Annotated in this window: 96 protein-coding genes and 1 pseudogene (2 of these 97 cut by a window edge); 47 read left to right on the forward strand and 50 right to left on the reverse strand. The window is 70.3% G+C overall.

Annotation, left to right across the window (positions count from 1 at the left end; translation table 11 throughout):
* Positions 1-771, forward strand: the 3' portion of a protein-coding gene (locus JEQ17_RS09090; RefSeq protein ID WP_200394747.1) for a DMT family transporter. Its footprint begins 180 nt before the window's first position; the window shows 771 of its 951 coding nt (coding positions 181-951); its start codon lies off the left edge, out of view; the stop codon is at positions 769-771.
* A gap of 85 nt (positions 772-856) precedes the next feature.
* Here JEQ17_RS09090 and JEQ17_RS09095 read toward each other — a convergent pair whose 3' ends face one another.
* The 11 genes from JEQ17_RS09095 to JEQ17_RS09145 all read right to left on the reverse strand — a co-directional run bounded on the left by JEQ17_RS09095 (position 857) and on the right by JEQ17_RS09145 (position 12375).
* Positions 857-1771, reverse strand: coding sequence for a phospholipid scramblase-related protein (locus JEQ17_RS09095; protein ID WP_200394748.1), 915 nt, complete (start codon positions 1769-1771; stop codon positions 857-859).
* 86 nt (positions 1772-1857) lie between these two features.
* Positions 1858-3906 (reverse strand): phosphocholine-specific phospholipase C, encoded by a 2049-nt coding sequence (locus tag JEQ17_RS09100; protein WP_200394749.1) that lies wholly within the window; start codon positions 3904-3906, stop codon positions 1858-1860.
* A gap of 179 nt (positions 3907-4085) precedes the next feature.
* Complete coding sequence (locus JEQ17_RS09105; RefSeq protein WP_200394750.1) at positions 4086-5138, reverse strand: 2-aminoethylphosphonate ABC transporter substrate-binding protein; 1053 nt, start codon at positions 5136-5138, stop codon at positions 4086-4088.
* A 44-nt stretch (positions 5139-5182) separates the two neighbouring features.
* Positions 5183-5980 (reverse strand): ABC transporter permease subunit, encoded by a 798-nt coding sequence (locus JEQ17_RS09110; RefSeq protein WP_200394751.1) that lies wholly within the window; start codon positions 5978-5980, stop codon positions 5183-5185.
* Positions 5967-6863 carry a 2-aminoethylphosphonate ABC transporter permease subunit gene (locus tag JEQ17_RS09115; RefSeq protein ID WP_200394752.1) on the reverse strand — a complete coding sequence of 299 codons (897 nt, stop codon included), beginning with the start codon at positions 6861-6863 and terminating at the stop codon, positions 5967-5969. Before JEQ17_RS09115 ends, JEQ17_RS09110 begins: the two co-directional genes overlap by 14 nt.
* Entirely contained in the window at positions 6856-7908 is a 1053-nt protein-coding gene (locus JEQ17_RS09120; protein ID WP_200394753.1) for an ABC transporter ATP-binding protein, read from the reverse strand. The genes JEQ17_RS09115 and JEQ17_RS09120 overlap by 8 nt, the downstream gene beginning before the upstream one ends.
* Positions 7905-8579 (reverse strand): phosphonatase-like hydrolase, encoded by a 675-nt coding sequence (locus JEQ17_RS09125; RefSeq protein ID WP_200394754.1) that lies wholly within the window; start codon positions 8577-8579, stop codon positions 7905-7907. The genes JEQ17_RS09120 and JEQ17_RS09125 overlap by 4 nt, the downstream gene beginning before the upstream one ends.
* On the reverse strand, positions 8573-9697 hold the full coding sequence (locus JEQ17_RS09130) for a TIGR03364 family FAD-dependent oxidoreductase (protein WP_200394755.1): 1125 nt from the start codon (positions 9695-9697) through the stop codon (positions 8573-8575). Before JEQ17_RS09130 ends, JEQ17_RS09125 begins: the two co-directional genes overlap by 7 nt.
* A 175-nt stretch (positions 9698-9872) precedes the next feature.
* A complete protein-coding gene (locus tag JEQ17_RS09135) occupies positions 9873-10628 on the reverse strand; it encodes a GntR family transcriptional regulator (protein ID WP_200394756.1) in 756 nt (251 codons plus the stop codon).
* Between the two features lie 101 nt (positions 10629-10729).
* Complete coding sequence (locus JEQ17_RS09140) at positions 10730-11707, reverse strand: GlxA family transcriptional regulator (protein ID WP_200394757.1); 978 nt, start codon at positions 11705-11707, stop codon at positions 10730-10732.
* Between the two features lie 23 nt (positions 11708-11730).
* Positions 11731-12375 carry an HD domain-containing protein gene (locus JEQ17_RS09145; protein ID WP_200394758.1) on the reverse strand — a complete coding sequence of 215 codons (645 nt, stop codon included), beginning with the start codon at positions 12373-12375 and terminating at the stop codon, positions 11731-11733.
* A 232-nt stretch (positions 12376-12607) separates the two neighbouring features.
* Between JEQ17_RS09145 and JEQ17_RS09150 the strand changes: the two genes are divergently transcribed.
* Genes JEQ17_RS09150 through JEQ17_RS09160 form a run of 3 tightly spaced genes read left to right on the forward strand, consistent with a single transcriptional unit; the run spans position 12608 to position 14843 of the window.
* Entirely contained in the window at positions 12608-13672 is a 1065-nt protein-coding gene (locus JEQ17_RS09150) for an aromatic ring-hydroxylating dioxygenase subunit alpha (RefSeq protein ID WP_200394759.1), read from the forward strand.
* On the forward strand, positions 13669-13902 hold the full coding sequence (locus JEQ17_RS09155; protein ID WP_200402109.1) for a hypothetical protein: 234 nt from the start codon (positions 13669-13671) through the stop codon (positions 13900-13902). Before JEQ17_RS09150 ends, JEQ17_RS09155 begins: the two co-directional genes overlap by 4 nt.
* Positions 13899-14843 (forward strand): PDR/VanB family oxidoreductase, encoded by a 945-nt coding sequence (locus JEQ17_RS09160; protein WP_200394760.1) that lies wholly within the window; start codon positions 13899-13901, stop codon positions 14841-14843. The genes JEQ17_RS09155 and JEQ17_RS09160 overlap by 4 nt, the downstream gene beginning before the upstream one ends.
* Before the next feature lie 9 nt (positions 14844-14852).
* Here the strand turns inward: JEQ17_RS09160 and JEQ17_RS09165 are convergent, their stop codons facing one another.
* Positions 14853-15650, reverse strand: coding sequence for an IclR family transcriptional regulator domain-containing protein (locus tag JEQ17_RS09165; RefSeq protein ID WP_200394761.1), 798 nt, complete (start codon positions 15648-15650; stop codon positions 14853-14855).
* Between the two features lie 190 nt (positions 15651-15840).
* Between JEQ17_RS09165 and JEQ17_RS09170 the strand changes: the two genes are divergently transcribed.
* The 4 genes from JEQ17_RS09170 to JEQ17_RS09185 are packed head-to-tail and all read left to right on the forward strand — an operon-like array spanning position 15841 to position 19200.
* Positions 15841-16812, forward strand: coding sequence for an ABC transporter substrate-binding protein (locus JEQ17_RS09170; protein WP_200394762.1), 972 nt, complete (start codon positions 15841-15843; stop codon positions 16810-16812).
* Entirely contained in the window at positions 16809-17582 is a 774-nt protein-coding gene (locus JEQ17_RS09175) for an ABC transporter permease (protein ID WP_200394763.1), read from the forward strand. Before JEQ17_RS09170 ends, JEQ17_RS09175 begins: the two co-directional genes overlap by 4 nt.
* Positions 17579-18358 carry an ABC transporter permease gene (locus JEQ17_RS09180; RefSeq protein ID WP_200394764.1) on the forward strand — a complete coding sequence of 260 codons (780 nt, stop codon included), beginning with the start codon at positions 17579-17581 and terminating at the stop codon, positions 18356-18358. The genes JEQ17_RS09175 and JEQ17_RS09180 overlap by 4 nt, the downstream gene beginning before the upstream one ends.
* 35 nt (positions 18359-18393) lie before the next feature.
* Positions 18394-19200, forward strand: a complete 807-nt coding sequence (locus tag JEQ17_RS09185) for an ABC transporter ATP-binding protein (RefSeq protein WP_200401395.1) — start codon at positions 18394-18396, stop codon at positions 19198-19200.
* Between the two features lie 7 nt (positions 19201-19207).
* Here JEQ17_RS09185 and JEQ17_RS09190 read toward each other — a convergent pair whose 3' ends face one another.
* Positions 19208-19864 carry an MmyB family transcriptional regulator gene (locus JEQ17_RS09190; RefSeq protein ID WP_200394765.1) on the reverse strand — a complete coding sequence of 219 codons (657 nt, stop codon included), beginning with the start codon at positions 19862-19864 and terminating at the stop codon, positions 19208-19210.
* A gap of 275 nt (positions 19865-20139) precedes the next feature.
* Here JEQ17_RS09190 and JEQ17_RS09195 point away from each other — a divergent pair, with 275 nt between their 5' ends.
* The 4 genes from JEQ17_RS09195 to JEQ17_RS09210 are packed head-to-tail and all read left to right on the forward strand — an operon-like array spanning position 20140 to position 24038.
* Positions 20140-20799 carry a helix-turn-helix domain-containing protein gene (locus JEQ17_RS09195; protein WP_200401396.1) on the forward strand — a complete coding sequence of 220 codons (660 nt, stop codon included), beginning with the start codon at positions 20140-20142 and terminating at the stop codon, positions 20797-20799.
* Between the two features lie 31 nt (positions 20800-20830).
* Positions 20831-21361 carry a toxin-antitoxin system, toxin component gene (locus JEQ17_RS09200; protein WP_200394766.1) on the forward strand — a complete coding sequence of 177 codons (531 nt, stop codon included), beginning with the start codon at positions 20831-20833 and terminating at the stop codon, positions 21359-21361.
* A 15-nt stretch (positions 21362-21376) separates the two neighbouring features.
* Positions 21377-22618 carry an MAB_1171c family putative transporter gene (locus JEQ17_RS09205; protein WP_200394767.1) on the forward strand — a complete coding sequence of 414 codons (1242 nt, stop codon included), beginning with the start codon at positions 21377-21379 and terminating at the stop codon, positions 22616-22618.
* Entirely contained in the window at positions 22602-24038 is a 1437-nt protein-coding gene (locus JEQ17_RS09210) for an NAD(P)/FAD-dependent oxidoreductase (protein WP_200394768.1), read from the forward strand. The genes JEQ17_RS09205 and JEQ17_RS09210 overlap by 17 nt, the downstream gene beginning before the upstream one ends.
* Before the next feature lie 33 nt (positions 24039-24071).
* Here the strand turns inward: JEQ17_RS09210 and JEQ17_RS09215 are convergent, their stop codons facing one another.
* Positions 24072-25115, reverse strand: a complete 1044-nt coding sequence (locus tag JEQ17_RS09215) for an alpha/beta fold hydrolase (protein WP_200394769.1) — start codon at positions 25113-25115, stop codon at positions 24072-24074.
* Between the two features lie 241 nt (positions 25116-25356).
* Between JEQ17_RS09215 and JEQ17_RS09220 the strand changes: the two genes are divergently transcribed.
* On the forward strand, positions 25357-25584 hold the full coding sequence (locus tag JEQ17_RS09220; RefSeq protein ID WP_200394770.1) for a hypothetical protein: 228 nt from the start codon (positions 25357-25359) through the stop codon (positions 25582-25584).
* Between the two features lie 75 nt (positions 25585-25659).
* On the opposite strand, the gene JEQ17_RS09225 is transcribed toward JEQ17_RS09220, so the two are convergent.
* Positions 25660-26358: a 4'-phosphopantetheinyl transferase family protein gene (locus JEQ17_RS09225; protein WP_200394771.1), complete on the reverse strand. Its 699-nt coding sequence runs from the start codon at positions 26356-26358 to the stop codon at positions 25660-25662.
* Entirely contained in the window at positions 26306-27211 is a 906-nt protein-coding gene (locus JEQ17_RS09230; protein WP_200394772.1) for a metallophosphoesterase family protein, read from the reverse strand. Before JEQ17_RS09230 ends, JEQ17_RS09225 begins: the two co-directional genes overlap by 53 nt.
* Before the next feature lie 202 nt (positions 27212-27413).
* On the opposite strand from JEQ17_RS09230, the gene JEQ17_RS09235 reads away from it, so the two are divergent.
* The 4 genes from JEQ17_RS09235 to JEQ17_RS09245 all read left to right on the forward strand — a co-directional run bounded on the left by JEQ17_RS09235 (position 27414) and on the right by JEQ17_RS09245 (position 31686).
* The gene (locus JEQ17_RS09235) at positions 27414-29318 is read left to right on the forward strand and encodes an HAD-IIIC family phosphatase (RefSeq protein WP_200394773.1); all 1905 of its coding nucleotides are present in this window, start codon (positions 27414-27416) and stop codon (positions 29316-29318) included.
* Positions 29315-29542 carry an acyl carrier protein gene (locus tag JEQ17_RS49935; protein ID WP_234048124.1) on the forward strand — a complete coding sequence of 76 codons (228 nt, stop codon included), beginning with the start codon at positions 29315-29317 and terminating at the stop codon, positions 29540-29542. Before JEQ17_RS09235 ends, JEQ17_RS49935 begins: the two co-directional genes overlap by 4 nt.
* A complete protein-coding gene (locus JEQ17_RS09240) occupies positions 29539-30303 on the forward strand; it encodes a 2-oxo acid dehydrogenase subunit E2 (RefSeq protein WP_234048125.1) in 765 nt (254 codons plus the stop codon). The genes JEQ17_RS49935 and JEQ17_RS09240 overlap by 4 nt, the downstream gene beginning before the upstream one ends.
* A gap of 201 nt (positions 30304-30504) precedes the next feature.
* Positions 30505-31686 carry an ATP-grasp domain-containing protein gene (locus tag JEQ17_RS09245; protein WP_200394775.1) on the forward strand — a complete coding sequence of 394 codons (1182 nt, stop codon included), beginning with the start codon at positions 30505-30507 and terminating at the stop codon, positions 31684-31686.
* Here JEQ17_RS09245 and JEQ17_RS09250 read toward each other — a convergent pair.
* From JEQ17_RS09250 to JEQ17_RS09270, 5 genes are all read right to left on the reverse strand, one after another.
* The gene (locus tag JEQ17_RS09250; protein ID WP_234048126.1) at positions 31663-33366 is read right to left on the reverse strand and encodes a transposase; all 1704 of its coding nucleotides are present in this window, start codon (positions 33364-33366) and stop codon (positions 31663-31665) included. The genes JEQ17_RS09245 and JEQ17_RS09250 overlap by 24 nt on opposite strands.
* A gap of 184 nt (positions 33367-33550) precedes the next feature.
* Positions 33551-34423: a sulfotransferase family protein gene (locus tag JEQ17_RS09255; RefSeq protein WP_234048127.1), complete on the reverse strand. Its 873-nt coding sequence runs from the start codon at positions 34421-34423 to the stop codon at positions 33551-33553.
* 151 nt (positions 34424-34574) lie between these two features.
* Positions 34575-37625, reverse strand: a complete 3051-nt coding sequence (locus tag JEQ17_RS09260) for an alpha-mannosidase (RefSeq protein WP_200394776.1) — start codon at positions 37623-37625, stop codon at positions 34575-34577.
* 29 nt (positions 37626-37654) lie between these two features.
* Positions 37655-38992, reverse strand: a complete 1338-nt coding sequence (locus JEQ17_RS09265; RefSeq protein ID WP_200394777.1) for a 6-phospho-beta-glucosidase — start codon at positions 38990-38992, stop codon at positions 37655-37657.
* Positions 38993-39062: 70 nt separating this feature from the next.
* A complete protein-coding gene (locus JEQ17_RS09270) occupies positions 39063-39812 on the reverse strand; it encodes a DeoR/GlpR family DNA-binding transcription regulator (RefSeq protein ID WP_200394778.1) in 750 nt (249 codons plus the stop codon).
* A 148-nt stretch (positions 39813-39960) separates the two neighbouring features.
* Between JEQ17_RS09270 and JEQ17_RS09275 the strand changes: the two genes are divergently transcribed.
* The 8 genes from JEQ17_RS09275 (at position 39961) to JEQ17_RS09310 (ending at position 51711) form a co-directional block, all read left to right on the forward strand.
* Entirely contained in the window at positions 39961-41025 is a 1065-nt protein-coding gene (locus JEQ17_RS09275) for a carbohydrate kinase family protein (protein WP_200394779.1), read from the forward strand.
* Positions 41026-41062: 37 nt separating this feature from the next.
* Positions 41063-42349, forward strand: a complete 1287-nt coding sequence (locus JEQ17_RS09280) for an extracellular solute-binding protein (protein WP_200394780.1) — start codon at positions 41063-41065, stop codon at positions 42347-42349.
* Complete coding sequence (locus tag JEQ17_RS09285) at positions 42349-43311, forward strand: carbohydrate ABC transporter permease (protein WP_200394781.1); 963 nt, start codon at positions 42349-42351, stop codon at positions 43309-43311. The genes JEQ17_RS09280 and JEQ17_RS09285 overlap by 1 nt, the downstream gene beginning before the upstream one ends.
* Before the next feature lie 14 nt (positions 43312-43325).
* Positions 43326-44222 carry a carbohydrate ABC transporter permease gene (locus tag JEQ17_RS09290; RefSeq protein WP_079053580.1) on the forward strand — a complete coding sequence of 299 codons (897 nt, stop codon included), beginning with the start codon at positions 43326-43328 and terminating at the stop codon, positions 44220-44222.
* Entirely contained in the window at positions 44222-47137 is a 2916-nt protein-coding gene (locus JEQ17_RS09295) for a glycoside hydrolase family 2 TIM barrel-domain containing protein (RefSeq protein WP_200394782.1), read from the forward strand. The genes JEQ17_RS09290 and JEQ17_RS09295 overlap by 1 nt, the downstream gene beginning before the upstream one ends.
* Before the next feature lie 92 nt (positions 47138-47229).
* On the forward strand, positions 47230-49080 hold the full coding sequence (locus JEQ17_RS09300) for a LamG-like jellyroll fold domain-containing protein (protein ID WP_200394783.1): 1851 nt from the start codon (positions 47230-47232) through the stop codon (positions 49078-49080).
* Positions 49081-49110: 30 nt separating this feature from the next.
* On the forward strand, positions 49111-50781 hold the full coding sequence (locus JEQ17_RS09305) for a PHP domain-containing protein (RefSeq protein WP_200394784.1): 1671 nt from the start codon (positions 49111-49113) through the stop codon (positions 50779-50781).
* Positions 50782-50883: 102 nt separating this feature from the next.
* Positions 50884-51711, forward strand: coding sequence for a PaaX family transcriptional regulator (locus JEQ17_RS09310; RefSeq protein WP_234048128.1), 828 nt, complete (start codon positions 50884-50886; stop codon positions 51709-51711).
* Here the strand turns inward: JEQ17_RS09310 and JEQ17_RS09315 are convergent.
* The 4 genes from JEQ17_RS09315 to JEQ17_RS09330 all read right to left on the reverse strand — a co-directional run bounded on the left by JEQ17_RS09315 (position 51702) and on the right by JEQ17_RS09330 (position 55548).
* A complete protein-coding gene (locus tag JEQ17_RS09315) occupies positions 51702-52157 on the reverse strand; it encodes a MaoC family dehydratase (protein WP_200394785.1) in 456 nt (151 codons plus the stop codon). The two genes, JEQ17_RS09310 and JEQ17_RS09315, sit on opposite strands and share 10 nt — an antisense overlap.
* A gap of 15 nt (positions 52158-52172) precedes the next feature.
* Positions 52173-53678: an o-succinylbenzoate--CoA ligase gene (menE, locus tag JEQ17_RS09320; protein ID WP_200394786.1), complete on the reverse strand. Its 1506-nt coding sequence runs from the start codon at positions 53676-53678 to the stop codon at positions 52173-52175.
* A 64-nt stretch (positions 53679-53742) separates the two neighbouring features.
* Positions 53743-54618, reverse strand: coding sequence for an amidohydrolase family protein (locus JEQ17_RS09325; protein WP_325176327.1), 876 nt, complete (start codon positions 54616-54618; stop codon positions 53743-53745).
* A 12-nt stretch (positions 54619-54630) separates the two neighbouring features.
* A complete protein-coding gene (locus JEQ17_RS09330) occupies positions 54631-55548 on the reverse strand; it encodes an SDR family oxidoreductase (RefSeq protein WP_200394788.1) in 918 nt (305 codons plus the stop codon).
* A 227-nt stretch (positions 55549-55775) separates the two neighbouring features.
* Between JEQ17_RS09330 and JEQ17_RS09335 the strand changes: the two genes are divergently transcribed.
* The 5 genes from JEQ17_RS09335 to JEQ17_RS09355 all read left to right on the forward strand — a co-directional run bounded on the left by JEQ17_RS09335 (position 55776) and on the right by JEQ17_RS09355 (position 61620).
* On the forward strand, positions 55776-56204 hold the full coding sequence (locus tag JEQ17_RS09335) for a MarR family winged helix-turn-helix transcriptional regulator (RefSeq protein WP_200394789.1): 429 nt from the start codon (positions 55776-55778) through the stop codon (positions 56202-56204).
* 30 nt (positions 56205-56234) lie between these two features.
* Positions 56235-56984: an IclR family transcriptional regulator gene (locus tag JEQ17_RS09340; RefSeq protein WP_200394790.1), complete on the forward strand. Its 750-nt coding sequence runs from the start codon at positions 56235-56237 to the stop codon at positions 56982-56984.
* A gap of 347 nt (positions 56985-57331) precedes the next feature.
* The gene (locus JEQ17_RS09345) at positions 57332-58558 is read left to right on the forward strand and encodes a sensor histidine kinase (protein ID WP_200394791.1); all 1227 of its coding nucleotides are present in this window, start codon (positions 57332-57334) and stop codon (positions 58556-58558) included.
* Positions 58555-59226, forward strand: coding sequence for a response regulator (locus JEQ17_RS09350; RefSeq protein WP_200394792.1), 672 nt, complete (start codon positions 58555-58557; stop codon positions 59224-59226). The genes JEQ17_RS09345 and JEQ17_RS09350 overlap by 4 nt, the downstream gene beginning before the upstream one ends.
* A gap of 288 nt (positions 59227-59514) precedes the next feature.
* Entirely contained in the window at positions 59515-61620 is a 2106-nt protein-coding gene (locus tag JEQ17_RS09355) for an MMPL family transporter (protein WP_200394793.1), read from the forward strand.
* Between the two features lie 137 nt (positions 61621-61757).
* On the opposite strand, the gene JEQ17_RS09360 is transcribed toward JEQ17_RS09355, so the two are convergent.
* Both JEQ17_RS09360 and JEQ17_RS09365 read right to left on the reverse strand, forming a co-directional pair.
* On the reverse strand, positions 61758-62174 hold the full coding sequence (locus JEQ17_RS09360; RefSeq protein WP_200394794.1) for an ester cyclase: 417 nt from the start codon (positions 62172-62174) through the stop codon (positions 61758-61760).
* Between the two features lie 16 nt (positions 62175-62190).
* Complete coding sequence (locus JEQ17_RS09365) at positions 62191-62877, reverse strand: hypothetical protein (protein ID WP_200394795.1); 687 nt, start codon at positions 62875-62877, stop codon at positions 62191-62193.
* 231 nt (positions 62878-63108) lie between these two features.
* On the opposite strand from JEQ17_RS09365, the gene JEQ17_RS09370 reads away from it, so the two are divergent.
* Positions 63109-64377: a L,D-transpeptidase gene (locus JEQ17_RS09370; protein ID WP_407700144.1), complete on the forward strand. Its 1269-nt coding sequence runs from the start codon at positions 63109-63111 to the stop codon at positions 64375-64377.
* A 240-nt stretch (positions 64378-64617) separates the two neighbouring features.
* A complete protein-coding gene (locus tag JEQ17_RS09375) occupies positions 64618-66000 on the forward strand; it encodes a glycoside hydrolase family 16 protein (protein WP_200394796.1) in 1383 nt (460 codons plus the stop codon).
* Positions 66001-66076: 76 nt separating this feature from the next.
* On the opposite strand, the gene JEQ17_RS09380 is transcribed toward JEQ17_RS09375, so the two are convergent.
* On the reverse strand, positions 66077-66988 hold the full coding sequence (locus tag JEQ17_RS09380; RefSeq protein WP_200394797.1) for a helix-turn-helix transcriptional regulator: 912 nt from the start codon (positions 66986-66988) through the stop codon (positions 66077-66079).
* A gap of 146 nt (positions 66989-67134) precedes the next feature.
* Between JEQ17_RS09380 and tkt the strand changes: the two genes are divergently transcribed.
* From tkt to JEQ17_RS09415, 7 genes are read left to right on the forward strand one after another with little or no spacing between them, the layout of a single operon-like run.
* Positions 67135-69210, forward strand: a complete 2076-nt coding sequence (gene tkt / locus JEQ17_RS09385; protein WP_200394798.1) for a transketolase — start codon at positions 67135-67137, stop codon at positions 69208-69210.
* A 19-nt stretch (positions 69211-69229) separates the two neighbouring features.
* On the forward strand, positions 69230-70390 hold the full coding sequence (gene tal, locus JEQ17_RS09390; protein WP_200394799.1) for a transaldolase: 1161 nt from the start codon (positions 69230-69232) through the stop codon (positions 70388-70390).
* Positions 70387-72054, forward strand: coding sequence for a glucose-6-phosphate dehydrogenase (zwf, locus tag JEQ17_RS09395; protein WP_200394800.1), 1668 nt, complete (start codon positions 70387-70389; stop codon positions 72052-72054). Before tal ends, zwf begins: the two co-directional genes overlap by 4 nt.
* Positions 72051-72986, forward strand: a complete 936-nt coding sequence (opcA, locus tag JEQ17_RS09400; RefSeq protein ID WP_200394801.1) for a glucose-6-phosphate dehydrogenase assembly protein OpcA — start codon at positions 72051-72053, stop codon at positions 72984-72986. The genes zwf and opcA overlap by 4 nt, the downstream gene beginning before the upstream one ends.
* Positions 72979-74649, forward strand: a complete 1671-nt coding sequence (gene pgi, locus JEQ17_RS09405) for a glucose-6-phosphate isomerase (protein WP_200394802.1) — start codon at positions 72979-72981, stop codon at positions 74647-74649. The genes opcA and pgi overlap by 8 nt, the downstream gene beginning before the upstream one ends.
* Positions 74650-74664: 15 nt before the next feature.
* Positions 74665-75543 carry a phosphogluconate dehydrogenase (NAD(+)-dependent, decarboxylating) gene (gene gnd / locus JEQ17_RS09410; RefSeq protein WP_200401400.1) on the forward strand — a complete coding sequence of 293 codons (879 nt, stop codon included), beginning with the start codon at positions 74665-74667 and terminating at the stop codon, positions 75541-75543.
* A 5-nt stretch (positions 75544-75548) separates the two neighbouring features.
* Positions 75549-76142, forward strand: coding sequence for a histidine phosphatase family protein (locus tag JEQ17_RS09415; protein WP_200394803.1), 594 nt, complete (start codon positions 75549-75551; stop codon positions 76140-76142).
* A 214-nt stretch (positions 76143-76356) separates the two neighbouring features.
* On the opposite strand, the gene JEQ17_RS09420 is transcribed toward JEQ17_RS09415, so the two are convergent.
* The 4 genes from JEQ17_RS09420 to JEQ17_RS09435 all read right to left on the reverse strand — a co-directional run bounded on the left by JEQ17_RS09420 (position 76357) and on the right by JEQ17_RS09435 (position 81982).
* Entirely contained in the window at positions 76357-77319 is a 963-nt protein-coding gene (locus JEQ17_RS09420) for a hypothetical protein (RefSeq protein ID WP_200394804.1), read from the reverse strand.
* A gap of 11 nt (positions 77320-77330) precedes the next feature.
* The gene (locus tag JEQ17_RS09425) at positions 77331-78812 is read right to left on the reverse strand and encodes an APC family permease (RefSeq protein ID WP_200394805.1); all 1482 of its coding nucleotides are present in this window, start codon (positions 78810-78812) and stop codon (positions 77331-77333) included.
* A 301-nt stretch (positions 78813-79113) separates the two neighbouring features.
* Positions 79114-80910, reverse strand: a complete 1797-nt coding sequence (locus tag JEQ17_RS09430; protein ID WP_200394806.1) for a bifunctional sugar phosphate isomerase/epimerase/4-hydroxyphenylpyruvate dioxygenase family protein — start codon at positions 80908-80910, stop codon at positions 79114-79116.
* Positions 80911-81088: 178 nt separating this feature from the next.
* A complete protein-coding gene (locus JEQ17_RS09435) occupies positions 81089-81982 on the reverse strand; it encodes a shikimate dehydrogenase (RefSeq protein ID WP_200401401.1) in 894 nt (297 codons plus the stop codon).
* Between the two features lie 165 nt (positions 81983-82147).
* Between JEQ17_RS09435 and JEQ17_RS09440 the strand changes: the two genes are divergently transcribed.
* Both JEQ17_RS09440 and JEQ17_RS09445 read left to right on the forward strand, forming a co-directional pair.
* On the forward strand, positions 82148-82813 hold the full coding sequence (locus JEQ17_RS09440) for a TetR/AcrR family transcriptional regulator (RefSeq protein ID WP_200394807.1): 666 nt from the start codon (positions 82148-82150) through the stop codon (positions 82811-82813).
* Positions 82814-83046: 233 nt separating this feature from the next.
* Positions 83047-84399, forward strand: coding sequence for an MFS transporter (locus tag JEQ17_RS09445; RefSeq protein ID WP_200394808.1), 1353 nt, complete (start codon positions 83047-83049; stop codon positions 84397-84399).
* A gap of 247 nt (positions 84400-84646) precedes the next feature.
* Here JEQ17_RS09445 and JEQ17_RS09450 read toward each other — a convergent pair whose 3' ends face one another.
* The 5 genes from JEQ17_RS09450 to JEQ17_RS09470 all read right to left on the reverse strand — a co-directional run bounded on the left by JEQ17_RS09450 (position 84647) and on the right by JEQ17_RS09470 (position 91258).
* Positions 84647-86488, reverse strand: coding sequence for a hypothetical protein (locus JEQ17_RS09450; RefSeq protein WP_200394809.1), 1842 nt, complete (start codon positions 86486-86488; stop codon positions 84647-84649).
* A gap of 5 nt (positions 86489-86493) precedes the next feature.
* Positions 86494-87381, reverse strand: coding sequence for a carbohydrate ABC transporter permease (locus JEQ17_RS09455; RefSeq protein ID WP_200394810.1), 888 nt, complete (start codon positions 87379-87381; stop codon positions 86494-86496).
* A gap of 35 nt (positions 87382-87416) precedes the next feature.
* Positions 87417-88394 (reverse strand): carbohydrate ABC transporter permease, encoded by a 978-nt coding sequence (locus tag JEQ17_RS09460; RefSeq protein ID WP_200394811.1) that lies wholly within the window; start codon positions 88392-88394, stop codon positions 87417-87419.
* 143 nt (positions 88395-88537) lie between these two features.
* Positions 88538-89869 (reverse strand): ABC transporter substrate-binding protein, encoded by a 1332-nt coding sequence (locus tag JEQ17_RS09465; protein WP_200394812.1) that lies wholly within the window; start codon positions 89867-89869, stop codon positions 88538-88540.
* Positions 89870-90136: 267 nt separating this feature from the next.
* Complete coding sequence (locus tag JEQ17_RS09470) at positions 90137-91258, reverse strand: ROK family protein (RefSeq protein ID WP_200394813.1); 1122 nt, start codon at positions 91256-91258, stop codon at positions 90137-90139.
* A 256-nt stretch (positions 91259-91514) separates the two neighbouring features.
* Here JEQ17_RS09470 and JEQ17_RS09475 point away from each other — a divergent pair, with 256 nt between their 5' ends.
* Together JEQ17_RS09475 and JEQ17_RS09480 are read left to right on the forward strand one after the other, a co-directional pair.
* Entirely contained in the window at positions 91515-92456 is a 942-nt protein-coding gene (locus JEQ17_RS09475) for an N-acetylglucosamine kinase (protein ID WP_200394814.1), read from the forward strand.
* Positions 92457-92678: 222 nt separating this feature from the next.
* The gene (locus tag JEQ17_RS09480; RefSeq protein ID WP_234048129.1) at positions 92679-94541 is read left to right on the forward strand and encodes a phosphatase PAP2 family protein; all 1863 of its coding nucleotides are present in this window, start codon (positions 92679-92681) and stop codon (positions 94539-94541) included.
* 122 nt (positions 94542-94663) lie between these two features.
* On the opposite strand, the gene tgmB is transcribed toward JEQ17_RS09480, so the two are convergent.
* Positions 94664-95653 (reverse strand): ATP-grasp ribosomal peptide maturase, encoded by a 990-nt coding sequence (gene tgmB, locus JEQ17_RS09485; RefSeq protein ID WP_200394816.1) that lies wholly within the window; start codon positions 95651-95653, stop codon positions 94664-94666.
* A 16-nt stretch (positions 95654-95669) separates the two neighbouring features.
* A complete protein-coding gene (gene tgmA / locus JEQ17_RS09490; protein WP_033325990.1) occupies positions 95670-95861 on the reverse strand; it encodes a putative ATP-grasp-modified RiPP in 192 nt (63 codons plus the stop codon).
* A gap of 512 nt (positions 95862-96373) precedes the next feature.
* Between tgmA and JEQ17_RS09495 the strand changes: the two genes are divergently transcribed.
* Together JEQ17_RS09495 and JEQ17_RS09500 are read left to right on the forward strand one after the other, a co-directional pair.
* A complete protein-coding gene (locus tag JEQ17_RS09495) occupies positions 96374-97594 on the forward strand; it encodes a serine hydrolase domain-containing protein (RefSeq protein ID WP_200394817.1) in 1221 nt (406 codons plus the stop codon).
* A 134-nt stretch (positions 97595-97728) separates the two neighbouring features.
* Positions 97729-98955 (forward strand): hypothetical protein, encoded by a 1227-nt coding sequence (locus JEQ17_RS09500; RefSeq protein WP_200394818.1) that lies wholly within the window; start codon positions 97729-97731, stop codon positions 98953-98955.
* A 302-nt stretch (positions 98956-99257) separates the two neighbouring features.
* Here JEQ17_RS09500 and JEQ17_RS09505 read toward each other — a convergent pair whose 3' ends face one another.
* A complete protein-coding gene (locus JEQ17_RS09505) occupies positions 99258-101342 on the reverse strand; it encodes an ATP-binding protein (RefSeq protein ID WP_234048130.1) in 2085 nt (694 codons plus the stop codon).
* A 199-nt stretch (positions 101343-101541) separates the two neighbouring features.
* Between JEQ17_RS09505 and JEQ17_RS09510 the strand changes: the two genes are divergently transcribed.
* Positions 101542-104706, forward strand: coding sequence for an AfsR/SARP family transcriptional regulator (locus JEQ17_RS09510; protein WP_200394820.1), 3165 nt, complete (start codon positions 101542-101544; stop codon positions 104704-104706).
* Positions 104707-105056: 350 nt separating this feature from the next.
* Here the strand turns inward: JEQ17_RS09510 and JEQ17_RS09515 are convergent, their stop codons facing one another.
* From JEQ17_RS09515 to ribA, 5 genes are all read right to left on the reverse strand, one after another.
* Positions 105057-106220 (reverse strand): saccharopine dehydrogenase family protein, encoded by a 1164-nt coding sequence (locus JEQ17_RS09515; protein WP_200394821.1) that lies wholly within the window; start codon positions 106218-106220, stop codon positions 105057-105059.
* Positions 106213-107274 carry a saccharopine dehydrogenase gene (locus JEQ17_RS09520; protein ID WP_200394822.1) on the reverse strand — a complete coding sequence of 354 codons (1062 nt, stop codon included), beginning with the start codon at positions 107272-107274 and terminating at the stop codon, positions 106213-106215. The genes JEQ17_RS09515 and JEQ17_RS09520 overlap by 8 nt, the downstream gene beginning before the upstream one ends.
* Positions 107271-108425 carry an NAD(P)/FAD-dependent oxidoreductase gene (locus tag JEQ17_RS09525; RefSeq protein ID WP_200394823.1) on the reverse strand — a complete coding sequence of 385 codons (1155 nt, stop codon included), beginning with the start codon at positions 108423-108425 and terminating at the stop codon, positions 107271-107273. Before JEQ17_RS09525 ends, JEQ17_RS09520 begins: the two co-directional genes overlap by 4 nt.
* Positions 108422-109399: an ornithine cyclodeaminase family protein gene (locus tag JEQ17_RS09530; protein WP_200394824.1), complete on the reverse strand. Its 978-nt coding sequence runs from the start codon at positions 109397-109399 to the stop codon at positions 108422-108424. The genes JEQ17_RS09525 and JEQ17_RS09530 overlap by 4 nt, the downstream gene beginning before the upstream one ends.
* Positions 109400-109542: 143 nt before the next feature.
* Positions 109543-110202, reverse strand: coding sequence for a GTP cyclohydrolase II (gene ribA, locus JEQ17_RS09535; RefSeq protein WP_200394825.1), 660 nt, complete (start codon positions 110200-110202; stop codon positions 109543-109545).
* 39 nt (positions 110203-110241) lie between these two features.
* Between ribA and JEQ17_RS09540 the strand changes: the two genes are divergently transcribed.
* A complete protein-coding gene (locus tag JEQ17_RS09540; protein WP_200394826.1) occupies positions 110242-111033 on the forward strand; it encodes a creatininase family protein in 792 nt (263 codons plus the stop codon).
* Between the two features lie 203 nt (positions 111034-111236).
* Here JEQ17_RS09540 and JEQ17_RS49940 read toward each other — a convergent pair.
* From JEQ17_RS49940 to JEQ17_RS09560, 5 genes and pseudogenes are all read right to left on the reverse strand, one after another.
* Positions 111237-112292, reverse strand: a pseudogene (locus JEQ17_RS49940) (lysylphosphatidylglycerol synthase transmembrane domain-containing protein); the annotation flags it as partial.
* Positions 112292-113371, reverse strand: a complete 1080-nt coding sequence (locus tag JEQ17_RS09545; RefSeq protein WP_407700043.1) for a class I SAM-dependent methyltransferase — start codon at positions 113369-113371, stop codon at positions 112292-112294. The gene JEQ17_RS09545 and the pseudogene JEQ17_RS49940, both read right to left, overlap by 1 nt.
* A complete protein-coding gene (locus JEQ17_RS09550; protein WP_200401403.1) occupies positions 113368-114468 on the reverse strand; it encodes a glycosyltransferase family 4 protein in 1101 nt (366 codons plus the stop codon). Before JEQ17_RS09550 ends, JEQ17_RS09545 begins: the two co-directional genes overlap by 4 nt.
* Positions 114469-114491: 23 nt before the next feature.
* A complete protein-coding gene (locus tag JEQ17_RS09555) occupies positions 114492-114890 on the reverse strand; it encodes a 6-pyruvoyl trahydropterin synthase family protein (RefSeq protein WP_189839644.1) in 399 nt (132 codons plus the stop codon).
* A gap of 196 nt (positions 114891-115086) precedes the next feature.
* A protein-coding gene (locus JEQ17_RS09560; protein WP_200394827.1) for a zinc-dependent alcohol dehydrogenase crosses the window boundary here: on the reverse strand, positions 115087-115343 show its 3' portion. The gene runs 784 nt beyond the window's last position; only the last 257 of its 1041 coding nucleotides appear in the window; its start codon lies beyond the right edge, outside the window; its stop codon occupies positions 115087-115089.

A 115343-nucleotide genomic window follows, 5' to 3' on the forward strand; every position in this document is an offset into this window, starting at 1 on the left:
GTGGCCGCCCTCAAGTACGGGCCCCTCACCCTGGTCCAGCCGCTCGGCGCGCTCACGCTCGTCGCCGCGGTGCCGCTGGGCGCACGGATGGCGGGGCGGCGCGTCACGTTCGTCGAGTGGCGCGGTACGGCGCTGACGCTGGCCGGGCTCGCGGCCCTGCTGGTCACGGCGTCCGGGCCCGCGCCCGACGATCTGCTGAGCCTCCCGCAGGCGCTGGCCGTGGCGGGCACGACCGCGGTCCTCATCGGCGTACTGGCCGGGCGGGGCACCCGCCCCGGGCTGCGGCACGCGAGCGCGTCCGGCTTCGCCTCGGGTGTCGCCTCGGCGCTCACGCAGACCGTCACGGTCGCCGCGACGGACCGTTCGGAATCCCTGCTCAGCGGGCAGGTGATCGTGGTCGCGCTGCTGGTCGCCGCGTTCGCGGCGGGCGGCCTGCTGCTGTCTCAGACCGCCTACAAGGGCGGGCTCGGCGCTCCCCTCGCGGTGGTGACGCTGGCCAACCCGATCGCCGCCGCGGTGATCGGCCTCTCGCTGCTCGGCGAGCGGCTGCAGGGCGGCGCGGCGGGACTGCTGCTCGCGCTGGCCGGGGCGGCGGTCGCGGCCTGGGGTGTGGTGACGCTGTCGCGCGCCACGCCGGTGCCTTCGACGGAACCTTCGACGGACGAGGAGCACCCGGTGGCGGCGGTTCTCGCCCTGGAGCCCGGATCGGCCCTGAACGAGCCGTCGCTGCTGCCGCGGCAGCCGAAGCGCGGGCGTCTCACCCGGCTGTAGGCCACGACGGAATGAGGGAGGGCGGCCGCGGATGCCCGCGACCGCCCTCCCTCATGACGACCAGCCGAACCGACGAACCGACGCGTCAGCCAAGCCCTCGGTTGTCCTGCTTGAGCGCCGTGTCGACGGTCAGCGCCGTCGCTATCACGAGGCTCAACATGGGCTCGGGAAGCCGGTAGTGCAGCTGCAGGACGTAGTTGTCCGCGGTCGTGAACATCGTCTTGGCGAGGCCTTCCCAGGTCTTGGTGATCCGGGCGACCTCGTTGTCGGCGTGGTCGACGATCGAGAAGTTCCAGGCGCGCCAGTTCTCCGCCTTGATCGCGCCGACCTGCTTGCCGTCGGCCTTGATCGCGAAGTTGATCTTCCCGATCATGTTCTGCTGGGCGATCTCACCGACCGGCGAACCGTCCGGACGCGCCACGAGCACCCGCGATTTCATGAACTTCCGCGGCCGGGTCAGCAGCAGCTGCGGCTGACCGTACGCGTCACGGATCTCCAGCTTGTGCGTCATGAACTGGTCGAGGCTCGCGAAGAAGCGCAGCACCTTCTTCAGCGCGCCCTGTCCGACCTGCACCACCGAGCCGAGCTGGTTGCCCTGCTGGTCCATGACCTTGTACTCGTTGGTCAGCTCGATCAGCTTGGCCTTCTGGTTCACCACCAGGACCGGCTCGGTGAACAGCGTGCCCCCGCCGGCGGCGTTCGGTGCGACACCGGCCTGCTGATGCACCTGCTGCTGCACACGCGGGTCGAACCCTCCCGCCTGCTGCGGAACCTGCTGCACCGGCTGCTGATGCGCCGGCTGCTGATGCACGGGCTGCGGCTGCTGCACAGGGTGCTGCGGTTGCTGCTGCACGTGCTGGACCGGCTGGGCGGCCTGAGCCTGCTGCTGGTCCTGGTTGGTGTGCTGGGTCCACTGAACGCCGTCCCAGTAACGCAGCGTCTGGGGCAGACCCTGAGGATCCGGGTACCAACCTGCAGGAGTGTTCGAATGCGTGGTCACCGGGGCACACTACCCCGGGCCCACCAGTACCTGACCAGTCCGTGCGATGTGGGACTCATCGCATCTCCGGTGGCGAATCGCACCCTCTAGGCCCTGGCGATCGCCGGGTCGCTGACGCCCACCCGGCCGTTCTCGACGTGCCCGGCGAACCGGCGCAGGAACGAACCGCCCGCGTCGGACACCGTGAGGTCGTACCAGCGCTTGCTCGCTCCCAGGTCCACGGTGTGCCTGACGGTCGCGCCAGGCCGTACCCGGATCGACTTGGGCCTGCCGCCGTAGCCGTTGGTGAGCTTGAGCTCGGCCGTGCGGGATCCCTTGTTGGTGAAGGTCAGCTCGATGTCGTCGCCGTCGTGCCGTGCGGTGACCTCGGGTCCGGCGGTCTTGCCGGGGCCCTTGAAGACACGTACGAAGCCGTTGGGCCCGTGCACGGTCAGGTCGTACGAGCCGTTCGAGTAGGCGGAGTTCCAGGTGTCCGAGACGCTCTTGCCGGCCTCGGTGGTGTAGGTCCAGGGTCCGTCGGTGCGGCTCCCGGAGGTCACGTGGAAGGAGGCGCCGGCCTTCTTGCCCGAGGCGAAGGTCAGCATGAACTTCCCGGCCTTCGGGTCGGCCGAGCCGTCGATCCAGGGCGCGTACCGGAGCGGGCGGGCGAGCCGCATACCGCGCTCCTGCTTGGGCAGCTCGGGGTCCGCGGGCGGGGTCGGCTTGTAGTCCGGGTGCCGGTCCTTGTCCGGCGGCTCGTACGCGTCGGTGTCCGGGAGATCGGCCGGCTTGCTGTCCTTGCGGGAGAAGTCGAAGGCCGCGGTCAGGTCGCCGCAGATGGCCCGCCGCCAGGGCGAGATGTTCGGCTCCTCGACGCCGAAGCGGCGCTCCATGAACCGGACGATCGAGGTGTGGTCGAGGGTCTCGGAGCAGACGTAACCGCCCTTGCTCCAGGGCGAGACGACGATCATCGGCACACGCGGGCCGAGCCCGTAGGGGCCCGCGACATGCGTCGAGCTGCCCGCGAAGAGGTCCGGGCCGACGTCGACGGTGGACTTGCCGCGGTCGGCGTCGCGCGGCGGCAGCGGCGGGACGAGGTGGTCGAAGAAGCCGTCGTTCTCGTCGTACGTGATGAACAGGGCCGTCTTCGCCCACACCTTGGGGTCGGAGGTGAGCGCGTCCAGGACCTGGGAGATGTACCAGGCGCCGTAGTTCGAGGGCCAGTTGGAGTGCTCGGAGAAGGCCTCGGGGGCGGCGATGTACGAGACCTGCGGCAGCTTGCCGCCCTTGACGTCGGCCCTCAACTGGTCGAAGAAACCCTCGCCCTTGCGGGCGTCGGTGCCGGTGCGGGCCTTGTCGTACAGCGGGTCGCCGGCCTTGGCGTTGCGGTATTTGTTGAAGTAGAGCAGCGAGTTGTCGCCGTAGTTTCCGCGGTACGGGTCCGAGATCCAGCCCCAGGAGCCGGCCGCGTCCAGGCCGTTGCCGATGTCCTGGTAGACCTTCCAGGAGATCCCGGCCTTCTCCAGGCGTTCCGGGTACGTCGTCCAGTCGTAGCCGACCTCGTCGTTGCCGAGGACCGGCCCGCCGCCCTTGCCGTCGTTCCCCGTGAAGCCCGTCCACATGTAGTAGCGGTTCGGGTCGGTGGAGCCGATGAACGAGCAGTGGTACGCGTCGCAGACGGTGAAGGTGTCGGCGAGCGCGTAGTGGAACGGGATGTCCTCGCGGGTCAGGTACGCCATGGTCGTGGCGCCCTTCGCGGGGACCCACTTGTCGTACTTGCCGCCGTTGTAGGCGGCGTGCCCGTCGGGCCAGCTGTGCGGCAGGCCCTCCAGGAACTGCATGCCGAGATCGTCGGCCTCCGGGTGGAAGGGCAGCAGGTCCTTGGTGCCGTCCGACTGGTGCCACACGGACTTGCCGTTGTCGAGCGTGACCGGGTGCGGGTCGCCGAAGCCGCGGACGCCTCTGAGCGCACCGAAGTAGTGATCGAAGGAACGGTTCTCCTGCATAAGGACGACGATGTGCTCGACGTCCTCGATGGTGCCGCGGTGGTACCCCGCGGGAATGGCCGCGGCCTTGGCGATGCTCTCCGACAGCGCGGTGAACGCCGCGGTGCCGCCTGCGAGTTGGAGGAAACGGCGCCGATTCACTTCGGGCATGGCAGGTGACCTCTTGTCCTGAAGGGGTACTGCGGGCAAGTACGTGATGGAACGTGCGCGAATGGAGTGTTCCAAGAGCAACAAACGACAGGGAAGGGTCGCGTGGCATCTGTGTGAAACACGGCGGTACGTGAGGTGTGTGTCCGGAACACGGTGCTGCGGTCCGCCTCGGGGAACGATCAGCTTCCGGTCGCTTCCTTCCATTCGTCGACGTACGACGTGAGGTTCTTGTCGATGTCGGCCCAGTCGGGCTGGAAGACCTCCACGCCGTCCATGAGCTTGGTGAGCGCGATCGCGTTGGCGTCGGTGGCCTTGGTGTCCTGGCGGGCGCTGAAGCCGCCGCCGATCTCGCTGACCTGCTGCTGGGCCTTCCGGCTCAGCATGAAGTCGAGGAGCTTCTTGGCGTTCTCGCTGTGCGGGGCGTCGGTGACCAGCCCGGCCGCGTAGGGCAGGGCGAAGGTGGTGGGCCTGCCCGTGCCGGTCGCCGGGAACCAGATGGCAAGGTTCGGCATGGACTTGGCCTGGGCGAAGTTCATCTGGACGTCGCCGTTCGCCACGAGCAGTTCACCCTTGTCGACCTTGGGCGCGAGCTTGCCGGTGGAGGCGGACGGGCCGACGTTGTTGGACTGGAGCCTGCGGAGGTAGTCCATCGCGGGCTTCTCGCCGCCGAAGTCGTGCATCGCCTTGATCAGTACGGCGGTTCCGTCACCTGCGACACCGGGCGTGGAGTACTGGATCTTGTTCTTGTACTCGGCGTCGAGGAGCTCCTCCCATGTGGTGGGGGCCTGCTTGAGCTCCTTCTTGTTGTAGACGAACCCGAAGTAGTTGTTGACGACGGAGGTCCAGGTGCCGTCGGCCGCCTTGTCGGCGCCGTCGACCTGGTCGGATCCGGCCGGGGTGTACTTCTGGAGCAGACCCTTGCCGTCGGCCTGCTGGATGAACGGCGGGAGCGTGACGAGCACGTCGGCCTGTGTGTTGCTCTTCTCGCGGACCGTGCGCTGCACCACCTCACCGGAGCCGCCCTCGACGTACTCGACCTTGATCCCCGTCTCCTTCTCGAAGTCCTTGAAGATCCGGTCGTACCAGCCGTCGCCGTTCTCGCCCTTGAGGCCGTCGGCGCTGTAGACGGTGACGACCTTCTCGTCGGAGGCGGCGGAGGTGCCCCCGCAGGCGGTGAGCGGGGCGGCGAGGAGACAGAGGGCGGCGATCGGGACGATCCTGTTTCGAGGCATGGCGAGGTGAACTCCTTGCACTGAGAGGGCTGTTCGGGGACGGGTCAGCGATACGAGGCTTTGGTGCGTACGCGGGAGACGGCGAGCAGGGCGAGCAGCGTCGCCGTCATCAGGACCACTGCGAGCGCGGAGCCGGCGAACAGGGCGCCGCGATCGGTGGCCGCGTAGATCAGGACCGGAAGCGGGGTCCAGCCGGGCGGGTAGAGCATCATCGTGGCGCTCAACTCGCCCATGGAGAGGGCGAAGCAGAGGCCGGCGGCGGCGGTGAGCGAGGGCAGCAGCAGGGGCAGCTTCACTCGCCACAGGACGTAGGAGGGGCGGGCGCCGAGCGAGGCCGCGGCCTGCTCGTACGCCGGGTCGAGCCGGGCGATCGCGGCCGACACGGACTGGTATGCGAACGCGGTGACGAGGACGGCGTGCGCGAGGATCACGATCGACCGGGTGCCGTTGAGCAGCAGCGGCGGCTTGGAGAAGGCGACGAGGACGGCGAGCCCGACGACCACGGAGGGCACGGCGACGGGCAGCACGAACAGGGCGTCCAGGAACCGTCGTTGGCGTCGCTTCAGCCCGGACGCCGCGAGGGCGGCCCAGGTCCCCACGGCAAGCGCGAGCAGGCTGGCGGTGAGCGCGGTGACCAGGCTGGTGGTCAGCGCCTGGAGGGCCTCGCCGCGGGTGGCGGCGTCGTAGTGCCCGGTGGTGAAGCCGGACGGCAGGACGCTGGACCAGTTGGTGGCGAACGACGCGGCCAGGATCACCAGCAGGGGCAGGGCGAACAGCGGGAGGAAGAGCACGAGGAACAGGACCCAGGCGGCCCACTTCCCTTTCCGGCTATGCACCAGCACGACGGCTCACCACCCGGTAGAGGCCGTAGAGCCCCACGGAGATCAGGACGTTGACGACGGCGACCACGCACGCGCCCGGATAGTCGGATTCGAGGATCGCCTTGCTGTAGACGAGCATCGGTAGGGTCGTCACCCCCTTCGCTCCGGTGAAGAGGACGATCCCGAACTCGTTGAGGCACAGGACGAGTACGAGGCTTCCGCCGGCCGCGAGTGCGGGCAGCGCTTCCGGCAGGATCACCGTCCGGATGATCCGCGCGGGCCGCGCTCCGAGGCCGGCCGCCACTTCCAGCTGCGCGGTGTCGAGCTGCGAGAAGGCGGCGAGGAGCGGCCGGACGACGAAGGGCGTGAAGTACGTGACCTCGGCGAGGAGTACTCCCCACGGCGTGGTCAGGAACTGGAACGGCCCGTCCGCCGTACCCGTGACGTCGGTCCAGAGGCCGTTGGCCATGCCGACGGTGCCGTAGACGAAGAGCAGGGCGAGCGTGATCAGGAAGGACGGGAAGGAGAGGAAGACGTCGATGAACCTGGCGATGCTCCGCGCCCCGGGGAACGGCACGAACGCGATGATCAGCGCCAGCACGAACCCGAGCACCAGACACCCGACCGTCGATCCGACCGCCAGCCACACGGTGGTCCACAGCGCCTCGCGGAAGGCCTCCGAGCCGAGGACGTCGGCGTACGGCTGCAGTGAGGTCCCGCCGGTGTCGGGCTGGAAGGACTGCTGGACGACCAGGGCGAGGGGGTAGAGGAAGACGAGGGCGAGCAGGACGACGGGCGGCAGGGCAGCCAACCAGGGGCGCTGCGCTGTGTTCGATTTGCCGCCACCGCCGCGGGGGCGCGACCGGCCACGACTCACCCGCGGCCGGCGAACAACCTCAGTCATGGCTCCCTCCCGCGGGCAGCAACACCGCGTCCTCGGGTGCGAAGTGCAGCGTCACCGCGTCCCCGTGAGCCGGCGGAGCCTTGAGTTCCCTCAGGTCCGCCATGAGCCGGTGGCCGTCCACGTCGACGTACAGCCGGTGGGTGGCGCCCCGCCACTGGATCTCGTCGACGGTTCCGGTCAGTTGGTTGGGTCCCGAGCCGAGGCCGACGAGGTGGGGACGTACGCACAGGGTGGCCTGCGCGCCGCGCGCGATCCCGTCCGTCCCGACCTCGACCTCGCGCCCGCCGAAGGAGACGCCGCCCTCGCCCACCGTCACGGGCAGCAGATTGGCGTTGCCCACGAAGGAAGCGGTGAACTGCGTCTTCGGCGCCCGGTAGAGCTCGTGCGGAGTCCCGCAGTCCTGGAGGCGCGCCCGGTCCATGACGGCGATCCGGTCGGCCAGCGTCAGCGCCTCGACCTGGTCGTGAGTGACGTACAGGATCGACACGTCGGGCAACTCCCGGTGCAGCCGGGCGAGTTCGGCGAGCATTCCGGAGCGCAGCCGGGCATCGAGCGCGGACAGCGGTTCGTCGAGGAGCAGTACGCCGGGCCGGATGGCCAACGCCCGTGCGATGGCGACGCGTTGCTGCTGGCCGCCGGACAACTCCCGTGGATGGCGGCGTGCGTACGCCGCCATCCCGGTCATCTCCAGCGCCTCGGCGACCCGCGCGCGTATCTCGCTCTTCGCGACCTTGCGCGCCTTGAGCCCGAAGGCCACGTTGTCCTCGACGCGCATGTGCGGGAACAGCGCGTACTGCTGGACGACCATGCCGATCCCCCGCCGGTGCGGCGGCAGGTCGGTCACATCGCGCTCGCCCAGATACACCCGCCCGGAGGCGGGCCGCACGAATCCGGCGACCGCCCGCAGCGCGGTGGTCTTGCCGGACCCGGACGGCCCGAGCAGGGCCATCACCTCGCCGGGTTCGACGGCGAGGTCGAGCGCGTCGAGGACGACGTTCCCGTCGTAGGCGACCGTGACCGACTCGAAGCGGATGCCGCTGCTCATGCGAGCACTCCCGGCAACTCGGCCACGGAGCCCAGCACATGGGTGGCGCCGGACGTCCGCAGCGCGTTCTCGTCGTGTGCGCCGGTCAGGACACCGGCCACCATGCCCGCGCCCGCGCGGACCCCGCTGAGCATGTCGTACGAGGTGTCGCCCACGACGGCTATCTGCCGGACGTCGTCCGCCGCGGCCGTCCGCAGGAACGCGCCGAGGACCATGTCGGGGTAGGGGCGCCCCCGGCCCCCGGCGTCTGCGGGGCACAGTGTCAGGGGCACCAGGTCCTGCCAGCCGAGGGCCGCCAGGATCGCGTCCTGCGTGGTGCGCGCGAAGCCGGTGGTCAGCACGACCGTGCGGCCCTGGGACCTGAGCTGCTCGATCGCCTCGCGTGCACCGGGGATCGGCGCGACGAGCCCGCCGTCGACCAGCTCCGCGTACGCCTCCTCGAAGGCCTTGTTGGCTTCCTGGGCCTTCGTCTCCTCGCCGAACAGATGGCGGAAGACGGAGATCTTGGACTCGCCCATGGTGGCGCGGACATAGTCCAGCATCGCGTCGGGTTCGGCTCCCAGGCGTCGCGCCGCGGCCGCGAAGGCCCGCTCGACGAGGCCGCCGTCGGCGACGGTCGTGCCGGCCATGTCGAGCACGACAAGTCGGATGTTCTCGGGGTCGCTTACCATCCCAGCTCCTTGGCGGTCGTCTCGGCGATCGCGGGCGAGCAGGTCATGCCGCGCCCGCCGGGCCCGGTGACCAGCCACACCCCGTCGCGTATCTGCTGCCGGTGCACGACCCGGCTCGGGTCGGTGCACTGCGCGTACACCCCGGCCCAGCGGCGCCGGATCTTCGGCAGCGGGCGGCCGAGGAAGGACTCGACGACCTCGGTGAGGTGGTCGTAGGGGTCTTCGAGGGTGTCGAAGGCGAACGGGTGCTCGTACTCGTGGGTGTCGCCGATGGTCAGCCCGCCGTCGGCACGCTGCACCATGAGCAGTTGCATACGGTGGCGCGCGGCCGTCTCGGCCTGTGGCCGGCGGGCGTTGAGTTCGGCCAGGGCAGCCGAGTCGTACGCCGGGTAGTAGCGGAAGCTGTCGGCGTCGGCGACCGAGGTGGTGAGCGGCTCGCCCAGCGGGTCGGTCTGCATCATCTGGAGGCGTACTCGGCGGACGGGCAGGTCGGGTCCGGCCAGCTCGCGGACGAGTCCGCCGAGCCAGGCGCCGGTGCAGAGGACGACGGCGTCGCCGGAGTGCACGTCCCCGTGGTCGTCACGGACGGCGTGGTGGCCGATGACCTCGCGGACCTCCCTGCCGGGCAGGAAGGTGTAGTCGGGGGATTTCAACAGCTCTGCGCGCAGGGCGAGTTGTGCGGTGCGCGGCTCGACGGCCGCGTCCCGCTCGCAGTACAGGGCCCCGGTGAAGTCGCCGCGCAGGGCGGGGTTCAGGGCGCGCGCCTCGTCGGGCGTCAACAGCTTGTAGCCGCGGGCGGGTGCGTCCTCGCGGGCTACGGCGGCCTCGGCGACGGCGAGTTCGAGGTCGTCGCGGACCGGGGTCAGTGAACCGTTCGGGCGGAAGCCGAGTCCCGGGATCCGGCCGCCGATCTCCTCCCACAGCTCCCGCGCCCGCAGCGCGGTCTCCAGTTCCTCGCCCCCCGCGCGGCCACTCACCCAGATCTGGCCGAAGTTGCGCAACGAGGCGCCGCGAGCCTCCGCCTCGCGCTCGATCTGTACGACCTCATGGCCGCGTTCCACTGCTTGCCAGGCGTGCATGGTGCCCACCACGCCGGCTCCGACGACTATCACTCTCACGACGGCCACGCTCCTCGGGATCGGGGAACCGGAAGGGTCCGGCTCACAACGGGAGCGTGAACTGGCCATCACGTTTGGGCTAGACCCGTTATCTATTCGTGATAAAAAAGGGGCGGAGGTGGGCAGAAGGGTGGCGGTGAGCAGAGGAGCGGAGGGGCGAGCAGAGGGTGTTTTTTCAGCCGCGGAGACGGGTCGTGAACGAGAACCGGTCTCCTCGGAACAGGGTCCGGACCCGCTCCAGCGGCTGCCCGTCGGTGTCCCGCGATACGCGGTGGATCAGCAGCATCGGAAGGGCCGGCGGGGTGCCGATGAGGAGGGCCTCGCGCGGGGTGGCGAGCACGGTCTCGATGCGTTCGTCGGCGTCTCCGAAGGCGATGCCCTGCTGGTGGAGGTAGGCGTAGAAGGAGGAGTCGGGCTCGAAGTCGGTGTCCAGGCGGGGAATGCGGGCCACGGAGACGTAGGTGCTCTCCAGGCCGACCCGCTCGTCGTCCGCGAGCAGCACACGCTCCAGATGCCAGACCGGCTCGCCGCGCGTGAGCCCGGTCTCGGCGGCGAGCGCTTCGGGGCAGGGGAAGCGGTCGAGAGTGACGAGATTACGGCCGGGGGTGCGCCCCTGACGTCGTACGCCCTCGGTGTAGCTGGCGAGCGACAGGGGCTGCTCCAGCTTGGGGCCCGCGACGACCGTGCCGCGTCCCTGTCGCCGCAGCCGCCCTTCCAGCACCAGTTCACGGATCGCCTGCCGCACGGTCTCCCGCGCGACCTCGTACCGCTCGGAAAGGTCCCGCTCGGTGGGGAGCAGCCCGCCCTCACCGAGTTCGTCGACGAGGGCGGAGATCCGCGCCTTCACCGCGTAGTACTTCGGGATACGGCCGTGCTCCGGAATTCCGGAGCGGACGGGGGCCGCGGGGTGCTGATCGTTCGGGTAGTCCACGCAGGGATCGTCGCAGATGGATCTCGACCACCGTGACACTCCGGGCTGGTCGAGGAGTCAACTCCCCGCCCGACCAGCCCGACGCGGCACTCAGGTTCGGGTCAGCTGCCCGTGGCGTTCGGGCTGCTGATCGCAGGCCTGGTGGACCTGAAACGCGCCCGGTAGGTGGTGGGTGTCACCCCCAGCGTGTGGTGGAAAGCGCGGCGCATGGTCTCCGCAGAACCGAAACCGGACCGGCCGGCCACGGCTTCGACGGGTTCGTCGCCGGCCTCGAGTATGGCTCGGGCACTCTCCAGCCTTGCGGATTCGAGGTATTGACCTGGCGTCATGCCGGTCTCGCTGCGAAACAGGCGGGTCAGGTGGCGGGGGCTGACGCCGACGTCCCGGGCGAGTGTGTCCAGGCTGTGCGGAGCCGCCGGGTCGGCCACGACCGTGTCCATCGCCCGTCGCAGCCCGGGATGCCTGGCCTCCCGCGGAATCAGGCGGACGCTGAACTGGGACTGCCCCGCGGGACGGGCCATGAAGACGACGAGTTCACGTGCCACGTCGCGTGCCAGATCGGGGCCGTAGTCGTCCTCCACCAGGGAGAGCGCCAGGTCGATGCCCGCGGTGATACCGGCGGAGGTGGTGACGTGCCCGTCCCTGACGAAGACCGGGTCCGCCTCCACGCTCACCAGCGGGTAGGCCGCCGCCAGTTCGTCGGCCAGCCGCCAGTGGGTGGCCGCTCGCCTCCCGTCCAGCACTCCGATGTGCGCGAGAAGGAAGGCTCCGGCGCACACCGAGGTGACCCTGTCGGATCGGCGTACGACCTCGGTGACGCACTCCACGACATCGACGTCCGCGACCGCTTGCCGCCAGTCGCGCCGGCCGGGCACGACCACGGTGCCCAGCCGTGCGGGCAGGCTTTCCGAGGCACCGTCCACCCCGATCCGCACACCCGAGGACGTACGCACGTCCGCGCCGCCCGGAGAGACGGTCCGGACGTCGTAGCGGGCGCCGAACATGTTGGCCGTCCCGAACACCTCGGCGGGGCCGGTCACATCGAGCAATTGCACGCCGTCGAATGCGGTGATGGCCACCACTCGATTCGCGGAATCCGCTCCTACTCGGGCCACGGGGAGTCCAGGATGGTGCGGACGAAGTCACCGCGCTCGAAACCGGGCACGTAGTGGGCGAGGACGTCGGCCTTGACATTGCCGAAGGTGGTTTCCGGCTTGGGCCGCACACCTTCGGTGAAGGCATCCAGAATGCGGTGCTTGAAGTCGGGACGGGGATGCAGGGCCACCACAGCGGAACGCTCGGCCTCTGAAATCTCGTGATATCCGATGCCCAGCACATCTGTCTCTACGCCCGCCGTCACCAGAGCCACCTCCGGCTCCATGAATTCCGGAACGCCCGGAGTCGTGTGCAGGGCAATAGCGGTCCACACCCGGCGAATGCTGTCCTCGGGCACACTCCTCGCCTGCAGAAAGCGTCGCGCCTCGTCGGCTCCGTCCACCTCGAACCGGCGCCCACTGTCATGGAACGGCTCCCCCAGCCCGAGGTCATGGAACATCGCCGCGACATACAGCAGTTCCGGGTCGAAGCTCAGATCCCGATTGCGGCCTTGAAGGCTGCCGAAGAAGTACACCCGCCGCGAATGATCGTAAATGAGATCGTTCGTACTGTCCCGGACGAGCTGAGTCGCCTCATCCGCCAATTCGGAATCCGGCACCTGCACTCCGGCCACGGAATGAACGTTCGCCATCGCCACCACCTGTTTCTCCGTCCGTCGGCCCCTCCGGCCACACCTCCAGTGTCCGAACCGAGCCACGCCCCCGCCATGGCCACACGGCCACACAACCCACAGATACGGCCACCGGCGAGAGCTCTTCCGTCTCGCGGAAGCCGCCTTGCGGAGCCACCACAAGGGTCACGACTCTGATTCCAACCACGGCACGCGGGGCGACGGCGCCCCGCTCTCAGGGACGGGACCGCCCATGCCTCACATGACCGCCTTCGCCAGGAACCAGTGGTACGTCGCCGCCTACGCCCATGAGGTGGGGCGGGAGCTGCTCGGTCGGACTGTTCTCGGTGAGCCGCTCGTCTTCTATCGCACCGAGGACGACGGACGGCCGGTCGCCCTGCACGACCGTTGCGTGCACCGCCGCTATCCGCTCTCGGAGAGCGGGCTCGACGGCGACCGGATCGTCTGCGGCTACCACGGCTTCACGTACGACACGACGGGTGCGTGTGTGTACGTGCCCGGTCAGAAACGCGTCCCCCGCACCGCCCGGGTCGCCTCGTACCCGGTGGTCGAGCAGGACGCCCTGATCTGGGTGTGGATAGGCGACCCGGCCCTCGCCGACCCTGAAACCATTCCGCGGGCCAGGCACCTGGACTCCCCCGGCTGGGTCACCGTCAGCGGGATGGAGCCGATCGACGCCGACTACGGCCTCCTCGTCGACAACCTCCTCGACCTGTCCCACGAGACGTATCTGCACGGCGGCTACATCGGCACCCCGGAGGTCGCCGAGACGCCGATCACCACCGAGGTGGACGAGGGCGCGGGCATCGTCAGGGTCAGCCGGCACATGGACGACGCCGAATGTCCGCCGTTCTACGCCAGGTCGACCGGTATCGAGGGGCGGATCACCCGCTGGCAGGACATCGAGTACCACGCGCCGTGTCTGTATCTGCTGCACAGCCGGATCGCCCCGGTCGGTGTGGTGCCCGAGGCGGACGGCAGCGACCCGAACGGCTTCCACACGGAGATCACGTACGCCATCACGCCGTCCGCCGACGGCAAGGTGTACGACTTCTGGATGGTCTCGCGCGACTGGGCGACCGACGACGACGAGGTCACCGAGTTCCTGCGGGGCAACAACCACACGGTCGTGATGCAGGACGTCGACGCGCTCAACCTGCTGCAGAAGACGCTGGGGACCGAGCGCACCGGCTACCAGGAGCTGAGCATCAACATCGACACCGGTGGTCTGGCCGCCCGCCGTATCCTCGCCCGGCTGGTCGAGGAGGGCGAGAAGCCCATGGAGAAGGTCCAGTGACCAGTCCGACCGGCGAGATCTACCGCATCGACTGGCTGCCGGGCACCGATGTGCTGCACGGCACCTGTCACTGCGGGGCCGAGCACAGCGCCGAGGATCCGATCGAGATGTGGGAGTGGATGCTCGGCCACCCCGAAGGACACGCCCCGCGGGATCCGCACGCGCCGAACATCCGGCACGCTCCGAACATTTCGAGCGACCCGCACGCCCCTCAAGGAAACGGCTCATGACCTCCTACGATGCCGAACTCGTCGTCGAGCGACGGGACTTGGCCGCCGAAGGCGTGCTCGCCCTCACCCTCCGCCATCCGCTGGGCGAGGAGCTGCCGGCCTGGGAGCCGGGCGCCCATGTCGATGTGATCCTGGGCCCGGACCTGGAGCGGCAGTACTCCCTGTGCGGTGATCCGGCCGACCGGCACTCCTGGCGCGTCGCGGTCCTGCGGGAACCCGACGGGCGTGGCGGATCCGCCCATGTGCACGGGCAGTTGGAGGCGGGCGACAAGGTCCGCGTGCGCGGCCCGCGCAACCACTTCGCCCTCCAGCCCTCGCCGCGCTACCGCTTCGTCGCGGGCGGCATCGGCATCACCCCGATCCTGCCGATGCTGGCGGAGGCCGAGGCGGCGGGCGCGGAGTGGACACTGCTGTACGGCGGCCGAACCCGCAACTCCATGGCTTTCGTCGGGGAGTTGAGCTCGTACGGGGACAAGGTGCGCGTCGCCCCGCAGGACGAGGCCGGGCTGCTCGACCTCGACTCCGAACTCGGCACCCCGCAGCCCGGCACGCTCGTCTACTGCTGCGGTCCCGGGCCGCTGCTGGACGCCGTGGAGGAGCGGTGCGCACAGTGGCCGAAGGGCTCGCTGCACGTCGAGCGGTTCCAGCCCAAGGTCCAGGAGACGGGCGCGGACACGGAGTTCGAGGTGGTCCTGGAGCGCTCGGGTCACACGCTCACCGTCCCGGCGGACGTCTCGGTGCTCGACACCGTACGGTCCGCGGGGGTCGAGGTGCTCTTCTCCTGCACCGAGGGCACCTGCGGGACCTGCGAGACGGATGTCCTCGAAGGCACCCCGGACCACCGGGACTCGGTGCTCACGGACGAGGAGCGGGAGGCCGGCGAGACCATGCTCATCTGTGTGTCCCGGTGCCGTGGAAAGCGCCTGGTGCTCGACCTGTGACGGCTCCTCCTACCGCGTCTGCGACCTGATCCGCCGGACGGACCCCAGGTCCGCCTCGATCCGGGCGACCGTGGCCAGCAGATGCGGGAGCAGGTCACGGCGTACGGAGTCGACGGAGTTGCGGCTCGCGTGCACGGGGATGTTGACCGCGGCCACCACCTCGCCGTCCCGGTCCCGTACCGGGACGGCGACCGAGCGCAGCCCCTCCTCCAGTTCCTGGTCGACGATCGCGTACCCCTGCCGGCGGACCCGGCGCAGTTCGGTGCGCAGCAGGTCGGCCGAGACGATCGTGCGGGCCGTGAGGGCGCGCAGGTCCGCGCGGCCGAGCCGGGCGTCGATCTCCTGGTCGGGCAGCTGGGCGAGCAACACCCGCCCCACGGACGTGACATGGGCCGGGAAGCGGGTGCCGACCGTGATCGTCGCGGTCATGATCCGGTGCGTGGGCACCCGTGCCACGTACACGATGTCGTCGCCGTCCAGGACGCACAGGGACGACGACTCCCTTATCTGCGCGACGAGTTGCTCCAAGTGCGGCTCGGCGATCTCCGGCAGGGTGAAACTGGACAGGTACGAGTAGCCGAGTTCGAGGACGCGCGGGGTGAGCCGGAACATCCGCCCGTCCGTCGTGACGTATCCCAGGTCGAAGAGCGTCAGCAGGAAGCGGCGGGCCGCCGCGCGGGTGAGGTCGGTGTGCCGTGCCACCTCACTGAGCGTCAGTTCCGGGTGGTCGGCGTCGAAGGCGCGGATGACCGCGAGGCCGCGCTCGAAGGAACGGACGAAGTGCGGTTCGCGGGCTCCAGCAGGCATCATCGCCTCCACGGGACGCACGGGGGTGCGCACTGCGCACGCTAGGAGCACACTTCGGCAACTGTCAACGACCGTGCGTGTCAAGAGCATTGACCCGCTCCCGGCGAGGTTCTACGTTCCCGCTGAGCACTTCTGTGCGGTCTGCGCACAGCCTGTCGAGGAACTGTCCCAGTGGTCCAGAGGGGGAGTCATGCGTCGTCTGCTCATCGGCCTCGCGGCCGGCGCCGTGTTCGTCGCCGCGACGGCCTGCGGTTCGTCCGACTCCGCCGGGTCGGACGACGACAAGGCGTCCGGCGGTGGTACCACCACGATCAAGGCCGGCGTCATCCCCATCATCGACGTCGCGCCCCTGTACCTGGGCCAGTCGAAGGGCTTCTACAGCAAGCGCGGCATCAAGCTGTCGCTGACGAGCGCGCAGGGTGGCGCGGCGATCGTGCCGGGTGTCGTCTCCGGCCAGTTCGACTTCGGCTTCAGCAACATGACGTCCCTGCTGGTCGCCCAGTCCAAGAACGTGCCCGTCGAGGCCGTGGCGAACGGCGTCGCGTCCACCGGCAAGGAGGGCGCCGACTTCGCGGAGCTCGCCGTGAAGAAGGGCAGTCCCCTCAAGTCCGCCAAGGACGTGGAGGGCAAGAAGGTCGCCGCCAACACGCTCAACAACATCTGTGACACCTCGGTCAAGGAGTCGGTCCGCAAGGACGGCGGCGACCCGTCCGAGGTCGAGTTCGTGGAGATGCCCTTCGACCAGATGCCGGCCGCGCTCGCGAACGGCCAGGTGGACGCTGCCTGTGTGGTGGAACCCGCGCTCGCCACCATCAAGTCCCAGGGCGGCACCAGCATCGCGTCGCTCTTCGTCGACGTGTCGCCCGACCTGACCGTGGCCATGTACTTCACCTCCCAGCAGTACGCCCAGAAGAACCCGGAGATGGTGAAGAAGTTCCAGGAGGCGACCGCCGAGTCCCTCGCGTACGCCGACAGTCACCCGGACGAGGCCCGCGAGATCATCGCCACGTACACGAAGATCCCGAAGAACCTCCTGGAGACGCTGACCCTGCCCCGGTGGCCGGCCGAGCCTAACCGCGCCTCCATCGAGCGGCTGTCCGAACTAGGCGTGCAGGACGGTCTGTTCGACAAGGCCCCGGACCTGGACAAGCTGCTGCCGTGAGGGGTACCAACGCCGTCCTGGGCGCGGCCGGGCTCGCGGTCTTCCTCGCACTCGGCGAGGCGGTGCCGCGGCTCGGCCTCGTCAAGGACGAGTACTTCCCGCCGACCAGCCGCATCGCCGACGCGCTCGCGACGGAACTCGCCGACGAGGCGTTCTGGACCGCGCTCGGGGACACGCTCACGGGTTGGGCGATCGGGCTCACGATCGCGGTAACGGCCGGAATCCTGGCGGGAGTTCTGATCTCGGTCACGCCCTACCTCCGCGAGGCGACGGCCTCGACGATCGAGTTCCTGCGCCCGATCCCCTCGGTCGCGCTGATCCCGCTGGCGGTGCTGCTGTTCGGCACCGATCTGCGCTCGGTCCTGCTCCTCGTCGTCTACGCGTCCTTCTGGCAGGTCCTGATCCAGGTGATGTACGGCGTCCGGGACGTCGACCCGGTCGCCGAGGAGACGGCCCGCTCGTACGGCCTCGGCACCTGGGCGCGGGTCCGGCACGTGCTCTGGCCCTCGGCCCTCCCGTACGTCATGACGGGTGTGCGGCTGGCCGCCACGGTGGCGCTGATCCTCGCCGTGACCGCCGAACTCGTCATCGGGGCACCGGGGTTGGGCGCCCGGATCGCCGTCGCCCAGACCTCGCAGGCGGTGCCGGAGATGTACGCGCTGGTGGTGGTCACCGGGCTGCTCGGGCTGCTGATCAACGTCGGCGCGCGGACGGTCGAGCGGCGGGCGCTGTCCTGGCACCAGTCCGTGCGCGGGGAGGTGGCGGTATGAGGGGTCTGCTGCTGCGACTGTGCGTCGCCGTCGCGCTGCCCGCGCTGCTGGTCGCGCTCTGGTGGGTCGCCTCGGACGACAACACCGACATCTACTGGCCGTCGCTGCGCACGATCCTCACCACGTTCCCGGACGTGTGGACGGGCGAGCGGTGGCGCGAGGACGTACTGCCGAGCGTGCTGCGGCTGAGCGCCGGGTACACGTGCGCGGCCGTCGCCGGTGTGGCGCTGGGCACGGTCATCGGCTCGTACCACCGGGTGCGGGCCGTGTGCGAGCCGGTCCTGGAGTTCCTGCGCGCGGTGCCGCCGCCGGTGCTCGTGCCGGTCATCATGCTGTTCGCGGGCATCGGGGACACGATGAAGATCGCGGTGATCGCGAGCGGCTGTGTCTGGCCGATCCTGCTCAACACCGTGGAGGGCGTCCGGGCGGTCGACTCCGTGATGTCGGAGACGGCCCGCTCGTACGGCATCACGGGCGTCGCGCGGCTGCGGCACGTGGTACTGCGCTCGGCGAGCCCGCAGATCTTCGCGGGGCTGCGGCAGGCCCTGTCCATCGGCATCATCCTGATGGTCATCAGCGAGATGTTCGCCGCGAGCAACGGGCTGGGCTTCACCATCGTCCAGTTCCAGCGCGGCTTCGCCATCCCCGACATGTGGACCGGGATCCTGCTGCTCGGGCTGCTCGGCTTCGTTCTGTCGGTTCTCTTCCGGCTGGTCGAGCGGCGGGTGCTCGGCTGGTACCACGGTCTGCGCGACGTCTCCCGGCGGTCCTCGTGAACCTCTCGAACGTGAACCTCTCGAAAGGGCGCTCCATGCTCGACGTACGCGGCCTCCAGAAGGTCTACGAGGGGTCGGGCCGCCGCGTGGAGGCGGTACGCGACCTCACCTTCACGGTCGAGGCCGGCGAACTGGTGTGTCTCGTCGGCCCGTCGGGCTGCGGCAAGACGACCCTGCTCAAGTGCGTGGGCGGACTGCTGACACCCACAGCGGGTGACGTGCTCCTCGGAGGCGAGCGGGTGACCGGGCCGCCGCCCGGGATGGCCGTCGTCTTCCAGGAGTACGGGCGCAGCCTCTTCCCCTGGATGCGGGTCCGCGAGAACGTCGAACTCCCCCTCAAGCAGAAGAAGTTGCCGAACACGAGGCGTCGTGAACTGGTCGCGGACGCGCTGGAGTCGGTCGGTCTCACCGACGCGGCGGGCGCGTACCCGTGGCAGCTGTCGGGCGGCATGCAGCAGCGGGTGGCGATCGCCCGCGCGCTCGCGTACGAACCCGATGTGCTGCTCATGGACGAGCCGTTCGCGGCGGTGGACGCGCAGACCCGTGCCGAACTGGAGGACCTGGTACGCGGGTTGTGGCGGCAGCGGGGGATCACGATCCTCTTCGTGACGCACGACATCGACGAGGCGGTGTATCTCGGCGAGCGGGTGCTGATCCTTTCCTCCTCCCCGACCGTCGTCCAGGAGCAGCTGAAGATCGATCTCCCCGCCGAGCGCGACCAGTTGAACACCCGGGTGGCTCCGCGGTTCGCCGAGCTGCGGACCCATGTGTACGAGCAGATCCAGGCGGCGAAGCGCGGGGCGCCGGTCGACCGTGTGGTGAAGGACCAACGGCTCGCGTGACGGGGTGCTACGCCTCCGCGGTGTGCACCACGCTCAGATGACTCGACGCGCGTCGCGTACGCCGGGCGGGCGAGCGGCGGGCCTCGCGCAGGACCAGGGTCAGTCGCGTATAACCCATGCCCTGAAGGGTCTTGGTGGTCTCCCCGACGATGCGGCAGTCCGTACGACCCCAGCGAGGGTCGGGATGCAGAAGCGGCCGGAGCGCGCCGTCGTGCTCGACGGCGTCAGGGCCGACCGAGCGGATCCAGTGCGGCAGGCCGTGCCGGTAGGCGGCGTCCATGATCGGGTCCTGGGCGATGTCCCGGAGGATCGACTGGAGTCCGTGGTCGTGGCCGTGCCGCTCGACGGCGGCGGCGAAGTGCGCCAGCATCGGCAGACACCAGCTCGACTCGTGCTCGCCGAGGACCGTGCCCGCGTCCGGATGGAACAGGACGAACCGGAGGAAGTTGTCCCCCGGCATGGCGGTGGGATGCGGGCCCACACCGCGGAAAAGTGTCTCGAACGCACCGTTCGCGAGGACGACGTCCCAGCGGTGGTCGACGACGACGGAGGGAAAGGTGACGGCCTCCAGAAGCGCGGCATAGTCCTGGAGATACGCCTGGGCCTCACGACTCTCGGGGGCTGGTCGCGGCTGTGGCCGGGGCCCTCCTGCCTGGTATGCCATCGGGAGGTCCACCCCTCTTGCCTATGCGGCCCTATCGCGGCGTCGTGATCCTGCTACCCCTGGCCGAGCGGTGTCAACTATCGTGGCATTTGACGCCCGTTGACGGCTGAATCCCGCCACAGTTGTGGCGAGACCTGGATGTGAGTTCGACCAAAGGGCTACTCTCCGGTCTTCGGGCGGTTCACTCCGCACTTCCGGAATTCCCACAGGGGCTTCACGTCCGAGGGATCCGGTTCCACCAGAGCGGTCGACGAAGACGTAGGAGAGAAGTGTCGGTGACGGATGGCTTCGAGGTTCCGGGCGCCACGGCGACGGGTCTGCTGCCGGCCGTCGTGTCCCGAGTCACCGGGCTGGCCGACAGGCTCGGTGCGCCGCACGACGAGGTGTTCGACGTCCGGCGGCTGTCCGCGGCCTCCGGAGTCCCCGAGGTCGTGGTCAGATCCCTGCTCAACGGGCGGCCCGCGGGCGAGCCCGATCTCCAGGCCCGCTTCCTGCAGCGCCTCGACCTGTTGCGCCGCACCCGGCTGAAGCCGGGCGGCCGCCGCTACACCCAGCAGGAGATCGCCGACGGCGCCGGAATGTCGCGCCAGCAGGCGGGCGCCCTCATCAACGGCGACCGCCGCCCCACGATGGAGCACTGCGACGCCATCCAGCGGTTCTTCCGGGTGCACGCCGGATTCCTCACCGCGGAGGACCCCGAGGCGCTCGCGGGCGCCCTCCAGCACACCGAGCAGGAGCTGCTCCAGCGGCTCGCCGACCGGGAGCGCGAGGCGGCGCCGGCGGCCGCCGACGATCCGCTGGAGCGGCTGCTGCAGGACCACGGCGTCCGCGGCATCGCCTGGCGGGCCGCACAGCTGCCCACCGACCAGCACCGCGACAAGGTCGCCGAGTGGCTGGACATGCTCTTGGAGAGCGTCAAGCGGCCCGAGTCGTGATCCGGGGGATTCTGTGGGCATAGGAAAGGACATGCGCCGTCTGTGCGGCGAGTTGGTCGACGAGCTCTCACTGCCGGCACCGGCGGAGCCCGCCGATCTGTACGCCGCGCTGTGCGACGCCATGAGCAGAAGGCGCGGGCGTCCGGTGCAGTTCCGTACGGCCGCGTTCCCGCCGGGCACCGCCAGCGGGCTGTGGCTCGACATGGCGGACCAGGACCTCGTGGTCGTCGAGGAACGCACCGCGCCCGACCACCAGTTGGTGATCCTCGGCCATGAGCTGTGGCACATGAACGCCGGGCACTGCAGCCACCATGTGGAGGGCGCGGCCGTCGCCGCCCGCATGCTGTCGGACGACGCCGACCTGCAGGCGACCGTCCTCAGGGTGGCCGCCCGCACCCGGTCGGACCTGGCCGACGAGAAGGACGCGGAGAGCTTCGGGCTGTTGCTGGCGAGCAAGTGCCGGGTGTGGCTGGCGGGTTCGTCGCTGCGCGGACCCGTACGGCGTGACGGTCTCGCCGGCCGGATCGAGGCCACCCTGGGCTATCGCGGGCCGCAGGGCTGAGGGCGCCGGCACACCGTGGACGGGTCCAGCTACTACATTCCCGCCGTCGCCATGGCGGCCGCCCTCCTGGTCAAGGCGCCCGCGCTGTCGCGGTCCTGGCGCGATCCGCTGCTGCGCTCCGTGTGCACGCTGATGGCGCTGGCCGGGCTGGTGTTCTTCTTCGCGGCCCCGCCGACCATCGGCGAGGTCAACGACGTCATCGGGATCACGAACGTCTCGGCGCCGCTGGTCTACTGCCTGTTGAGCGCGTTCAGCGCCGCCTGTCTGGTGCTGATCGTCAACTGGCGTGGCGGGCCGCCGGAGTCGACCCGTCGGGTGTCGCGCAGCTGGATCATCGGCTACAGCGTCGTGATCGTGGCGCTGGTCGTGCTGTTCGTCCTCGGCGACGCTCCGGTGGAGCGGCTGGTGGACTTCGACACGTACTACGCCAACGAGCCGTTCGTCCGCGAGATGATCGTGCTCTATCTCGTGGCGCTGACCGTCTCGGGTGTCGCGATGAGCGTCATGTGCGGGCGCTGGGCGCTCAAGGTGCAGGGGTGGCTGCGGGCCGGCCTGCTGATCATCGTGGCCGGCTATCTGTTCAACATCGCCTATCTGACCACCAAGTTCACCGCGGTGATCGCCCGTTGGAACGGCGCGAACCTCGACTACCTCAGCTCCGACGCGGCGCCCGTACTCGCCTCCGCCGGGGTGCAGATCAGCGCGATCGGCTTCTGTTTCCCGCTGGCCTGCCAGCGGGTCGGCGACACCTGGTCCACCTGGTCGACGTACCGCCGTCTCGGCCCGCTGTGGCGCGAGCTGAAGCCGGTCTCGCCGCACGCGGCCCACGGCGTACGGATGTCCTGGTGGTCCCCGGCCGAACTCCAGGTCACCCAGCGGGAGTCGGACATCCACGACGGCATGCTCAGCCTGTATCCCTACTTCGACACCGCGGTGCGCGCGAGCGCCTACGACGCGGCCCTCTCGGCGGGCTCCGAGCCCGCCCAGGCACAGGCCGAGGCCGACGCGGCGATGGTGACGGCGGCCGTGCGGGCGCGGGCCGCCGACCCGGACGGCAGGGTCATCGACTCGGCGGAGGCGGCCGACGCCCCGCGCTCCGCCGGCTCGCCCGCCGCCGCCTCTCCGTCCATGTCCACCGAGGGACCGCGCGACCTCGTGCGGATGTCCATCGCGCTGCGTCAGTCCCCCGTCGTCGCGGCTGCCCGAGGGCAGTACGCGACCAGGTCAGAGAGCGACTTCCATGAGCGAACCAGCTAGCCCCGCGCCGGGAACGGCCCCCAGACGTGCCGTCGTGATCGGCGGTGGAATGGCCGGCATGCTGGCCGCCGCCGCGCTGAGCGCGTACGCGGACGTCACCGTCGTCGAGCGCGATGCGCTGCCGGACGGACCCGAGCCGCGCAAGGGGCTCCCCCAGGCACGTCACGTCCACGTCGTGTGGTCCGGCGGTGCCCGCGCGATGGAGGAGCTGCTGCCCGGTGTGACCGACGGGTGGCTCGCCGCCGGTGCCCGGCGCATCTCGCTGCCGACGGGTCTTGTCTCCATGCAGCCGCGCGGCTGGTTCCGCCGGTGGCCCGAGATGCAGTTCATGATCGCCTGCAGCCGTGACCTCCTCGACTGGGTGGTACGGGAGCGGGTCGCCCGCAACGCCCGCGTCACCGTGCGGCCGCGCACCGAGCTGCTCGGTCTGGAGGGCGACGCGCGGCGCGTGACCGGTGTGCGGGTCCGTACGAAGGAGGGCGAGGAGAGCGTCCTGGCGGCCGATCTGGTCGTGGACGCCGCCGGGCGCGGTTCGCGGGCCATCAAATGGCTCGACGAGCTGGGCGTGCCCCCGGCTCCGATGGAGGAGGTCGACTCCGGGCTCGCGTACGCCAGCCGGATCTTCCGGGCGCCCGAGGGCACCGAGGACTACCCCCTGGTGAACGTGCAGTCGGACGCGCGGCAGCCCGTGCCCGGGCGGACGACGACCATCGTGCCGATCGAGGGCGGCCGCTGGCTGGTGACCCTTTCGGGCACGCGGGGCGGTCAGCCCACCGGCTCCGCCGAGGAGTTCGAGACGTTCGCCCGCGAGGTCAGGCACCCGATCGTGGGTGAGCTCATCGCCAATGCGGAGCCGCTGTCGGACGTCGTCGTCACCCGCAGCACCGTGAACCGCCGCCATCTGTTCGAGAAGGTCTCCGACTGGCCCGACGGCTTCGTCGCGATAGGTGACTCGGTCGCCACCTACAACCCGGTGTACGGGCACGGGCTCTCGGTGGCCGCGCAGGGTGCCGTGGCGCTGCGGGAGCACGTGTCCGAGTACGGGATCGCCACGCCCGGGCTCGCCCGCCGCGTACAGCGTGCCGTGGCCCGGCCGGTCGCCACCGCCTGGGACCTGGCCACCGGCACCGACATCCTCTACCCCGGCGCGATCGGCGAACAGCCGGGCTTCACGGACAAGCTCCTGGGCCGCTACATCGACCGCCTGATGCTCACGGCGACCGCCCGCCCCCTGGTCACCCAGGCGTTCTTCGACGTGGTGACGCTGTCCAAGCCCCTCAGCGCGCTGGTCAAGCCGGCCGTCGTCATCGCGGTGCTCCGGGGCCCCCGCCGGGCGCCGCTGGCCGATCCGCCGCTGTCGGACAAGGAGCGGGACACGGTTCTGGGCGCGCCGGAGCCGTCGGGGGCACGGGAGGGCTGACGACGCCCCCAAAGGTGCGGGCCTGCGCGGCGGTCACGTCGCGCTGCGTTCGCTCGCCTCCCTCAGATCCCGCTCCACCGCCCGGCTGCGGGCGGTGTCCGGCCGGCCCGCGGCGGTGCCCGGGCGGCCGGCGCGCAGGAGGTCGCTCCAGTGTTCGCGGCTCCAGTCGGCGGGGCTGGTGGTGCCGGTGAACTCCTCGACGAGGGAGAGGAAGCGGGCCGGGTCGGTGTGGAAGGGGAAGTGCCCGGCGCCCTCGAAGATCTCCAGGCGGCTGCCGGGCATCGCCTCGTGCGCCCCGTACGCGTGCCGGACCGGGACCACGCTGTCGCGGTCGCCCCACATCAGCATCGTCGGCATGCCCTGGGTGAGGTAGCAGCGGTCGAGCATCGTCACGACCTGGCCGCGCCAGTCGACCACCGCCCGCAGCGTACGGATGAACGCGCTGCGGGAGGTCGCGTCGGGCAGGGCGTCCACGAGCGTCAGCAACTCGGGCGCGTCCTGGCCCAGGTCGGTGTCGAGGAGCCTCATCAGATGCGCGACCAGCCCCACTTGGATCCGCATCCCCGGCAGCCGCAGCGCGGCCAGGGCCAGGTCGGCGCCGGGCAGCGAGACCGCCCGCAGCACGGGATTCACCTCGCGGCCCACGCCGCCGGCACTGACCAGGATCAGCCGCTCGGTGCGCTCGGGGAACTGGTATGCGAACTGCATCGCGACGCCGCCGCCCAGCGAGTGCCCGATCAGCGTGGCCTGCTCGATGCCGAGGGTGGAGAGCAGATCGCGCAGCCCATTGGCGTACGCGGCCACCGAGTAGTCGGCCCGGGGCTTGTCCGAGGCGCCGTGGCCGAGCAGATCGGGCGCGATCACCGTGTGGTTGCGGGCGAGATCGGGGATGAGCTCGGCCCAGGTCGCCGAGGAGTCGCCGATGCCGTGGATCAGGACGAGCGCCGGGCCCTCGCCCGCCATCCGGTAGGCACGGCGGTAACCGTGCACCACCCGGTGGTGCAGCCGCAGCTCTCCGTCGCCCACCGGGCGCAGCCGCGCGGTGGTCCTCGGGTGCTGTCGCGGGACGTCGACCACGGGCTCGCCTCCCCTCACCGGGCCGCCGGGAGTACGGCTCCAGGCCCTGACTTCCAGCGTAGGACCCTTGTCCGACAAGGGATTTCCGTGATGTTTCCCCTCCGCTAACCGGGCGAACCGACGCGTACCGAAAGGGCATTGTCAGTGGCGGACGGCAAGCTGGACCCAGCGCCACCGCTGTGCGGGGGCGAGTGAACCGCCACAAGCGCTGCAGCCGAGCCGAACCGGGGAGAGCCGTCCGATGCCGACCGCCGTACTGACCGATCACGAACGCACCGCCGTGCAGGCCTATCTGCGCCTGTTGCAGACGGTCCGGGCCGCCATGGACGGCCCTCCCGGCACGGGCCGACCACCCGTCGTGCCGCCCGCCGCCCTCGCGGACGCGGAGCGCGCGCTGGCCGCGGCGGGGCTCACGGGCAACGAGGAGGCGTTCTTCCGCCTGCTGCACACCTGGTGCCCGGAGGTCTGATGAGCCGCCGTCAGCCCTTCGGCGGACAAGGGACGAGCCGGACGGGCGCGCTCAGCCCTTGGCGTGCGGCACCGCTCAGCCGTGGGCGTGCGGCACGGTCACCGAGGTCGCCACGAGTCCCCGGCGTACCGTCCAGCGCCCGTCGAAGTGTCCGATCCGTTGGCCGTCGACCACCGGCCCGGGCACGAGGAGCCGGGCGCGGAGGCCACCTGACGTGGTGTGTCCGGGATCCATGAAGACCTCGATGTCCGCCTCGGCGAAGTCGAGCCACTTCCCGGTGAGGGGGAACCACGCCTTGTAGACCGACTCCTTGGCGCTGAACAGGAGCCGGTCCCAGTGGACGCCGGGGTGCTGCGCGGCCAGGCCGCGCAGCCGCCGGTCCTCGTCGGGCAGCGCCACGGACGCCAGCACGTTGTCCGGGAGCGGCAGATGAGGCTCCGCGTCGATGCCGAGCGAGGCCAGGTCGCCGGCGCGGGCCAGCGCCGCGGCGGCGTAGCCCTCGCAGTGCGTCATGCTGCCGATCAGTCCGGCGGGCCACTGCGGGGCTCCCCGCTCCCCGGGCAGCACGGCCTGCGGGGGCACGCCGAGCTTCTCCATGGCGTGCCGGGCGCAGCCGCGCACGACGGTGAACTCGCGGCGCCGTTTCTCGACGGCGCGCGTGATCAGCGCCTGTTCCTCGGGATAGAGCTCGGGGTACGGCGTCGTGCCGCCGGGCCGCTCGTCACCGTGAGCCTCCACGGCCACGACCGACTCCGGGAGCAGCTCCTCGATCACCGGATCCGACCTCCATCGGCAGAATGCGGCGCAGCTTGCCCGGCGGTTCCGAGCGCTGGCGCCACTCGCGGGGGTAACCCACCGACACCTCTTCGAAGCGGACGCCGTCGAGCCAGGTGGTGCGGGGAATGTGCAGGTGCCCGTAGACCATGGCCGCGACGCGGTACGTGCGGTGCCAGTCCGCGGTGAGCCGGGTGCCGCACCACATGGCGAACTCCGGATACCAGAGGATCTCCGTCGGGTGGCGGTCCAGCGGGTAGTGGTTGACCAGAACCGTCGGCAGGTCGGCGGGGATCTCCGCGAGCCTGCGCTCGGTCTCGGTCACCCGGGCCCGGCACCAGTCCTCACGGCTCGGGTACGGGTCGGGGTGCAGGAAGTGCTCGTCCGTGCAGACGACACCGGTCCCGTGGGCGTACTCGAGCCCCTCTTTCTTGGTCGCGCAGCCCGCGGGCAGGAACGAGTAGTCGTACAGGAGGAAGAGCGGTGCGACGGCGACCGGTCCGCCGGGACCCTCCCACACGGGGTACGGATCCTCCGGGGTCGTCACTCCCAGCTCGCGGCAGACCTCCACGAGGTGTTCGTAGCGGGCCACGCCGCGCAGGGTGACGGTGTCCTTGGGGTGGGTCCACAGCTCGTGGTTGCCGGGTGCCCAGATCACCTTGCGGAAGCGGGAGGCGAGCGTTTCGAGGGCCCAGCGGATGTCGGCCACCGTCTCCGCGACGTCGCCGGCCACCAGCAGCCAGTCGTCCTCGGTCTCGGGGCGCATCCCCTCGACGAGGGCGCGGTTCTCGGCGTATCCGATGTGCAGGTCGCTGATGGCCAGCAGCCGGCCCGGACGGTCAGCCGTCGTCACCCTCGCCCCCTCCGTGGACCGGAGACGCCCCTCGGCGTGCCCGGATGGGACCACAAGAACACATGCCGCCTCCACGGTACAAGAGCGGCTTTAGCCGCCTCGCCGACGATATGGCCACGGCCGGTTTTCTGGGTGCGGGTCCATCGTGGCTGCTCGCGCCTTTCCCCGCGCCCCTTGCGGGGCGCCCAGCCCGAGGAGAGCTATGACAGGCGCATCCGGCTCCGAGCGTCTGGTGGAGAGCGGGCCCGCCACGCTGGTCGAGCTGCATCGTGAGGGGCGGCTCGTTCGTGAGTATCCCGGTGTTCGGCAGTTGCTCGCCGGGGCCTCGGACGCCGAACTCGCCCGGGCCGGGCAGCTGTTGGCGCGGCTCGATCCGGGCGAGGTGGCGGCGGAGCACCCGGCCGTGCCGGTCGTGACCGTAGCCGTCACCGGGCACGGCACGCTGGCACCGCTGTTGCCGCCCCTGACCGTCGAACTGGCCCGCCACGGGCTGCTGTTGCGGCCGCGTCTCGGGGACTTCGACGCGTACGTCTTCGACCTGGCCGACCCGTGCGGCGAGCTGTACCGGGCCGATCTGGCCCTCTGTGTACTCGATCCGATGGTGGTCTTCGACGAGGTTCCCGTGCCCTGGGGGCCCGAGGACGTGGAGCGGGTCGCGCGGGAGCGGATCGGGACGCTGGCGGGGCTGGTCGCGCGGTTCGTGGAGTCCGCGCGCGGGACGCTCGTCCTCAACACCCTGCCGTTGCCGAGGCGGTTCGCCGCGCAGCTCGTCGATCACCGGTCGCGGGCGCGGCTCGGGGTGGTGTGGCGGGAGGCCAACGCGCGGCTGCTGCGGCTGGCCGAGGAGCACGATCGGGTCGTCGTCCTCGACCTGGACCCGCCGGCCGGCGAGGGCGTGCCCGTCGTGGAGCCGCGGCTGAGCCAGTACACCAGGACGCACCTCTCCCCCGCCCTGCTCGCCGCGTACGCCCGTGAGATCGGGCATCTGGCCCGGCACCGGGCCGGACAGGGCAAGAAGGCCCTCGTCCTGGATCTGGACGGGACGCTGTGGGGCGGGATCCTCGGCGAGGACGGCCCGGACGGCATCGAGATCGGCGCCGACGGCACGCACCGCGGCGGGGCCCACCACGCGTTCCAGCGGGTCGTCGGACAACTCGCCTCGCAGGGCGTGCTGCTGGCCGCCGTCAGCAAGAACGACCCCGAACCGGTCGGAGAGGTGCTGCGCGGGCATCCCGGCATGTTCCTGCGCGAGGACGACTTCGTCCGGGTCGTCGCCAACTGGCGGCCCAAGCACGACAACCTCACCGAGCTCGCCGAGGCCCTCAACCTGGGCGTGGACAGCTTCGTGTTCGTGGACGACAGCCCCTACGAGTGCGGGCTCGTCCGCCACGAGCTGCCCGGTGTCGCCGTCGTACCCGTGAGCGGCGAACCTGCCCTGCACATCGAGGCGTTGCTGCGCGACGGCTGGTTCGACGCCCCGGAGCTGACCCGCGAGGACGTCACACGGGTCGCCCAGTACCGCGACGAGCTGGTCCGCAAGGACTTCCTCGACAGCTTCGACTCCCTTGAGGAGTACCTGCGGCAGCTGCGGGTCGAGGTCCAGCTCGTCGAGGCCGGACCCGCCGAGGTGGCCCGGCTCTCCCAACTGGCCCTGCGCACCAACCAGTTCAACCAGACGACCCTACGGCTCGGGCCCGCCGAGGTGCGCGCCCTCCTCGACGATCCGGCGGCGCGCGTCCTCGCCGTCCGCGCCGCCGACCGCTTCGGGGACAACGGCGTCGTCGGCGCGGTGTTCACGCACCGGCGCGGCGACACCGTCCACATCGACAACTTCCTGCTCAGCTGCCGGGTGTTCTCCCGAGGCATCGAGCAGACCGCGCTCTGCGCCGTGCTGCGACACGCCCGCGCACACGGCGCCCGTGCGGTGCGCGCGAACCACCGGGCCACACCGAAGAACACCAAGGTCAAGGACTTCTACCCGAGGAACGGCTTCGCCCCCGTCACCGATGACGGCACGACCGTGACGTACGAGCACGGCCTCGAGGTCCTGCCCGTGCCGCCCGCGCATGTCCACTTCACCGAGATCCCGGGAGACGACGGCTCGTGAACTCCATCGACGACTTCCTCATCCTCCTCCGGGACGACCTGGGCCTGCCGGTGACCGGCGCGGACGTCGGCGCGGGGCTCGACCGGGTGCCCGGCTGGGACTCGGTGCACCTGCTCTCGCTCCTCGCGCTCCTGGAGCGTACGACCGGCCGTGCGCTCCCCCTCGTGGAGGCCCTGGAGGCCGGCAGCCTGGAGGAGATCTACGCGCTGGCGGTGGCCTCGTGAGGATCTCAGCGGTGGCCCGCGAGCGCCGCCACACCCTGGCCTTCCTCGACGGCATCCGGGGCTTCGCGCCGGTGTTCCTCGGTACGTCGGTCGACATGGGCAACGTACGGGAGCACCGCGCCGGGCAGGCGTCGGGGCGCCGGATCTCCACGGTCACGTACGTGCTCCAGGTGGCCGCGCGGGTGCTGGCCGCGCACCCCGAGGCGAACGCCGCGCTACGGGGCCGATCCAGGGTCGCGCGCTACGACGGCGTGCACGGCAAGTTCACGCTCGACCGCACACTGGTCGGCCGCCGGGTGGTGCTGTCCGCCGTGCTGCCGGACCTGGAACGGGCCGCTCTCGACGAGATCCAGGAGCGCGTCGACCACTTCCGCGAGGGCGACCCCGCGACGATGCCGGAGTTCGCCGGCGTCCGCGCGCTCCAGCGGCTGCCCGGGCCGCTGCGCACCCTCGCCTACCGTGCCGCGACCCGTCCCCTGCGCAGGCGGGCCTCGACGACGGGCACGTTCGCGGTGAGCTCGCTCGGCCACCGTCCCGTGGAGGCGTTCCACTCCGTCGGCGGGACCACGATCACGCTCGGGCTCGGCGCGACCGCCGACCGCCCGGCGGTCCGTGACGGGAGGGTCGTCGTCGCTCCGGTGCTGCCGCTGAGCCTGACCTTCGACCACCGTGTGATCGACGGGGCCGAGGCGGCGGACGTGCTCGCGGAGATCAAGGAGGGCCTGGAGTCCTTCAAGGGGAGCGGGGTCCAGGGGGCCTGACGTGCCTCAGGAGCACCGGCGGGCCCGTCCGGGGATTCTGTAACACGCACGTAGCAGCGAGCACGCTGCGCAGGCCCTATGATCGGCCCTACACAACCGCCACGGACTCCCGTTTTCGAACGGCGGTTTTGTGTACCCATTTACTCCTTGGCCGGGCGCGGCCTGCTTCGCCGTGCCCGTGAACCCTGAAAGGCGGCCTGCATGGTCTCTCGCGTACGCGTCTGGCTCAACCGCACGTACGCGGAGAACGTGTTCTTCATGGATCAGCTACGGCGAAATCCGTGCGGCAGGGCCGTCGAGATCCACGCGACCCACGGCGACGCCGACTCCCCCATCCTCGCCGCCGCCGACGCGGCCGCGCTGGAGCCGGAGGGGCTGTCCCCGGCGGCGTACGTCGAGTACGCGCTCGACCAGTGCGCCCGGCACTCCATCGACGTGTTCGTGCCTGTCCTGCACCAGGCGACCCTCGTCGAGCACCGCGAGGAGTTCGCCGCGGTCGGTACGGCGCTGCTGGCGCCGCCCGCGGAGGCCGTGCACACCTTCCAGGACAAGGTGATCGCGTACGAGGCGGTCGAGAAGCTCGGCATTCCGGCACCGCCGTGGTGGCGGGTGCGGACCGCGGACGAGCTGATCGTGGCGGTCGACGCGCTGGAGGCCGACGGCCACAAGGCGTGCTTCAAGCCGGCCTCCGGGGCGGGCGGCGTCGGTTTCCGCATCATCACGCGGACCCCCTTCTCCCTGATGCACCTCAACGGCTTCCCCAGCCCGTACGTGCCGCTGGACATGGTCGTCGAGGCGCTGAGGCAGGCCGACGAGCCCGTGGACTGGCTGGTCATGCCGCGTCTGGAGCAGCCGGAGGTGTCCGTGGACTGCCTGACCGGTCCGGACGGGCGGGTACGGATGGCAGTGGGCCGGACCAAGAACGGCCGGCGGCGCGGCTTCACGCTCGACCCTCAGTGGATCGAGCCGTCCCGGCTGCTCGCGGAGTCGTTCGGGCTGCACTATCTGACGAACATTCAGTTCCGGATGCTCGGTGACGAGCCGGTCCTCATGGATGTGAACACGCGCCCGGCGGGCGGTCTGCACCAGCTCTCGCAGTGCGGCATCAACGCCCCTTGGGCGGCAGTGCGGTTGGCGCTCGGCGAGGAGCCAGGCGACGTGGTCCCGCCGTTCCTCGGGCAGGACTACACGGTCGTCGCGGGACCGCGTGCGGTACGGCCCGTGTCGCTGCCGCAGCAGCGCGCGGAGTTGGACGTCGCCGCGTCGGCGCCCGAGTCCGTCGTGAGCACCCAGACAACGCAGACCGCACAGGTGGCTCCGGCGCCCCAGTCAGCTCAGACGACCCAGGCCGCCCAGACTTCAGACAGTCCCCTGACCGTCTGACTGGCCCATACCAACTCGGTGGACGTGCCAACTCCCGTACCGTTCCTGAACACTGAGCGTTAGTGAGTCCTGTTGCCAGGACTGCTGCTCGGTGGCGCTGCCCCGAACGGTGTTGGGCAGGCTGGTCCCCCGCTTTCGCTCCACCACCGGTGACACGCATCTGGTGCGTGGTCCGGGTAGGTGGGGGCGGGTTTCCTCACGCAGCCGGATCTCCGGTCGGGCCTGGACGGTCCGATGCCCGCGACGATCACTCCGGTCGTCGTGGGGCGGTGCCGTCCGTCGTCTGATCGGGTGTCCGAGGGCGCGTCGCCCGATCGCGATGCTCGCCGCATCGTGTCGGGAAATCTTGCGAGTTGGTGTGGTCAGCGGTCGCTGCCAGTGCCGGGCACCCCACTTGCTGGTGTAGGCGGGGTCGACCGCGACGATGGTGATGTCCTGTTCCGCAGCCATCGACACCAGCCGGGCCTTGAGTTTCGCGGTGGGGAAGCGAGAGAGCCGGCGGCGGAAGCGTTTGTTGCGGCCGTACTTCTCCCGGCTTGTACCGTCGGTGAAGTCAAGGTCCTCGATGGCGATCGCGGCAGCGCCGCAGTCTCGGGTGTGGTGCAGCAGCCGACTCAGCGCGTGACGCAACTGCGCGTCCCGGTGCTCCGTGCTACCGGTCAGGTCGTAGAAGAAGCGCTGCGGCTCGCCAACCGGGTTGCCGTGCACGTCCAGTTGCCAGGCCGCCAGGTGGTCGTCGTTCATGTCCACCCCCACCACCCCGTGAGCCAGGGCCGCTTCGAGCGGCAGGGTGGGGGTGACGGCGCGCTGCCAGGAAGCCGTCACATACCAGCGGCTGCGGGCCGTGTCGTGGTTGATGCGGTAGGCCACCGCGCGGTTCGCGGTGATCCGGTCGCGCCACTCCTGGCCGCGATGCTGGAATCGTACGGTCACGTCCAGGACGTACCGGCCGTGCGGGGCGTTGGCCAGGTGGACAAGCGCGGCCGGGAGCTTGATCGAGACCTGTCCGGTATCGGTGACGCGGATGGTTTCGTTGCCGAACCGTTTGCCGGACTCCCCGTCGGCCGCCAGAAACATCCGCTCCGTCCGCCAGCATTCCCGCCACGCCTGCTCACTCAGCCCCGCTGCCCCCAGGTTGTGGCGGGTGCGGGCGAGGTGTTTGCCGCCGCGCACCACCCGCACCCGGCCCGCCGTCCAGGCTGCCTCCACCACCGCCAGCCGGTCCTTCAAGGTCTGCAGACGGCGCGCCTTGGCATGCCACTCACCCCGCGAGGCATAGCCGCGCACCAGCCCTGCCCGTTTGTCGGCCTTGGCGCCCAGCGGTCGGGCCAGCCGCGCCTCGACCGACGCGATCTGCCCCCGCAGCCAGCTCATCTGCGTCACCTGTCCGCGCCGGGCCAGCGCCCACTGATCGTGGGTGGCCTTGGTGATACTGCCCGCCCAACGCGCCGACGACCTCCCCGTCAGCCCTCGCTTGCGCACCGCCCAAGAAGCCGCATTGTGCTCCAGACCCTGCTGAGAGCGCTCCGCGAGATCACCGGCCGCCAGCGAGCCGAGAAAGTCACCGACCTCCGCCAGCACCCCCGCATCCGACTCGCTCACCCGCAGCCGGACCCGGACAGCCACTCCGGCCGGACCGGGCACCACGAACGGCGCCGCCAACTCCCGCAGCTTGCCCACCCGTTCACCCCCACCAGCCGAAGATCCCGTCACGGCACTCAACGAGCACCACCCGCAAAGGTCACCCATTCGACCCAAGAACTCCCGTTCCCCAGTCACAGCAGGCTTCACCGGCTGACGGCCGCGCATGGGGCCCGAGAAGTCCCCCCCAGGGCCCCAGGGCACCTCTCAAGGGGGTGCCCGGTCAGTCGACCGGGTACCCCCACTCCTTTGCCAACTCGGCCAGGCGCGGCGGCAGTTGGGCCGTCGGGTCGGCCGGGCGGGCCTGCTGGATGCGGCCCGACCTGATCGTGGGGCTCCAGTCGCCGAGCTGCGGGCGGAAGTCGCCGTGGTCCTTCTCGCCGTAGTCGAGCATCGCGCTCTCCCAGGGGACACCGAGGTACTCGCACAGCCCGCGGGTGGTCCGCTCCGGGTGGGCGGTGAGGTCCTCGTACGTCATCACATGGGCGTCGAGGGTGCGGCGGGCCTCGTCCAGTTTCTCGCTGTAGTCGAGGACCTCGGCGCGGATCTGTTCGTGGTCCGGGTCGGTGCGGCGGTCGGTGAGCGAGGCGACGACCGCACCCGGGTGGCGGAGCAGCACGATGTAGCGGGCTTTGGGCCAACATCGGTGCAGGCGCGGCCACATGAGGGTGTTCGGCGGGGTCTTGTCGACGATGATCTGCTTGCCACTGCGGGCGAGTTCCAGGTGCAGCACCCGGTCCCAGAGCACATGCTCCAGCTCGTCCTTGTCGAGTTCGAGCGCCTTCATGGCGTCGGCGGTGAAGTCGCGCGACAGGTTGATGTGCAGGGTGCGCAGATGCATCTCGTGCGGGGCGCGGATCCTGCTGTGGCTGTTCAGCAGGACCCTCAGCAGGGTCGAGCCCGAGCGCACGGAGGAGAGGACGAAGACCGGCGAGTCCACCAGCCGCGGGGCGCGCGGAGCGGTGTACGAGTCCCCGTCGGTCCTGGGCGTGGGCATGGCGTCGAGGTTCCGGCGCGGCGGGCTCACCGCCTGGGCCATCAGCCTTCCCCTGCGCCTCAGCCCCTTGCCGATCGCGGACATTCGCGGGTCTCGCACGGTGACACCTTTCTCTCGCACTGCCCCACATCAGAGGGGCGACGGGCGAACTCCAGGTGTCGTGCAGGGAACAGGCACTGGTCACGGCGGGCGATGGACCCGCCGTGACCAGGCGTCTTACCGCTTCCTTAATTCTTCATGGGAAGCGTGGTCACTTGTTCTCCACGGCCAGTCGCAGCGTCTGGATCTCGAAGGGCCGCAGTGTGACGGACACACTGTCGCCGTCCGTGTCCGCGCTGGTCAGCGGGCGTTCCAGGAGATCGGTGAGCTGGGCGCCGGCGAGCGGGAAGCTCGTGCGCAGGGTGCCCTGCGCCCGGCCGCCGAGGGACTCGTAGACGCGTACGACGACATCGCCCGAGGCGTCGTCGGCGAGCTTGACCGACTCGATGGTCACGCCCCCGCCGTCCACGGACACGACCGGTTCGGGGGTGCCCGCCGAGTCCGCCACCCGCAGGGGGAGGTTGAGCGAGTAGCCCTCGGCGACGGCGTCCTCGATGGTCGCGCCCGGCAGCAGCGCGTAGGTGAAGCGGTGCTTGCCCTGGTCGGCCTCCGGGTCCGGGATGCGCGGGGCGCGGACCAGGCTGAGGTGGACCGTGGTGGTCGTGCCGCCGTCCTCGCGGACCGTGCGGGTGACGTCGTGGCCGTAGGTGGAGTCGTTGATGACCGCGACGCCGTAGCCCGGTTCGCCGATGTGGACCCAGCGGTGGCCGGAGACCTCGAAGCGGGCCGACTCCCAGCTGGTGTTGGTGTGCGTGGGCCGCTGGATGTGGCCGAACGCGATCTCGGCGGACGAGTGCGCCGCCCGGACGTCCACCGGGAAGCCCGCCTTGAGGAACTTCTCGGCCTCGTGCCAGTCGATGTCCGTCTCGAAGTCGATACGGGGGCTGCCCGCACGGAGGCTGATCGTCTGGGTGATGCGCGAGCCCTTGCCGAAGGAGCGCTCCACGCGGATCGCGCCCAGCAGCGGGTCCTCCTCGACCACGGTCAGCGACTCCGCGTCCAGCAGGTCCGTGTAGCGGTTCTTGTAGTGCTTGTCGACGTCCCACGCGTCCCAGTAGTTCGGGAGGTCCGTGTGCAGCCGGAGCAGGTTGCCCGTGTCGGCGAGGACCTCTCGGCCGCCGGCGCGCAGATCGCGTACGGAGGCCAGGGTGCCGTCCTCGGCGACCTCGACGCGGACCAGTCCGTTGTCGAGGACGCGGCCGGCGACTGTCACCGGCTCGGGTGCGTCGCCGGTGCCGAGGGGTGCGCTGCCGTTCGCGGGGACGACGGTGTGGGCGAGGGTGCCGTCGGCGGTCCGTACGACCTCCCGGCGCTCGACCGGGCTGGTGTTGAAGACGCGGGTGCCGCCCGTGCCGAGTGCGGTGACCGCCTCGGCGGTCAGCTCCTCGACCTCGACCGCGACGCGCGCGTACTCGGCCTCCGCCTCGCGGTGCACCCAGGCGATGGAGGACCCGGGCAGGATGTCGTGGAACTGGTGGAGCAGGACCGTCTTCCAGAGCCGGTCGAGCTTCTCGTGCGGGTAGGCGTAGCCGGGAGCGTGCAGCGCGGCCGTCGTGGCCCACAGCTCGGCCTCGCGGAGCTTGTGTTCGCTCCTGCGGTTGCCCTGCTTGGTGCGGGCCTGCGAGGTGTAGGTGGCGCGGTGCAGTTCCAGGTAGAGCTCGCCGACCCAGACCGGGGCGTCCGGGTACTCCTCGCGGGCCTTGGCGAAGAAGTCGTCCGGGTGCTCGACGACGACCTTCGGCGAACCCTCCAGGTCCGCCAGCCGGCGCGCCCGTTCCATGATCTCGCGGGTGGGGCCGCCGCCGCCGTCGCCCCAGCCGAAGGGGGCCAGCGAGCGGGTGGCGGCGCCCTTCTCCTGGTAGTTGCGGGTGGCGCGGGCCATCTCCTCGCCGCTGAAGCGCGCGTTGTAGGTGTCGACGGGCGGGAAGTGCGTGAAGATCCGCGTGCCGTCGATGCCCTCCCACCAGAAGGTGTGGTGCGGGAACTTGTTGGTCTGGTTCCAGGAGATCTTCTGGGTGAGGAACCACTCGTTGCCCGCCAGCTTGGCGAGCTGCGGGTAGGCCGCGGTGTAGCCGAAGGAGTCGGGCAGCCACACGCCCTTGGTCTCGACGCCGAAGTGCTCGATGAAGAACCGCTTGCCGTGGATGAGCTGGCGGGCGACGGCCTCGCCGCCGGGCAGGTTGCCGTCGGCCTCGACCCACATGCCGCCGACCGGCGCCCACTGGCCCTTCTTGACGGACTCCTGGATGCGGGCCCAGACCTTCGGGTAGTTGTCGCGCACCCACTCGTACTGCTGGGCCTGCGAGCAGGCGAAGATGAAGTCGTCGTACTCGTCGGCGAGCGAGGTGACGTTCGAGAAGGTGCGGGACGTCTTGCGCTTGGTCTCGCGGATCGGCCAGAGCCAGGCGGAGTCGATGTGCGCGTGGCCGACGCCGGAGACGATGTGGGCGCTGGCGTTGGCGGGCTTGGACAGCGCGGGCTTGAGCGCGGCCCGTACGTCCGCCGCCGTGCCGGAGACGTCGTCGAGGTCCAGCAGGTCCAGGGCCCGGTCCAGGGTGTGCATGATCTCGTGCCGGCGCGGGTCGTGCTCGCCCAGTTCCAGCATCAGTTCACGCAGCACCTGGACGTCGAGGTCGAGGTGCCAGACCTCCTCGTCGAGGACCGCGATGTCGGCGCGCTGGAAGGTGTAGATCGGCTTGTCGCCCGCGGTGAGCTTGTCGCCCATGGGCGTGATCTTGGAGAAGTTGTCGGCGAGGATGTCCGGGTTGGAGGCCGCCTCGACCAGGTAGTCGATCCGCTCGCCGCCGACGGCGGGGTTGGCGATCGCCACGTACTGGTTGAGCGGGTTGACCGCCTTCAGCGGGGTGCCGTCCGTGAGGTGGACGAGCGCCTCGGCCTGGTTGCCCGGCCAGTCGCCGATGAAGCCGAGGTCGATGACGGCCTCGACGCGCTTGCCGGCCCACTCGGCGGGCACCTGCCCGCGCATCCGGAACCAGGTGGTGCCCCAGGGCGGTCCCCAGGGGGTGTCCATCGCGAAGGGCTCGTACGAGGAGGCCGCGGCCTCCTCGAAGGGGACGGGCTCGCCCGGAGCCTGCCAGGCCTCGACCTCGAAGGGTACGGAGGCGGCGTAGATCGCGGTCTTGATGCGCTGGTCGTGGACGCGCTGGACGCGCTCTTCGATCCGGCGGCGTTCGTCGTGCATCTCAAGTCTCCAGGTAGCGGGGAAAGCGCTTACTCAAGGTACGCCAACCCAGGATGGGCTCCGGTGTATCCGTCGACCAGCCTGCGGGCGACATTCACGGAGTCGACGAGCGGGTGCAGGGCGAAGGCCTTCACGGCCGTCGTGCGGGAGCGCGACTCGGCGGCGGCGAGCACCTCTCGCTCCACCGCCTTCACCGCGCAGACCAGGCCTGTCGCGTGGTCCGGGAGCGGGGCGACGGCGACGGGGTGGGCGCCGTTGGCGTCGACGAGGCAGGGCACCTCGATGACGGCGTCCGTGTCGAGCACCGAGAGGGTGCCTTGGTTCCGGACGTTGAGGATCAGCGTGGTGCGCTCGTCGCGGGCGATGGCCCGCATCAGGGCGAGCGCCACCTTCTCGTAGCCGCCGGAGAGGTCGTCGGCGTCACGCTCGCCGGCGCCGGCCGTCTCCCGGTTCTCCGACATGTACGTGGCCTCGCGCTCGGCGCGCGTACGGTCCCAGGCGGTGAGCGCGGCGGCGTCCGGGCGCTTCATCTCCTCGTAGAAGTGCTCCTGCTGGTCGCGGAGGAACGCGCCGCGGGTCTTCTCGGCCTCGCTGTAGGCGCGGACCGCTTCCCGGTTGAAGTAGTAGTAGTGCAGGTACTCGTTCGGGATCGCGCCGAGCGACTGGAGCCACTCGGTGCCGAAGAGCTTGCCCTCCTCGAAGGAGCCGAGGAGGTCCGGGTCGGCGAGCAGCCGCGGGAGTTCGTCGCGTCCGGCGACGTGCAGGCCGCGGACCCAGCCGAGGTGGTTGAGGCCGACGTAGTCGATCCAGGCCTCGCGCGGGTTGGCGCCGAGCACCCGGGCGATACGGCGGCCGAGGCCGACCGGTGAGTCGCAGATGCCGATCACGCGGTCGCCGAGGTGCCGGGACATGGCCTCGGTGACCAGGCCCGCCGGGTTGGTGAAGTTGATGAGCCAGGCGTCGGGCGCGAGCCGGGCCACACGCTGTGCGATGTCCACGGCGACGGGCACCGTGCGCAGTCCGTACGCGATGCCGCCGGCGCCGACCGTCTCCTGGCCGAGGACGCCCTGGTCGAGGGCGACCCGCTCGTCCGCGGCACGACCTTCGAGGCCACCGACGCGGATCGCGGAGAAGATGAAGTCGGCGCCGCGCAGCGCTTCGTCGAGGTCGGTGGTGGCGGTCACGGCGGGTGCGTCGGGGACGCCCGCCGCCTGCTCGGCGAGGACGCGGGCGACGGCGGAGAGCCGTCCCGCGTCCAGGTCGTGCAGCACGACGTCGGTGACGCGGCCCTCGCCGCGGTCCCCGAGGAGCGCCCCGTACACGAGCGGCACCCGGAACCCGCCGCCGCCCAGAATCGTCAGCTTCACGCAACTGCCCTTTCGATGTTCGTCGAGGTCCATGAGTTCCTCGATGTCCGCGAACCGGCGCGCACGCCGCTCACGTCAGCACCACGCGCACGCCCGCCTCCTCCAGGGCCGACCGCGTCCCGGCGTCCGCCGGTCCGTTGGTCACCACCACGTCCAGTTCCTCGGGCCCGCAGACCTTGGCCATGCCCGTGCCCGGGAACTTGGCGCGGTCGGCGAGCAGGACGACCCGGTCGGCCGCCTTGATCATGGCCCGCTTGACCGGCACCTCGACGACCGTCGTGTCCATCACCTGCCCGCCGGGCCGCACTCCACTGGTGCCGAGGAAGAGCCAGTCCGCGTGCAGCTGACGCAGGTTGTCCTCGGTGAGGAAGCCGACCAGTGAGCGGTACTCGCGGCGGACCATGCCGCCGAGCAGCACCAGTTCGATGCCCTCGTCGTCCACCAGCTCCTCGTAGACCACGAGGTTGCTGGTGATCACGGTGATCCGGCGGCCGTGCAGCTGCCGGGCCAGCCGGTAGGCGGTGGTGCCGATGTCGAGCAGGACCGACTGGCCGTCCTCGACCATCGCGGCGGCGCGTTCGGCTATGGCGTCCTTCTCGGCCACGCGCACCTCGGCGACCTCGGCGAAGGGCTGGTCGCCCTCCTCGGCGACCGCCCCGCCGTGCACGCGGGTGAGCAGCCCCTCCTCCTCCAGTTTGAGCAGGTCACGCCGGACTGTGGCGGGGCTCACACCCAGCTGCTCCGAGAGGTCGGTGACGGCTGCGGGGCCCCCGTTGCGCAGGGCCCGCAGGATGAGTTGATGTCGTCGCTCTGCCAGCACGCGCTGAACAGTACTCGTCATTCGCAATCATTTCTATGCTCAGTTCTGCTCGACTCTTGCCAAATCAGCCGGAGGCGCGCACGATCCTGTCCACCGAAACACGATCCCGTGCATCGAAAGTGAAGAGTTTTGACGAGAGGATGCGCTCGTGGGTGACGAACGGCCCGACGCGCGGCCCGATGTGCTGCTGACCGGGCTGCTCTTCTACGACCTCGTCCTGACCGGTCTGGGCAAGCCGCCGACCCCCGGCGAGGAGATCTGGACCGACGGGATGGGCACGAGCCCCGGCGGGATCGCGAACCTGGCCGTGGCCGCGGCCCGCTACGGCCTGAGGACGTCTCTGGCCACGGTGTTCGGCGACGACTACTACGGCGCCCACTGCCGTGAGGTCCTCGCGGAGCAGGAGCACATCGACCTCTCGCTCTCCCGTACCGCGGACGGCTGGCACACCCCGGTCACCGTCTCGATCGCGTACGGACACGACCGCGCCCTGGTCACCCACGGCCAGGAACCCCCGTACTCGCAGGACGCGTTGATGGGTGACCCGCCCGCCGCGCGCACGGCCCTCGTGCACATCGAGGCCGAACCCCGCGAGTGGCTCGCCAAGGCGGCGGCGAACGGTACGAAGATCTACGCGGACGTCGGCTGGGATCCCACCCAGCAGTGGTCCTCGGCCCTCCTCGACCAGCTCGCCCTGTGCCACGCCTTCGTCCCGAACGACACCGAGGCGATGGCGTACACCCGCACCGACACCGCGGCCGACGCGCTCTCCAAGCTCTCCGAGCTGGTGCCGGTGGCCGTGGTCACGCGCGGCGGTGACGGCGCGATCGCCGTCGACCAGATGACGGGCGAGTACGCCGACGTACCCGCCCTCGCCACCGAGGTCCTGGACGCGACGGGTGCCGGAGACGTCTTCGGCGCGAGTTTCGTCGCGGCCTCCCTCGGCGGCTGGCCCCTCGAAGAGCGGCTGCGCTTCGCGGTGCTGGCCGCCGGACTGTCCGTACAACGGCACGGCGGGGCTCTCGCCGCGCCCGGCTGGTACGGCGTCCACGAGTGGTGGCGGTCGGTCCAGAACACCGGAAGTTCCAAGAACACCGAACTGCGGCGTGCGTACGGCTTCCTGGCCGACCGCATGCCCGCGGACCCCGGCCCGCCGGTCCCCCACGCCCCGGTGACCCCACCCGCCCCCCACGGCATTCCTGATCTCCCCTGATGCGAAGACCGAACACATCCGAAAGGCGGTGGGAGCTGTGCGGCTCTCACGAAGGGGCCTGCTCCGCGCGGGTCTGGCCGGTACGGCCGCCACGGCGCTCGGCGGCCTGGCGTCCGGCTGCGCCGTACCGACCGGCTCGACCGGCCGGAACATGGTCCTGTGGTACTGGAGCGGCGGGCTGAGCGACACCGTCGTCAAGAAGGCCAAGGCGCGCTACGACTCGTCGGTCGACCTGGACGCGATCCAGATCGGCGGCTACTACCGCTCCAAGCTGATCACCACGATGACCGGCCAGGCCCACATCCCCGACATCGCGGGGCTCAAGGGCGAGGACATGGCGTCCTATCTGCCGAACGCCGACCAGTTCGTCGATCTGCGAACGCTCGGCGCCGAGAAGCTCAAGAGCCAGTACCTGGACTGGAAGTGGCAGCAGGCGGTCGCACCGGACGGCAGCCTCATCGGCTTCCCCATCGACGTGGGCCCGGTCGTGCAGTACTACCAGCCGGCGGTCTACGAGAAGGCCGGGCTGGCGTACGAACCGGACGACGTGTCCTCGGAGATGAACACCTGGGACAAGTTCTTCGCGGCCGGTGAGCAGCTCAAGAAGCGCATCCCGGGCACGTACATCCTGACCGACGTCGGCAGCGTCTTCGAGATGTCGATCGGCCAGGGGACCACCCGGTATGTGAACCGGGACAAGCACTTCATCGGCGACGGCGAGCACGTACGCGTCTGCTGGGACCGTGCGGTGGAGGCCAAGCGGCGCGGGATCGTCTCCGACCTCGTGACGGGCACCCCCGACTCCATCTCGGCCACCGAGAAGGGCCGGCTGCCGAGCCAGCTCAACGCCTCCTGGGCGGCCGGTGACCTCAAGCTCCAGTACCCGAAGACCAAGGGCAGATGGCGGGTGGCGAACTGTCCGGGCGGCCCGTCGAACGTCGGCGGCTCGTTCCTGGCGATCACCAAGGCGTGCCGCGAACCCGAGAAGGCCTTCGAGATCATCACCTGGCTGCTCAACGCGGACAACCAGGCCCAGGGCTTCGTCGACGCCGGACTCTTCCCGTCGACCCCCGCCTCGTACGACATGAAGAAGCTGCGCGAGCCCGACCCGTTCTTCGGCGACCAGATCACGATGGACGTCTACGGGCCGGCCGCGGAGAAGATCCCGGTCGCCTTCAACAGCCCGTTCGACGTGGCTCTCGGGCAGCCGATCAAGGACGAGATCAAGAACGTCGGCGTCCTCGGCAAGGACCCCAAGAAGGCCTGGAGGGACGCCATGAGCAAGTGCCGGCGCATCGCGGACCACCTGGGGGTGAGTCACTGATGGCTACCGTGCCCCTGGTCGAGAAGCCCCCGGCGCCCGCCGTGGAGCCACCCACCCCCAACCCCAGGAAGAGCATCAGGAGTTACTGGCGGCTGTACGCCGCGATCTCGCCCTTCTATCTGCTGTTCCTCGCCTTCGGTCTGATCCCGGTCGGCTTCTCGCTGTATCTGTCGTTCCACCGCTGGGACGGTCTGGGATCGATGCAGTACGCCGGGCTGTCGCAGTACAAGTACCTGCTGTCGGACACCGACTTCTGGAGTTCGATCGGCAACACGATCATCATCTGGGCGCTGGCCACCTTCCCCATGATCTTCCTGGCGATGGTGACGGCCGTGATGCTCAACTCGGCGGTGCGCTTCAAGAAGATCTACCGCTTCGCGTTCTTCCTGCCCAACGTCACCTCGGTGGTGGCCGTCGCGATCATCTTCGGCTCGGTCTTCTCCACCAACTTCGGCCTGGTGAACGCGCTTCTGCAGGCGGTCGGTCTCGACCAGGTGGCCTGGCTGAACACCCCCTGGGGCATCAAGGTCGCCATCGCGACCCTGATGACCTGGCAGTGGACCGGCTACAACGCGATCATCTTCCTCGCCGGACTCCAGACGATCCCCGGTGAGCTGTACGAGGCCGCGCGTGTGGACGGCGCCGGACCCGTCCAGACCTTCTTCCGGATCACGCTGCCGATGATGCGGCCCGTGCTGCTCTTCGTCCTCGTGATCTCGACGGTCACCGGACTGCAGAGCTTCTCCGAACCCCAGGTGCTGCTGCAGACCACGGCCAACGAGTCGACGTTCTCCGGCGGCCCCGACCACGCCGGCCGGACGATGGTCCTCTACTTCTTCCAGCAGACCTTCGACAACAACGACTTCGGTTACGGCGCCGCCGTGGCCTGGGGCATCTTCCTCGTCGTCGTCATCTTCTCGATCATCAACTGGCGCTTGGTGCAGCGCCGGGGCGAAGACTAGGGAGGCCCGTCACCATGACAATCACCGATGTCAAGCCCACCGAGTCCGAGCCCGGCAAGGCCAGGCACGGCAAGAACAAGCGCATCGACGGCACCCGGCGCAGGGGCATCGCCCTCCACGCCTCGCTGATCCTCGGCGTGCTGCTCTCCGCGTTCCCGTTCTACTGGGCCGTGATCATGTCGACGCACTCGTCGACCGAGATCTTCTCCTACCCGCCGAAGCTGCTGCCCGGATCGCACCTCGGCGACAACCTCAGCAAGCTCTTCGACAGCATCGACTTCTTCGGGTCGATGTTCAACTCGCTGCTCGTCGCCACCACGGTGACGGTCCTCGTGCTCTTCTTCGACTCGCTGGCCGCGTTCGTCTTCGCGAAGTTCAGCTTCCCGGGCCGGGGAGTGCTGTTCGCCATGATGATGATGATCTTCATGGTGCCTGCCCAGCTGCAGGCCATCCCGCAGTTCGTGATCATGGCGAAGCTCGGCTGGATCGGCTCGATGACCTCGCTGGTCGTGCCGGCCGCCGCGAACGCGTTCGGCATCTTCTGGATGCGGCAGTACATGAAGAGCGCGATCCACGACGAGCTGCTCGACGCCTCCAAGCTCGACGGGGCGAGCTTCATGCGCCAGTACTGGCACGTGGCCCTGCCCGTCGTGCGGCCCGGTCTCGCCTTCCTCGGCATCTTCACGTTCATGGGCCAGTGGAACGACTACGCCTGGCCGTTGATCGCCCTCACCAACCCGGACAACGTGACCCTCCAGGTCGCGCTGTCGCAGCTCAACGGCGTCCACGGCACCACGGACTACGGGATGGTCATGACGGGTGCGGTACTGGCCCTCATCCCGCTGCTGATCGTCTTCGCGATCGGCGCCAAGCAGATCATCGCGGATCTCGGCAAGGGAGCCATTCGCTGATGCGACGCGATCACCTGATCGCCCTGCGCCCCTGGGAGGCACCCGAGGTGACCTCCTGGGGGCGGCTGGCCATGAACGCGGTGGACCGGCGCTCCGGTGCGCTGTCCCTGGACGGCTCCTGGCACTTCCAGCTGCTGCCCTCGCCCATGGGCTGCTCGGGCGAGTGGACCCGGACCGAGGTGCCGGGCACCTGGACCACGCAGAGCGGCGACGACCTGCCGCAGTACACCAACGCGCAGATGCCGTGGGGCGAGTTCCCGCCCGCCTCGCCCGCCGCCAACCCGACGGGCATATACGAGCGTTCCGTCGACATCCCCGCCGAGTGGGCAGGCCGCCGGATCGTGCTCCAGGTCGGCGCGGCCGAGAGCGTGCTCCTGGTCCATGTGAACGGCAAACCGGTCGGCATCTCCAAGGACTCCCACCTCGCGGCCGAGTTCGACCTCTCCGACGTCGTACGCCCCGGGGACCCGGCGACCGTACGGTTCACCGTCGTCAAGTGGTCCGACGCCTCGCACATCGAGGACCAGGACCAGTGGTGGCACGCCGGCATCACCCGCTCGGTGCTGCTGTACGCGACCGACCCGCTGTATCTCGCGGACGTGACCGTGCGGGCCCGGCGGGACGGGCGGCTCCGGGTCGACTGCCAGGTGCGCGACGCGGCCGGACCGCTGCCGCCGGGGTGGTACGTCACCGGGGCGGTGGACGGTCAACTCCTCGCCCAGGACACCGAGTTCGACCGCTTCAACGCCGAGGACATGCGGGTGTCCGACTTCCTCGGTGAGGCCCGCCTGCGGGGCACCGTCGAGAACGTGTGGCCGTGGTCCGCCGAGACGCCCGAGTTGTACGACCTGACCGTGCGACTGCACCGGGCCGACGGCTCGGTCGCCGACACCTCGCACCACCGGGTCGGATTCCGGGACGTCGAGATCCACGGCCGGGACCTGCTGGTCAACGGCGAGCGCGTCTACATCCGGGGCGTCAACCGGCACGACTTCCACCCGCTGACCGGTCGCACGGTCACCACCGAGGACATGCGCGCGGACCTGGTCGTCATGAAGCGCTTCGGCTTCAACGCGATCCGCACGGCCCACTACCCGAACGACCCGACGCTGTACGACCTCGCCGACGAGCTGGGTTTCTACGTCGTGGACGAGGCGAACATCGAGTCGCACGACCACGCCCACGAGATCGCCGACGACCCCCGCTATCTGCCCGCCTTCGTGGACCGGGTCTCGCGCATGGTGCTGCGCGACAAGAACCATCCGTCGGTCATCATCTGGTCGCTCGGCAACGAGTCCGACTACGGCGCCAACCACGACGCGGCCGCGGGCTGGGTCCGGCGCCACGATCCGACCCGCCCGATCCAGTACGAGGGCGCGGCCAAGCTCGACTGGGCCGACCTCACGCTCGCCTCCGACATCGCCTGCCCGATGTACGCGCCGATCGAGGACTGTGTCGCGCACGCCCGGTCCGGGAAGCAGACCAAGCCCATCATCCAGTGCGAGTACTCGCACGCCATGGGCAACAGCAACGGCACGCTCGCCGACACCTGGGCCGCCATCGAGTCCACCCCAGGTCTTCAGGGCGGCTTCATCTGGGAGTTCTGGGACCACGGCATTCTCCAGCGTGTGAACGACGGAAGACCTGTCGGGCGTGGGGGCGCCGGACTGTACGAGCACGGAGTCGCCGCGCCCGGCCATCGCTGGGCCTACGGCGGCGACTTCGGCGAGACCATCCACGACGGGGCGTTCATCGCCGACGGCGTGGTGTTCCCCGACCGCACGCCCAAGCCCGTGATGTACGAACACCGGGAGATCGCGGCGCCGGTCCGCCTCACCCACCACCAGGACGTGCTCCTGGTCCACAACCGGCAGCACTTCCGCGGCCTGGAATGGCTGGCCGCCGAGTGGCGCCTGGTCCTCGCGGACGGCACCACGCTGACAGCACCGGCCGAGCTGCCCGACGTACTGCCGGGTGAGTCCGCGGCGGTGCCGCTGCCGTTCCCCGTGCCGGAGGGCGAGTCCTGGCTGACGCTGCGGGTCACGACCGCCGACGACGAGGCCTGGGCGCCGCTCGGCACCGAGGTGTGCCTGCCGCAGGTCCGGCTGGGCACGGCCGTCGCCGACGCGGCGCCGGAGCCCGCGGCCGGTCCGGCCGTCACGCTGGACGCGGACGCGCTGCTGGTCCATCCGCTGCTGACCGCCGCGCCCGTGCTCTCGCTGTGGCGGGCGCCCACCGACAACGACGAGCTGGGCGGCATGGCGGCCCGCTGGCACGACTGGGGCCTCGACGAGCTCGTACGCAAGGTCGTGGACGTGCGTGAGGAGGGCTCCCGGGTCGTCGTGGTCGCCGAGTACGCGACCGGGGCCGGGCCCGTCCGCCACGAGCAGGTGTTCACCCCGGTCGCCGGTGGCCTCCGGGTCGAGGAGTCGGCCGAACTTCCGGAGGGCCTCGACGACGTGGCCCGCGTCGGCACGGTCTTCGAGACGGTCGCCGGGCTCGATGTCCTGGACTGGTACGGGCAGGGCCCCTGGGAGTCCTACCCGGACCGGAGCACGGGCGCGCCCGTGGGGCACCACTCGCTTCCGGTGGACGAGCTGTTCACCCCCTATCTGCGGCCCCAGGAGAGCGGCGGCCGGCACGGTGTGCGCCGGTTCACGCTGTCGGCGCCGGACGCCACGGGGCTGACCGTGGAGCTCGGGGCGCCGGGGCAGGTCTCCGTCAACCGGTACCGGGCCGAGGATCTGGCCGCCGCCGCGCACCACGACGAGCTGGTGCCGCGGCCCGGCTGTGTCGTGCACCTCGACGCCGCGCACCGGGGGCTCGGCACGGCGTCGTGCGGGCCCGACACCTCGGCCGAGTACCTCGTCGCGCCGGGCACCCACCGCTGGGCCTGGACGCTGCGCGTGCTCTGATCCCGGTCACCGTCCCTCTCCGGTCGCCACCCCCTCCCCGAGTCGCCACCCCCCTCTGCCGAGCAGTCCCTCCCCCTTCTCACGGAGCAGACGTGTGTACTTCGCATGAGCACGACCCGGCCGAGGCCTGCCCGCAAGCCGGCGCCGGACGACGGAACTTCCTGCGGGCGACCGCGCTGATCGGCGCGGCCACGGCGGCGGTCTCGCTGCCGGCGGCCACCGCGCAGGCGGCGCCCGCTTCGGGCACCCGTTGGAGACCCGACACCGACAGCCGCCGCTTCACGCTCGCCGTGATGCCCGACACGCAGTACCTCTTCGACGGGCCGAGCATCAACCCCGCCCCGATCGAGGCGTCCTTGCGATACGTCCTGGAGCACGGGAAGGACGAGAACATCGTCTTCCTCTCGCACCTGGGCGACCTCACGGAGAACGGCGCCCAGCCCGAAGTCGCCGCGGTGAGCAAGGCGTTCGAGCTGCTGGACCGGCGGGGCGTGGGCTACAGCGTCCTGGCGGGCAACCACGACGTGAAGTCCTCCACCGACGACCAGCGGGGCCCGACCCCCTATCTGGAGGCCTTCGGCCCGAAGCGGTTCAAGGGCAGGCCGACCTTCGGCGGGGCCTCGCCGGACGGCTACAACACCTTCCACCTCTTCAAGGCGGCCGGCCGGCAGTGGCTCGTCCTCGCCCTGGACTGGCGGCTGTCGGCGAAGGGCTACGAGTGGGCCAAGAGCGTCATCGCCCAGCACCCGAGGACACCGGTCATCCTCACCACCCATGAGCTGGTCTACGAGGACGACACCCTCTCCGCCTACGGACAGCAGCTCTGGGACCGGCTGGTCAAGGAGCACGACCAGATCTTCCTCACCCTCAACGGGCACTACTGGCCGGCCGCCCGGACCGTGCGCAAGAACGCCGCAGGGAACGACGTACACCTTCACCTGACGAACTATCAGAACCGTTACTACGGCGGCGCTGCGATGATCCGGCTGTACCGCTTCGACCTCGACCGCGACACCATCGACGTCGAGACGATCTCGCCGTGGATCCTGGGCCGGGCGGCCAAGGGGCTCAACGAGCTGGAGCGCCAGGAGATCGAACTGTCCGGCCCCGCGGACCGGTTCTCGGTGGCCGTCGACTTCGAGAAGCGCTTCTCCGGCTTCGCCCCGGTGCCGCCGCGCGCGCCCCGGCCCGCCTCCGAGATGCTGGTGCGGGGCACGCTCGCCTACTGGCGGTTCGACGGCCACGCGGAGGGCTCGGCCCTGGACGGCACGGTCCGCGACCTCTCCGGACGCGGCAACGACCTGACCGTGGTCAAGGTCGGCGACGGTTCCCTGACCTGGTCGTCGGCACACCACCCCGACCAGCCGGGGCACGGCAGCCTGTCCTTCAACGGCGACAAGTCACCGCTGCGGGGCGCCTACCTGCGGACCGTGGACAACGCGCCGCTCAACTCGGCCACCTTCCGCGGCGGTTACACCGTCGAGGCCTTCTACCAGCTGCCCGCCGACTGGGACGCGTCCCGCAACGCCTGGGCGGGGCTGGTCAGCCGCACCGGTACGGGCGGGGCCGCGGGCAAGAAGGAGGGCGACCCGGACGAGCCGCTCGCCACACTGTCCCTGTCGGACGGGCCCGGCCCGCAGTGGGCGGTGCGGCCGCTCAACCAGGAGGGCATCGCCACCAACTGGGGCGACGAGACGGCCCGGGAACAGTGGTGGCACGTCGCCGTCGTCAACGACGGCTCGCACACCACGCTGTACGTCCAGGGGTGCCCCGTGGCCCGCAATCCCACCGCGCGCTCCGTGGGACTGACCTCGGTCGGACTGCCCTGGCTCCTCGGGGGCTACGAGTACGCCGGGAAGATCGACCAGATCCTGCACGGACGGCTCGGTGACGTGCGGATCGTCGAACGCGCCCTGCCCGTCAAGTCGTTCATGAACCACTGATCCATCGAACTCCGAGGGACTCACCAGACCATGACCGAGCAGCAGCTGCCCGCCTGGGCAGATCCGTCCGTCTCCCCCGCAGCCCTCGACGCGCAGGGCGTGTCCAGACGTCAACTCATGCGCCGTGCGGGCCTGTTCGGCGCCGCCTTCGCCGCCGGGTCGCTGGCGACGCCCGCCATGGCGAGCGCCAAGGGCTTCGGCGGCAACGACCCGCGACTCGCCTACCTCGTCGGCGACCACCACGTCCACTCCGTCTACAGCCACGACGCCAAGTACACCTTCGACCAGGTCGCGCAGGCCGGCGCCGAGTACGGCCTCGACTGGATGGTGTTCAACGAACACTCCAACTTCGGGCACGCCAAGTACGGCGCGCAGTTGGAGCACAAGGAGATCCTCAAGGCCCGCGCGGCGAACCCGCGTCAGCTGATCTTCCAGGGCCTGGAGTGGTACATCCCGGGCGCCGAACACTGCACGATCTTCGCGGCGCCCGGTCGCCACGAGGTGGACCTGCTCACGAAGTTCGAGCTGGCCTACGACGGCAAGCTGCTCGGCTACACGGCGGGCGCCCCCACCCACCCGGACACCCCGCGCAACGAGGCACACGCCGTCAAGGCCATCAAGTGGCTTGCCGCGCAACGCCGTTCGGGCTACGTGGACGACGTGCTGGTCTTCGCCAACCACCCCTCGCGCCTGGGCATCGACTCCCCGCACGAGATGCGGAACTGGCGGGACGCGGCCCCCGAGATCATGATCGGCATGGAGGGCGCGCCCGGCGCCCAGGGCGGTGCCATCCCCGGCTGGCGCGGTCCGACGTCGATGCGCGGCGAGTACGAGAACAAGCCCTCGGCGGACTCCTGGCCGGGCTATCCGACGGACGCGTACGTCACCTACGGCGGCTTCGACTGGATGACGGCGACCGTCGGCGGCATGTGGGACGCCATGCTCTCCGAGGGCCGGCTGTTCACGATCACCACCAACTCCGATGTGCACCGGGTGGTGTTCGACACCTGGAAGAACGGCGACTGGCCGCCGGGGCAGAACTTCGACAACACGGGACGGCTGCCCGACCCGGTCAACACCACCGAACCGCAGCCCGGCGGCGACTTCTGGCCCGGCCAGTTCAGCCGCACCCACGTGGGTGTGTCCCGCTACGGCTACCGCGCGGTGATGGCGGGCCTGCGCGCGGGCCGGGTCTGGCTCGACCACGGGCACCTGCTCGACGGTCTCGACGTACGGCTGAAGCGGGACTGCGACCACGGCCGGGGTGTCACGCTGGGCAGCCGGCTGCGCGTCCGCAAGGGCGAGAAGCTCACCCTGAACGTCACCGTGACGACGGCCTCGCGGCCCAACCCGCACGACATCCTGCCCGAGCTGGCCCACGTCGACGTCATCCGTGGCGCGGTGCGCGGTCCGGCGGCCGACCGGGACAACTGGCGGGCACCGGCCACCAAGGTCGTGCACACGGCGGACGTGTCAGGGCGCAAGGGCACGTACACCCTGCGCATCCCGCTGACCGCAGGGGACGAGTCCTTCTACGTGCGACTGCGCGGCAGCGACGGGAACCGGCACGGCGCCGGGTACCTGGGCGCGTCGGTCGACCCGCACGGGCCGATCCCGCACGCGCCCGGCGACGGCGATCCGTGGCTCGACACGTGGTTCTACTCCAACCCCGTGTTCGTGGAGGTGGCCGGCCACCGGTGAGACGGGTCCGGCGGCTGCCGGTCCTGAGGTGGCCGGTCCTGAGGCCGGCGGTGCGCCCGTACGACCTGGTCACGAGCTGATCGACGGGCGTACCGTGGGCCGGTGACCACTGACGAGGCGCTGCGGCCCCAGTCCCTCATGCTGTCGTTCCTGGGCGACCAGGTGCTCGGCCGTGACGTCTGCGTGTACTCGGGGAGCGTCATCGACGTCTTCGGTCGCGCGGGCGTCGGCGAGCACGCGACCCGCTCGACGCTGACGCGCATGGTGGGCCGCGATCTGCTCAGGCGGCAGCGCGAGGGACGCCGTATGTACTTCGGGCTGACCGAGCGCTCGGAGTCCGTGCTGCGGGACGGCGAGCAGCGGATCTGGGAGGACGGGGCCGTCAACCGGCAGTGGGACGGCTCCTGGACGCTGCTCGGCTTCTCGCTGCCGGAGTCCTGGCAGCGTCAACGCCACGATCTGCGCGCGCAGTTGACCTGGAGCGGGTTCGGCCCGCTGTTCGGCGGGCTGTGGATCGCACCCGGCGAGGTGGACGTCTCCGCGCTCGTCACCGAGCTCGGCCTGTCCGCCCATGTGAAGATCTTCCGGGCCCACGCGGACGCGGGCATGGACATCGGCGCCATGATCGAGGAGACCTGGGCGCTGGGCGAACTGGCCACGCGCTACGAGGCGTTCGTACATCGCTGGCAGCGCTGGGAGACGACGGAGCCCGCCCCCGACGAGGCCCTCGCCCTGCGGCTGCGTCTGTCGACGGAGTGGCTGCAGGTCGTCCGCCGGGACCCTCGCCTCCCGGTCAAACACCTGCCGGACAACTGGCCCGCCGAACAGGCCGAGAAGACATTCCGCACGGTGTACGCCCGTCTGACCCCTCTCGCAAGGGAGTCGGCGGAACAGCTTCTCGACCTGGTGCCGGTCAGAATTCAGACGTAGAAACGCGACAGACTCTGCAGCACCGCCGCGGGCTTGGGCGCGCCCTCGATCTCGATCGTGCCGTCGACCGTGATCTGCACACCCCCCGGCACGTCCTCGACATCCGCCAGCTTCCCGACGAGGCGGATGCGGGAGCCGACCTTCACCGGCGAGGGGAAACGGACCTTGTTGAGGCCGTAGTTGACCTTCGTCGTGACGCCCTGGACGTCCAGCAGCTCGGTGAAGAGCGGGATGAACAGGGACAGCGTGAGATAGCCGTGCGCGATGGGCGCGCCGAACGGCCCCTCCTTGGCCTTCTCCTCGTCGACATGGATCCACTGGTGGTCACCCGTGGCGTCGGCGAACGTGTTGATGCGCTCCTGGGTGACCTCGATCCACTCGCTGGTGCCGAGGTCGCTGCCGGCGAGCTTCTTGAGTTCGTCGATGCCGTTCGCGGTGATGCTCATGTGTCGTTCCTTCGACTAGGAGTTGGTGCCGTACCGCTTGCGGACACGGGACTTGAGGAGCTTGCCGGAGGCGGTCCGCGGCAGTTCGTCCGCGAGCACCACCGACTTCGGGATCTTGTACTTGGCGAGGCGTCCGGCCAGGGACGCGAGGACCTCGTCGGGGTCGAGCTCGACGTCCTCGCGGGGCACGACGACCGCACGCGGCACCTCGCCCCACTTCTCGTCGGGCACGCCGATGACCGCGCACTCGACGATGTCGGGGTGGGCGAGGAGCTGGTCCTCGATCTCGGCGGGGTAGATGTTCTCGCCACCGGAGATGATCATGTCCTTGATGCGGTCGACGATGGTGACATAGCCGTCCTCGTCGATCCGGGCGGCGTCCCCGCTGCGGAACCACCCGTCGTGGAACACGGCCGCGGTCTCGTCGGGCAGCCCCCAGTAGCCGGGCATGACGTGCGGCCCGCGTACGACCACTTCCCCGGTCTCGCCGATGTCGGCCGGGGCGAGGTCGGGCCGTACGACGCGGACGTCGCTGAAGAAGTGCGGCACGCCCGCAGAACCCGCCTTGCTCACCGCGTGCTCGGCGTCCAGGAAGAGCACGCCGGGCGAGGCCTCGGTCATGCCGTAGCCCTGGAGGAAGGTGAGGCCCCGCTCCTGGTAGGCGGCGATGAGCGGGGTCGGCACGGGTGAGCCGCCGCAGCTGAGCATCCGCAGGGAGGACAGGTCGGCGTCGGCCCAGCGCGGATGGCGGGCCACGTGCTCGAACATCGTGGGCACGCCGAACATGAAGGTGATCCGGTGCCGTTCGATCAGGTCGAGGGTGGCCGCCGGGTCGAAGGCCTCGACCAGGACACAGGTGCCGCCCTTGAGGAGGACCGGCAGGGTCAGCATGTTCAGCCCGGCCGTGTGGAACAACGGGGCGGAGACCAGGGCGCGTTCGTCGGTGATCAGGTCCTGGTCGACCAGGACGTTGACCGCGTTCCACGTCAGGTTGCCGTGGGTGAGCATCGCGCCCTTGGGCCGGCCGGTCGTGCCCGAGGTGTACATGATGATGCAGGTGTCGTCGACGTTGACGGGTTCGTCGATCGCCTCGTCGGAGGCCGCGCCGAGCAACTCGTCGTATTCGGCGCCCACTTCGATGTACGTACGCACGTCGCTGTTGCCCGGCAGTCCCGCGACCAGGCCGCCGAACGACGGTCCGTACACGAGGGCCTTCGCGCCGGAGTCCGTGAGCTGGTAGGCGATCTCGGGCCCGGCGAGGCGGGTGTTGAGCGGTACGAAGACCGCCCCGAGCGTGCCCGCGGCGAACAGTGCCTCCAGGTAGGAGGGGTGGTTCGGGCCGAGGTAGGCGATCCGGTCGCCGCGGCGCACTCCGGAGGCGCGCAGGGCGTGCGCGAGGCGGGTGGTGCGCTCGTACAGCCCGGCGTACGTGACCGTCGTGTCGCCGTGGATCAGGGCGGTACGGTGCGGGGTCTTGCGGGCCCGGCGTGCGGGCCACGACCCCAGTCCCTCATTGCGCATGTCCGTGCCCCTGTCCTTCGTTGCACATGGGGTGCCCCTGTCCTTCGTTGTACATGGCTGCCCGCTACGGCTTCGTCAGCCCGAGCAGCCGGGCCGCGTTCTCCTTGAGGATCTTCGGCCTGACCTCGTCCTTGATGGAGAGCTTGGCGAAGTCGGCCAGCCAGCGGTCCGGGGTGAGGACCGGGTAGTCGGAACCGAACAGCACCTTGTCCTTGAGCAGTGTGTTCGCGTACTGCACGAGCTGCGGCGGGAAGTACTTCGGCGACCAGCCGGACAGGTCGATGTGGACGCCCGGCTTGTGGGTTGCGACCGCGAGGGCCTCGTCCTGCCAGGGGAACGACGGATGCGCCAGGATGATCTTGAGATGCGGGAAGTCCGCGGCCACATCGTCCACGTGCAGCGGATTGGAGTACTTGAGCCGGATCCCGCCGCCGCCCGGGACGCCCGCCCCGATGCCCGTCTGTCCGGTGTGGAAGAGGGCGATCGTGCCGGTCTCCTCGATCACCTCGTACAGGTCGTACGCGACCGACCTGTCGTTGGGGAAGAAGCCCTGGATGCTGGGGTGGAACTTGAAGCCCTTCACCCCGTACTCCTCGACCAGGCGGCGGGCCCGCTTGACGCCGGCCTTGCCGCGGAAGGGGTCGATGGAGGCGAAGGGGATGAGCACGTCCGGGTTGGCGGCGGCCGCCTCGGCGACCTCCTCGTTCGGGACGGGCTCGGTGCCGGTGGCGGACTCGGCGTCGACCGTGAAGATCACGGCGGCCATCTTCCGCTCGCGGTAGTAGGCGGCCGTCTCCTCAAGCGTCGGCTTCCGCTTGCCCTCGACCTTGAAGTAGGCGCTGGAGGCCTCGTGCAGGTCGTCGTCCAGGGAGGAGGTGCCCTTGGAGGAGACCTCGGCGTGGGTGTGGACGTCGATCGCGACGAGTTCCTCGACGTCGATGTTCGTCATGGGTCACGCCTCCGGGAACTTCGGGGCGGGGATGCCGACCGACTGCGGTTCGGCGCCCAGCGAGGCCGGCCAGACGTCGGCGAGGGAGTCGGGGGTCCAGCCACCGTCAGCGTACGCCGCCTTGATCTCCTGGGGGTGGGACCACAGGGCCACCTTGTCGCCGCCGATGCCGATGGCCTGGCCGGTCACCCCGCGAGCGGCCTCGGAGGCCAGGAACGGGACGAGGACGGCGCAGTCCTCGGGGGTGCCGAAGCCCTCGCCCTTGCGGAGGAAGTCCGGCAGCGGCTCGCCGCCCCGCATGGCCTCGATGTAGGGCGCGAAGGCCGGGATGGTCTCGGTCATGGCGGTCGCGGCGACCGGCACGATCGCGTTGACGGTGATGCCCGCGCGGCCCAGCTCCATCGACCACGTACGGGCCATTGCGGCGATGCCGGCCTTGGCGGCGGCGTAGTTGGTCTGGCCGAAGTTGCCGCGCTGTCCGGCCGGGGAACCGACCAGGATCAGCGTGCCGCCCTCGCCCTGCTCGCGCATGCGTACGGCGGCGGCGCGGGCGCAGGTGAAGGTGCCCTTGAGGTGGGTGGTGATCACCGCGTCGAAGTCCTCGTCGGTCATCTTCCACAGGACCTTGTCCCGGAGGATGCCCGCGTTGGTGACCAGGATGTCGAGGCGGCCGAACTCCTCCACCGCACGGCCGACCAGGCGGTCCGCGGCCTCGGTGGTGCCGACCGGGACCACCTCGGCCACGGCGCTGCCGCCCGCCTCGGTGATCGCCTTGACGGCCTGCTCGGCGACGTCCTCGTCCACGTCGTTGACGACCACGGAGGCGCCTGCGGCGGCCAGGGCATGCGCATAGGCCAGGCCGAGGCCACGGCCGGAGCCGGTGACGACGGCGACCTTGCCGGTGAGATCGATGCTGGGCACGACGGGTCCCTTCGAGAAACGGATCACCTGCGGAAGGCAGGACGGCTACGAGATCGAAGCTAAAGACAATCATTGTTGTCGTCAATAGTTGTTGCCGACTCGTCTGTGCGGCATGCTGTGGGGAACACATACGCACCGCCCCCGCGGGGGCCCGGCCCAGGGAGCCCGCCATCGCCGGCCAGCAGCACGCCACGCCCCCCGACGCCATCGACTCGCAGGAGCCGTGGATGCGCGGGCTGCACTCGGACACCGGCTATCTCCTGTACCGGCTGGGACTGCGGTCGGGGCAGCTGTTCAACACGTTCCTCCAGGAGTCGGGGCTGCGGCTGCGCCACTACGCGCTGCTGCGGTTCCTGGCCACCTCCGAGGGCGCCCTCCAGCGGGAGCTGAGCTCGCGGCTCGGCTACGACCCGAGCGCGATCGTCGGTCTCGTCGACGACCTGGAGAAGCTCGGCTTCGCCGCGCGCCGACCCTCCCCCGACGACCGCCGCAGCCGCATCGTGGTGCTCACCGAGAACGGGCGCGCCTTTCTGCGCGACACCGACGAGGCGGGTCTGCGGGTGACGAACGACCTGCTCCAGCCCCTCGACCCCGCCGAGCGGGACACCCTGCACACGCTGCTGCAGCGGGTCGCCGAAGCGGAGCTCGACACATGACCGGCCTCGACGCATGACCGGTTCCGGCCGATGACCGCGGCGTCCGCCCCCGACCGCCTCCTGGCCGTGCTCGCCGCCTTCGACCACGAGCATCCGGCGCTCTCCCTCACGGACATCAGCCGCCGGGCCGGGCTCTCCCTCACCACCGCCCACCGCCTGGTGGGAGCGCTCAGCGACTGGGGCGCCCTGGAGCGCGACGCGTCCGGGATCTACCACGTGGGCCTGCGCCTGTGGGAGATCGCGGCGCTCTCCCCACGCGGTCTCGCGCTGCGGCAGATCGCGCTGCCGTATCTGGAGGACCTGTACGAAGCCACGCACGAGAACGTGCAGTTGGCGGTCCGGGACGGCTCCGAGGTCGTCTACATAGAGTGGATCTCAGGCCGTTCGGCGGTGGGCGTCAAGATCCAGGTGGGCGCCCGCTGGCCACTGCACGCGACCGGCGTGGGCCTCGCGCTGCTCGCGCACTGCGAGTCAGCCTTCCAGGAGACGTACTGCGGCGGGCCGCTCGCCGGATTCACCCCGCACACCATCACGGACGGGGCCACCCTGCGCCGCGTACTCGCCGAAGTCCGGCGCGCGGGCGTGGCGGTGAGCACCCGTCAGATCACCGACGACGCACTCTCGGTGGCCGCGCCGGTCCGCACGGCGGACGGCTCGGTGGCCGCGGCCGTCTCGGTCGTGGTGCCCGAACGCGACGCGCAGACACCGGCGTTGATCCCGGCGGTACGGCTCGCCGCGCTCGGCATCTCCCGGGCGCTGGGGTGGCAGCCGGAACGGTAGTGACACGGCGGGCGTGTCTCGTCGTCCCGGGAACGTGCGCCCCGTCGGGTAGGCGGGCCCTGTCTGGGAGGGCGGGCCCGTCGCAGGGCGGGCCCGTCCGGGAAGCCGAGCCCCGTCCGGGAAGCCGAGCCCCCGTGCGGAAAGGCGGGCCGCGTCCGGAAAGGCGAGCCCCGTCCGGGATGGCGGGCCCCGTCCAGGGCGGCGAGCCCTGTCCGGGGTGACGGGCGTCGTCCAGGGGTGACCGGGCGTCGTCCGGGATGGCGGGCCCCGGAAATCCCTCTCACCGGTGAGGACGTGGCCCGGTGGTCACCCGATACTGGGACGGCCCTTGCCCCGAGGAGCCGCGTATGTCCGTGTCCGCCCAGTCCTGGATCACACCCGCCGTCGCACGCCTGCGCGCGGCCAACCCGTACGTCGTCGACACCGCGCTCGCCGCGCTGGTGCTGTTCGCCGCGTCGCTGCAGTGGATGTTCCCCGACGACGGCGACGACCGCCTCACCTGGCAGGGGTTCCTGCTGGGCGCCGGTACGGCGGTGCCGCTGGTGTGGCGGCGGCGGTCGCCGTTCCTGGCGGCCTGCGGTGTCTCGGTGTTCACGCCCGCCATGGCGGTCTACCACGCGCCGCCGCCCGACGTGATGTACGGCGGCCTGGTCGTGCTCTACACGTTGGCCGCGATCGCCCTGCCCTGGCAGCGGCGCTTCATGCTGGTGGGATGGCTGGCCGGGGTGTCACTGACCATGATGCACAAGGAGGGCGCCCAACCCTTCGAGTACGCCTTCCAGTTGCTGAGCTGCGTCAGCGCGTACGGGTTCGGGATGCTGTCCCGTCTCCAGCGGGCGTACACCGCGGCTCTGGAGGACCGGGCCCGTCGGCTGGAGCGGGAGCGTGCCGCCGACACCGCGCGGGCGGTCGCGCGGGAACGGGCCAGGATCGCCCGGGACATGCACGACATCCTGGCCCACGCGGTGAGCCTCATGGTGGTCCAGGCGGAGGCCGGGCCCGTGGTGGTGCGCAGCGATCCAGAGCGCGCGGAGACTGCGTTCGACGCCATCGCCGCCGCCGGGCGCGACGCGATGAACCAGTTGCGGCGGATCCTCGGCGTGCTCAAGGACGAGCCGGTGAACGGTACGTCCGCCCGGCTGCCGCAGCCAGGCGTGGCGGCCCTGACCGACCTGGTCCGGCAGGTCGCGGGGTCCACCGGTCTGCGCGTCGAGCTCCACGCCACCGGCGAGCCGCGTCCGCTGCACCCGGACACCGAGGTCGCCGCGTACCGCGTGGTCCAGGAGGCCCTGACCAACACCGTGAAGCACGCGTACGCTTCCCTCGCGCGGGTCGAACTCGACTGGACGGAGGACGAGTTGACGCTCACGGTGACGGACGACGGGCGAGGCCCCGCGGACCACGGCGGAAGCGTGCGCGGGAGTGGGGACGGGGCCGGCCACGGCCTGATCGGGATCCGCGAGCGGGCCGCCGCCTGTGGGGGCACGGCCCGTACGGGACCCGGCCCCGACGGCGGCTTCCGGGTCGCCGTACGCCTTCCCGTGGCCGCCGACCGGCAGGCGGCCCTGGGGTGAGCATCCGTGTGGTGGTCGCCGACGACCAGGAGCTGGTCCGCAGCGGATTCAGCATGATCCTCGAAGCACAGCCCGACATCGAGGTGGTCGCGGAGGCCGGGGACGGCGTCGAAGCGGTGGCGGCGGTGCAACGGCACACGCCCGACGTGCTGCTGCTCGACATCCGCATGCCCCGGATGGACGGCCTGGAGGCGGCCCGGCTGGTCTGCGCGCAGTCCGGGTGCCGGGTGGTCATGCTGACGACGTTCGACCTCGACGAGTACGTGTACGAGGCGCTGTACGCGGGCGCCAGCGGCTTCCTGCTCAAGGACGTGCGCCGGGACGACCTGGTGCACGCGGTGCGCGTGGTCGCGGCCGGCGACTCGCTGCTCGCGCCGTCGGTGACGCGGCGGCTGGTCGCCGACATCATCCAGCGACGGCGGGCCGAGGCGTCGGCTCCGCCTCCCTCGTCGGTACGGCTCGATGTGCTGACGGCTCGCGAGGAGGAGACCCTGCGGCTGCTGGCCCGTGGGCTCTCCAACGCGGAGATCGCGACGACGTTGTTCGTCAGCGAGCACACGGTGAAAACTCACGTCAGCAATGTCCTTGGCAAGCTGGGTTTGCGGGACCGGGTCCAAGCGGTCATCCGGGCGTACGAGTCGGGGTTGGTGACCCCAGGGTCGAACTGACCGTTCGGGTGGTTCGTCGGGTGCGGGCCCGGTGGGGGCTGATCGCGCAGTTCCCCGCGCCCCTAAAGGGGCTGGGGCGCTGGCCCCCTGCTTTTAAGGGGCGCGGGGAACTGCGCGACAAGCCCCCACCGGGCCCGCAGACGCATCCCCCGTACGGCGGAGCCAACCCACCCACTCACCCACGCGAGGGATCCACGGAAACCCCTCCCACCGGCGATCCGGCGCACGCGGCGGCCACGCGAGTCTGGGGACGACCCCGAGACCCGCCAACCCGCCGGGAGGCACCCCGTGCTCGCCACCATCGCCAGGGCATCAACTCGCCGCCCCCTGACCGTGATCGGCCTCTGGCTGCTCTTCCTGCTGCTCGGCTTCGGGCTCGGGACGGGCGTGTTCGGACGGCTCAGCGACTCCGTGCCGGACGTACCGGGCACCGAGTCGGACCGGGCCGCCGTGCACCTCGACGGCATCGACCCCGTCGGCGAGTCGATCACCGCGGTGGTCGGCGGCACAGCGGTGTCCGACCCGGGGCTGCGCGCCCAGGTCGAGGCCGCCGTCGCCGACCTGCGCGACGCCGCCGGCATCGCGGCCGTGCCCGACCCGTACGACACGCCAGGTCTCCTCGCGGAGGACGGGCAGGCCCTCGTTATCCCGGTGACGCTGAAGGGCGGCCTCGACGACGAGGCGGAGGAGAAGGTCCTGGACACGGCCAGTGACCGCATCCATGAGATCAAGGCACCCGAAGTCCACGTCAGCGGGGGCCCGTTGCTCGGGCAGCAGCTCGGCGAGCGGGCCCAGGAGGACGTGGCCCGGGCGGAGATCATCTCGCTGCCGGTGGTTCTCGTCCTGCTGCTCGTCATCTTCGGCGGGCTGCGCGCCGCCGGACTGCCCCTGCTGGTCGCGGTCAGCGGCATCGCGGGCGCGTTCCTGGCGCTGTTCGGCTTCAGTCAGTTCACCGACATCTCCGTGTACGCGATCCAGGTGACGACCATGCTCGGCCTCGGACTGGCCGTGGACTACGCGCTGTTGATGGTGGTCCGCTTCCGCGAAGAACGCCGTACGACCGACGACGTGGTGGAGGCCGTGCACCGCACGGTGGCCCGCGCCGGACGCACGGTCCTCTTCTCCGGCCTGACCGTGGCCGTCAGCCTCACCGGTCTGCTGGTGTTCCCCAGCACGTTCCTGCGCAGCATGGGCCTCGCCGTGGCCGCCGTGGTGGTCGTCGACATGCTGGCCGCGCTCACCCTGCTGCCGGCGCTGCTGGCCCGCTTCGGCGGAAAGATCGCCCCGGCACGCACCAAGCCCGCCGGTGAGGAGGGCCGTGTCTTCGCCCGCCTGGCCCGGTTCGCCACGGGCCGACCGGTAGTCGTGACAGCGGCCTCCGCCATCGCCCTGCTCGTCCTGGCCCTGCCCGTCACAGGCATGAAGATCAATATCGGGGACGCCCAGCAGTTGCCTTCGAGCACGGAGGCACGCCAGTTGGACGACACGGTGGAGGCGCATTTCCCGCCGGGCACCGGAGTCTCGCCGGTGACCGTGGTCCTGAAGCCGGGCACCGACCCCGCGACGGCCGACCGGATCCGGGCGCTCTCGCCGGGCGCCGAGTCCCGTGACCTGCCGGGCGGCACGACGGTCCTGAACCTGCGACCGGGCGGCAGCGCCGACGGCAAGGAGGCGACCGAACTGGTCCAGCGCGTACGGGACATACGGGGTGACGAGCCCGTCGAGGTCACCGGTGTCGCGGCCCGTCTCGTCGACTTCCGCGCGATGCTCGGCGACCGCGCGCCCTGGGCCGCCGTCACCGTCCTGGGCGGTATCTTCCTCCTGCTCTTCGCCTTCACCGGCTCGGTGCTGATCCCGCTGCGCACCATCGTCACCACGCTGCTCAGCCTGGGTGCCGCGCTCGGTGTGGTGGTGTGGGTGTTCCAGGACGGGCATCTGGCCTCTGTGCTTGGCTCCCAGGAACTCGGCGCGCTGAGCCTGACCGCACCTCCGCTGATCATCGCGATCGCCTTCGGACTCGCCATGGACTACGAGCTGTTCATCCTCGCCCGGATGCGCGAGACCTGGCTGCGCACGGGCGACGAACGAGAGGCGGTCATCACCGGTCTGCGCCGCTCGGGACGCGTCGTGAGCTGTGCCGCGCTGCTGCTCGCCGTAGTCTTCGGCGCCTTCATGACGGGCGGCTTCGCACCCATCCTGCAGATCGGCCTCGGCCTGACCCTCGCGGTACTCATCGACGCGACCCTCGTACGCATGCTCCTCGTCCCGGCGACCATGGCGCTGCTCGGCCGACGCGCCTGGTGGGCACCCCAGCGGCTGCGACGGGCCCACGACCGTTTCGGGCTGCACGAGGAGGCACAGCCGACCGAGCCCGAACTCACCAAGCAGCACTGAAGCCGCGGTACAGCCCTCAACTCACCGCGTGTCATTGAGCGTTGGCCCCGGCCCCTCCGGACCGGGGCCTTCGTCGTACCCGCAGACGCGGCCAGGTCCTGAGGCCGCCCGGCGGTCGGTGCCGGGCGCGGTCCCCGTCAGAACGGCGGAATCTGCTCGGGTACGAGTCCGGCCTGGCGGAGAAGGCCGTAGAGGTCGGTCTCGCCCCAGAACTCGACGATCCGCCCTTCTCGGAGCCGGTAGGACTTGACTCCCGTCATGGTCAGATCCCGGCCGCTGCGGTCGTGGGTGTACGTCAGGGTGAAGGCCACGGTGACCCGGTCGCCGGCGGCGAAGAGGTCGTCCATCTGCACACGGCAGTCGGACAGCCCCGGAGTCAGCACCGATCCCTCGGGATGGTGCCGGCCCCTGACGTGCAGGCCCGCACCGTGAACGAGGACGTCCTCGGCGACGAGCTCTTCGAACTCGGCGACCTCCTTCGTCTCGAAGACCCGAAGGTAGCGGCGGACGACCTCGGCGTTGCGCTCGCTGATGGCTTCGGCCGAGTCGGGCATACAAGGACCGTACCCATCAGCCGATCGGGCCGTAACAGCCCTCCGGTTTCAGCCTCTTGGCGGTGACGGAGGACTTGGCCGCCCGGAACTCGTAGCAGACCTTGCCCTGTTGTCCGGTGCCTCCGTACAGCCATACAAGGCGGGTCAGTCGACCACCCTCGGTCTCGGTGTCCTCGACGGTGATGCCCGGGGTCTGCCACACCTGCGCGGTACTCGCGGCCGCGACCCCTCCCCGGGCCACCGCCGACCGCAGTTCCACGACCACGTCGTCGGCGACCGCCGCCGGATCCCGGCGTGTCGTCTTCAGGGTGTAACCACACCCCTCCTCGACCACTTCCCGCACGGCGGCAGCAGGCGGGACGATCTTGAAGCGGTAGCAGTCACTGGCAGAGATGCCGCCGACGTACCAGCCGTTCACCTGCCCGGTGAACTGGGCGGTCACCGTGACGTCACGACCCTGCCGCCGCACCTCGCCACCGCGTACGGCCCTGGCGATCTCCGTGCCGAGGAGCGTGCCGTCCTCGGCCGCCCCGGACAACTCGGCCTCGGCCCGCTCGGCGCCCGCCTCGACCTGGTCGTGCGCCTTGTCCACGTCGCGCTGGAAGTCCACGTAGGTCCCCACCCCCACCAGGGCGGCAAGGGCGACACCGAGCAGCAGCACACCCAGGCACCCGTTGATCAGACATCCCCCGCGTCTCGCCATGCCCGCACACTCCCCGGGCCCCCGCCCCCGGGCACGTCCCTTCTCCGACACGTGACCGAACAGGACCCGGACCGTGGCCCCCGTGGAAGCCCCGGCGGTCTCAGCGACCACCACCGCTCTCACGGACTCCTCACGGCAATCTCAGCCAGGACCCGTCCGATTCAAAGGCTCACCCCATCCAAGAGGCGCACGATGCAGGCGCACCAGTGGTCACAGCAGGAGGGCACCCCCGTGGGCGTCTCGCACATGTCGAACGGGCCGGAGCAGCCGAAAGGACCGGAGAAGCCGGACAGGTCAGACCAGCCGGAGCAGCCGGGCAAGTGGTCCCGGCGCGGTGTGCTCGCCGTCCTCGGGGCCGTACCGGCGGCCGTACTGACGGGATGCACCGCCTCGGCGAACGCCTCCGGCGGGAGCACTCCGAAGGCGGCCGAGGCCACCGCCGCCCCCACCCTCACCGTCACGCCCGCCGACGGCACCAAGAACGCCGCCTTCACCAGCCCCGTCCGGGTCGCCGCCTCGACCGGCACTCTCTCCCGCGTCAAGGTGACGAGCGACTACGGCTCGCCCCTCCCCGGCACCTTCAACGACGCCCGCACGAAGTGGACCTCCACCCGCAACCCGTACTCCGGCACGGCGTACACGGTCACGGCCCAGGCACAGGGCGGCGCGGCGGAGACCGTGGCCTTCACCACCGAAGCCCCCGCCGACACGTTCGTCGGCCACTTCACGCCGGAGGCGGGCTCGACCTCCGGCGTCGGCATGCCTGTCTCGATCAACTTCACGCACGCCGTGACGGACCGTGCCGCCGTCGAGAAGGCGATCACCGTGACCGCGGACCCGCAGGTGGCGGTAGTGGGCCACTGGTTCGGCGACACCCGGCTCGACTTCCGGCCCGAGGAGTACTGGGCGGCGGGCACGGAGATCACGCTCGGCCTGCGGCTGAAGGACGTCGAAGGCGCGGACGGCGTCTACGGCACCCAGTCCAAGGACGTCACCTTCCACATCGGCCGCGAGCAGATAAGTACGGTCGATCTGGCGAAGCAGACGATGACGGTACGGCGGGACGGGCGGACCCTCGCCACCTATCCCGTGTCCGGCGGGGATGCCGAGCACGCCACCTGGGCCGGAATCATGGTGATCAGCGAGCGGTTCGAGGAGACGCGGATGGAGTCCTCCACCGTCGGGCTCGGCGACGAGTACGACATCGACGACGTGCCGCACGCGCAGCGCCTCACCACGTCGGGCACGTTCATCCACGGCAACTACTGGGCGTCGCCGTCGATCTTCGGCAGCAGCAACACCAGCCACGGGTGCGTCGGGCTGCGGGACGCCAAGGGCGCGGACGACACATCCACGCCGGGCTACGCGTTCTACGAGAGTTCCATGCTCGGAGACGTGGTCGTGGTCGAGAACTCGGGCGAGGACACGGTCGATCCGGCCAACGGCCTCAACGGCTGGAACCTGTCGTGGACGGACTGGCGGGCGGGAAGCGCTCTCTGACGCCACGTCCGATCCGTTCCCTCCCTCGCGGTCCGATCCGTCCCTGGTTCCCCGTCCGATCCGTCCCCCCTTCATGGTGTGAACTCCCCTGCCCCCTGAGGGCTTTCTCTGCTTTACCTCTTGACGACCGGAGTGCCGAAGAGCACATTGGCCGCGCAGCTGCGTTGAGAGCGCTCTCAAATGCTCCCACGCACCCCCGAATCACCCGCGCACCCCCACTCCGTACCCGAAGAGGCACCCATGAGGGAAACTTCAGGCACACCCGTCAGACGCGGTCCACTCCGACGCACGCTCATCGCGCTGGTCAGCGTGCTGAGCCTGGCGGCGGCCGGGGCATCGGCAGCAGAGGCGGACGCGCCCGCGCCGCCCAGCGGCTGGACCCAGGTCTTCGTCGACGACTTCAACGGCACAGCGGGCACCGGCGTCAACACCTCGAACTGGCAGTACGCGACCGGCCACGGCTACCCGGGCGGGCCCGCCAACTGGGGCACGGGCGAGATCGAGAACATGACGTCCAGCACCAACAACGTGGCACTGGACGGCGCCGGGAACCTCCGGATCACCCCGCGCCGGGACGCCGCCGGCAACTGGACCTCGGGCCGCATCGAGACCAACCGCACCGACTTCCAGCCGCCCGCCGGTGGCAAGCTGCGTGTCCAGTCCCGGATCCAGATGCCGAACGTCACGGGCGCCGCCGCGCGCGGCTACTGGCCGGCGTTCTGGATGCTGGGCGCGCCCTACCGCGGCAACTACCAGAACTGGCCGAGCGTCGGCGAGCTGGACATCCTGGAGAACGTCCAGGGTCTCAACACCGTGTGGTCCACGATGCATTGCGGCACCAACCCGGGCGGCCCCTGCAACGAGACGACCGGCCTCGGCGGCTCCATCGCCTGCCCGGGCACGACCTGCCAGGCGGGCTTCCACACGTACGGCATGGAGTGGGACCGGTCGACGAGTCCGGAGGAGATCCGCTTCTACGTCGACGGCATCAACTACCACACCGTACGGGCGAACCAGGTCGACGCGACCACCTGGTCGAACGCCACGAACCACGGGTTCTTCATCATCCTGAACGTGGCGATGGGCGGCGGTTTCGTGGACGCCTTCGGCGGCGGTCCTGACGGTGCCACGGTGCCGGGCCATCCACTCGTCGTCGACTACGTCCAGGTGCTGCAGTCCGCGGGCGGCACCACGCCTCCGCCGACCGGCAACCGTGACGCGTACAGCGCGATCCAGGCCGAGTCGTTCGACGGTCAGAGCGGCACGATCACCGAGACCACGACCGACTCGGGCGGCGGCCAGAACATCGGCGCCCTCGCCAACGGCGACTGGGCCCTCTACCGAGGCGTCAACTTCGGCTCCACGGCTGCCAGGCAGTTCAGCGCCCGGGTCGCGAGCGGGGTGGCGGGCGGCGCCAGCGGCCTGGTCGAGGTCCGCCTCGACAGCCGTACGAACGCCCCGATCGGCACCTTCGCGCTCGCCAACACCGGCGGGTGGCAGAGCTGGCGGACCGTCCCGACGAACATCAGCAACGTCACCGGGACGCATGACGTCTATCTGACCTTCACGAGCGGCCAGCCCTCGGACTTCGTGAACGTGAACTGGTTCAACTTCGCTCGCTGAGAGGCGAGTCGGTGAGGAGGGGGCGGGCCGATCAGGCCCGCCCCCTCCTTCCATCTCCCGCAACTCCGCTGACCTCTCAGTGCAGTTCCGCCCGGAACGCCGCCGGCGCCACTCCGGTGTGCTGGTGGAAGAACTTGGTGAAGTTGGCCGCGTCGGGGAAGCCCACCGAGACCCCGATGCGGCCGATCGGCATGTCCGTGTGGGCGAGGAGCCGCTTGGCCTCCAGGACGACCCGCTTGTCGATGAAGCCCTTCGGGGTCTCGCCCGTCGCGGCGCGGACCGCCCGGACGAGGGTGCGGCGGGAGTAGCCGAGGGTGTCGGCGTACGCGCTGACGCTGTGGTTGGTGGCGAAGCCCTTCTCGACCGCCTCGCGGAAGCGGGTGAAGGTGGTGTCCGCCTGGTCGCGTGCCGCGTCGGCGGCGCCGGCGGCGAGGTGCGCCAGGCGGAGCAGGAACGCGGTCAGGGAGTGCCGCAGCACAGAGGTGTGCAGGCTGAGCGGCAGCGTGGTCGAGTCGACGTACTCGCGTTCCAGTTGGTCGAGGCCGGCCCGCAGTCCGGCGAGCTGGGCCGGGTCGGGCCTGAGCAGGGGCGGCAGGTCGTAGCGGTAGAGGCCGGTCGCCTCGACCGTGGCGCGGGGCAGGAAGCCCGGCTGCATGATCAGGACCGTGCCGCGGTAGGCCTCCGTGCTGGAGAAACGGTGGACCTGGCCCGGGCGTATCCACAGGAGCTCGCCGGCGGAGACCTCGTACTCGGTGAAGTCGACCATGTGCCGGACCGGGCCCTCCCCGAAGAGCATGACCACGTGGAAGTCGATGCGGTGGACGCGCTCGATCGCCTCGTTCGCGTGCCAGGTCCGGCCGGGCTCCATCGGGCCGACCTGCATGCCGACTCCGCAGACGCTCAGGTCGACGGGAAAGGGAAAGGTTCTGATCCCGTCGCCGGTGTCACCGCCGCCACCGTCACCTTCTTGGGTGCTTCTGTCCGCCATGTCCTTCTCGCGTCGGCTCGGTCCCGCAGTCGTTGTCCCACTTTCACCAAAGGCTGACACAGGGCCACCTTCCCCGGCAAAAGTCTGACTTTTAAGTTTGAACGCATCCGAGCAGTTACTGGGCTTCTACCGAGGACTTCTTGAAGATGAGTACGCAGACACCTGACAGCCTTGAGTGGACCGATCTGGACCGGCGAGCCGTCGACACGGCCCGTCTGCTTGCGGCGGACGCCGTGCAGAAGGTCGGCAACGGCCACCCGGGCACCGCGATGAGCCTGGCCCCGGCGGCGTACACCCTCTTTCAGAAGGTGATGCGACACGACCCGGCGGATCCCGAGTGGACCGGTCGCGACCGCTTCGTCCTCTCCCCCGGCCACACCTCGCTGACCCTCTACACCCAGCTCTTCCTCTCCGGGTACGAGCTGGAGCTGGACGACCTCAAGGCGTTCCGCACGCACGGCTCGAAGACGCCCGGCCACCCGGAGTACGGGCACACGGCCGGGGTCGAGACGACCACGGGCCCCCTCGGCCAGGGCGTCGCCAACGCGGTGGGCATGGCGATGGCCGCCCGCTTCGAACGCGGCCTGTTCGACCCCGAGGCCCCCGAGGGCGAGTCCCCCTTCGACCACACCGTCTGGGCGATCGTCTCCGACGGCGACCTGGAGGAGGGCATCTCCGCCGAGGCGTCCTCGCTCGCCGGCCACCAGAAGCTCGGCAACCTCGTCTTCGTCTACGACGACAACCACATCTCCATCGAGGGCGACACCGCCACCGCCTTCTCCGAGGACGTGCTGAAGCGGTACGAGGCCTACGGCTGGCACGTACAGCGGATCGAACCCGCGCTCGGCGGCGACATCGACCCGAACGCGCTGTACGAGGCCCTGGCCGCGGCGAAGGCCGAGACCGGGCGCCCCTCGATCATCGCGATGCGCACGATCATCGCCTGGCCCGCCCCGAACGCCCAGAACACCGAGGCCTCGCACGGCTCCGCACTCGGCGCGGAGGAGATCTCGGCCACCAAACGCCTCCTGGGCTTCGACCCGGAGCAGACCTTCGAGGTCGCCGACGAGGTGCTCGCCCACGCCCGGCGGGCCCTGGACCGGGGCGCCGAGGCGCACGCGGCCTGGAACAAGCAGCTGGCCGAGTGGCGCACCGCGCAGCCCGCCCGCGCCAAGCTCTTCGACCGGATCGTGGCCGGTCAGCTCCCCGAGGGCTGGGAGTCCGCGCTTCCGGCGTTCGAGACGGGCAAGTCCGTCGCGACCCGTGCCGCGTCCGGCAAGGTCCTCCAGGCGCTCGGCGATGTGCTGCCCGAGCTGTGGGGCGGCTCCGCCGACCTGGCCGGCTCGAACAACACGACCATCGACAAGACGTCGTCCTTCCTCCCGAAGGGCAACCCGCTGCCGGAGGCCGACCCGTACGGCCGAACCGTCCACTTCGGAATCCGCGAGCACTCGATGGCCGCCGAGATGAACGGCATCGCGCTGCACGGCAACACCCGGATCTACGGCGGCACGTTCCTCGTCTTCTCCGACTACATGCGCAACGCCGTCCGCCTTTCGGCCCTGATGCAGCTGCCGGTGACGTACGTCTGGACGCACGACTCGATCGGCCTCGGCGAGGACGGCCCGACCCACCAGCCGGTCGAACACCTCGCCTCGCTGCGCGCCATCCCGGGCCTGAACATCGTGCGCCCCGCCGACGCCAACGAGACGTCGATCGCCTGGGCCGAGATCCTCAGGCGGCACGCCACGAACCCGGCCCCGCACGGCCTCGCCCTCACCCGTCAGGGCGTACCGACGTACGAGGCCAACCCCGAGGCGGCGAAGGGCGGTTACGTCCTGCGCGACTCCTCCACCGCGACCCCGGAGGTGATCCTCATCGCGACCGGTTCCGAGGTGCAGTTGGCCGTCGCCGCGCGCGAGCGGCTGGAGGCCGAGGGCACCCCGACCAGGGTCGTGTCCATGCCGTCCGTCGAGTGGTTCGAGGAGCAGTCGCCGGAGTACCGCGCGAGCGTGCTTCCGCCGTCCGTGAAGGCCCGCGTGGCGGTCGAGGCGGGCATCGGTCTGACCTGGTACCGGTACGTCGGTGACCACGGACGCATCGTCTCCCTCGAACACTTCGGCGCCTCCGCCGACGCCAAGACCCTGTTCGCCGAGTTCGGCTTCACCCCCGAGAACGTGGCCTCCGCCGCGCGGGAATCCCTGGCCGCAGTCCGCGGTTGATCCGATCGCCCGAAGGAAGATGATCACTGTGACCGAAGCAACCGCGACCACCGAAGCAACCGCGACCGCGGAAACCCTCAAGAACCTCTCCGACGAAGGCGTCTCCATCTGGCTGGACGACCTGTCCCGCAAGCGGATCACGTCCGGCAACCTCGCCGAGCTCATCGAGACCAGGCACGTGGTGGGCGTCACCACCAACCCCTCCATCTTCCAGGCCGCGATCGGCTCGGGCGAGGGTTACGAGGAGCAGCTGGCCGACCTCGCCACGCGCGGAGTCACGGTCGACGAGGCCGTACGGATGATGACCACCGCCGATGTCCGCGCCGCCGCCGACATCCTGCGTCCGGTGTACGACGCGACCGGCGGCCGGGACGGCCGGGTCTCCATCGAGGTCGACCCGCGCCTCGCCCACGACACGAAGGCGACGGTCGCCGAGGCCAAGCAGCTCGCCTGGCTGGTCGACCGCCCGAACGTGATGATCAAGATCCCGGCGACCAAGGCCGGTCTGCCCGCGATCACCGAGGTCATCGGCCGCGGTATCAGCGTCAACGTCACGCTGATCTTCTCGCTGGAGCGCTACCGCGAGGTGATGGACGCCTACCTGGCCGGTCTGGAGAAGGCGCGCGCCGCGGGCCTCGACCTCTCCACCATCCACTCCGTGGCCTCCTTCTTCGTCTCCCGCGTCGACAGCGAGATCGACAAGCGGCTGGCGAAGACCGGCACGGCCGAGGCCCTCGCGCTCAAGGGCAGGGCGGCACTCGCCAACGCGCGGCTCGCGTACGAGGCGTACGAGGACGTCTTCGCCTCGGACCGCTGGACCGCCCTCGGCGGGAGCGCCAACAAGCAGCGTCCGCTGTGGGCCTCGACCGGCGTCAAGGACCCGGCCTACAAGGACACGCTGTACGTCGACGAGCTGGTCGCACCGGGCACGGTCAACACGATGCCGGAGGCCACGCTGAACGCCACCGCCGACCACGGCGAGATCCGCGGCGACACGGTGACCGGCGGCTACGCCCAGGCCCGCGCCGACCTGGAGGCCGTCGAGAAGCAGGGCATCCCGTACGACGAGGTCGTACGGCAGCTGGAGGACGAGGGCGTCGCCAAGTTCGAGGCCGCCTGGGGCGAACTGCTCGACGCGGTCGCCGTCTCACTGAGCCGCAAGGGAGTTGACGGGGAATGAGCGACAAGCTTCCCAAGGGAGCACCGGCGAAGGCGTCCGGCGCGGCACCGGCCGCGACCGCCGCCGCGAAACCGCAGGCGCCGGACACCACCACCGCGGACCTCGGGCCCGACTCCCTCGCCCAGGCGCTGGACCTCGCGTCCGACTGGGACAACCCGCTGCGCCACCCCGGCGACCGCCGTCTCCCGAAGATCGCCGGCCCGTCCGGTCTGGTCATCTTCGGTGTCACCGGCGACCTGGCCCGCAAGAAGCTGATGCCGGCCGTCTACGACCTGGCCAACCGCGGACTGCTCCCGCCGGGCTTCTCCCTCGTCGGCTTCGCCCGGCGCGACTGGGAGGACGAGGACTTCGCCCAGATCGTCCACGACTCGGTGCGCGAACACGCCCGTACGGAGTTCCGCGAGGAGGTCTGGCAGCAGCTCGCCGAAGGCATGCGGTTCATCCCGGGCGACTTCGGTGACGACCAGGCGTTCAAGCAACTGCGGTCCGCCGTCGAGGAGTTGGACGCCTCCCGGGGCACCAGCGGCAACTACGCCTTCTACCTCTCCGTACCGCCGAAGTTCTTCCCGAAGGTCGTCAAGCAGCTCAAGAAGCACGGGCTGGCCGACGCCCCGGCGGGTTCCTGGCGGCGCGCGGTGATCGAGAAGCCGTTCGGTCACAACCTCAAGAGCGCCCGCGAGCTCAACAAGGTCCTGCACGACGTGTTCGACCCGGAGCAGGTCTTCCGGATCGACCACTACCTCGGCAAGGAGACCGTCCAGAACATCCTGGCGCTCCGCTTCGCCAACCAGATGTACGAGCCCGTCTGGAACCGGTCGTACGTGGACCACGTACAGATCACGATGGCCGAGGACATCGGCATCGGCGGCCGGGCCGGCTACTACGACGGCATCGGCTCGGCCCGTGACGTCATCCAGAACCACCTGCTCCAGCTGATGGCGCTGACCGCGATGGAGGAGCCCATCGCCTTCGACGCCGACTCGCTGCTCACCGAGAAGCTCAAGGTCCTCAAGTCGGTGCGGCTGCCGGAGAACCTGGGCGAGCACACCGTGCGCGGGCAGTACGCGGAGGGCTGGCAGGGCGGCGCGAAGGTGCCCGGCTACCTCGAGGAGGAGGGCATCGACCCCGCGTCGAAGACCGACACGTACGCGGCCGTCAAGCTGGAGGTCGACAACCGCCGCTGGGCCGGCGTCCCCTTCTATCTGCGGACCGGCAAGCGGCTCGGCCGGCGGGTCACGGAGATCGCGGTCGTCTTCCAGCGCGCCCCGCACTCCCCGTTCGACTCCACCGCCACGGAGGAGCTCGGCGCGAACGCCATCGTCTTCCGTGTTCAGCCGGACGAGGGCATGACGGTGCGCTTCGGATCGAAGGTGCCGGGTACGTCGATGGAGATTCGGGACGTCTCCATGGACTTCGCGTACGGCGAGTCGTTCACGGAGTCCAGCCCGGAGGCGTACGAACGGCTGATCCTGGATGTCCTGCTCGGCGACGCCAATCTCTTCCCCCGACACCAGGAGGTGGAAGAGTCCTGGAAGATCCTCGATCCGATCGAGGAGTACTGGGACAAGCACGGCAGGCCCGCGCAGTACGCCTCGGGCAGCTGGGGTCCCGGGGAAGCCGACGAGATGCTCGCACGAGACGGACGGAGCTGGCGCAGGCCATGAAGATCGACCTGACCGACACCACGGCAAGCAAGATCAACAAGGCCCTAGTGGAGGGCCGCCGCGCCATCGGCACGCCTGCCGTGGGCATGGTCCTGACGATGGTCATCGTCACGGACGAGGAGAACGCCTACGACTCGATCAAGGCTGCCGAGGAGGCCTCGCACGAGCACCCCTCGCGCACCCTGGTCGTCATCAAGCGGCACGTCCGCACCCCGCGCGACCGCACCAACTCGCACCTCGACGCCGACGTCCGCGTGGGCGCCGACGCGGGCACCGGCGAGACGGTCGTGCTGCGGCTGTACGGCGAGGTGTCCGAGCACGCCGACTCGGTGGTCCTGCCGCTGCTGCTGCCGGACGCGCCGGTCGTCGTGTGGTGGCCGGTGGACGCGCCCGAGGTCCCGGCCAAGGACCCGCTGGGCGCCCTCGCCCAGCGCAGGATCACCGACATGTACGCGGTCGAGACGCCGCTCGCGGCCCTGGAGGCCCGTGCCGCCTCGTACGCGCCGGGCGACACCGACCTGGCCTGGACCCGGCTGACTCCGTGGCGTTCCATGCTCGCGGCCGCCCTGGACCAGGCCCGTTCGAAGGTCACCTCGGCCGCCGTGGAGAGCGAGGCCGAGAACCCGAGCGCCGAACTGCTGGCCCGCTGGCTGGAGGCCCGCCTCCAGGTCCCGGTCGAGCGTGTCGTGACCGCGGGGCCCGTCGTCACCGCCGTCCGGCTCGGCACCAAGGGCGGCGAGATCGTCATCGACCGTCCCGAGGGTCCCCTCGCGACCCTGTCGCTGCCGGGCCAGCCCTCACGCACCCTCGCGCTGAAGGTCCGCAGCACCTCCGAGCTGATCGCCGAGGAGCTGCGGCGCCTGGACGCGGACGAGATGTACGCCGTCGCCCTGAGCGGCGACGACTCAGCGAGGGAGGAGAGCCGTGCCTGACACGCCTCCGTCCGGGCCCCGGACGCCCAGGCTCACCCGCCGCCCCGAGTGGACGGCCCTGGAGGACCACCGCGCGGGCCCGCTCCTCCATCCGCAGCTGCGTGAACTGTTCGCCACGGACCCGGAGCGCGCCACGCGCCACACCGTGCGGGTCGGAGACCTGCGCATCGACTACTCCAAGCACCTGATCACCGACGAGACGCTCGCACTGCTCCAGGAACTCGCCACCGCCACCGACGTGTTCGGGCTGCGGGACGCGATGTTCCGCGGCGAGCGGATCAACGTCACCGAGGGGCGGGCCGTGCTGCACACCGCACTGCGCGCCCCGCTCGACGCGGTCGTCGAGGTCGCCGGCGAGAACGTCGTGCCGAAGGTGCACGCCGTGCTCGACAAGATGGCCGACTTCGCCGAACAGGTCCGCTCCGGCAAGTGGACCGGCCACACCGGCAGGCGCATCCGCAACGTCGTCAACATCGGCATCGGCGGCTCGGACCTGGGCCCGGCGATGGCGTACGAGGCCCTGCGCGCCTTCACCGACCGCGAGCTGACGGTCCGCTTCGTGTCGAACGTTGACGGGGCCGACCTGCACGAGGCGGTGCGCGACCTGGATCCGGCGGAGACGCTGTTCGTCGTCGCCTCGAAGACCTTCACCACCATCGAGACGATCACCAACGCGACCTCGGCGCGGTCCTGGCTGCTTGCCGGTCTCGGCGGTGGGTCCGAGGCCGTGGCCCGGCACTTCGTCGCACTGTCGACGAACGTCGACAAGGTCGCGGACTTCGGTATCGACACGGCCAACATGTTCGAGTTCTGGGACTGGGTCGGCGGCCGCTACTCGTTCGACTCGGCGATCGGTCTGTCGCTGATGATCGCGATCGGCCCGGACCGCTTCCGGGAGATGCTCGACGGGTTCAGGACCGTCGACGAACACTTCCGGACGGCTCCCGCCGAGGCCAACGCGCCTTTGCTGCTCGGCCTGTTGGGCGTCTGGTACGGCGACTTCTTCGGCGCCCAGTCGCACGCGGTGCTGCCGTACTCGCACTACCTGTCCAAGTTCACCGCGTACTTGCAGCAGCTCGACATGGAGTCCAACGGCAAGTCCGTGGACCGCGAGGGACACCCCGTCGAGTGGCAGACCGGGCCCGTCGTGTGGGGCACGCCGGGCACCAACGGCCAGCACGCGTACTACCAGTTGCTCCACCAGGGCACGAAGACGATCCCGGCCGACCTGATCGGCTTCGTCAATCCGGTGGACGACCTGGGTGCCGAACTCGCCGCCCAGCACGACCTGTTGATGGCGAACCTCTTCGCCCAGGGCCAGGCACTCGCGTTCGGCAAGACGGCCGACGAGGTGCGCGCGGAGGGGGTGCCCGAGGAGCAGGTCCCGCACCGCACGTTCCGCGGCAACCACCCCACGACCACGATCCTGGCCGCCGAGCTGACCCCGTCCGTCCTCGGCCAGCTGATCGCCCTCTACGAGCACAAGGTGTTCGTGCAGGGCGCGATCTGGAACATCGACTCCTTCGACCAGTGGGGCGTCGAGCTCGGCAAGGTCCTCGCCAAGCGTGTCGAACCCGCCCTCACCGAGGGCGCCGACGTCCCCGGTCTCGACCCCTCCACCGCCGCCCTCGTGGCCACGTACCGCACTCTCCGAAAGAAGTGAACTGACATGACTGCGATGCAGCTCGGGCTCATCGGCCTCGGCAAGATGGGCGGCAACATGCGCGAGCGGATCCGCCGCGCGGGCCACACCGTGATCGGCTACGACCGCAACCCGGACCTCTCCGACGTCAGTGGCCTGACCGAACTGGTCGGCAAGCTCGAAGGCCCGCGTGTGGTCTGGGTGATGGTCCCGGCCGGGGCCCCCACCCAGGGCGTCATCGACGAGCTCGGGGACCTGCTGGAGCCGGGCGACACCGTCGTCGACGGCGGCAACTCCCGCTGGACGGACGACGAGAAGCACGCCGAGGAGCTGGCGGCCAAGGGCATCGGCTTCGTGGACGCCGGTGTCTCGGGCGGCGTCTGGGGCCTGCAGAACGGCTACGCCCTGATGGTCGGCGGCGACGCCGAGCACATCGCCAAGGTCCAGCCGATCTTCGACGCGCTCAAGCCGGAGGGCGACGCCGGGTTCGTCCACGCGGGCAAGGTGGGCGCCGGCCACTTCTCGAAGATGGTCCACAACGGCATCGAGTACGCCATGATGCAGGCCTATGCCGAGGGCTGGGAGCTGCTCGAAGCGGTGCACTCCGTCACGGATGTGCGCGAGGTGTTCCGCTCCTGGCAGGAGGGCACGGTCATCCGTTCCTGGCTGCTCGACCTCGCGGTCAACGCGCTGGACGAGGACGAGCACCTGCAGCAGCTCCGCGGCTACGCGGAGGACTCCGGCGAGGGCCGCTGGACCGTCGAGGCGGCCATCGACAACGCCGTGCCGCTGCCCGCCATCACGGCCTCCCTCTTCGCCCGGTTCGCGTCCCGGCAGGACGACTCGCCGCAGATGAAGATGGTCGCGGCGCTGCGCAACCAGTTCGGCGGCCACGCCGTCGAGTCCGCGAAGTAGGGGTCATGGGCGACCTCCTTCTCGTCCGTCACGGCGAGACCGAGTGGAGCAGGTCGGGCCGGCACACCAGCTGGACCGATCTGCCCCTCACCCCGCGCGGTGAGGAACAGGCCAAGTCCCTCGTCCCGCTGTTCGCCGGGCGGCACTTCGCGCTCGTGCTCACCAGTCCGCTCGCGCGGGCGATACGGACCGCGGAGCTGGCGGGGCTGACCGGGGCGGTGTCCGATCCGGACATGCACGAGTGGGACTACGGGGCGTACGAAGGTGTCGCCACCGTCGACATCCACCGGACTCGTCCCGACTGGTATCTGTGGAACGACGGGGTGCCGGCGGGGCCGGACGGGCATCCGGGCGAGTCCCCGGCCGAGGTGGGCGATCGGGCGGATCGTGTCCTGGCCCGGGCGGAGAAGTCGCTCGGCGACGGGGACGTGGTCCTTGTCGCCCATGCCCACTTCCTACGTGTCCTGACCGCGCGGCGGCTCGGGCTTTCCGCCGCGGACGGCCGCCTGTTCCAGCTCGGAACCGGCACGCTCAGCCGCCTCTCCACGGAACACGACCGCCCGGTCATCACGGAGTGGAACACCCTTCCACCGGGGTAGTTCTCCTCGCCCCCGCCGCCCCTACCCATTCCCGTCCCTTACTCAGGGGCTCCGCCCCCGAACCCCCAAAAAGTTGCGCAGTTCCCCGCGCCCCTAAAAAGGGGCGCGGGGAACTGCGCAGTCTTTTAGCCTCTCCGGCGTTTGAGGAGCGGGGGTTCGGGGGCTGGCCCCCGAAAAGGGACGGGAATGGGTAGGGGCGGCGGGGGCGAAAAACTCACGCTCGGTGTTTCGGGTTGTTGTGCCACCGAGTGATCTGTTTTTCAGGGTCGCCCGTGTAGGACCACGGCGTCCGCGTGGCACGCCGCCCGAGGAGTCGAAACAGCGAGGCGGTGATGTCCGGCACCCCGGCATGACACGCGGCATGCGTGAGGTGGTTGAGCTGGTGCACTTCCCCCGGCTCGACGGGAGCGTCGGAGCGCCCGGTGATCCACCGCTGCCAGGTACGCCGCACATCACTGACGGCCCCGTCATGGTTCCAGTGCTGACTGACCCCGGTCAGAGACCCCTGCTGCCCCTTGGCCCCCTCAAGGATGTACCGGTACTCCTCCACCCGTGCGAACTGCACGAGAACCGGCAGCGCACACCCCGGCGGAGCCACACCGGCCGCGTCGCGGGCGAAGTCGTACATCACGCCGTGCGTACCGTGCCAGCGCGCCGAGTAGTAGTGCAGCACCTGGAGATGGCCCTCCACGCTGTACGGATCGCGTGCGTGCAACTCGTCCCACCAGCGCCCCAGTTCCTGGCGGCGCACCCCGGTGGGATAGAGCCGAGCGACGGCGATGAGCGAGATCCACGGAGTGGGGTCGTCGACGTACGCCTCGGCGGCCTGGAGACAGGCCATGACCGCGCCGTCGACGCGGTTGAGGTCGATGGGCACTCCCCGGCCCGCGGCGATCGCCAGGTTGAAGGCCCGTGCCGTCTCGGTCGCGGCCCGCAGCACCAGCGCGTCCCCGCTGTGGGGCTCGGCGGCCAGCCAGGACTCGGCCGTCGAGGTGCTCGCGCAGGCCTGCGCGAGGAGCCGCATCCGATGGCCCCTCGCAAGCCACGCGGGGCCGGTGGTCCGCAGCAGTTCCCGAAGGCCCTGCCAGCGGCCGATGACGATGTCCTGTTTGGCGGAGGTGAGGGGCGCGTCCCCGCAGTCGGGGTCGAATTCGGGCTTGAAGCGGTCTCTCGCCATCGGGGCCCCTCTCAGAAGTCGGTGGGGAGACCCTCGTGGACGCGGGAACGTTCCGCCTCGGCGGCCGTGTAGCCGTCGGGGATGTAGTCCGTCTCGACGACGTCGCTGGCGTCCAGGTTCGCCGGGCGGTAGTAGTCGCTGCCCTGGCGCCAGTACCAGAGCATGGGGACGAGTCCGACGGCCAGACCGCCGATGCCGATGCCGATCGAGGCGTTGCTCAGGTCGCTCAGTGACTCGATGAAGATCCAGAACATGAACAGGGCTCCGAGGAACGGCCACAGCCCGCCGAAGAGGAAGTTGGACGGAGACTTCAGCAGCATCTTGCGGTAGGCGACGACGACCGCGAGACCCGCGAGGCCGTAATAGACGGCGATCTGGAGGCCGATCGCGGCGATGGCGTTCTCCAGGATGTCGCCGACGCTGCCGAGGGCGTTGGACGCCACGAGCATCAGCAGCGCCACCGTGCCGACCACGCTGATGGCGACGTACGGCGTGTTCCAGGTGCGGTGCACCTTGCCCAGGGCGCTGGGCATCGTGTGGTCGCGGCCCATCGCGAACAGCGAGCGCGTGACCTGGATGAGTGTGGTCTCCAGGGTGGCGATGGTGGACAGCATCACGGAGACGATCAGCAGCTTGCCGCCCCAGCCCGGCCAGATCTCCTCGCCGAGCACCGCGAGGACGTTGGCGTCGTTCTCCTGGATCTGCTGCGAGGAGAGGATGACGTTCACCGCGATGGTGAAGGCCTCGAAGAGGAGGAAGACGATGCCCACGCCGATCAGGCCCGCGAGGCCCGTGGTGCGGCGGCTGTCCTTGGTCTCCTCGCTGAGGTTGGAGGTGACGTCCCACCCCCAGTAGTAGAAGGCGGCGATGAGGGCGCCGGACGCGAAGCCGCTCACCCCGTCGAAGTGGCTGAAGCCGAGCCAGGACCAGTCGAAGGGCCGGGCGTTGTCGGTGTGGAGCACGGCGCCGACGGCGAAGAGGGCCAGGATGGCGAGCTCGACACCGGACATGATCAGCTGGGCGCGGACGGTGAGCCGGGCGCCGCCCAGCACGACGAGCAGCATGGCGACGAACCAGGCCGCGCCGACCAGGGTGGCCAGGGCCGTGTTGTCCGCGAGTCCCTCGTCGAAGAGGGACAGCGTCATCGAACCGGCGGGCAGCGAACCGGCGACCATGAAGATGGTGGCCGAGACGACCAGCGCCCAGCCGCTGATGAAGCCGAGGAAGGGGTGGAGCGTGCGGCCGACCCAGGAATAGCTGGCGCCCGCGTTGGTGTCGATCCGGCTGAGATAGCTGAAGGCCAGGGCTATGCCCAGCATGGGTATCGCGCAGTACAGCAGCGCGGCGGGGCTTGCCAGACCCACCGCGCCGACGAGGACCGCGGTGGTCGCGGCGAGCGAGTACGCCGGGGCACTGCCGGCGACCGCCATCACAACCGTGTCGAACGTGCCGAGGACATTGGCCTGGAGCCCTCTGCCCCTGTTGTTGCCCATGGATGCGCTGCTTTCCGTCCTGCACGAAGTGCGGTCGGGCATGCCCGACCGTGCCAGGTGTAAGTGGGAGGTGTGGCCGATTCCGTGCAGCCGTGGTGGTGGTCGGCGGACGGTCGCTCCGTAGTGGAGTGATGATAGCGGCGGCTCTTGAGGTTTCAATGTCAACTCGTGGGTAATGTCCGCCTGCTTGCATACCGCCGATCTCCGGTGCTAGGGCACGCCGCAGGCCGGGCCCTGGCAATCGGGCCCGGCCTGGCGGAGGTTGAGAGTCCGGTAAGAGAGATGCTCCCCCGGTGCGGGGTCAGCGCACCGGTCGCCTTACGTGCTGGGCGGCCAGCCGTACAGGGGCGTTCTGCGCGCCGTAGCCGCGGTGGCCCGCGTCGCGCTGGACCAGCTCGAAGAAGACGCGGCCGACCGTCTCCGTGTAGCAGTGGCGGAAGGCGCCGTCCGCGTCCCGGTCGTAGAGGATGCCGAGTTCGCGGTACGCCTCCAGCTCGCCGTCGGCCAGCTCGTACTTGGCCGCGAGGTCGTCGTAGTAGTTCGCGGGGATCGGCAGCGGGCGGCCGCCCGCGTCCCGGAACCGGCGGGCCGCGGTGACGATGTCGTCGGTCGCGAGGGCGATGTGCTGGGCTCGGCCGCCCTCGTCGGCGCTCGGGGCCGCACCGACACCGAGGGCGATCCGCACACTTCCGTCGGCGTTGGTGACGGCACGGCTGCGCAGCAGTCCGTACGGGTCGGCGACGTCCACGCTCTCCTGCGCGCCGAGCCCGAGGACACTGTGATGGAAGAGGGCCGCCTCGTCGAACTGGTGCCAGGGCTGGGTGAGGGCCAGGTGGTCGATGCGGTGTACGCCCCCGGCGACGGGCGGCTTGTGTGCGACGGGCTCGAAGTCGCCGGTCCAGCTGGGCAGACCGGGGCGGTCCGTGGCGCAGAAGAAGAGTTCCGTGCCGTCGGGTGCGGCGACCGCGTCCAGCGGGGCGTCCTCGGGGGCGCGCCGACGCGGCAGCACGGGAGCGAGCAGGGCCTCGGCCCGCCGGGCCGCGCCCGCCGGATCCGGGGACTCCAGACCGACGGCGGCCAGCTGGGTACCGTCCCGCCGAGCGGCCGGACCCGTGTTGAGCAGCAGCCGGGCCTCGCCCTGCTGCCACAGGTCGACCGGCTTGCTGCGGTGCCGGGCCGTGCGGGCGAAGCCGAGCGCTTCGAGGATCTCCGACAGTGGTTCGACGTCGGGGGTGACCAGTTCGGCGAAGGCGATTCCGGTCGGTACGACGGGTGCGGGCGGCTCGGTGAGGCCGACGCTCTCCTGGAGCACGAGCAGCGAACGCAACGCGTCGACAGCGGTGGGCCCGGCCTCCGCCTGCCGGAACACGTCGTTGAACACCTCCAGCGAGAGCGGCCCTTCGTAGCCGGCACGCATCACATGCCCGACGAGCCCGGCGACGTCGAAGCCGCCCTGCCCGGGGAAGCAGCGGTAGTGGCGGCTCCACTGCAGCACGTCCATCGCCATCAGCGGCGCGTCGGCCAGCTGCAGGAAGAAGATCTTCTCCCCGGGGATGTCCTCGATGCCCTTGGGGTCGGACCCGCGGGCCAGGATGTGAAAACTGTCCAGGCACGTCCCGAGCGCGGGATGGTCGGCGGCCTCGACGATGCGCCAGGCATGGTCGTACGTGCTGACGTGGCGGCCCCATGCCAACGCCTCGTACGCGACGCGGATGCCGAACCCCTCGGCCAGTTCGGCGAGCCGCCGCAACTGGAACGCGGCGAGCGCGTCGTCGTCCTCGGCAAGCGGCGACACACTGGAGCACACGAGCACGGTGTCCGCCCCGAGCCGCTCCATCAGCCGGAACTTGTGCTCGGCCCGCCGCAGGTTCCGCCCGAACTCCTCCGCCGGCACCGCCTCGATGTCACGCATCGGCTGGTAGAGATCGATACTCAGCCCGAGATCGGCACAGCGGGCCCGCACTTCCTCGGGCGTGAGGGGGCTGGCGAGCAGGTCGTTCTCGAAGATCTCGACCCCGTCGAACCCCGCCCGCGCCGCGGCCGTGAGCTTCTCGGTAAGGGCCCCACTGAGAGAGACGGTGGCAATGGACGTACGCACGTTGTTGCTCCTCCGGTTCCACTTCACAACACAGCCCGGGTCCTGCTCTTGCTCCTCCGGTTCCACTTCACGACACAGCTCGGGCTCTGCTTTTAAGGGGCGCGGGGAACTGCGCGACCAGCCACATGCGGCCCGCACCCGCCCCACAGCCCAAGCCACCCCACCCCCAAAGGCGCCCTCAACTCCGCACCCCGGTGGCCCCGGCGGCACCAGTCACCCCGGCCAACTCCGCAATATCGGCCAACATCCGCGAAGCGTCCGGCTCCCGCCCCGTGAACAGCCGAAACGCGTCCGCGGCCTGAAAAACAGCCATCCCCCCGCCATCGAGAACCGCACACCCGACCCCCCGAGCGGCACGCAGCAACTCGGTCTCCAACGGCCGGTACACCACCTCGGCGACCCACAACCCGGGATGCAACAACTCACCGGGAAGCGGCAGCCCGGGATGCGCGGCCATCCCCGTCGGCGTGGCATGCACGATGCCGTCCGCATCGCCGAGCAGCGCCGCCAACCGCTCCGGGCCCGCGGCAGCGGCCCGCCCCGCACCGAAGTGCCGGTTAAGCGAGGCGGCAAGGTCGGCCGACCGGTCCGGCAGGGCGTCCACGACGGTGACATGCCCGGCCCCGAGCGTGAGCATGGCGTGCGCGACGGCCGCCCCCGCTCCCCCGGCGCCCAACTGCACGACCCGCTCCAGCGGAGCATCCGGCAGTCCACGGGCGAACGAGGCGGCGAACCCGGTGACATCGGTGTTGTGCCCGACCGCACGCCCACCGTCGAACACGACGGTGTTCACCGCACCGAGCGCCTCGGCCTGCGGCGCGAGCGCGTCCAGATGCTCGATGACGAGCTGCTTGCAGGGATGAGTGATGTTCAGCCCGTCGAACCCCAGGTCGCGGGCGGCGCGCATGAGGTCCCCCACCGCCTCGGGCCCGACACCGAGCGCGTCGATGTCGATCAGCCGGTACAGATAGCGCAGGCCCTGCCGGTCGGCCTCCCGCTCGTGCAGTTCCGGGCTGAGCGACGGGCCGATCCCGGCGCCGATCAGTCCGACGAGATACGAGTCCTTGACCAGGGCGACCACGAGGGACCTCCAGAGCGGCTCACTAATGTACGAACTAGTACGTTAGCTATACCAGCATCCGCGTGCCACGGGAAGGCCCGGCCGACAACCCGGAACCGCGTACGGGAGCCTGCTTCTAGAATCTCGGGCACACGCCCCTCGCCCGAAGGAAGCCCGATGACCAGCGTCGAAGAACCGGCACGACCGAACGGGCGCATCCGTGACGCCGCCCGCACCCAGGCCGAGATCCTCGACGTCGCCACGCACGAGTTCGCCAGGGCCGGCTACGACGGGGCCCGGGTCGACGAGATCGCCGCCCGCACCCGGACCACGAAGCGGATGATCTACTACTACTTCGGCGGCAAGGACCAGCTGTTCACCGCCGTGCTGGAGCGGGCGTACACCGTCATCCGCCAGGCCGAGCAGGGGCTCGACGTGGAGCACCTGGACCCGGTCGCGGCGATCCGGCGGCTGGCCGAGCTGACCTTCGACCACCACGAGGCGCACCCCGACTTCATCCGCCTGGTCAGCATCGAGAACATCCACGGGGCCGAGCACGTCGCCGCCTCCGAGAAGCTTGGCAAGATCGGCTCGCCCGCCCTGGACGTGATCCGCCGCATCCTGGAGTCGGGGCAGGAGTCGGGCCTCTTCACGGCCGACGTGGACGCGGTCGACCTGCACGCGATGATCAGCTCGTTCTGCTTCTTCCGGGTCGCCAACCGGCACACCTTCGGGGCCCTGTTCGGCCGCGACCTGGTCGATCCCGCCCAGCGCGAGCACTACCGGAACATGCTGGGCGACATGGTCATCGCCTATCTGACGGCGGACCGCTCGACGGACTGAGGGCGCCGCCCGGTGCGGGCGGGACGCGGGCACGGCACCGCAAGATCCTTCGGCGCGACCTCTTGACACCCGGGAAACGTGAGCGCAACATCCGTAGCCAACCGCTACTAACTATCCAGTGGGTTAATTAGCCGGGTAGCCCCCGGCGCGGCCGCCCCGTCACCCCAGGGATCCGGCACTTCTCCCCCTCCGCTCACTCCGCTTACGTTGGAGTTCCCCCGAAGGAGCAAGCCGTGTCCGTCCCCGCAGCGCCCCTCGACGCGCCACCCGGCCAGCCAAAGAAGGCTGCGACGGCCGCCTGGATCGGCAGCGCGCTGGAGTACTACGACTTCTTCATCTACGGCAGCGCGGCCGCGCTGATCTTCCCCGAGGTCTTCTTCGACGAGTCGGACCCGGCCACGGCGACCCTGCTGTCGCTGGCCACGTTCGGCGTCGCGTACGCGGCCAGGCCGGTCGGCGCGCTGTTCCTCGGCCACTTCGGCGACAGGGTCGGCCGTAAGAAGATCATGGTCTTCACGCTGATCCTGATGGGGTTCTCGACGTTCCTCATCGGCTGTCTGCCGACGCGCGACCAGGTCGGCACGCTGGCCCCGGTGCTCCTCGTGATCTGCCGTGTCCTTCAGGGCATCTCGGCCGCCGGCGAGCAGGCGAGCGCGAACTCCATGTCCCTGGAGCACGCGCCACCGGACAAACGCGGCTTCTTCACCAGCTTCACGCTCAGCGGCACGCAGGGCGGCCAGCTCCTTGCCACGCTGGTGTTCATCCCGGTCGCCGCGCTCCCCGAGGACCAACTGCTCTCCTGGGGCTGGCGGGTCCCGTTCTGGATGAGCATCGCGGTCGCCGTCGTCGGCTATGTCATCCGCCGCACCCTCGAAGAGACACCGACCTTCACGCAGCAGGCAGCCACCGAGGGTGTCGCGAAGATGCCGCTCGCCGTGCTGCTGCGGGACCACTGGGCGGACGTCCTCAGGGTGGTCGCCGCCGCGCTCGTCGCCTCGGTCAGCACGATCTTCACGGTGTGGGCACTGTCGTACGCGACCAGTGACTCGGTCGGCATGGACCGTACGTCGATGCTGTGGGTGGGCGCACTCGCCAACCTGGTCGCCCTGGGCGCCATCCCCCTCTGGGCCACCCTGTCCGACCGCATCGGCCGCCGCCCCGTCTTCCTGATCGGTGCCGCGGGCAGTGGCGTGCTGATGGTCGCCTACCTGTGGGCGATCTCCACGGGCTCGTACCCGTTGGTCATGGTCCTCGGCATCGTCACCTTCGGTGTCGTCTACAGCGCCGCGAACGGCGTCTGGCCGTCCTTCTACGGCGAGATGTTCTCCACCCGGGTCCGGCTCTCGGGCATGGCCATCGGCACCCAGATCGGCTTCGCGATAGCCGGCTTCGCGGTGACCTTCGCGGCCCAGATTGCGGGGCCGAACGGTGACGACTGGGCTTCGGTGGCCCTGTTCACCGCCGCGCTGTGCGTCCCTCCGGTGATCGCCGCGCTCACCGCCCGCGAAACCCACAAGGTGCCGACGGAGCACCTCGGCGAACGGACCCTCCAGGAGTCACCGGGCAGGGAATCCGTCTCGGCCTGACCCGACTTCCCTCGCCCCCGCCGCCCCTACCCATTCCCGTCCTTCTGGGGCTCCGCCCCAGACCCCGTGCGCAGCGATTTCGGGTGCGGGTGGGTGGGGGCTGGTCGCGCAGTTCCCTGCGCCCCTTTAAGGGGCGCGGGGAACTGCGCAGTCTTTTGGGGGTTCGGGGGCGGAGCCCCTGAGTTAGTGACGGGAATGGGTAGGGGCGGCGGGGGCGAAAATCCCCCCGGAAGGCCCGCCGAGAAGGTCAGGTCCCCGCGGCAGACAAAGTAAGCCGCGGCTCGCCGCGCTCATCCGGTTCGCCGAGCACCGCGGTGAAGGAGGCCGTGCGCAGAACCAGCCCCTCTTCCGTCCGCTCGCAGACCACGGCCAGCGGCTCCCCGGCCGGTTCCCCATAACGCACCGCGAAGACATCGAGCCCCTCCGGAGCCCCCGGCGCCGGCCCCGCCTCCAGGGCGGTCGTGGTCCGCACGTGCCGCCACCCGGCGTCAGGGTCCCCGTACCCACGCGGATCGGCGGCCAACGCGAACGCGGCCTGCTGCTGGGTGACTTCGGCACGGGCGTCGAAGGAGTCCGGACTGCCCGCCGGAGGGTGCGTCAGACGCAGCTCACCGGCGGCCGCGACGAGCGGGAAGTCCCCCACCCGAAGGAACCGGTCGCCGTCCGCGGCGACATACGGCATCCCGGCGAGCAAGTACCGCTCCCCGTCCAGCTGTTCGACGACCACGGTGGTCCACAGCCGCGTGCCGTCCGTGACGTACAGCGACTGAAGATGCCGCAGGACATGGTCACGTCCGACGACGGGCTTGCTCACGAGCTTGGCCGCGAGCCCTTCGACGCGCACGTCCGCGACCCGCACCGCACCCATCGGACGGCACAGCAGGAAGTCGTCCGTCACGGGCCCGAATCCGTGCTGCCGATTGACGGCGGCGGCCACCAGCGCCGTGCCGCCCACCTCGATCACCGACGGAGTCATCCGGTCGTCGAACGACACCGTGACCGTACCGGACCGCAGTTGATGGCGGGCGGGCGCCGTGCTCGGGGTGCGGTGCCAGCTCGTGGTGTCCTGGATCTGCCAGACGAGCATGTACGCGAAGTGCCCGTCCACGCCTCCGTCGGCCCCGACCGCGTGCCGGGCCCAGCGCGTGTCACCGGCGTAGCGGCCGATGTCGGCGCCGATGCGATGGCCGAAGTACCGCAGCCCGAGGACGGATTCGAAGGCGGAGTGCTGCTCGCTGTAGCGCGGCCCGCCGATGTCGAAGCCGCTCGCGCAGACCCGCGCGTCGATGTACCGGGCGAGCGTGTCGCCGTCCTCAGCGAAGACCTCCTCGCCGCTGACCCGGTGGGCCTGCGCGAGGAAGGACAGGGAGATCGGCCCGTAGTTGTTGTCGTAGGCGCCGCCGTGCTCCGGAGGCAGGGGCGCGCCCCGGTCCCGTACTCGCCGGGCGCGGATCTCGTCCGCGTACAGCCGCAGCGCCCGCTGCCGGACCGACTCGCCCTCCTCGGGCGGGAGATGGCGGGCGAGCATCAGGCCGCCGACCACGCAGCCGATGGCCTGGTTCGCCGCGTCCTGCGGGTTGAAGAACGTGGCCTCGGTGAGCCAGCGCCAGTATCCGCCCGCCACGCCCAGGAGTTCGCGGTACTGCTCGTCCTCGACGAGGCCGTCCGCCGCGTCGAGGACGTTGACGGCCTGGAGCAGCGCCCACACCGTGCTCGGCCAGTCGCCGATGGGGTGCGCGCCCGCCTCCAGTACGTAACGGGCGTACGGGAGACCGGAGTCGCGTGCCGTCAGGTTCGGGTAGCCGGGGTTGTCCTCGGTGTAGACGCGCGAGCCCAGATGGAAGGCGAGGCTGCGGCGGACCGCCTCGGGCAGCCGCGGGTCCTTGGTGCGGTGCCAGGCGAGCGCGAGCAGGGACGTGATGCCGAGCGAGGTGTCGCCGATGTCGTCGCCGGCGGCCGGGTTCTCGAGGTTGCCCTCGGGGGTGAGACGGGCCAGGGCCGCCTCGGCGACCGCGGCCAGCACGGCGTCGTACGCGGCCGGGTCGTCGGGGAGGTGGTGCAACTGGCCGCGCTGGTGGGGAAGATGCACGGGATTCAGCCCTTCATGCCCGAGGTCGCCAAGCCTTCTACCAGCCTCTTCTGGAAGATGAGGAAGCAGATGAGCGTGGGCAGGAGGGCAAGGGTCGACATGGCGAACATCGCACCGTAGGAGGAGCCGCTCGTCTGGTCCATGAACAGGGTCAGACCGAGCGGGACGGTGAACTTGTCGTTCTGCTGGAGGTAGACGAGCTGGTGGAGGAAGTCGTCGTACGTCCAGATGAAGGTGAAGATCGTGGTGGTGATCAGGGCCGGCTTCATCAGCGGCAGGATGATCTTCCAGTAGATCTCGAAGGGGTTGGCGCCGTCCATCATCGCCGCGTGGTCCAGCTCGCGCGGGATGGAGCGGATGAACTGGACCATCAGGAAGATGAAGAAGGCGTCCACCGCGAGGAACTTCGGCACGATCAGCGGCAGATAGGTGTTGATCCAGGTCAGGTTGTAGAAGATCGTGTACTGCGGGATCAGCACGGCCTGGGTGGGCAGCATCAGCGTGCCGAGCATCAGGCCGAACCAGATCTTCTTGCCGCGGAACTCGAAGCGCGCGAAGGCGTAGGCGGCCAGCGAGCAGGAGATGACGTTTCCGATCACCGCGCCGATCGTGACGATCAGCGAGTTGGTGATGTAGAGGGAGAAGGAGTTGCCGGAGCCGCTCCAGCCCTCGGAGTAGTTCTCCGGGCGCACCGAGCTCGGGATGAGTCCCGGCTGGGTGAAGATGTGGGTGTCGGGCTTGAACGAGCTGCTCAGCATCCACAGCAGCGGGTAGAGCATGACGATCGCCACGCCGATGAGCACGGTGTGGATGAAGATGCGGCGCGAACCGGTGGCCGAACGCAGTTTCTGCAACGGCGACTTCGGGTCGTGGGCCGAGGTGATGGCGGACATGGCTGAAGGACTCCTCGCTCAGACGTCAGGCAGCGTCAGTCGTCGTAATGGACCCAGTAGCGGCTGGCGATGAAGTTGACCGCCGTGAAGCCTGCGATGACCAGGAACAACACCCAGGCGAGTGCCGAGGCGTATCCCATCTGGAGGTCGGTGAAGCCCTTCTTGTACAGGTAGAGGGAGTACAGCATGGTCGAGTTGAGCGGTCCGCCGGAGCCGTTGCTGATGACGAAGGCGGGGGTGAAGGTCTTGAACGCGTCGATGATCTGCAGGACCACGTTGAAGAAGACGATCGGCGTCAGCAGCGGCAGGGTGATCTTGAAGAACCTGGTGATGGGTGTGGCGCCGTCGATCGCGGCGGCCTCGTACACGTCCTTCGGCAGTTGCTTCAGACCGGCGAGGAAGATGACCATCGGGGTGCCGAACTGCCAGACGGCCAGCAGGATCAGCGTGTAGAGCGCGGTGTCCGGGCTGGAGATCCAGTCCTGGCCCTTGATGCCGAACCAGGCGAGGAAGTCGTTGAACAGACCGTCGCCGCCGAAGACCTGCCGCCACACGATGGCGATCGCGACCGCCCCGCCGAGCAGCGACGGCAGATAGAAGGCGGCCCGGTACAGGCCGATGCCCTTCAGGTCGCGGTTGAGCAGCATGGCCACGCCGAGCGCGAGCGCCAGCTTCAGCGGCACCGAGACGACGACGTACAGCAGCGTGGCGTGCACCGAGTCCCAGAAGACCGGGTCGTCGGTGAACATCTTGTTGTAGTTGTCCATGCCGACCCACTGCGCCGGAGTCAGCAGGTCGAAGTCGGTGAAGGACAGATACAGCGAGTCCAGCATCGGGTAGATCGTCAGGCCGAACAGGCCGATGAACCAGGGGGCCAGGAAGGCGTACGGCCACCAGCCCCCGCCCCGCCGTCTGGCGAGGCGGCGGCGCATACGGTCGCGCTCCCGCTGGTCGGACGGGGTCGCGGGAGCGGGCTGCTCCTTCACGACCTCGTCTGTCTTCGCGGTGGTCATACTCATCTCCCTGGCCCTCTCCCGGTCTTGCAGTCGTGCGGCACTACTCGGCGGACCTGCAGCGCCCCGTAAGGGGCGCGGGGAACTGCGCGACCAGCCACAGCCGGCCCGCAGATCCCGACGACACGCCGGCCATCGCGGAGCTACCCGCCCAGAATCCCCGACGCCTGATCGAAGAACTCGCCGAGCTGCCCCTTGATCGACTTCTTGCCGAAGGCCACGGCCAGGTTCGACTGGAACAGCAGGTCCCAGATCTGGTCGGCTCCCTGCGGCGGCGGCACCGGCGCGGGCAGGGCGTTGGTCGCCTTCCCGACACGCTGGGAGATGTAGTCGGCGTTCTCCATGTTCAGCTTGTCCGTCGGGGTCAGACCCGAGGCGATCAGGTTGCGGGCCTTCTCCGTCGGCGGGATGCCGCGCAGCAGCTGCATGTCCTTGATCGCCGTCTCGTCCTGCGCGAAGAACGACATGATCTTGACGGAGTCGGCGACCTTCTTGCTGGCCTTGGTGGCGCTCAGCAGGACACCGCCGTTGACGAAGTTGCCTTCGCGGGCGCCGGACCAGTCGCCCTGCGGGGTGGGCAGGAAGTCCAGCTGCGCGTCGGTGATGGAGCCGCCCGCGCCGTAGATGCCGGAGTCGAAGCTGAACAGGGCCTTGCCGATGACGACCGCGTTCTTGGTGAGGTCGTTGTGCGCGGCCGAGGTGATGGCCGGCGGCGGGGAGGCGTTGGCCTTGCGCATGTCGGCCCAGAACTCCCACCACTCCTGGAGCGTGGCGGGGGTGAAGCCGAGCTTCTTGCCGTCGTCGGAGAAGAACGTCTCGCCCTTCTCACGGGCGAAGACCTCGAAGCACTGGAGGGTGGAGCCGCCGCCGTCGTCGACGCCGTAGATCTTGCCGCCGCTCTTCTTGTAGACGTCCTGGGAGATCTTCTTCAGGTCGGCCCAGGTCCACTCGCGGTCGGGCAGCTTCAGGCCGAGCTTCTCCAGGCCGGTGCGGTTGACCGTGAGCTGGTTGACGCCGATGCCGGACGGGACGCCGTACAGCTTGCCGTCGACGGTGCCCGCGGCGAGGAGCGTCTTGGAGAAGCCGGTGAGGTCCAGGCTCTTGCCGACGTAGGAGTCGATCGGAGCGAGGACTCCCTTGCGGGCGTACTGCGCGACCAGGGCGGTGTCCATCTGCAACAGGTCCGGGGCGCTGCCGCCGGCGATGTTGGTGTTGAACTTGTCGAAGTACCCGTCGTAGCCGGAGTAGGTCTCCCGGATCTTGATCTTCGAGTTCTTCTTCTGGAAGGCGGCCAGTGCCTTCTTGTAGGCCGCGTGCCGGTCGTCGCTGCCCCACCAAATCATGGTCAGGTCGCTGCTGGTGCTGCCGGCTCCGGTTCCTCCGCTGCAGGCGCTGAGCGCGCTGCCGAGCGCGCCTGCGACGGCGATACCGCTCGTGGTCCGGAGCAGAGTTCTGCGCGAGATCTGGTGACCCACCGGGTCCTCCTGGATGTGCGTGACGGATCCCCTGGCCGAACGAGCGGCTCGGGTCTTTTCACTGGAGTACGCGTTCCTGCGCTCGGCCTCGCCCGGCCGCTGCGCACTGACGGATGGGGGTCCCCGGCCACTGAGAGCCGCAGTCGTACGAGCGCGCCCTCGCACGGCTGCCGTACGTCACGTACAGCGGGACGCCTCATCCAGAGCCGGGTCCCACCGGCTATGGAAAGCGCTTGTCCGGACATTGGCAGACCCACACGTAAGCCGTCAATGCTTCGCCCCCGTACCACCGGTCACGGTTTGACGTCCACGGGCCACGGCGAGACGGCTCGCGCCCACCACCGTGCCGCTGTCGCCGACCGTGCTGCTGACCACCTCCGTGGGCCAGCTCAGCCGGCCCAGTTCGGCCCGTACACCGGGCAGGAGCTGCGGAAACGCGCCGGTGCCGCCGCCCAGCACGATCAGCCCCGGGTCCAGCACGGCGGCCACGGCGGCGGCGAGCCGGCCCACCTCGGCCGCGTGCAGACCGACCACGGTCCGGGCCGTCGCATGGCCCTCCTCGGCGAGCGCGAAGAGCCGTTCGGCGGTACGGGGACACGGGCCGTCGGCGCCCTGCCAGGCCTCCGCGGCCCGGCGCAGGAGGGACGGCGAACCTATGCGCTCCTCCAGTGCCTCGTGGCGCGGTTCACGGCCGTCGTCCCAGGGGTAGGGCAGCCGGGCCACCTCACCCGCGGCGCCGTTCGCGCCGCGCAGCACCTGGCCGCCGATGACGACGCCGAGGCCGATGCCCACGCCGATCCGCAGATAGCCGAAGGTGTCGCGGCCCCGGGCGGCGCCCTCGTGCAGTTCGGCGAGCGCGGCGCAGTTGACGTTGTTCTCCAGGTGCACGGGAACACCCGGCGGCAGCGCGACGGCCACGGCGTCGAAGATCGGGCCCGCCTTCTCGGTCGCGGGGCGCATGCCGGCGCCCTCGCGGTCCTGTGCGGTGACATCGCCGACGGCGACGACGATGGCGCGCAGCGGCACTCCGGCGGGCAGTGTGTCGAGGACCTTGCGTACGGTGTCGGGGGCCTCCGGCCGGGTGCCGGTGCCCTCGGCCAGCAGCGTTCCGTCCAGGGCACAGCCCCGCACCCGGGTCTGGGCGGGGCCGAGGTCGACGGCCAGCACGGTGCCGGCGGCCGGCCCGAGCCCGTAGACCGCGGCGGAACGGCCGGTGCCGCCGGAGACGGTGCCGGAGTGGGTGGCGAGTTCGGCGGTCTCCAGCTCGGCCACGGCCGAGGAGACGGTCGGCTTGGACAGGCGCGCGCCCGCCGCCAGCTGGGGGCGGGTGGCGGTGCCCGCCTCGGCCAGCACGGCGAACACCGCGCGGGCACTCTCACTCAGGTTCATGGGCTCCCTCAGGTCATGCCGCGGCGGTCCGGTCGCAATGGTTGTACGGCACCGGGATTCCGTACCCCTTGACGCACCCTACTTCGTTAGTTAACTTCCTAACGAACTCAAGCGGTACACGCCTGCCGCGCTCATCAGAAGCCCGTCCCGGGGCTTCCCGAGAACTCGTCCGAAGACACGATCGCTCGTGCCAAGACACGGTTCGCCCGCCGTTCGCTCCGCATGCGCGGTATCGCGCAACGACGAAAGAGGCTCCGTGCAGGACTCCACGCCCATCGCCGTCGGTATCGACGTGGGCGGCACGAAGACGCATCTCCGTGCGGAGGCCGGGGGAAACCCCGGCCCCGGGCAGAGTGCGGTCGCCGATCACCTGCGTATGAGCGTCGCCGATCACGTGCGTATGAGCAGGGGATGGCGGCCCCACGATCCCGTGTCCGCCGCCGCGTGGCTGGCCGCGCTGATCGACGAAGCGCTGCCCCAGGGCGCGCGCCCGACCGCGGTGGCCGTCGGCGGGCACGCCTGCGAGACACCTCGCCAGTGCGAGGAGATCCGCTCCGCACTCCACACTCTTCTCGGTGTCCCCTGCCTCGTCGTGGGCGACGCCGAACTCCTCGTGCCCGCAGCCGGTCTGGACAAGGGGGTCGGCCTCGTCGCCGGCACCGGTTCGGTCGCGGTGGGACGACTGCCCGGCGGCGACACCGTCCAGGTCGGCGGCTGGGGCGCGGTGCTCGGCGACGAGGGCGGCTCGGCCGGTCTCGTACGCGAGGCCGCGCGGGCCCTCTGGGCGGCGCACGACCGCGGCGATCCGCCGGACGCCCTCGCGGACCGGCTGACCGCCGCCTTCGACGTTCCCGAAGTCCCCGCCCTGGGCGCGGCGTTGGAGAGCGCGACCCAGCCGTCCGCCGAGTGGGGGCGGCACGCGCCCAGTGTGTTCGCGGCGGCCGAGGACGGCTCGCCGCTGGCCCGTCGGGTGATCGCCGAGGGCGGCCGCGCGCTGGCGTCGCTCGTCGTACGGCTCGCCGGGCGCGGGGTTCCCGTGGACGACGTGGTGGTGGCGGGCAGCACGGTGCTCGTCCAGCCCGCGCTGTACGAGGCGTTCACCGAGGCACTCGCCGAGGCACTGCCGTCGGCGCGGCCCCGGCCGTTGCGCGTACCGCCGGTGGAGGGCGCGGTGGCACTGGCCAGGTCGCTCCGGTGAGCCGGCCCGGGCCGATCTGTTTCCCAGACCGTTGAGTTGACCGCTCCCGGGTGCGTCCACGCGTTCAACTCCCGTTCAGCGGTCCGGGTTCAGCTCACGTGATCAGTTCGAGTTCTTCGCTTTCGAGTTCATTCCTCCCGTTGTGACTCCAGAAGGAGAGGCACCTCCATGCCCGGTGCGCACCCCCGTCCCCCTCGTGGCAGATCCGGTATCGACAGGCGCATGTTCCTGCGGACCTCCGTGGGCGTCTCGGCCGGACTCGTCGCGGGCCCCGCCGTGGTGGCCTGGCCCGCCGCCACGGCCTCGGCCGCCACGAACGCGTCCGCCGCCTTCGTGGACTCGTACACCACGAACGTCATCGGCAACCTCACGTCCGAGACCAACGCGGCCGTGCACATCCTCGACGGCTTCGCGCGCATCTGGAAGACGGGCGCGGCCTGGAACACCGGCACACCGCTGATGCCCGAGGTCCTGCGCGCCAACATGCGGTACTGCGCGCGCGTCACCCGGCGCCGCACGGACGCCGAGGCCCGCACGGCGTTCATCCAGGACCGCCAGCACCAGAGTTACGCGGTGATCGCCGGCCTGGGCCCGCTCGCCGGCCTCTACAGGAGCGGGGCGAAGGCCGTCACCGGCATCACCTCGGCGCCGGACGGCATCCCGGCGGGCAAGATCAACGACACGCTCCCGGCCGACGCGCCCGCGGGCTCCGCGCTGGGTGCCGGTTCCTACACCTCGGACCTGGGCAAGGTCGCCGAACTGGTCGACACCGTCCGCGGCCCGTTCGCGTCGAGCAACCCGTCCAAGGTCGCCTACCAGTACCCGCGTCCGTGGCGCATGAACGAGGACAGCGAGGTCGTCGACACGGGGAGGACCGACGAACTGGGCTACCCCGTCTACGAATCCGACGTCGTGGTCGTCCCGCAGCTGCTGAGGCAGCGCGGCTCCGACCCGGCCGACGACGGTGGCTTCTCCAGCGGCCACACGAACGCCTTCTATCTGGCGGCGCTGGCCATGGGGTACGCGGTCCCCGAGCGGTTCCAGGAGCTGGTGGCCCGCGCCTCCGAGCTCGCCCACACCCGCATCGTGGCGGGCATGCACAACACCGTGGACGTGGTCGGCGGCCGGGTACTCGCCACGGCCCTCGCGGCGGCGGCGCTCGCCGACCCGAAGAACGCCGGCCTCAAGGCGGCGGCCCGCGCCCAGGCCTCCGCGTACTTCCGGGCGAAGACGGGCACGACCGCGGACACGCTGTACGCGTACGCGCACTCGGCGGGCCGGGACACCGACCCGTACGCGGACCGGTCGGCCAACTGGGCAGCGGTGGAGCCCCGGTTGACGTACGTCCTGCCCAAGCGGCACTCGCACGACCGCATGACCGTGCCCAAGGGCGCGGAGGTCCTGCTGGAGACGCGTCTTCCGTATCTCACGGCCGCCCAGCGGCGCGAGGTGCTGCGGACGACCGCGCTGCCCGCCGGTTACGTCCTGCTGGACGGCTTCGAGAAGTGGGGGCGGCTCAACCTCTTCGCCGCCGCCGACGGGTACGGGGCCTTCGACACGGATGTGCGCGTCACGCTGGACCGCGCGGCCGGTGGTTTCGGTGCCGCCGACACCTGGCGCAACGACATCGGCGGCCCGGGCGCGCTCGTCAAGCGCGGCAGCGGCACGCTGACGCTCACCGGCGACAACGAGTACTCCGGCGGCAGCACGGTGGAGGAGGGTGTCCTCGCGACCGGTTCGGCGGACGCGCTCGGGTGTGGTGACGTGCGGGTGAAGGGCGGGACGCTGCGGGCGACTTCGCCGCTTCGCGTACGGGGGGTGTACGCCCAGGCGTCCGGCACGGTTCTCGACGTGACGCTCGACGGGGACCGGGGAGCGGCGCTGAAGGTGAGTGGTCGTGTGCTGCTCGACCGGGGCAGTCGGCTTGCCGTTCGGCTGGACGGCTCCTATCGGCCGCGGAGGGGGGCCGTTCTTCCTGTGATCGAGAGTCGGGTGTTGCAGGGGCGGTTCGGGAGCGTGACTGTGGACGGGGTCCGGGCCGAGCAGGTGTTCACGGGGCGTGGGTTGTCCGTGCGGGTTCCCTGATCGCTTCCGGCGGAGCGCTCTGCGAGAGCGCTCCGCCGGCAGTGATGAATCTGCGGGCCGGGTGGGGGCCGGTCGCGCAGTTCCCCGCGCCCCTGAAGGGGCGCGCCCCCGGCCCCGGTGTGTCAGTGGCCCTCCAGGAGCCATGCTCTGCCGCCGTTTGTCGGAGTGGCGGGTGGGGTGGGAGCGGACAGCCAGTCGGCGACCGTGCGGGCGATGGGCTGGCCCGATTCGATTTGTACGAATCCGAACTGGCCGGACTGGTTGCACTCCAGGAACCACCACATGCCCTCGGCGTCCTCGGCGAAGTCGAAGGCGCCGTAGGCCAGTTGGGCCTCCCGGAGATAGGTGACCACGCCGGCGGCTATGCACGAGGGCACGTCGGCGGGGCGCCAGGGAGCGTCGGAGGTGGCGAACCGTACGTCCACCTCGTCGGGGTCGGCGTCCGGGTCGACCGCCTTGCGGGCGGCGTGGATCCGGTCGCCGACACAGGTCAGCCTGATGTCGGCCCGCTTGGCCACCCGCCGTTGGAGCAGGGTCGGGCCGTAGGCGACGGCCGCGAAGTCCGCGTCGGGCGCGACCCTGCTGGTCGGGACCGCCCGGGGCGGCTCCTGCGGGTGCGCGCCCGAGACGGGCTTGACCACCAGGTCCGGGAAGCGGTCCGCGAAGTCACGGGCCGCCTGCGGGAACGTGGTGATCAGCGTGGCGGGTACGGGCAGGCGGCTGCGCTGGGCGAGGTGGAGCTGCCAGGGCTTGTGCCGGGCCCGCCGGGCCGCGTCGGGGTGGTTCATCCAGCGCGCGTCGGTGGAACGCAGCATGCCGTAGAGCGCCTGGGCGGACTCCTCGGTCAGCCAGTCGGTGGGCTCGGCGACCCGGCTCGCGGGCACGCCGGGCCTGCGGACCCAGACGGACCGCAACCCGTTCATGCTCACCAGCCGACCGCCGACGGACAGGTGTCCGCGGAAGGCGCCGTGCACGTACTCCCCCGACAGGGCCACGGGGCCCGGCAGGTCCGCCGGGTCGAGGCGGACGACCGGTACCCCGGTCCCGTCGAGTTCGGCCACCACCATGTCCGCGGTCACATCCTGTTCGCACGTCAGGATCAGAACCGTCATCGTTACGGGTCCGGCTTCAGTCGTCGAAGTGGGTCTTCGAGCCTGCCGTGGAGGTGGTGGCCCCCAACTCACGCAACACGGCGTAGTCATGAGCGGCGAGCCGCCCGTCCGGGAGCACGTTCAACTGCAGTCTGGAGTCATAGGCATACGGAACGCTGACCTCCAACTGCTGGGCCGGACGGGCGTAGTTGAGCGCGAACGGTCGCATCGGTTCTCCTTGCTCGGTGCGAACCCGGTGAAGCGGATCGTGACGCTCCGGCGTCACGTCGCCTGACAGGTTTGCAGGGCTTCCACGGAGATATACGAATCGAACAGGCGAATGGTTGCCTCACGCAGCGTAGTCATCGGACCAGTACGGTCCGTGACGTGATCCGACCGGGCCGATCCTGCGTGCATGGGGCAGCCATTCGCCTCTTATGACGCACGCCCGGGGGTTACGGATCCGGGGTCGAGCCGCAGTTCAGCGCACTGGCGCACACCTTCACCCTTCGAACGCCTCGCGCGCCCGTGAGGTGCCCCGGGGCCCGGCGGCGCCTGGGCGCGCCGGATCACAGGTCGTCGTACATGTCCGGCCGTGGCCATGAAATCCATTCGGAGGACACCCCCCTCACGGCTACTCTCGTAGCGCTTTCCGATCTCCCCGCCCCATTGCAGACCTCTTGCCGAAGCCGCCTTCCAACCCGTTTCCGCCCCTTTCCGACTGTCAACCGGAGGCAGACCATGGATCAGTTGCAGCAAGAAGTGGATCCGGTCGAGGTCGGTCTCGATCCGGTGGCGCTGGACCGTCTCGACCGGTTCTTCGCCCGTCGCGTGGACGACGGCCTACTGCCCGGGTACCTCGTTTCAGTGGCTCGTCACGGCCGTGTCGCGCATCTCACGTCCTACGGCCTGCGCGACCGGGAGGCCGGCATTCCGGTCACCGCGGACACCGTGTGGCGGCTCTACTCGATGACCAAGCCGGTGGCGTCCGTCGCCGCGCTGATGCTCCACGAGGAGGGCCTGCTCGACCTCGACGACCCGGTCTCCCGCCATCTGCCGGCCTTCGCGGACCCGCAGGTCTACGAGCGCGGCGCGGGCGACGACCTCAGGACCCGCCCGGCCGAGGGCCCCGTCCTGGTCCGGCACCTCCTGACCCATACCGCGGGCATGACCATCGGCGCGTACCGCACGCACCCCGTGGACTCCCTCTACCTGGCGGCCGGAATCGAGACGACGGCACCGAAGGACGCGGACCTCGCGGAGGCCTGCGAGGTGTACGCGGGTCTGCCGCTCCAGTTCGAGCCGGGGACCGAGTGGAACTACTCGCTCGCGACCGATGTGGTCGGGCGGCTCATCGAGGTGGTGACGGGCCGGCCCCTCGACGCGTTCCTCTCCGAACGGGTCTTCGCACCGCTCGTGATGACGGACACCGGCTTCTGGGTCTCCGGCGAGCGGGCGGACCGGCTGGCCGTCCTCTATCAGGAGAACGAGGACGGCGGGATCGCGCCGATCCCGGGCCCGCCGGTGCACGAACGCCCGCGGCTGCTCTCCTGCGTCAGCGGGCTCGTGGGGACGGCCCGCGACTACCACCGCTTCATGGAGTTCCTCCGCCGGCGCGGCGAACTCGACGGCGTCCGGCTACTGTCGCCTGAGACCGTCGACACCATGACGGCCAACCACCTCCCCACCGACCTCCACTCCTTCGGCAGCAAACCCATCCACGGCCAGCCGGGCAACGCCGGTCTCGGCTTCGGTCTCGGCTTCTCCGTCGTGGTGGACGCGGACCGCACGGAGTCCCCGGAGAGCGAGGGCTCCTACGGCTGGAGCGGAGCGGGCGGCACGACCTTCTGGGTCGACCCGCGCAACGATCTGACCGTCCAACTCATGACGCAGGTGCGGCCCGCGGGGATGCTCTCCTTCCACGAACTGAAGGGGTTCGTGAGCGAGGCGCTCGGGAGCTGAGCCGGTCGCTCACCGGGCAGCCACCACTCCCGGACCTCAAGGCAAGGAATCTGCAAGCCCCCGGCAAGGACACCGTCCAGCCGCACGGGAAGGACGTCACCCGACGAAATCGGCTGTACGACACGGGGGATGTCATGTCGGCATTCAGTACGTCCACGGGGTCCGGGAGGCCCCCTGTCCGTCAGTGGCTGACGCTGACCGGACGCAAGACCGTCCTGGTGGTCGCGCACACCGTGACCTATGGAAAGAGGCTCCTCGACGTGGTCTCGTTGCTGGAGTCGGACCTGCGGGTCCAGGTGGTCTTCACGGTCCCGCCGCACGAACTCGGCGACGGGGCCGCTAGGTTCCTGCGGCAGTCGGGCAGCGCTGTGCTGCCCTGGGAGGAGGCCGTGCGCACGGACTTCGATCTGGCCCTCGCGGCGGGGCCGCGAGCCATGGAGGAGGTACGCGCCCAGGTGGTACTCCTGCCGCACGGGGCGAACTTCCTGAAGCGTCTCGCCGGGGCCGCGAACTGCCAGGTGCTGGGACTCAGGCGGGAGGACGTACTGCTCGGCGGGAGAGTGCCCGCCGCGGTGGTCCTCGCGCACGAGGACGACCGCGGTGAGCTGGCGCGGACCTGCCCGGAAGCGCTCGGGGCAGCTCGCGTGGTGGGTGATCCCGTACACGACCGCATCGCGGCCTGCCTTCCCGTGCGGGATGTCTACCGCCGGGCGCTCGGGCTCGACGAGGGACGGACACTCATCGCCGTGACCTCGACCTGGGGACCTGGTTCGGCGTTCACCAGGTTCGAGATGCTGTTGCCCCGTCTGCTGGACGAGGCACGCGGTACCGCGCAGAGACTCGCCGTCCTCGTCCATCCCAACGTGTGGTCGGGGCACGGTTCCCGGCAGGTCCGGGCGTGGCTCGCTTCGTGGGCGGAACGGGGCCTCGGGGTCGTACCGCCGGACATGGACTGGCGGCCGGTGCTGTGCTCCGCGGACCTAATCATCGGCGACCACGGCTCGGTGACCCTGTACGGGACGCTGACCCGAGCCCCGATCCTGCTTGCGGCGACCCCGGACCAGGAGATCAACCCCGCCTCACCCGCCGCGGAACTGGCAATGCTGGCCCCGGCACTCTCGCCGTTCCACACCCTGACCGAGCAGTTCGCATACGCGGCCGCCGAGTACCGCAGGCCCGCATACGAGGCCGTCGCGGCGCGGATCACCTCCGAACCGGGGCGGTTCAACCGGAACATGAGGGCACTGCTCTACCGGCTACTCGGTCTGGGGCAGCCCGCACACGATCCGGTGGCGCCTCTCCTTCCGGTGCCGGATCCGCGCCAGGTCTGGTCCGGCGCCGGGATGGGGGTGTCGGCGTGAGGGTTCGGCCGGGTCATGTCTGGTGCGCGGCCTGTCTGGCCGCCGACGTCGACCGGGTCGAAAGCCGCAAGGATCTCGCGGACGTCCTCCATGGCCATCGTCCACGGCGGGATGTCAGTGATGCGACGGCGGAGGCGTTGGAGCTGCTGATCTCTTATCCGGGCTGTGCACTGGTCCTGCTTCCACTCGTCGACGGTGGCTGGGTGGCGGCAGCGCGGAGGGTCGACTCGCCCCTGGATCCGCCCGGACCGGTTTCCGCCGCCGTCCGATCCGCCCCGTACGCATCGGGCCGGTTCCGGTATTCACCCCGCAGGCAGGCTGTCGAGTCGTTCTCTGAGCCGGCCGACGTCCTCGACGCTGATCAGCGTGCACAGGGCGAGGGAGCGCAGGTAGTAGTCGCGTGCGGCATCCGTGCGGTCGATGTCCTGTGCCACCTGCCCGAGCATTTCGAGAGTGCGGGCCTGCCAGTGGACCGATCCAGAGTGCTCGAACGTCCCTAACGCGCTGAGGAGTTGAGCCGTACCGGACTCATGCTCTCCCGCTGCGGCGCGTGCGCGGCCCAAGAAGGCCAGCGCACGCGCCGTGTCGTGCGGATCCGGTACCGCCGCGAGCGTGGCGTGCGCGCGGTCGAAGTGCCGCACGGCGAGCGGGGGATCGCCGGCGGCGAGGGCGATCTCGCCCAGCACGATTCGGGCCAGGCCGGTGCCGCGGGAGTACCCCGTTTCATGCCACGTGGTGATGGCCCGGTCCAGGTACGGGACCGACTCCGTGAGCCGCCCGGCCTCGTAGTGGGCCGCCCCGATGCCAAGCAGTGCCTGGCCCTCGTCCCGGCGGTCGTCGGCCAGACGAGCGGCCTCGCGTGACGCGCCGTACCAGACGATCGCCTCGTCGATACGACGGGCGGCACTCAGTCCGATGGCACCGGAGTTGAGCATCTGGCGTTCCGCCGCAGCATGGCCGGCGAGCCGGGCGGCAGCCAACCCTCGCTCGTGTGCCTCGATCCACAGGTCGTAGTAGCGCAGCTTGAGGAACAACGGCCACATGGCGTCGGCCAGTTGCCAGACCAGGCTGTGCCAGCGGCGGTCCTCGGCCGTGCGCAGCATGGTCATGAGGTTCACCCGGTGCCGGTCCAGCCAGCTCAGCGCGCTGGTCTCGTCAACGAACGGCGTCGGCAGATACGGCTGATGGACGTGGTCCCGGTCCAGCGTGAACTGAGCGGGAGTGATCAGCCTCTCGGCCTCCGTAGCCGTGGCGAGATACCAGTCGGCCACCCGGCGCACGGTGTCGTCCGCCTCGTCCGCGGTGCCGCGTTGCCGGGCATGGAGGCGGATCAGATCGTGGAACCGGTAGCTGTCCGGGCCCGGGTCCTGGAGCAGATTGGCCTCCACGAGGACGTTGAGCAGTTCGTCCGCCTCGTGAAGCGTGTGTCCGCCGGCCGAGGCGGCGATCCTGCCGTCCAGTTCGGGCAGGGGCAGGTGCCCCAGTCGCCGGTAGAGCCGGGCCGCCGGGGCCGGCAGACCGTCGTAGGACTCGTCAAGTGCTCCCCGCACCGCTGTCTCTCCGTCCACCGTGAGTACGGCCAGTCGGTCTCCGGGCCGCGCCAGCGCGTCGGCCATGGCGCTCAGGGACTGCCGGGGCCGCGCGGCCAGACGGGCCGACGCGACGCAGACGGCCAGGGGCAGGCCCGCGCACAGGGACACCACGCGGCGCGCGGCCGCCGGGTCGCCCTCCACCCGGTCCCTGCCGATGCCCCGGATCAGCAGTTCCTCCGCGGCGTGCGGCGGCAGCACGTCGAGCGAGTGGAAGACCGCCCCGTCGATGCGCAGGCCGGTCATCCGTCGTCGACTGGTGACCACGACGAGGCTGTGCTCCGAACCCGGCAGCAGAGGGCGCGCCTGCGCCGCGGTACAGACGTTGTCGAGCATGACGACGAGCCGCAGCCCCGAGGTGAGCGAGCGCCACAGCGCGGCCTGTTCGGCGAGGTCGGCAGGTACGGGACCCGGATAGAGGGCACGCAGGAACCTGCCGAGTACCTCGCTCGGCGAGGCCGCGTCCTCGAGTGTGTGGCCACGCAGGTCCGCGTAGAACTGTCCGTCGGGAAAGTCGGCGTCGGACGCGCGGAGCCATCTGGTGACCAGCGAGGTCTTGCCGACTCCGGCGGCCCCCGTCACCACGAGCGGGCCGGTGCGGCGCGCGGAGAGCTCCCGCAGCGCCGCGAGATCACCCTCGCGGTCCGTGAAGTGCGGTGGTGCAGGCAGCAGTTGGCGGGGCACGGGTACGTCCGGCATCGGCTGGTACATGTGGATCCCACCCTGCACCTCACCCGCCTGGACGGTGACCCCGGTCAGTCGTGCCGAGCCGCTGATCCTGTTGATGTGACCGTTCACGCTCGCCCCCGTAGTCGAATCCGAGCGCACACGCGGCACGGGCATGTGTCGCTTACACGGATCGAAGGGTGGCCTACCCGCCAGAGGGACCCGATAAGGACAAGGATTCGGCCGACAGTTCGAGAGATGTCTGGCGTCCCTGGTACCCCGATGCCATTCTGTGCTGTCCAGGAACGGGTGCCGGCGAGAGGAAACGCTGGTGGAGATCCAAGTGCTCGGCCCCGTCGGCCTCGTCTTCCAGGAGCGCCGGCTCGGTCTCGGGTCCGACAAGGAGCGGCTGATCATGGCCTCTCTCGCTCTGGAGGTCGGTCGCCCCATCGCTCTGGACACGCTCGTCGACCGGCTCTGGGACAACCCGCCGCCCAAGGCCCGGGAGGGCGTTCACACGTACATTTCCAGGATCAGGCGGTCGATCCGGACGGCAGCGTCCGCGGAACCGCGACTGCCGGCACCGTCGATCGCGCATCGCACGCACACATACACCTTGGTCGCCGAGCCCGACACGGTCGACTGGCATCGGTACCGACGGCTCGCCGACCGGGCCGGGGAGGTCTCGGCCGGGGGTGACGACGTACGGGGTGCGGAGCTGATGCGGGAGGCCGAGAGCCTGTGGGAGGAGCCGCTCGCCGGGCTACCCGGGCTGTGGCCCGAGCGCGTCCGTACCAGTCTGACGGAGAAACGGCGAGGGGTCGTCACCACTCGCATCGCCATGGAGTTGCGGCTGGGCCGGTTCACGGAGATGGCCGGTGAGTTGTCGACCCTAGTGGATCAGTACCCGGGCGACGAGGCACTGGCGGGCCAGTTGATGATCGCTCACTACGGCAGCGGTCGGCACGCGGAGGCCCTTCTCCTCTACCAGCGGGTCCGCAGGGTCCTCCGTCTCGACTTCGGCACCGATCCCGGCGAGGAACTCGTGCGTATCCACCGGCACGTCCTCGGCCGGGCCCCGGTGCACGAACTCACCGGACAGACCGTCCTCACGACGAAACCCCGTGCCAACTCGCGTCAGGTGCCGGGGCATCTCCCCCGCCAGGTCGCTCTTGTCGGCCGCCGCGACGAGATGGGACGGATCCGCGCGGCCATGGACACCGCGTCGGAGAACGGCTCGGTCATCACGTTGGAGTCCATCTCGGGGATGGCGGGGGTTGGCAAGTCCGCGCTGGCCATTCGTGCGGCATACGAGTTCGGCGACCGGTTCCCGGACCACCATCTCTATCTCAATATGAGGGCCCATTCCCCGGGCCAGGATCCGCTGGAACCGGCAGCCGCGCTCGCCACGCTGTTGCGCATGCTGGAAGTACCCCCGCAGTCCATTCCCGCCGACGTCGACGAACGGGCCGCTCTCTGGCGCAAGGCACTGGGTCACCGTCGCGCTTTGATCATTCTCGACGACGCGGCGGGGCCCGATCAAGTGCGCCCGCTACTGCCGGGCGCGGGCGAATGCTTCACACTCATCACGAGCCGTCGCCGATTGGTCGGACTACCGAGCGGGCGTTCGCTGGCGCTGGACGTACTGCCCGCGGACGACGCGGCCGAACTGTTCCGAGAGTTCGCGGGACTCGAAATCACGAGAGACACGAGGTACGCACACGGCTCATGGGGCGCGGACGACTCGGTGGAAATTTCCGAGATCGTACGTCTCTGTGGATACTTACCGCTCGCGATAGAGATCGCCGCCAACCGTCTCACCGCACACCCTTCCTGGAACCTCGCTGTTCTGCGTGAACGGCTCTCGCGATCCGACGGCCGGCTGGCCGAAATTCGCGATGGATACTCGGAGATAACACGCGCATTCGAGGTCTCCTATCAGACACTCACGGCAGCGGAACGCGCGACCTTTCGGCTGCTCAGTCTGCATGTGGGGCCGGAGTTCGGCCTGCCGGCGGCGGCCGCGCTGCTCGGGCGTCCCGTCGCCGAGACCGAGCGGCTGCTGGAGGCGCTGCTCCAGTGCCATCTGCTGCTGGAGCCGGTTCCGAACCGGTTCCAGTTCCACGACCTGCTGGGTGAGTATGCGCAGTTGCTGTGCGCCGGCCAGGATCCCGAGGAGCGGCGCGAGGCCGCCCGGCTACGGCTGGTTGGACACTATCTTCGTACCGCGGACCACTGCGACCGTCTGCTGCACCCGCGGCGCATCCGGCTGGACGTACGGGAGGAGCGGACTACCGGACCGAGCCCGACGCCGCCGGACTCCGGAGATCTCGCACGGCTCCACACCCCGGCGGACTCCTCGGACGCCCGTGCCTGGTTGGTTATCGAGCGGGTCAACCTGCTGAGCACGGAGGAACACCTCAGGACGCACGGCGCTCATGCGCGGGCCGCCGTGCTCAGTCATGTCCTGGCGGGCTTCCTCGACAGCGAGTGTTACTGGACGGATTCGCTACGGCTCCACGGCGCGGCCGTCGAGTTCTGGCGCCGGAGTCGGCACGAGGCCGGGTTGTGCCGTGCCCTGCTCGACCTCAGTACCGCGCACATGGCGACCGGGCAGTACACACATGCCGAACGGGCCGCCGACGACGCGCTGCGGCTCGCCAGAGTCGTGCACGACCGGGACGCCGAGGCGGAAGCCCTTCGCGAACTCGGGATTCTCCATTGGCACATGGGCCAGAATCAGCGCGCGCTGGAACTCCAGAAGGAGTCCCTGGCCCTCTGCGCCCGAACCGGCGACCAGTGGCGCCAGGCGCGCTGCCAGAACAACATCGCGATTTGCCTGCTCTACCTGGGCGAACACGACATCGCCCTGTCGTACTTCGAAGACGCCATCACCGGCTTTCGGGCCACGGACGACCAACGCATGCTGGCCAAGACCCTTAACAATCTGGGAAATCTATATCTCCACATGGGCGACTCCGAGCTAGCCCGTCAGACACTGGAGAGTTCGCTGCGTATCGCCGAGCGGACGGGCAGCCGCTTGGACAAGGCAACGTTGCAGATAAACATCGCCGAATCCCTTGCCTCTTCCGGAGATTCCAGCACCGCCATGGCGATGTATCACGAAGCGCTACCGGTTTTCCGTCAATTGGGAGACCGAAAGAGCGAGGCCATCACACTTACGGGAATTGGCCGCGTCCACCAGGAGCAATCAAAGGCGGAGCAGGCCATGCCCTACCTTCGGCAGGCACTCGCGCTCGCTCGGAGGATCGGTGCCGCCCTGGAGGAGGTCCAGGCACAACGCCTGCTGGGGAGCTGCGAGTCCATGCTCGGCCACCAGGACTCGGCCACGCGCCTGCTGGAGTCGGCGCTCGAGTCCGCCCGTCATATCCGGTCACCGGAAGAGGAGGCCAAGGCGGAGGAGGCCCTTGCCGAAGTCCGACTCGGCGCCGGACGGGATCCGCGGAGCATTCCCATCTCTCTTGATCGAAAGTGATCGAACTTTTAAGCAACTCACCAGTAAGTATTCGAGTTTGACACCTTGATCGTCAGCTGGTGAGATTGCCGCGCTCCGTGATATCAAGATCTCGTTCGACGAGAATCTGAGCGAAAGAGCGCAAAGTTGAAGAAAAAACGCCCACGGGCGTACATAATGCCGACTATTCTCCTCATTGGCGCCATGGCAACCCCGAGCGGCCAAGCAGTTGAACAAGTACTCGACAATCGAGCGACCGTGATATCCACGGTCCAGCAGGAGACCCGCGTCGAGGCGGGATCCTGCCTTCCGACTACCGTCGGAGCCATCCACATGTAGACGCCCACGGCGAGGCAACCCCTAGCAGTCGTCTACTTCCGTCGGAATGCAATCCCCTCCCGGCCCAGATCGACAAGCCATTCCTCGGAGCGTTCTGGTGTCTCCGCGGCGCGACTGAGGCCGGGCGGCAGATCCCCCGCCAGGATCCGCCGCACCCCCAGCGCCAGCGTCCGCGACACGCACCGGGCCATCGCGCTCTCCTCCGCGTCACCCTGCAGGTCCAGCAGATAGCGGCCCGACCAGGTGTGGTCCGGGTCGGCGCGTACGTCCAGGGACACGGCGAGGACCACGCGGTCGCGGTCGGCGTCGGTGGTCGGGTAGCGGGCCGCCAACTCCTGGGCGAGGGCTGCGATTCGCTGGTCGTCGCCCTGTCGGAGTTCCTCGAAGACCGGCTGCCAGGCGTCGAGCCAGCCGTCGAGGCGGAGGGTGCCGCGGATGAAGGTCTGGGGCTTCCAGGCCGGGGGCAGTCCGTACTGGTCGACGAAGGGGAGGCTGTCCCGGTTGGGGTAGACCTCGAACTGTTCGCCGTCCACGACATGGGGGCGCGTGACCTCCCAGGGTCGCGGGGCCGTGGTCTCGGCGCCTGCCTCGATGTAACGGGCGGGCGAGCGCAGGGCGTTGAGGACTCCCGCCGGGGCCCAGCTGAAGCGGTACCTGAAATCGTTCGGGACGGCCGGGATGCCTCCGCAGTAGGAGGTGAGGCTCACCTCGGCGGCCGTGTCGGCGCCGATCTCCTCGCGGGCCCGGGCGATGAGGCCCTGTGCGAAGAGGTGGTCGATGCCCGGGTCGAGGCCCGCCTCGGTGAGGACGACGACTCCGGCGGCCCTGGCGGCGGGGACCTGGTCCAGGACCGCTTCCGAGACATAGCTGGAGCAGGCGAAGTGGGCCCCGCGGCTCACACAGGCGGCGAGCAGACCCGCGTGTTCGGGGGCCGGGAGCATCGACACCACCACGTCACCGGGCGCCAGTTCGGCCGTGAGGGCCGGGAGCGTGTACGCGCGGGGCTCGGCGCGGCCGGTGAGACCGAGGCTCTCCAGGCTCTGGGCGGCCCGCTCCTCGGTGCGGTGCCACAGGCGTACGCGGTCGGCCGCGTCGCACAGCGCGGCGAGTCCGCTGCCGGTGGACAGTCCCGCGCCGATCCAGTGGACGGTGCCGGAGGCGGGGACGCCGGCAGGCTGGGCGGTGGTGTCAGGCATCGCGGAACTCCCCTTGTGTCAGGCCGAGTTCACGGCACGTCTCGTGGAAGCGGTCCAGGTCGCGTCCCCACGCCCCGGCCACCCCGAACTCCAGGAGCTCTGGCGTCAGCGCCGCAGAGAAGTCCGCGCTCGCCTCCTTGGGCAGCAGGGACGGCAGGTTGTCGATGGCGATGAGGTCGAGCGCGGGCCGCTCGTGCAGGCGCCGCACGGGGTCGGTCCAGTCCGTGACCGTGTCGTAGACCGGCAGGACGTTGTAGGGGGAGCCGACGTCACAGGTCACGTCACAGACCGTGCGCAGTCGGCGGCCCGGCTCGTCCAGGTCCTTGTCCGTGAGGAAGGGGGTGCTCGGACCGGTGGTCAGCACGGTGTTCACCATCAACTCGTGCTCCAGCAGGGCCCCTCGGTCCAGGTCGCGGGTCTCGGCGAGATCCCAGCAGGTGGGGTCGAGTCCCGCCTCGGCGAGTGCCACCCGCGCACCGCGTCCGGAGCGGCCGAGCGCGCCGATCACCAGCGAGGCGAACTCCTCGTCGCCTGCGGCCGGTTGGAGTTCGGCGTCCAGTTCCTCCTTGGACGTCGGCCGCAGTGGAGCGTTCAGCCTGCCCCGGTGGTGCAGTACCGCGAGGGCCGCACCCACATAGCCCGCCCAGTAGCCGAAGGCCGCGAGTCTGCGGCCGTTGTCGTCCACCAGGTACTCCAGGTCGAACAGCGCCCCTCCCCCGGCGACGAACCGGCGCAGCAACGCCTCCGCCCCGGGCTGCGCCTTGAACACGTGCCCGAAGAAGACATGGCGGTGCCTCAATTCGCCCGGCCCGTCAGGGAGTTCCTTGAGTCCGACGATCACCGCGTCCGCCGGGGCGTCGACCCAGGAGCCCGCCTCGACGACACGGCCGCCCGCCTCCTCGTACGCCCCGGTCGGGTAGATCCGCTGCGGGGACTCCTCGACGGTGAGCGTCACGCCGTTCTCGACGAGCCGCCGGGCGTCGGTCGGCACGATCGGGGTGCGCCGCTCGGTCGTACGGGTCTCGTGGCGCAGCCACAAGTGGAGCTCTGTCATACGCAGTTGACCTCCGGTCTCAGGGCATCGGCGGCGAACCGTTCGGCACGCAGCGGGGTGATGTCGACGAAGGGATCATGCCCCAGGAAGAGATCGCGGACGACCTCGCCCACGGCGGGCCCCTGGAGGAAGCCGTGCCCGGAGAACCCGGTCGCGTACAGGAAGCGGGACACCGAACTCGCCTCGCCGATCAGCGCGTTGTGGTCGGGGGTGATCTCGTACAGGCCCGCCCAGCCGCCCGTCCTGCGCAGGTCGAGCAGGGCGGGTGCGCGGTGCTCCATGGCCTCGCAGAGGCGGGGGATCCAGCGGTCGTGGGTCTCGGTGGCGAAGCCGGGTCTCTCGTCCGGGTCGGACATGCCGACGAGGAGGCCCGGGCCCTCGGTGTGGAAGTACAGGCTGCTGGTGAAGTCGATGGTCATGGGCAGGTCGGGCGGAAGGTCCGGGACCGGTTCGGTGACGGCGATCTGGCGGCGCAGCGGCTCCACCGGGAGGTCCACGCCGGCCATCGCGCCGACGGCCCGGGACCAGGCGCCCGCCGCGCAGACGACGGCCGGTGTGTCGATCCGGCCCAGAGCGGTGACGACGGCCGTGATGTCGTCGCCGCGCGTCTCGATGCCGGTGACCTCGCAGTGGCGTACGACCCTGACGCCGTGGCGGCGGGCGGCGGCCGTGTATCCGTGCACCACGGCCTCGGGTGTGCAGTGGCCGTCGTCCGGGGAGAAGGCGGCGGCCAGCAGTCCGTCGGTGGTGATCAGCGGCGAGAGGCGGCGCGCCTCGGCCGGATCGAGCATGCGGCTGGGCACGCCGAGTCCGTTCTGCAGCCGCACCCCGGCCTCGAACGCCTCGACCTCCTCCGGTGTGGACAGCAGGAAGAGGTAGCCGACGCGGTGCAGTCCGATGTCGTGGCCCGTCTCCTCGCCGAAGCGGGCGAACGCCTCCAGGCTGCGCGCGCCCAGCTGGATGTTGAGCTCGTCGGAGAACTGCGCGCGCACTCCGCCCGCGGCCCGCGAGGTGGACCCGGACGCGAGTTCGTCCCGCTCGACGAGCACCACGTCCGGCACTCCGGCCCGCGCCAGGTGGTACGCGATGCTCGTGCCCATCACCCCGCCGCCGATGACGACGACCCCCGCGCGTCCGGGAAGAGCGGTCATGAGCGCACCCCCTGGTCGCGTGCGGCGTCGATGACCGCCCAGGCCGCGGCGGCGTCCTGGACGCCGATGCCGACGCTGTTGTAGTAGACGATGTCCCGCTCGGTCGTACGTCCCTCGCGGCGGCCGGTGAGTACCTCGCCGAGCGGGATCAGGTCCTGGCGGCCGAGCGTTCCGTCGCGCAGTGCGTCCACGACCGGTCCGGCGTGTTCGGCCGCGGTCTCGGGGTCGTCGACCACGACGGCGGCGGACCGCCGTACGACCTCGGTGTCGACCTCGCTGCGGCTGGGCTCGAAGGATCCGACGCTGACGACCGTGCAGCCCGGTGCGAGCCACTCGCCCCGGACGACGGGCGTGCTGCTGAGCGTGCAGGCGGCGACCATGGGCAGTCCTGCCACGGCTTCCTCGGCCGAGTCGACGGCCTTGACGGGGATGCCGAGTTCGGCCGCGAGGAGCCGGGCCGCCCGTGCCCTGCGGTCCGGGGACGGGCTCCATATCCGTACGGCTCTCAGGTCCCTCACCCGGGCGACGGAGCGCGCGTGCGCGAGGGCCTGGGTGCCGGAGCCGATCAGGCCCAGCTCGGCGCTGTCGGGGGTCGCGAGTGCGTCGAAGGCCACGGCGCTGGCCGCGGCGGTGCGCAGGGTCGTCACCGCCGTGCCGTCCATGACGGCGACGAGTTGCCCGGTGACCGGGTCGAGCGCGTTGATCACGGCGTGGATCGTCGGCAGCCCGGCGGCCGCGTTGCCCGGGTTGACACTGCCGATCTTGGCGACGGCCCCGGTGTCCGCGGACAGCCGCGCGAGGTACGCGAACACGACACTGTCGTCGAACCCGCTCGGATGCATGATCTTGCCGGGCAGCTCGGCGGTGCCGTCCCCGAGCGCCGTGAAGGCGGCCCGCTGGGACCGGATCGCCGTGTCGGTGTCGAGCAGGGCGGCCACCTGGTCGCGGGAGAGGTGGAGGACGTCGTCGGTCATCCCTCTTCCCTTCCCCTGTCCGCGCCGATCTCACCGCGGTCGGGGCGTCCGGGTGACGCTCCTCCTTGTCGAACCCGCTGCCCGGCCGCCGCGCGCCACTGGGGACGCGCGGCGCGCGGGACGGCCGGGGTCTTTCGGGCGGCTCAGACGCGGTGGCCCACCACGGCGTCCAGGTGCGGCAGGTCGTGGTCCAGGCGCTCCCGCTTGGTGCGCAGATAGGTGATGTTGTCCTCGCAGGGCGGGATCAGCAGCGGGACCTGCGCGTCGACCTTGATGCCGTTGCGGAGCAACGCCTCGCGCTTGCGCGGGTTGTTGGACAGCAGTCTCACGGATCGGACGCCGAGGTCGTGCAGGATGTCCGCGGCCACGCCGTAGTCGCGGGCGTCCACGGGCAGCCCGAGCGCGAGGTTCGCCTCGACGGTGTCGAGGCCCTCCGACTGGAGCTTCATCGCCTGGAGCTTGGCGAGCAGGCCGATACCGCGGCCCTCGTGGCCCCGCAGATAGATGAGGATGCCGCGCCCCTCGGCCACGATCTCCCGCAGTGCGGTGGAGAGTTGGGGACCGCACTCACAGTGCCGGGATCCGAACGCGTCACCGGTGAGGCACTCGGAGTGCAGCCGGGTGAGCATTCCGTCTTTCTGGATGTCACCGAAGACCAGAGCCACTTGTTCGTCTCCGCGGGTACGGTCCAGGTAGCCGACGGCCTGGAAATCGCCGTACACCGTGGGCAGCGGGGCATTCACGACCCGCTCGACGCCTGCGGAGTGGGCTTTCCCGGCAAGTACGCCATCTATTTCTGTCATGATTCTGGTTCCTAAGCAGAGACGAAAGGTCGCGAGAAAATGGGCAATTCGGGCGGTTCGGAAATACGGCTCACGGTGTCAGGGCAGTTGCCGACAGACACCACGGAAGACGTACGCGCACGAGGTGCCGGTGCCGCCCGGCAGGTCGCCGTGCTTCCCGTGGGCAGCTTCGAGCAGCACGGTGCGTATCTTCCGCTGTCGACGGACACGCTCGTCGCGTGCGCGATAGCCCAAGAGGTCGCTGCCGCATTCCCCGTTCACCTCCTTCCTCCGGTGACGATCTCCTGCTCGCACGAACACGCGGCCTGGCCGGGAACGGTGAGCATTTCCTCCGTGACGCTCCATGCGGTGGTGCGTGACATCGCCGACTCGCTGCGTCGGTCGGGTGTGGACACCCTCGTCGTGGTCAATGGACATGGCGGCAATTACGTATTGGGCAATGTCGTGCAGGAATCCACGGCCGCCGGTGCGCGGATGGCCCTTTTCCCGGCCGCGGAGGACTGGGAGGCGGCGCGTGAACAGGCCGGGATACAGACCTCGTTGCTCACCGATATGCACGCGGGGGAAATAGAGACCTCCATTCTGCTGCACAGGCACCCCGAATTGGTAAGGCCGGGTTACGAGACCTCCGACTTCGAGGCCGACGACCGCCGGCAACTGCTCACGCTGGGCATGTCGGCCTATACCAAGTCCGGTGTCATCGGGCGCCCTTCGAGGGCGTCCGCCGAGAAGGGGAAGGAACTCCTCGCCTCGCTGGCCGACTCCTTCGGAGCGTACTTCTCCCTGCTGACATCGGAGACCGGGCTTCCTTCGGTCGTCGATCGGCACTGAGTGTCCCCGTTTCCTTCCGCGCGGGCCGAGATCCGGGGCGCCGGTGACTCCAGGTGCGAGTCCGGGCCCGGCTCGGCGGCCGCGCTCTCCTGCGGGCGCCGCAGCCCCGCGTACCAACGCGCCACCAGTACGGCGACACCGGGCAGGCTCGCGGCGAAGCTGAGCACGCCGTAGACCACGGCCACGGTCAGGCCCTGGGTGGCGCCCAGGCCCGCCGCGCCGAACGCCCAGGCGGTGACGCCCTCCCTGGGTCCCCAGCCGCCGACGTTCAGCGGCAGCCCCATGGCGATCAGGGCGAGCAGCGCCAGGGGCACCAGCTCGGCGGCGGAGGCGGACGAACCTGCCGCCCGGGCCGCGAGCAGGAACATCAGGACGTGTCCAGCGAGCACCACGACGGACGAGATCAGGACGCCCGGCCAGCTCCCGCGGGCCAGCAGCGCCCCGCGCGCCTCGGTGAGGGCGGCGCGCACGGCACGGTAGCGGCGGGACGCGCGCGGTGCCCGGCCCCTGCCGCGGACCGCGCCCACGGTGACGATCCCGCACAGCGAGACGGCGGCCAGCAGCACGGCGAGGTGCCTGGTCTCGGTCAGTACCGGCGAGGGCTGGGTGAGCAGCACGGTCACGCCGACGGCGGCCAGGACCGCCTGTCCCGCGACCCGTTCCAGGACGACCGCGCGCACTCCGCGGCCGACGTCACCGGCGCTCTGTCCGTGCCGTACCGCGCGGTGCACGTCGCCGAGCACGCCGCCCGGCAGGGCCGCGTTGAGGAACAGCGCGCGGTAGTAGTCCGCGACGGCCGGGCCCAGCGGCAGCCTGAGCTTCATCCCGCGGGCCACCACGCACCAGCGCCAGGCGCTGAACACGGTGGTCAGCAGGCCGATGCCGAGCGCCGCGAGGAGCGTCGGGCCGTCGATCCGGCGCAGGCCGTCCAGAAAGACCCCGGTACCGAGCCGCCAGGTGAGCACGGTGAGGATGACGACGCCGGCGATGGTGCCGAAGTGGGTGCGCAGGACGCGGGAGTTGAAGCCGGCCCGGACGGGACCCGCGACGCGGGCCAGGACCCCGCGCGGACCCGCGGTGGGCGTGTCCGCCGTCGCGCCGGCGCGGGCCGCCCCGGTCTCGCCGTGCTCTCCGTCCTCACCGTCGAGGTGTACTCGTCCGGTCTCCTGCCGCGCACCGCCGTCACGGACCGCCGACGACAGTTCGTCGTCCAGGACGGCCAGTGACTGTGCCTCGTCCGCCATCGCCGGCGTGCTCATCAGGCTCCCCCTGTCGGGCGGGCCAGCGCGAGCAGGTCACTGTGGTGCACCACCACGTTCAGCTCGCCCGCCTCGCAGGCCGCGAGGCGCTCCTTGAGGTAGGCGTCGGCGCGCGCGGCCAGTTCCGGGCGCTGCTCGACGGCCGCGCCGACCCAGCCGCGCAGCCATTCCGCGATCAGCGCGGACTCGTCCGGGCCCAGGCGCCACGCGCTCGGGTGCACCCGGACCGTCGCGCCGTGCCGGGCGAAGGCGTCGCAGGCCGCGTTGATCGATTCCGGGCCGAGCAGATCGCCGCGCCGCTGGTGGTCGTTGAAGGCGTCGACGATCTCGTCGTCCAGCGGGTGGGCCGGGGTGAGTTCGACGCGTCCGACCACGGAGAGCGTCAGGAGCGCGGGGCAGCCGGCTCCGGCGCAGGCCGCGGCCAGCGCCTCGATCTCGTCCGGGGTGAGGACGTCAAGCAGCGCGGAGGCCGTCACCAGGGAGGCGCCGGCCAGGGCGTCCGCGGTCAGCCGGGCGACGTCGCCGCGCTGTGTCTCCACGGTGACGCGGCTGCCGTCGGCGGCCGACCGGGGCGACCCGACGGCGGCGAAGTGCAGCAGATACGGGTCGCGGTCGTGCAGCACCCAGTGCTGGGGTCCGTCGAGCCTGGGCGCGAGCCAGCGGCCCATGGAGCCGGTGCCGCAGCCCAGGTCGTGGATGACGAGCCCGCCCCGCCCCGGCAGGTTCGCGAGCCGGATCCGCAGCGGGTCGAGGAGCTCGGCCGCCCGGGCACCGGCGTCGGCGGGCTCGCGCAACTCCAGCCATTCCGGGGCGTAACGGGGCGTGTCGTCGGTGGCCTCGCCGCGGGTGCGGTCGCCCAGCCGAATCGTTCCTTTGTCCCGGGCCTGGCCTTCTCGTCCCTGGCCCGGCACCACTGCCTCGGTCTCGGTCGTCGTCATCTCGTCGCGTCCCCGCCCTGCCGTGTGCGTCCGCTCACCGCGTCCCAGCGAGGCGGTGGTCGTCTCCTCGTCGAGGCCGGGCTCGGCCGTCGTCGTGCCGTGTCCCGGAATCCCGGACGGCGTCGTGCTCGTACTGCTCATGCCGCCCCCCTCCTTGCCTCGCTCTTCAGTCGCCCCAGGACACCCGACAGACTCCGGGCCGTGGCGGCCCAGCCTCCGAGGGAGGCCCGGCGGGCGCGCGCGGCGGCCTTCAGGCGACGGCGTACGTCGGCCTCGCCGAACCAGCCGCGCAGTTCGGCCGCGAGGGCCGCGGGGTTCTCCGGCGGCACGAGCAGCCCGGGCACCCCGCCGTCGGGCGCGCGTCCGACCGCCTCGGGGAGCCCGCCGACGTCCGTGGCCAGCACGGGGATACCGCGGGCGAGCGCCTCGGTGACGGCCATGCCGTACGTCTCGGCGTACGAGGTGAGGACCATGAGGTCGGCGGAGGCGTAGCTCGCGTCGAGCGCTGCGCCGGACTGGGGGCCGGCCAGGTGCAGCCGGTCGCCGAGGCCGTGCTGCTCGATCAGGGCCCGCAACCCGGCCACGTACTCGGGGTCGTGGTCGAGGCCGCCGACGAGGACGCAGGTCCAGGGCAGGTCGGTGACCGCGGCAAGGGCCTCGACCAGTCGGTGCTGTCCCTTGCGCGGGGTGACCGAGGCGACGCACAGCAGCCGCGAGACGCCGTCGGTACCGGAGGCCAGGGGCGCGATGTCGGCGCCGGGCGAGGCGACATGGACCCGGTCGGGCGCGAGGCCGTGGTGGGCGACGAGCCTGCGGGCCGCCCACTCGCTGGTGGCGACGACGGCGGGCACGGAGCGCAGCGTGCGGCGCTCCCGGGCGTCCAGGTCGGCGGCCAGCGCGGGCGTGAGTCCCGTCTCGTCGCCGAGCGGCAGGTGCACGAGGACGACCAGCCGCAGCCGTTCGGCCTCCGGGATGACGATCTCGGGGACCGCGCAGGCGACGAGACCGTCGAGGAGTACGACCGTGTCGTCGGCCAGGTCCGCGAGGGTGCGGGCCAGTTCGGCGCGGGCCGGCGCCTCGGGCTGGGGCCAGCTGCCGCCGATGGCGTGCTTGTGGACCTGCCAGCCGAAGCCGGGGAGGTCGAGGCTGACCCGGGCGTCGTAGACGTTGCCGCCGCTGGGCATGGTCGGGTCGTCCACTCCGCCGGGCATCACGAAGTGCATGGCGCGCAGGGACATGGGGATGATGTCGGCGTTGTGGTTCACAGGGCACGCTCGTAACTCGCCCAGGCGATGTGCGACTCGTGAAGGGTGACGGTGATGCCGGCCAGGCCGCGGGCTCCCTCGCCCAGCAGACCCTTCTCCACGCGCTCGGCGAGGCGGTCGGCGACGACCTTGGCCAGGAACTCCGTCGAGGTGTTGGTGTCGGCGAACACCGGCTCGTTGTCGAGGTTCCGGTAGTTCATCTCGGCCACCACCTCCCCGAGTTCCCTGGTGGCCAGTCCGATGTCGACGACGATGTTGTCGTCGTCCAGCTCGGCGCGGCGGAACGTGGCGTCCACGAGGAACGTCGCTCCGTGAAGGCGCTGCGCGGGTCCGAAGACCTCTCCGCGGAAGCTGTGGGCGATCATCAGGTGATCGCGGACGGTGATGCTGAACAACGGACGACCCTCCAGGTGCGGCGCGTCTGACCCCTCTGCCGGGGCGTGCCGTGTAGTACGGCCGGTCCGTTCTCCGTGTTCAGGGGGTTCGGCTCGGAGTTTCGGACATGGTGCCCAGGACAGGCGGCCAGAGAGACGTGTAGTGCGAACTTGGTTACCGGTGTGAGGAGTTGGTCACCCGATGGACGTCAGGTGACTACGGGGTGTCTTCGGGGTGGCCGGTGGGCCCGGTGGGTCGCGTGTCCCGGTCCGGGGCGGGAGTGGTGTCGTACCGCACGAGGTGACACAGCGCTGTCGTGTGTCCTGCGGCAAGTTCCGCCATCGCATCCGGCAGGTCCTCGAAGGCACATTCGCCCGTGATCAGGGCGTCGAGGGCCGGGTCGGCGAGCAGGTCGAGGGCGATGGCGAGGCGGTCGGCGTAGGTGCGGCGGGCGCTCCTGGCCGGGGAGACGG

Origin of the sequence: Streptomyces liliifuscus (genome assembly GCF_016598615.1) — a bacterium.
In the GTDB taxonomy this organism is placed as follows: Bacteria; Actinomycetota; Actinomycetes; order Streptomycetales; family Streptomycetaceae; genus Streptomyces; species Streptomyces liliifuscus.

Bases quoted from the DNA above. Each gene is read 5' to 3' on its own strand.
- JEQ17_RS09345 (WP_200394791.1), top strand. From the start codon at position 57,332: ATGTCCGTGTCCGCCCAGTCCTGGATCACACCCGCCGTCGCACGCCTG.
- tal (WP_200394799.1), top strand. From the start codon at position 69,230: ATGATCACTGTGACCGAAGCAACCGCGACCACCGAAGCAACCGCGACC.
- JEQ17_RS09160 (WP_200394760.1), top strand. From the start codon at position 13,899: ATGACCTCCTACGATGCCGAACTCGTCGTCGAGCGACGGGACTTGGCC.
- JEQ17_RS09530 (WP_200394824.1), bottom strand. From the start codon at position 109,399: ATGACCGACGACGTCCTCCACCTCTCCCGCGACCAGGTGGCCGCCCTG.
- JEQ17_RS09105 (WP_200394750.1), bottom strand. From the start codon at position 5,138: ATGCCTCGAAACAGGATCGTCCCGATCGCCGCCCTCTGTCTCCTCGCC.
- JEQ17_RS09495 (WP_200394817.1), top strand. From the start codon at position 96,374: ATGGATCAGTTGCAGCAAGAAGTGGATCCGGTCGAGGTCGGTCTCGAT.
- JEQ17_RS09335 (WP_200394789.1), top strand. From the start codon at position 55,776: ATGCGCGGGCTGCACTCGGACACCGGCTATCTCCTGTACCGGCTGGGA.
- tgmA (WP_033325990.1), bottom strand. From the start codon at position 95,861: ATGCGACCGTTCGCGCTCAACTACGCCCGTCCGGCCCAGCAGTTGGAG.
- JEQ17_RS09365 (WP_200394795.1), bottom strand. From the start codon at position 62,877: ATGGCGAGACGCGGGGGATGTCTGATCAACGGGTGCCTGGGTGTGCTG.
- JEQ17_RS09420 (WP_200394804.1), bottom strand. From the start codon at position 77,319: ATGGCGAGAGACCGCTTCAAGCCCGAATTCGACCCCGACTGCGGGGAC.
- JEQ17_RS09340 (WP_200394790.1), top strand. From the start codon at position 56,235: ATGACCGCGGCGTCCGCCCCCGACCGCCTCCTGGCCGTGCTCGCCGCC.
- JEQ17_RS09515 (WP_200394821.1), bottom strand. From the start codon at position 106,220: ATGCCTGACACCACCGCCCAGCCTGCCGGCGTCCCCGCCTCCGGCACC.
- menE (WP_200394786.1), bottom strand. From the start codon at position 53,678: ATGCGCAATGAGGGACTGGGGTCGTGGCCCGCACGCCGGGCCCGCAAG.
- JEQ17_RS09315 (WP_200394785.1), bottom strand. From the start codon at position 52,157: ATGAGCATCACCGCGAACGGCATCGACGAACTCAAGAAGCTCGCCGGC.
- JEQ17_RS09120 (WP_200394753.1), bottom strand. From the start codon at position 7,908: ATGAGCAGCGGCATCCGCTTCGAGTCGGTCACGGTCGCCTACGACGGG.
- tkt (WP_200394798.1), top strand. From the start codon at position 67,135: ATGAGTACGCAGACACCTGACAGCCTTGAGTGGACCGATCTGGACCGG.
- JEQ17_RS09125 (WP_200394754.1), bottom strand. From the start codon at position 8,579: ATGGTAAGCGACCCCGAGAACATCCGACTTGTCGTGCTCGACATGGCC.
- JEQ17_RS09295 (WP_200394782.1), top strand. From the start codon at position 44,222: ATGCGACGCGATCACCTGATCGCCCTGCGCCCCTGGGAGGCACCCGAG.
- JEQ17_RS09480 (WP_234048129.1), top strand. From the start codon at position 92,679: ATGTTCCTGCGGACCTCCGTGGGCGTCTCGGCCGGACTCGTCGCGGGC.
- JEQ17_RS09290 (WP_079053580.1), top strand. From the start codon at position 43,326: ATGACAATCACCGATGTCAAGCCCACCGAGTCCGAGCCCGGCAAGGCC.
- JEQ17_RS09470 (WP_200394813.1), bottom strand. From the start codon at position 91,258: ATGAACCTGAGTGAGAGTGCCCGCGCGGTGTTCGCCGTGCTGGCCGAG.
- JEQ17_RS09200 (WP_200394766.1), top strand. From the start codon at position 20,831: ATGCGCCGTCTGTGCGGCGAGTTGGTCGACGAGCTCTCACTGCCGGCA.
- JEQ17_RS09440 (WP_200394807.1), top strand. From the start codon at position 82,148: ATGACCAGCGTCGAAGAACCGGCACGACCGAACGGGCGCATCCGTGAC.
- JEQ17_RS09180 (WP_200394764.1), top strand. From the start codon at position 17,579: ATGAGGGGTCTGCTGCTGCGACTGTGCGTCGCCGTCGCGCTGCCCGCG.
- JEQ17_RS09145 (WP_200394758.1), bottom strand. From the start codon at position 12,375: ATGGCGAACGTTCATTCCGTGGCCGGAGTGCAGGTGCCGGATTCCGAA.
- JEQ17_RS09415 (WP_200394803.1), top strand. From the start codon at position 75,549: ATGGGCGACCTCCTTCTCGTCCGTCACGGCGAGACCGAGTGGAGCAGG.
- JEQ17_RS09100 (WP_200394749.1), bottom strand. From the start codon at position 3,906: ATGCCCGAAGTGAATCGGCGCCGTTTCCTCCAACTCGCAGGCGGCACC.
- JEQ17_RS09260 (WP_200394776.1), bottom strand. From the start codon at position 37,625: ATGCACGACGAACGCCGCCGGATCGAAGAGCGCGTCCAGCGCGTCCAC.
- gnd (WP_200401400.1), top strand. From the start codon at position 74,665: ATGCAGCTCGGGCTCATCGGCCTCGGCAAGATGGGCGGCAACATGCGC.
- JEQ17_RS09210 (WP_200394768.1), top strand. From the start codon at position 22,602: ATGAGCGAACCAGCTAGCCCCGCGCCGGGAACGGCCCCCAGACGTGCC.
- JEQ17_RS09150 (WP_200394759.1), top strand. From the start codon at position 12,608: ATGCCTCACATGACCGCCTTCGCCAGGAACCAGTGGTACGTCGCCGCC.
- JEQ17_RS09185 (WP_200401395.1), top strand. From the start codon at position 18,394: ATGCTCGACGTACGCGGCCTCCAGAAGGTCTACGAGGGGTCGGGCCGC.
- JEQ17_RS09545 (WP_407700043.1), bottom strand. From the start codon at position 113,371: ATGAGCAGTACGAGCACGACGCCGTCCGGGATTCCGGGACACGGCACG.
- JEQ17_RS09520 (WP_200394822.1), bottom strand. From the start codon at position 107,274: ATGACAGAGCTCCACTTGTGGCTGCGCCACGAGACCCGTACGACCGAG.
- JEQ17_RS09360 (WP_200394794.1), bottom strand. From the start codon at position 62,174: ATGCCCGACTCGGCCGAAGCCATCAGCGAGCGCAACGCCGAGGTCGTC.
- JEQ17_RS09380 (WP_200394797.1), bottom strand. From the start codon at position 66,988: ATGGCGGACAGAAGCACCCAAGAAGGTGACGGTGGCGGCGGTGACACC.
- JEQ17_RS09190 (WP_200394765.1), bottom strand. From the start codon at position 19,864: ATGGCATACCAGGCAGGAGGGCCCCGGCCACAGCCGCGACCAGCCCCC.
- JEQ17_RS09425 (WP_200394805.1), bottom strand. From the start codon at position 78,812: ATGGGCAACAACAGGGGCAGAGGGCTCCAGGCCAATGTCCTCGGCACG.
- tgmB (WP_200394816.1), bottom strand. From the start codon at position 95,653: ATGACGGTTCTGATCCTGACGTGCGAACAGGATGTGACCGCGGACATG.
- JEQ17_RS09455 (WP_200394810.1), bottom strand. From the start codon at position 87,381: ATGTCCGCCATCACCTCGGCCCACGACCCGAAGTCGCCGTTGCAGAAA.
- opcA (WP_200394801.1), top strand. From the start codon at position 72,051: ATGAAGATCGACCTGACCGACACCACGGCAAGCAAGATCAACAAGGCC.
- zwf (WP_200394800.1), top strand. From the start codon at position 70,387: ATGAGCGACAAGCTTCCCAAGGGAGCACCGGCGAAGGCGTCCGGCGCG.
- JEQ17_RS09525 (WP_200394823.1), bottom strand. From the start codon at position 108,425: ATGACCGCTCTTCCCGGACGCGCGGGGGTCGTCGTCATCGGCGGCGGG.
- JEQ17_RS09550 (WP_200401403.1), bottom strand. From the start codon at position 114,468: ATGTCCCTGCGCGCCATGCACTTCGTGATGCCCGGCGGAGTGGACGAC.
- JEQ17_RS09540 (WP_200394826.1), top strand. From the start codon at position 110,242: ATGGGCAATTCGGGCGGTTCGGAAATACGGCTCACGGTGTCAGGGCAG.
- JEQ17_RS09500 (WP_200394818.1), top strand. From the start codon at position 97,729: ATGTCGGCATTCAGTACGTCCACGGGGTCCGGGAGGCCCCCTGTCCGT.
- JEQ17_RS09285 (WP_200394781.1), top strand. From the start codon at position 42,349: ATGGCTACCGTGCCCCTGGTCGAGAAGCCCCCGGCGCCCGCCGTGGAG.
- JEQ17_RS09375 (WP_200394796.1), top strand. From the start codon at position 64,618: ATGAGGGAAACTTCAGGCACACCCGTCAGACGCGGTCCACTCCGACGC.
- JEQ17_RS09245 (WP_200394775.1), top strand. From the start codon at position 30,505: ATGGTCTCTCGCGTACGCGTCTGGCTCAACCGCACGTACGCGGAGAAC.
- JEQ17_RS09305 (WP_200394784.1), top strand. From the start codon at position 49,111: ATGACCGAGCAGCAGCTGCCCGCCTGGGCAGATCCGTCCGTCTCCCCC.
- JEQ17_RS09115 (WP_200394752.1), bottom strand. From the start codon at position 6,863: ATGACTGAGGTTGTTCGCCGGCCGCGGGTGAGTCGTGGCCGGTCGCGC.
- JEQ17_RS09170 (WP_200394762.1), top strand. From the start codon at position 15,841: ATGCGTCGTCTGCTCATCGGCCTCGCGGCCGGCGCCGTGTTCGTCGCC.
- JEQ17_RS09220 (WP_200394770.1), top strand. From the start codon at position 25,357: ATGCCGACCGCCGTACTGACCGATCACGAACGCACCGCCGTGCAGGCC.
- ribA (WP_200394825.1), bottom strand. From the start codon at position 110,202: ATGACAGAAATAGATGGCGTACTTGCCGGGAAAGCCCACTCCGCAGGC.
- JEQ17_RS09235 (WP_200394773.1), top strand. From the start codon at position 27,414: ATGACAGGCGCATCCGGCTCCGAGCGTCTGGTGGAGAGCGGGCCCGCC.
- JEQ17_RS09165 (WP_200394761.1), bottom strand. From the start codon at position 15,650: ATGCCTGCTGGAGCCCGCGAACCGCACTTCGTCCGTTCCTTCGAGCGC.
- JEQ17_RS09460 (WP_200394811.1), bottom strand. From the start codon at position 88,394: ATGACCACCGCGAAGACAGACGAGGTCGTGAAGGAGCAGCCCGCTCCC.